The 115,343-nt window shown below is 35.3% G+C and carries 105 protein-coding genes and 1 pseudogene (2 of these 106 running past the window's edge); 56 read left to right on the plus strand and 50 right to left on the minus strand.

The window, feature by feature from the left end:
- Positions 1-82, minus strand: the start of a protein-coding gene (locus A8B35_RS11915) for a pyridoxamine 5'-phosphate oxidase family protein (protein ID WP_075602995.1). 383 nt of this gene lie to the left of the window's left edge; only the first 82 of its 465 coding nucleotides appear in the window; the start codon lies at positions 80-82; its stop codon lies off the left edge, out of view.
- A gap of 346 nt (positions 83-428) precedes the next feature.
- Between A8B35_RS11915 and A8B35_RS11920 the strand changes: the two genes are divergently transcribed.
- From A8B35_RS11920 to A8B35_RS11955, 8 genes are all read left to right on the plus strand, one after another.
- The gene (locus A8B35_RS11920) at positions 429-1,007 is read left to right on the plus strand and encodes a DJ-1/PfpI family protein (RefSeq protein WP_075602996.1); all 579 of its coding nucleotides are present in this window, start codon (positions 429-431) and stop codon (positions 1,005-1,007) included.
- A 39-nt stretch (positions 1,008-1,046) separates the two neighbouring features.
- Positions 1,047-1,949 (plus strand): 1,4-dihydroxy-2-naphthoate polyprenyltransferase, encoded by a 903-nt coding sequence (locus A8B35_RS11925; protein ID WP_075602997.1) that lies wholly within the window; start codon positions 1,047-1,049, stop codon positions 1,947-1,949.
- Positions 1,950-1,976: 27 nt separating this feature from the next.
- Positions 1,977-2,513 (plus strand): GNAT family N-acetyltransferase, encoded by a 537-nt coding sequence (locus tag A8B35_RS11930; protein WP_075602998.1) that lies wholly within the window; start codon positions 1,977-1,979, stop codon positions 2,511-2,513.
- Between the two features lie 20 nt (positions 2,514-2,533).
- On the plus strand, positions 2,534-3,577 hold the full coding sequence (locus tag A8B35_RS11935) for an enolase C-terminal domain-like protein (protein WP_075602999.1): 1,044 nt from the start codon (positions 2,534-2,536) through the stop codon (positions 3,575-3,577).
- Positions 3,562-4,677, plus strand: a complete 1,116-nt coding sequence (locus tag A8B35_RS11940; RefSeq protein WP_075603000.1) for an AMP-binding protein — start codon at positions 3,562-3,564, stop codon at positions 4,675-4,677. The genes A8B35_RS11935 and A8B35_RS11940 overlap by 16 nt, the downstream gene beginning before the upstream one ends.
- Positions 4,678-4,742: 65 nt before the next feature.
- Positions 4,743-5,939, plus strand: coding sequence for a C1 family peptidase (locus tag A8B35_RS11945; RefSeq protein ID WP_075603001.1), 1,197 nt, complete (start codon positions 4,743-4,745; stop codon positions 5,937-5,939).
- Positions 5,940-6,079: 140 nt separating this feature from the next.
- Positions 6,080-6,469: an SRPBCC domain-containing protein gene (locus A8B35_RS11950; RefSeq protein WP_139314876.1), complete on the plus strand. Its 390-nt coding sequence runs from the start codon at positions 6,080-6,082 to the stop codon at positions 6,467-6,469.
- Positions 6,470-6,505: 36 nt separating this feature from the next.
- Complete coding sequence (locus tag A8B35_RS11955) at positions 6,506-7,114, plus strand: IMPACT family protein (protein WP_075603002.1); 609 nt, start codon at positions 6,506-6,508, stop codon at positions 7,112-7,114.
- Between the two features lie 2 nt (positions 7,115-7,116).
- Here the strand turns inward: A8B35_RS11955 and A8B35_RS11960 are convergent, their stop codons facing one another.
- Positions 7,117-9,132: a methyl-accepting chemotaxis protein gene (locus tag A8B35_RS11960; RefSeq protein ID WP_083634432.1), complete on the minus strand. Its 2,016-nt coding sequence runs from the start codon at positions 9,130-9,132 to the stop codon at positions 7,117-7,119.
- Positions 9,133-9,508: 376 nt separating this feature from the next.
- Here A8B35_RS11960 and A8B35_RS11965 point away from each other — a divergent pair, with 376 nt between their 5' ends.
- The 5 genes from A8B35_RS11965 to A8B35_RS23890 all read left to right on the plus strand — a co-directional run bounded on the left by A8B35_RS11965 (position 9,509) and on the right by A8B35_RS23890 (position 13,254).
- Positions 9,509-10,015, plus strand: a complete 507-nt coding sequence (locus A8B35_RS11965; protein WP_075603004.1) for a ferritin — start codon at positions 9,509-9,511, stop codon at positions 10,013-10,015.
- A gap of 124 nt (positions 10,016-10,139) precedes the next feature.
- The gene (locus A8B35_RS11970; protein ID WP_075603005.1) at positions 10,140-10,622 is read left to right on the plus strand and encodes a PaaI family thioesterase; all 483 of its coding nucleotides are present in this window, start codon (positions 10,140-10,142) and stop codon (positions 10,620-10,622) included.
- 5 nt (positions 10,623-10,627) lie between these two features.
- Entirely contained in the window at positions 10,628-11,917 is a 1,290-nt protein-coding gene (locus A8B35_RS11975) for a voltage-gated chloride channel family protein (protein ID WP_075603150.1), read from the plus strand.
- A 24-nt stretch (positions 11,918-11,941) separates the two neighbouring features.
- Entirely contained in the window at positions 11,942-13,036 is a 1,095-nt protein-coding gene (locus tag A8B35_RS11980; protein WP_075603006.1) for a lactonase family protein, read from the plus strand.
- Positions 13,037-13,068: 32 nt separating this feature from the next.
- A complete protein-coding gene (locus A8B35_RS23890) occupies positions 13,069-13,254 on the plus strand; it encodes an Imm17 family immunity protein (RefSeq protein ID WP_394365406.1) in 186 nt (61 codons plus the stop codon).
- Between the two features lie 82 nt (positions 13,255-13,336).
- On the opposite strand, the gene A8B35_RS11990 is transcribed toward A8B35_RS23890, so the two are convergent.
- A complete protein-coding gene (locus A8B35_RS11990) occupies positions 13,337-14,023 on the minus strand; it encodes a YkgJ family cysteine cluster protein (RefSeq protein WP_075603008.1) in 687 nt (228 codons plus the stop codon).
- A 134-nt stretch (positions 14,024-14,157) separates the two neighbouring features.
- Here A8B35_RS11990 and A8B35_RS11995 point away from each other — a divergent pair, with 134 nt between their 5' ends.
- On the plus strand, positions 14,158-15,651 hold the full coding sequence (locus A8B35_RS11995) for a sensor histidine kinase (RefSeq protein WP_171973198.1): 1,494 nt from the start codon (positions 14,158-14,160) through the stop codon (positions 15,649-15,651).
- 1 nt (position 15,652) lies between these two features.
- On the opposite strand, the gene A8B35_RS12000 is transcribed toward A8B35_RS11995, so the two are convergent.
- The 24 genes from A8B35_RS12000 to A8B35_RS12115 all read right to left on the minus strand — a co-directional run bounded on the left by A8B35_RS12000 (position 15,653) and on the right by A8B35_RS12115 (position 36,154).
- Positions 15,653-15,952, minus strand: a complete 300-nt coding sequence (locus A8B35_RS12000; RefSeq protein ID WP_075603010.1) for a hypothetical protein — start codon at positions 15,950-15,952, stop codon at positions 15,653-15,655.
- A gap of 1,041 nt (positions 15,953-16,993) precedes the next feature.
- Positions 16,994-17,557 (minus strand): hypothetical protein, encoded by a 564-nt coding sequence (locus A8B35_RS12005; RefSeq protein ID WP_075603011.1) that lies wholly within the window; start codon positions 17,555-17,557, stop codon positions 16,994-16,996.
- Between the two features lie 618 nt (positions 17,558-18,175).
- Positions 18,176-18,871 (minus strand): hypothetical protein, encoded by a 696-nt coding sequence (locus tag A8B35_RS12015; RefSeq protein WP_075603013.1) that lies wholly within the window; start codon positions 18,869-18,871, stop codon positions 18,176-18,178.
- Positions 18,872-18,967: 96 nt separating this feature from the next.
- Positions 18,968-19,129, minus strand: coding sequence for a hypothetical protein (locus A8B35_RS23320; RefSeq protein WP_171973199.1), 162 nt, complete (start codon positions 19,127-19,129; stop codon positions 18,968-18,970).
- A gap of 275 nt (positions 19,130-19,404) precedes the next feature.
- Positions 19,405-19,578, minus strand: a complete 174-nt coding sequence (locus A8B35_RS23325) for a hypothetical protein (RefSeq protein WP_171973200.1) — start codon at positions 19,576-19,578, stop codon at positions 19,405-19,407.
- A 388-nt stretch (positions 19,579-19,966) separates the two neighbouring features.
- A complete protein-coding gene (locus A8B35_RS12030; protein WP_075603016.1) occupies positions 19,967-20,302 on the minus strand; it encodes a hypothetical protein in 336 nt (111 codons plus the stop codon).
- Between the two features lie 72 nt (positions 20,303-20,374).
- Positions 20,375-20,800: a hypothetical protein gene (locus A8B35_RS12035; protein ID WP_075603017.1), complete on the minus strand. Its 426-nt coding sequence runs from the start codon at positions 20,798-20,800 to the stop codon at positions 20,375-20,377.
- Complete coding sequence (locus A8B35_RS12040; protein WP_139314877.1) at positions 20,788-21,093, minus strand: hypothetical protein; 306 nt, start codon at positions 21,091-21,093, stop codon at positions 20,788-20,790. The genes A8B35_RS12035 and A8B35_RS12040 overlap by 13 nt, the downstream gene beginning before the upstream one ends.
- A gap of 122 nt (positions 21,094-21,215) precedes the next feature.
- Positions 21,216-21,389: a hypothetical protein gene (locus A8B35_RS23330; protein ID WP_171973201.1), complete on the minus strand. Its 174-nt coding sequence runs from the start codon at positions 21,387-21,389 to the stop codon at positions 21,216-21,218.
- A 152-nt stretch (positions 21,390-21,541) separates the two neighbouring features.
- Positions 21,542-21,991 carry a hypothetical protein gene (locus A8B35_RS12045; RefSeq protein WP_075603019.1) on the minus strand — a complete coding sequence of 150 codons (450 nt, stop codon included), beginning with the start codon at positions 21,989-21,991 and terminating at the stop codon, positions 21,542-21,544.
- A 10-nt stretch (positions 21,992-22,001) separates the two neighbouring features.
- The gene (locus A8B35_RS12050) at positions 22,002-22,853 is read right to left on the minus strand and encodes a hypothetical protein (RefSeq protein WP_075603020.1); all 852 of its coding nucleotides are present in this window, start codon (positions 22,851-22,853) and stop codon (positions 22,002-22,004) included.
- Between the two features lie 87 nt (positions 22,854-22,940).
- Complete coding sequence (gene tssD / locus A8B35_RS12055) at positions 22,941-23,345, minus strand: type VI secretion system tube protein TssD (protein WP_075603021.1); 405 nt, start codon at positions 23,343-23,345, stop codon at positions 22,941-22,943.
- A 12-nt stretch (positions 23,346-23,357) separates the two neighbouring features.
- Positions 23,358-23,783, minus strand: a complete 426-nt coding sequence (tssD, locus tag A8B35_RS12060) for a type VI secretion system tube protein TssD (protein WP_075603022.1) — start codon at positions 23,781-23,783, stop codon at positions 23,358-23,360.
- Between the two features lie 11 nt (positions 23,784-23,794).
- On the minus strand, positions 23,795-26,341 hold the full coding sequence (locus tag A8B35_RS12065; RefSeq protein ID WP_075603023.1) for an ATP-dependent Clp protease ATP-binding subunit: 2,547 nt from the start codon (positions 26,339-26,341) through the stop codon (positions 23,795-23,797).
- Positions 26,342-26,377: 36 nt separating this feature from the next.
- Positions 26,378-27,760: a DUF5458 family protein gene (locus A8B35_RS12070; protein WP_075603024.1), complete on the minus strand. Its 1,383-nt coding sequence runs from the start codon at positions 27,758-27,760 to the stop codon at positions 26,378-26,380.
- Between the two features lie 31 nt (positions 27,761-27,791).
- Entirely contained in the window at positions 27,792-28,238 is a 447-nt protein-coding gene (locus tag A8B35_RS12075) for a hypothetical protein (RefSeq protein ID WP_075603025.1), read from the minus strand.
- A gap of 78 nt (positions 28,239-28,316) precedes the next feature.
- Positions 28,317-28,706: a type VI secretion system tube protein TssD gene (gene tssD / locus A8B35_RS12080; protein WP_075603026.1), complete on the minus strand. Its 390-nt coding sequence runs from the start codon at positions 28,704-28,706 to the stop codon at positions 28,317-28,319.
- Positions 28,707-28,783: 77 nt separating this feature from the next.
- On the minus strand, positions 28,784-31,168 hold the full coding sequence (tssR, locus tag A8B35_RS12085; protein ID WP_139314878.1) for a type VI secretion system protein TssR domain-containing protein: 2,385 nt from the start codon (positions 31,166-31,168) through the stop codon (positions 28,784-28,786).
- Between the two features lie 42 nt (positions 31,169-31,210).
- Positions 31,211-32,110: a PKD domain-containing protein gene (locus A8B35_RS12090; protein ID WP_083634433.1), complete on the minus strand. Its 900-nt coding sequence runs from the start codon at positions 32,108-32,110 to the stop codon at positions 31,211-31,213.
- Between the two features lies 1 nt (position 32,111).
- A complete protein-coding gene (locus tag A8B35_RS12095) occupies positions 32,112-32,633 on the minus strand; it encodes a type VI secretion system transmembrane protein TssO (protein ID WP_075603028.1) in 522 nt (173 codons plus the stop codon).
- Between the two features lie 55 nt (positions 32,634-32,688).
- Positions 32,689-33,189: a hypothetical protein gene (locus A8B35_RS12100; RefSeq protein ID WP_075603029.1), complete on the minus strand. Its 501-nt coding sequence runs from the start codon at positions 33,187-33,189 to the stop codon at positions 32,689-32,691.
- A gap of 6 nt (positions 33,190-33,195) precedes the next feature.
- Complete coding sequence (locus tag A8B35_RS12105) at positions 33,196-34,140, minus strand: type VI secretion system baseplate subunit TssG (RefSeq protein ID WP_075603030.1); 945 nt, start codon at positions 34,138-34,140, stop codon at positions 33,196-33,198.
- Positions 34,141-34,150: 10 nt separating this feature from the next.
- Positions 34,151-35,308, minus strand: coding sequence for a type VI secretion system baseplate subunit TssK (tssK, locus tag A8B35_RS12110; protein ID WP_075603031.1), 1,158 nt, complete (start codon positions 35,306-35,308; stop codon positions 34,151-34,153).
- Between the two features lie 9 nt (positions 35,309-35,317).
- A complete protein-coding gene (locus A8B35_RS12115; RefSeq protein ID WP_075603032.1) occupies positions 35,318-36,154 on the minus strand; it encodes a TssN family type VI secretion system protein in 837 nt (278 codons plus the stop codon).
- 449 nt (positions 36,155-36,603) lie between these two features.
- On the opposite strand from A8B35_RS12115, the gene tssD (A8B35_RS12120) reads away from it, so the two are divergent.
- The 15 genes and pseudogenes from tssD (A8B35_RS12120) to A8B35_RS12190 all read left to right on the plus strand — a co-directional run bounded on the left by tssD (A8B35_RS12120) (position 36,604) and on the right by A8B35_RS12190 (position 52,585).
- Complete coding sequence (tssD, locus tag A8B35_RS12120) at positions 36,604-37,023, plus strand: type VI secretion system tube protein TssD (RefSeq protein WP_075603033.1); 420 nt, start codon at positions 36,604-36,606, stop codon at positions 37,021-37,023.
- Positions 37,023-37,475, plus strand: a complete 453-nt coding sequence (tssD, locus tag A8B35_RS12125; RefSeq protein ID WP_075603034.1) for a type VI secretion system tube protein TssD — start codon at positions 37,023-37,025, stop codon at positions 37,473-37,475. Before tssD (A8B35_RS12120) ends, tssD (A8B35_RS12125) begins: the two co-directional genes overlap by 1 nt.
- An 85-nt stretch (positions 37,476-37,560) precedes the next feature.
- Entirely contained in the window at positions 37,561-38,037 is a 477-nt protein-coding gene (locus tag A8B35_RS12130) for a hypothetical protein (protein ID WP_075603035.1), read from the plus strand.
- Between the two features lie 5 nt (positions 38,038-38,042).
- Positions 38,043-38,486, plus strand: coding sequence for a GPW/gp25 family protein (locus A8B35_RS12135; protein WP_075603036.1), 444 nt, complete (start codon positions 38,043-38,045; stop codon positions 38,484-38,486).
- Positions 38,487-38,597: 111 nt separating this feature from the next.
- Positions 38,598-40,439 carry a type VI secretion system baseplate subunit TssF gene (locus tag A8B35_RS12140; RefSeq protein WP_075603037.1) on the plus strand — a complete coding sequence of 614 codons (1,842 nt, stop codon included), beginning with the start codon at positions 38,598-38,600 and terminating at the stop codon, positions 40,437-40,439.
- A 17-nt stretch (positions 40,440-40,456) separates the two neighbouring features.
- A complete protein-coding gene (locus A8B35_RS12145; RefSeq protein ID WP_075603038.1) occupies positions 40,457-42,307 on the plus strand; it encodes a type VI secretion system Vgr family protein in 1,851 nt (616 codons plus the stop codon).
- Positions 42,308-42,340: 33 nt separating this feature from the next.
- A complete protein-coding gene (locus A8B35_RS12150) occupies positions 42,341-42,730 on the plus strand; it encodes an HU family DNA-binding protein (RefSeq protein WP_075603039.1) in 390 nt (129 codons plus the stop codon).
- A gap of 130 nt (positions 42,731-42,860) precedes the next feature.
- The gene (locus tag A8B35_RS12155) at positions 42,861-43,880 is read left to right on the plus strand and encodes a PAAR domain-containing protein (RefSeq protein ID WP_075603040.1); all 1,020 of its coding nucleotides are present in this window, start codon (positions 42,861-42,863) and stop codon (positions 43,878-43,880) included.
- 2 nt (positions 43,881-43,882) lie between these two features.
- Positions 43,883-46,765: a hypothetical protein gene (locus A8B35_RS12160; RefSeq protein WP_075603041.1), complete on the plus strand. Its 2,883-nt coding sequence runs from the start codon at positions 43,883-43,885 to the stop codon at positions 46,763-46,765.
- Positions 46,756-47,736 carry a hypothetical protein gene (locus A8B35_RS12165; RefSeq protein ID WP_075603042.1) on the plus strand — a complete coding sequence of 327 codons (981 nt, stop codon included), beginning with the start codon at positions 46,756-46,758 and terminating at the stop codon, positions 47,734-47,736. Before A8B35_RS12160 ends, A8B35_RS12165 begins: the two co-directional genes overlap by 10 nt.
- An 84-nt stretch (positions 47,737-47,820) precedes the next feature.
- Entirely contained in the window at positions 47,821-48,642 is an 822-nt protein-coding gene (locus tag A8B35_RS12170) for a hypothetical protein (protein ID WP_139314879.1), read from the plus strand.
- A gap of 590 nt (positions 48,643-49,232) precedes the next feature.
- Positions 49,233-49,502 (plus strand): hypothetical protein, encoded by a 270-nt coding sequence (locus A8B35_RS12175; RefSeq protein WP_075603044.1) that lies wholly within the window; start codon positions 49,233-49,235, stop codon positions 49,500-49,502.
- Between the two features lie 37 nt (positions 49,503-49,539).
- Positions 49,540-49,782 (plus strand): annotated as a pseudogene (locus A8B35_RS12180) (DNA-binding domain-containing protein); the annotation flags it as partial.
- A 456-nt stretch (positions 49,783-50,238) separates the two neighbouring features.
- On the plus strand, positions 50,239-51,123 hold the full coding sequence (locus tag A8B35_RS12185; RefSeq protein ID WP_075603046.1) for a hypothetical protein: 885 nt from the start codon (positions 50,239-50,241) through the stop codon (positions 51,121-51,123).
- A 217-nt stretch (positions 51,124-51,340) separates the two neighbouring features.
- Positions 51,341-52,585, plus strand: a complete 1,245-nt coding sequence (locus tag A8B35_RS12190) for a DEAD/DEAH box helicase (RefSeq protein WP_075603047.1) — start codon at positions 51,341-51,343, stop codon at positions 52,583-52,585.
- Between the two features lie 14 nt (positions 52,586-52,599).
- Here the strand turns inward: A8B35_RS12190 and A8B35_RS12195 are convergent, their stop codons facing one another.
- Positions 52,600-53,052 (minus strand): hypothetical protein, encoded by a 453-nt coding sequence (locus A8B35_RS12195; RefSeq protein WP_075603048.1) that lies wholly within the window; start codon positions 53,050-53,052, stop codon positions 52,600-52,602.
- 184 nt (positions 53,053-53,236) lie between these two features.
- Between A8B35_RS12195 and A8B35_RS12200 the strand changes: the two genes are divergently transcribed.
- The 4 genes from A8B35_RS12200 to A8B35_RS12215 all read left to right on the plus strand — a co-directional run bounded on the left by A8B35_RS12200 (position 53,237) and on the right by A8B35_RS12215 (position 58,768).
- Positions 53,237-54,718: a xylulokinase gene (locus A8B35_RS12200; protein ID WP_075603049.1), complete on the plus strand. Its 1,482-nt coding sequence runs from the start codon at positions 53,237-53,239 to the stop codon at positions 54,716-54,718.
- A gap of 33 nt (positions 54,719-54,751) precedes the next feature.
- Positions 54,752-56,077, plus strand: coding sequence for a xylose isomerase (gene xylA, locus A8B35_RS12205; RefSeq protein ID WP_075603050.1), 1,326 nt, complete (start codon positions 54,752-54,754; stop codon positions 56,075-56,077).
- Between the two features lie 89 nt (positions 56,078-56,166).
- Positions 56,167-57,582 (plus strand): D-xylose transporter XylE, encoded by a 1,416-nt coding sequence (xylE, locus tag A8B35_RS12210; protein WP_075603051.1) that lies wholly within the window; start codon positions 56,167-56,169, stop codon positions 57,580-57,582.
- Positions 57,583-57,790: 208 nt separating this feature from the next.
- The gene (locus A8B35_RS12215) at positions 57,791-58,768 is read left to right on the plus strand and encodes an ROK family protein (RefSeq protein ID WP_075603052.1); all 978 of its coding nucleotides are present in this window, start codon (positions 57,791-57,793) and stop codon (positions 58,766-58,768) included.
- A 47-nt stretch (positions 58,769-58,815) separates the two neighbouring features.
- Here the strand turns inward: A8B35_RS12215 and uvrB are convergent, their stop codons facing one another.
- From uvrB to A8B35_RS12235, 4 genes are all read right to left on the minus strand, one after another.
- A complete protein-coding gene (gene uvrB / locus A8B35_RS12220) occupies positions 58,816-60,816 on the minus strand; it encodes an excinuclease ABC subunit UvrB (protein ID WP_075603053.1) in 2,001 nt (666 codons plus the stop codon).
- A gap of 99 nt (positions 60,817-60,915) precedes the next feature.
- Positions 60,916-61,800, minus strand: coding sequence for a hypothetical protein (locus tag A8B35_RS12225; RefSeq protein WP_075603054.1), 885 nt, complete (start codon positions 61,798-61,800; stop codon positions 60,916-60,918).
- Between the two features lie 273 nt (positions 61,801-62,073).
- Complete coding sequence (locus A8B35_RS12230) at positions 62,074-63,954, minus strand: AMP-dependent synthetase/ligase (protein ID WP_075603055.1); 1,881 nt, start codon at positions 63,952-63,954, stop codon at positions 62,074-62,076.
- A gap of 167 nt (positions 63,955-64,121) precedes the next feature.
- Positions 64,122-65,381 carry an aminotransferase class I/II-fold pyridoxal phosphate-dependent enzyme gene (locus A8B35_RS12235; RefSeq protein WP_075603056.1) on the minus strand — a complete coding sequence of 420 codons (1,260 nt, stop codon included), beginning with the start codon at positions 65,379-65,381 and terminating at the stop codon, positions 64,122-64,124.
- Between the two features lie 354 nt (positions 65,382-65,735).
- Between A8B35_RS12235 and A8B35_RS12240 the strand changes: the two genes are divergently transcribed.
- From A8B35_RS12240 to cysN, 7 genes are all read left to right on the plus strand, one after another.
- Positions 65,736-66,545 (plus strand): outer membrane protein assembly factor BamD, encoded by an 810-nt coding sequence (locus A8B35_RS12240; RefSeq protein ID WP_075603057.1) that lies wholly within the window; start codon positions 65,736-65,738, stop codon positions 66,543-66,545.
- 17 nt (positions 66,546-66,562) lie between these two features.
- Complete coding sequence (locus A8B35_RS12245) at positions 66,563-66,892, plus strand: DNA-directed RNA polymerase subunit omega (RefSeq protein ID WP_075603058.1); 330 nt, start codon at positions 66,563-66,565, stop codon at positions 66,890-66,892.
- A 154-nt stretch (positions 66,893-67,046) separates the two neighbouring features.
- A complete protein-coding gene (gene coaBC, locus A8B35_RS12250; RefSeq protein ID WP_245820788.1) occupies positions 67,047-68,258 on the plus strand; it encodes a bifunctional phosphopantothenoylcysteine decarboxylase/phosphopantothenate--cysteine ligase CoaBC in 1,212 nt (403 codons plus the stop codon).
- 21 nt (positions 68,259-68,279) lie between these two features.
- Positions 68,280-69,176 carry a type IX secretion system protein PorD gene (gene porD, locus A8B35_RS12255; RefSeq protein ID WP_075603059.1) on the plus strand — a complete coding sequence of 299 codons (897 nt, stop codon included), beginning with the start codon at positions 68,280-68,282 and terminating at the stop codon, positions 69,174-69,176.
- Positions 69,177-69,209: 33 nt separating this feature from the next.
- Entirely contained in the window at positions 69,210-70,868 is a 1,659-nt protein-coding gene (recN, locus tag A8B35_RS12260; protein WP_075603060.1) for a DNA repair protein RecN, read from the plus strand.
- Positions 70,869-71,037: 169 nt separating this feature from the next.
- Complete coding sequence (cysD, locus tag A8B35_RS12265) at positions 71,038-71,943, plus strand: sulfate adenylyltransferase subunit CysD (protein ID WP_075603061.1); 906 nt, start codon at positions 71,038-71,040, stop codon at positions 71,941-71,943.
- A gap of 22 nt (positions 71,944-71,965) precedes the next feature.
- The gene (gene cysN / locus A8B35_RS12270) at positions 71,966-73,237 is read left to right on the plus strand and encodes a sulfate adenylyltransferase subunit CysN (protein ID WP_245820789.1); all 1,272 of its coding nucleotides are present in this window, start codon (positions 71,966-71,968) and stop codon (positions 73,235-73,237) included.
- Between the two features lie 77 nt (positions 73,238-73,314).
- Here cysN and rbr read toward each other — a convergent pair whose 3' ends face one another.
- A complete protein-coding gene (gene rbr / locus A8B35_RS12275; protein ID WP_075603062.1) occupies positions 73,315-73,890 on the minus strand; it encodes a rubrerythrin in 576 nt (191 codons plus the stop codon).
- 156 nt (positions 73,891-74,046) lie between these two features.
- On the minus strand, positions 74,047-75,891 hold the full coding sequence (locus A8B35_RS12280; protein WP_075603063.1) for a vWA domain-containing protein: 1,845 nt from the start codon (positions 75,889-75,891) through the stop codon (positions 74,047-74,049).
- A 146-nt stretch (positions 75,892-76,037) separates the two neighbouring features.
- Here A8B35_RS12280 and A8B35_RS12285 point away from each other — a divergent pair, with 146 nt between their 5' ends.
- The gene (locus A8B35_RS12285) at positions 76,038-76,610 is read left to right on the plus strand and encodes an RNA polymerase sigma factor (protein ID WP_075603064.1); all 573 of its coding nucleotides are present in this window, start codon (positions 76,038-76,040) and stop codon (positions 76,608-76,610) included.
- Positions 76,603-77,778: a carboxypeptidase-like regulatory domain-containing protein gene (locus A8B35_RS12290; RefSeq protein ID WP_075603065.1), complete on the plus strand. Its 1,176-nt coding sequence runs from the start codon at positions 76,603-76,605 to the stop codon at positions 77,776-77,778. The genes A8B35_RS12285 and A8B35_RS12290 overlap by 8 nt, the downstream gene beginning before the upstream one ends.
- Before the next feature lie 37 nt (positions 77,779-77,815).
- Here A8B35_RS12290 and A8B35_RS12295 read toward each other — a convergent pair whose 3' ends face one another.
- The 5 genes from A8B35_RS12295 to A8B35_RS12320 form a co-directional block, all read right to left on the minus strand.
- Positions 77,816-78,166, minus strand: coding sequence for a hypothetical protein (locus tag A8B35_RS12295; protein WP_139314882.1), 351 nt, complete (start codon positions 78,164-78,166; stop codon positions 77,816-77,818).
- Positions 78,167-78,422: 256 nt separating this feature from the next.
- Positions 78,423-79,172 carry a DUF6261 family protein gene (locus A8B35_RS12300; RefSeq protein ID WP_075603067.1) on the minus strand — a complete coding sequence of 250 codons (750 nt, stop codon included), beginning with the start codon at positions 79,170-79,172 and terminating at the stop codon, positions 78,423-78,425.
- An 814-nt stretch (positions 79,173-79,986) separates the two neighbouring features.
- A complete protein-coding gene (locus A8B35_RS12310) occupies positions 79,987-80,892 on the minus strand; it encodes a family 16 glycosylhydrolase (protein WP_075603069.1) in 906 nt (301 codons plus the stop codon).
- A 108-nt stretch (positions 80,893-81,000) separates the two neighbouring features.
- Positions 81,001-82,821: a hypothetical protein gene (locus A8B35_RS12315; RefSeq protein ID WP_075603070.1), complete on the minus strand. Its 1,821-nt coding sequence runs from the start codon at positions 82,819-82,821 to the stop codon at positions 81,001-81,003.
- Positions 82,822-82,954: 133 nt separating this feature from the next.
- Positions 82,955-85,411 (minus strand): sugar-binding domain-containing protein, encoded by a 2,457-nt coding sequence (locus A8B35_RS12320; protein WP_083634434.1) that lies wholly within the window; start codon positions 85,409-85,411, stop codon positions 82,955-82,957.
- 196 nt (positions 85,412-85,607) lie between these two features.
- On the opposite strand from A8B35_RS12320, the gene A8B35_RS12325 reads away from it, so the two are divergent.
- Positions 85,608-86,783, plus strand: coding sequence for a helix-turn-helix domain-containing protein (locus A8B35_RS12325; RefSeq protein WP_075603071.1), 1,176 nt, complete (start codon positions 85,608-85,610; stop codon positions 86,781-86,783).
- Between the two features lie 35 nt (positions 86,784-86,818).
- The gene (locus tag A8B35_RS12330) at positions 86,819-87,313 is read left to right on the plus strand and encodes a GNAT family N-acetyltransferase (RefSeq protein ID WP_075603072.1); all 495 of its coding nucleotides are present in this window, start codon (positions 86,819-86,821) and stop codon (positions 87,311-87,313) included.
- A 75-nt stretch (positions 87,314-87,388) separates the two neighbouring features.
- Here the strand turns inward: A8B35_RS12330 and A8B35_RS12335 are convergent, their stop codons facing one another.
- The 3 genes from A8B35_RS12335 to A8B35_RS12345 all read right to left on the minus strand — a co-directional run bounded on the left by A8B35_RS12335 (position 87,389) and on the right by A8B35_RS12345 (position 93,142).
- Positions 87,389-91,294, minus strand: coding sequence for a VPS10 domain-containing protein (locus A8B35_RS12335; RefSeq protein WP_171973202.1), 3,906 nt, complete (start codon positions 91,292-91,294; stop codon positions 87,389-87,391).
- Between the two features lie 99 nt (positions 91,295-91,393).
- The gene (locus tag A8B35_RS12340) at positions 91,394-92,104 is read right to left on the minus strand and encodes a DUF6873 family GME fold protein (RefSeq protein ID WP_075603074.1); all 711 of its coding nucleotides are present in this window, start codon (positions 92,102-92,104) and stop codon (positions 91,394-91,396) included.
- Between the two features lie 30 nt (positions 92,105-92,134).
- Complete coding sequence (locus tag A8B35_RS12345; RefSeq protein ID WP_075603075.1) at positions 92,135-93,142, minus strand: elongator complex protein 3; 1,008 nt, start codon at positions 93,140-93,142, stop codon at positions 92,135-92,137.
- Between the two features lie 160 nt (positions 93,143-93,302).
- Here A8B35_RS12345 and A8B35_RS12350 point away from each other — a divergent pair, with 160 nt between their 5' ends.
- Positions 93,303-94,337 (plus strand): bestrophin family protein, encoded by a 1,035-nt coding sequence (locus A8B35_RS12350; protein ID WP_075603076.1) that lies wholly within the window; start codon positions 93,303-93,305, stop codon positions 94,335-94,337.
- 135 nt (positions 94,338-94,472) lie between these two features.
- Here the strand turns inward: A8B35_RS12350 and A8B35_RS12355 are convergent, their stop codons facing one another.
- A complete protein-coding gene (locus A8B35_RS12355) occupies positions 94,473-95,165 on the minus strand; it encodes an RluA family pseudouridine synthase (RefSeq protein WP_075603077.1) in 693 nt (230 codons plus the stop codon).
- A 69-nt stretch (positions 95,166-95,234) separates the two neighbouring features.
- Positions 95,235-96,053 carry a 3-methyl-2-oxobutanoate hydroxymethyltransferase gene (panB, locus tag A8B35_RS12360; protein ID WP_075603078.1) on the minus strand — a complete coding sequence of 273 codons (819 nt, stop codon included), beginning with the start codon at positions 96,051-96,053 and terminating at the stop codon, positions 95,235-95,237.
- Positions 96,054-96,206: 153 nt separating this feature from the next.
- Here panB and A8B35_RS12365 point away from each other — a divergent pair, with 153 nt between their 5' ends.
- Positions 96,207-96,773 (plus strand): porin family protein, encoded by a 567-nt coding sequence (locus A8B35_RS12365; protein ID WP_075603079.1) that lies wholly within the window; start codon positions 96,207-96,209, stop codon positions 96,771-96,773.
- Here the strand turns inward: A8B35_RS12365 and A8B35_RS23335 are convergent.
- From A8B35_RS23335 to A8B35_RS12375, 3 genes are all read right to left on the minus strand, one after another.
- Positions 96,770-96,946 (minus strand): hypothetical protein, encoded by a 177-nt coding sequence (locus A8B35_RS23335; protein WP_171973203.1) that lies wholly within the window; start codon positions 96,944-96,946, stop codon positions 96,770-96,772. The two genes, A8B35_RS12365 and A8B35_RS23335, sit on opposite strands and share 4 nt — an antisense overlap.
- Before the next feature lie 144 nt (positions 96,947-97,090).
- Entirely contained in the window at positions 97,091-98,644 is a 1,554-nt protein-coding gene (locus A8B35_RS23340) for an Ig-like domain-containing protein (protein WP_075603080.1), read from the minus strand.
- Between the two features lie 434 nt (positions 98,645-99,078).
- Positions 99,079-100,050 (minus strand): helix-turn-helix transcriptional regulator, encoded by a 972-nt coding sequence (locus A8B35_RS12375; protein ID WP_075603081.1) that lies wholly within the window; start codon positions 100,048-100,050, stop codon positions 99,079-99,081.
- 264 nt (positions 100,051-100,314) lie between these two features.
- Here A8B35_RS12375 and A8B35_RS12380 point away from each other — a divergent pair, with 264 nt between their 5' ends.
- The 3 genes from A8B35_RS12380 to A8B35_RS12390 all read left to right on the plus strand — a co-directional run bounded on the left by A8B35_RS12380 (position 100,315) and on the right by A8B35_RS12390 (position 103,080).
- A complete protein-coding gene (locus A8B35_RS12380) occupies positions 100,315-101,502 on the plus strand; it encodes a BamA/TamA family outer membrane protein (RefSeq protein WP_075603082.1) in 1,188 nt (395 codons plus the stop codon).
- Between the two features lie 63 nt (positions 101,503-101,565).
- Entirely contained in the window at positions 101,566-102,234 is a 669-nt protein-coding gene (locus A8B35_RS12385; protein ID WP_083634435.1) for a porin family protein, read from the plus strand.
- A gap of 45 nt (positions 102,235-102,279) precedes the next feature.
- Positions 102,280-103,080, plus strand: a complete 801-nt coding sequence (locus tag A8B35_RS12390; RefSeq protein WP_075603084.1) for a hypothetical protein — start codon at positions 102,280-102,282, stop codon at positions 103,078-103,080.
- A 128-nt stretch (positions 103,081-103,208) separates the two neighbouring features.
- On the opposite strand, the gene A8B35_RS12395 is transcribed toward A8B35_RS12390, so the two are convergent.
- A complete protein-coding gene (locus tag A8B35_RS12395) occupies positions 103,209-104,207 on the minus strand; it encodes a helix-turn-helix domain-containing protein (RefSeq protein ID WP_075603085.1) in 999 nt (332 codons plus the stop codon).
- Between the two features lie 334 nt (positions 104,208-104,541).
- On the opposite strand from A8B35_RS12395, the gene A8B35_RS12400 reads away from it, so the two are divergent.
- The 7 genes from A8B35_RS12400 (at position 104,542) to A8B35_RS12435 (ending at position 113,235) form a co-directional block, all read left to right on the plus strand.
- The gene (locus A8B35_RS12400; protein WP_075603086.1) at positions 104,542-105,651 is read left to right on the plus strand and encodes a linear amide C-N hydrolase; all 1,110 of its coding nucleotides are present in this window, start codon (positions 104,542-104,544) and stop codon (positions 105,649-105,651) included.
- A 265-nt stretch (positions 105,652-105,916) separates the two neighbouring features.
- Positions 105,917-107,026: a linear amide C-N hydrolase gene (locus A8B35_RS12405; RefSeq protein ID WP_139314883.1), complete on the plus strand. Its 1,110-nt coding sequence runs from the start codon at positions 105,917-105,919 to the stop codon at positions 107,024-107,026.
- 219 nt (positions 107,027-107,245) lie between these two features.
- Positions 107,246-108,064: a hypothetical protein gene (locus A8B35_RS12410; RefSeq protein ID WP_075603088.1), complete on the plus strand. Its 819-nt coding sequence runs from the start codon at positions 107,246-107,248 to the stop codon at positions 108,062-108,064.
- A 390-nt stretch (positions 108,065-108,454) separates the two neighbouring features.
- On the plus strand, positions 108,455-109,255 hold the full coding sequence (locus A8B35_RS12420) for a hypothetical protein (protein WP_083634437.1): 801 nt from the start codon (positions 108,455-108,457) through the stop codon (positions 109,253-109,255).
- Between the two features lie 285 nt (positions 109,256-109,540).
- Positions 109,541-110,308: a hypothetical protein gene (locus A8B35_RS12425; protein ID WP_075603090.1), complete on the plus strand. Its 768-nt coding sequence runs from the start codon at positions 109,541-109,543 to the stop codon at positions 110,306-110,308.
- A gap of 483 nt (positions 110,309-110,791) precedes the next feature.
- The gene (locus A8B35_RS12430; protein ID WP_075603091.1) at positions 110,792-111,772 is read left to right on the plus strand and encodes a hypothetical protein; all 981 of its coding nucleotides are present in this window, start codon (positions 110,792-110,794) and stop codon (positions 111,770-111,772) included.
- Between the two features lie 428 nt (positions 111,773-112,200).
- Positions 112,201-113,235, plus strand: a complete 1,035-nt coding sequence (locus tag A8B35_RS12435; RefSeq protein ID WP_075603092.1) for a T9SS type A sorting domain-containing protein — start codon at positions 112,201-112,203, stop codon at positions 113,233-113,235.
- Between the two features lie 549 nt (positions 113,236-113,784).
- Here the strand turns inward: A8B35_RS12435 and A8B35_RS12445 are convergent.
- On the minus strand, positions 113,785-114,483 hold the full coding sequence (locus A8B35_RS12445) for a 4'-phosphopantetheinyl transferase family protein (protein ID WP_075603094.1): 699 nt from the start codon (positions 114,481-114,483) through the stop codon (positions 113,785-113,787).
- Between the two features lie 68 nt (positions 114,484-114,551).
- Positions 114,552-115,343, minus strand: the 3' end of a protein-coding gene (locus A8B35_RS12450; RefSeq protein WP_075603095.1) for a type I polyketide synthase. Its footprint extends 6,435 nt past the window's final position; 792 of the gene's 7,227 nt are visible here — the last part of the coding sequence; its start codon lies off the right edge, out of view — the gene reads right to left on this strand; it ends in the stop codon at positions 114,552-114,554.

Below are 115,343 nucleotides of genomic sequence, written 5' to 3' on the forward strand. Positions count from 1 at the left end.
AAGCCACTCTGCATATAAGTGCATTTTTAATTATAGAATCAATGATGGACCGATCCTTTATTTCTCTTTCTTTTTTTCTCATGCCATTGAATTTGCCGCAAATATAATACTATATCTATAAAATGACATTTTGAAAATAAGGAGCTTTGTGGTGCTAATGCAATTGATACATTTAAAACCTAACATAGACGGAAAGGCCTTAAACCTCAATCGGAGTAAACTCATACCAAATTCATATTAAACTCATACTAAACTCATATTAAATTCGATTTTTATTGAATTTAGTATGAATTGGATATGACTTAAAAATCAGTTTAAGCCCAAGTTGATCCGAGTAAGCCTTAAACTAGGTATTATTTAAAGAGCCTTAATATTTAAAAGGAGATAAAAAAAGAGATACATTTGGGTAATAAAATAACACTAAGACGATGAAAAACGTATTATTGCTACTAGCCGGAGGATTTGAAGTATTTGAAGCTAGTGTATTTATTGATGTTATGGGATGGAACCTTGTGGATGGAGATGGTACCACCAAGTTGGTTTCTTGTGGTTTTAATAGGGAAGTTAAAAGTTCTTTTAGCCATAAATTTGTTGTAGATCATTTGATTGATGAAATAAACGTAGACGATTTTGATGCCTTGGCTATTCCGGGTGGCTTTGAGGAGTTTGGCTTTTACAACGAGGCCTATGATGAAAAGTTCTTAAACCTGATTCGTGAATTCAACAAGCAGGATAAAATTATTGCTACAATATGCACCGGCGGCATGGCCATTGGTAAAAGTGGTATTTTAAAGGGTAAAAGAGGAACAACCTATACATCGCGACACTCACAACTAAAAGCATTAGGCGTAAATGTAGTGAATGAAGCAATTGTAGTTGAGGGTAAGGTGATTACTTCATGGAATCCCTCAACGGCTGTTGATGTAGCCTCAATACTTTTGGAGATGCTCACCTCTAAAGAAAATGCAAATTACATTAGGGAAATAATGGGGTTTGAAACTAATTAAATAATAATATTTATTTTGCGGGCTCAAACACAAAGCACAATGTCAAAAATAAAATCTTACATCACTTCATTTCGATTGCGAACCTTACCCTTGGCCTTATCATCCATATTAATGGCCAATTTTATTGCCGCTTATAACAACGTATACCAATGGAAAGTGGGATTATGGGCTGTGATAACAACCATATTATTGCAAATTTTATCCAATGTGGCCAATGATTATGGCGATGCCGTTTCTGGCGCCGATAACGAAGAGCGTGTTGGTCCGGATCGTATGGTTGCCAAAGGAAATATCTCTTTTAACGAGATGAAGGTTACTGTAATTGTATTTTCAGTATTGTCTTTTGTTTCGGGAGTTTACCTTATTTCTTTGGGTAATTTTGAGGCCATGAGCATTAAGGCGTGGGGCTTATTTGCCTTAGGTTTAGGTGCAATTGCTGCGGCTATTAAGTATACCGTAGGCAAAAATCCATATGGGTATCGCGGCATGGGCGATGTTTTTGTATTTATATTTTTCGGTTTAGCCGGCGTTTTAGGTACTTACTTTTTACATACCGGAGGAATTAATATTTGGCTGTTATTGCCAGCTTCAGCAGTAGGCTTTTTAAGTGCCGGAGTTTTAAATTTAAATAATTTAAGAGATATAGTTTCTGATGGCAATTCTGGTAAAAATACTCTGATTGTAAAAAATGGTAGTAATTGGGGTAAGAAGTATCATGCCTTTTTATTAATTGCCTCATTGGTTTGCATGATTATTTATGGCTTTGCTCAATTTGAGAGTTTATGGCAATGGCTATTCTTATTACCATACGTATTGGTTTTTAAAAGCCTTGGCCTTGTAGTAAAAAACCAAGAACCTGCGCTGCTCGACCCGCACCTTAAAAAGTTAGCCATTGCTACATTTTTAATGGTAATTATGTCGGGAGTAGGATTGTTGTTTTAGCTTACGTTGCGATAAAAATTAGAAGAGATGAACTTTAATACCGATCGATTAAAACTCACTGAGATTATTTGGGATGATCTTGAAGATATTCATGCTTTGCAGTCAGTATTTGAGGTTGATGAGTTTAATACTGTTGGTATTCCCAAAGATATTGAAGAAACTAGGAATAATATTAAACCTTTTGTTGAGGCCAAAGGATCAAACAAGCAGTCTAAATATACTTGGAGTATTAGAATTGCCAATACAGACGAATTTATTGGCTTGGCAGGAATTAGCTTATCCAATGATAAATTCAGAATAGGGCAGATATTTTATAAACTTCATCCAAAGTTTTGGGGTAAAGGATATGCAACAGAGGTTTCAAAGAAAATAATAGACCTTGGCTTTACACACTTTAATCTTCACCGAATTGAAGCCGGGTTTGCCACTGAAAATATCAGATCTAAGCGTGTTTTAGAAAAGTGCGGTATGATAAAAGAGGGTGTGTATCGTAAGATATTACCAATTAGGGGAAATTGGGTTGATAGCTGTATTTATGCTATTACCGAGGAAGATATTAAGTAGTATAATTTCAGATTACCACTATGTTACAAGCAAATATAAAAAAGCATACATTTCATTTTAATACACCAGGTGGCACTTCGCGTGGTGTTTTACATACTAAAGATAGTTGGTATTTGAGTATATGGAATAATGATAATTCTGCCATCGTTGGAGTCGGCGAGTGTTCAATACTGCCAAAACTAAGTATTGATGACAAACCAAACATTGAAGATAAACTCAACGAAGTGGCTGCTCAAATTAATGATTATGCCAGTAATTACCATCAAAGTTTATTGGAGTGGCCTGCTATACGTTTTGCTCTTGAAATGGCTTTGCTCGATTTGAAAAACGGTGGGAAAAGATTAATATACGCATCGCCGTTCGCCTTGCAACAAAAGCCAATTGCCATAAATGGTTTAATATGGATGGGCGATATTGGATATATGAAATCGCAATTAAGCGAGAAGCTCAAGCAAGGTTTTTCATGTATTAAGATAAAAGTTGGTGCAATTAACTTTGATGATGAGGTTAATCTTATAAAAGAAATTCGTAAATCATTTTCGCCCAATCAAATTGAAATAAGAGTAGATGCCAATGGCGCTTTCTCTCCCGAAGATGCAATACGTAAACTTCAAATATTGAGTGAGCTTGATTTACATTCTATTGAGCAACCCATAAAAGCAGGGCAGTGGACTAATATGGCGAAACTCTGTGCCAATACTCCCTTGCCAATTGCTTTAGATGAGGAGTTAATTGGAGTAAATACTGTTGAAGAAAAAAGACAAGTATTAGAAACCATAAAACCACAATATATTATTTTAAAGCCGTCGTTAGTAGGAGGTTTTAGAGCTTCTGAAGAATGGGTGACTTTAGCCGAAGAATTCAGTGTTAATTGGTGGGCTACTTCAGCTTTAGAGGGCAATATTGGTTTAAATGCCATTGCACAATGGACCGCGAGTAAGAATACCAATATGCCACAAGGCCTCGGAACAGGACAAGTTTTTTCTAATAATATTGATTCGCCATTGCAGGTGGAGGATGGTGCTTTAATCTATAATCAATCACTAAAATGGGGCAATTTATAAATACATATCATACCCTAACTTTGGAAGGAATCACACGAAGTGGTGAGATTTTAAGAGATTATTGTAGTGCTCAATTAAGTGATAAGGGTATCGCGGATTGGGAAATAGCGATATATCAATTTTGTTTAGATTGGCTCTCATCTGATGATACTATTGTTGCCCAAACATCAGGCTCAACCGGAACGCCCAAAGAAATTCAAATACAAAAGAAACATATGGTGGCTTCGGCAGAAAAAACCATCGCATACTTTAATTTGGAGCCAGGAGATACAGCCTCGTTGCCCTTATCAGCAAATTATATAGCCGGTAAAATGATGTTGGTGCGAGCCTTTGTGGGGCGCTTAAATATTATTGGTATGGCACCTTGCTCTAACCCGATTGCCGAATTAAAGCAGCATGTGAATTTTGCTCCTTTGGTACCTATGCAAGTTATCAATGCTTTACAAACAGTCAAGGGAGAGTGGCCTGTTGATACCATTATTATTGGTGGAGGTGCTATTTCTGATATCTATAAAGAACAATTACGGCTTAAACAAACAGCATTTTATGAAACCTATGGAATGACGGAAACGGTTTCGCACATCGCATTAAAAAATATCAGCGAAAGCAGTTTTTTAGCCCTAAAGGGGGTTTCGTTTTCAAGCGATGAACGAGAGTGTTTGTGTATTGATGCACCTGATGTAGTTTCTGAGAAGATTGTTACCAATGATATAGTCCAATTGAATTCACAAACTTCTTTTTCATTTATAGGTAGGTACGACAATGTTATAAATACGGGCGGTATTAAACTGGTGCCCGAAAAGCTAGAAGCTAAAATTGTGGCTCATTTAAAAACACCGTTTGTAATATCTAGTCTGCCAAATGATTTATTGGGGGAGGAGTTGGTATTGGTTTATACGGATCCTACTTTAACAAAAGCTAAACTATCTGATATTTTCAGAAATACTAAACTAACTAAATACGAGATGCCTCGAAAGGCAATACTCCTTTCTCAACTTCCTCTTACAGAAACTGAAAAGGTTAAAAGAGCCTGCTTAAAAGGCTTAATCGCTAAGGCGGATGCCCAATGTATCATGAAAAAAATCATATTTAAACCTTGATATTTTATTTTTCTTTGGGAATTCATTTTTCTTAAAATGAAGATATATTCTCTAAAAAATACAATATGAAGAAGTTATTGCTTTCGGCAGCTCTTCTTTCAGCATTTACATTTTCATCTGTAAAAGCACAGGAAGAAGAAAAAGAAGGTTACAAGTTTGAAACCGTTTATGATATTGAAACAACTTGCGTAAAGAACCAATATAAGTCAGGAACCTGTTGGAGTTTTTCAGGTTTGTCTTTTTTAGAATCTGAAATGATTAAAGCCGGAAAAGAAGCGGCTGATTTATCAGAAATGTTTGTTGTTCGCAATTGTTATTCAGATAAAGCTACTAAATATGTTCGTTTACATGGTTCACTAAACTTTGGTGCAGGTGGTTCATTCGAAGATGTAATTTATACTTTACGCAATTATGGCTTAGTTCCTGAGGAGGCTTACGCTGGTTTAGAATATGGCGAAGAAAAGCACGTACATGGTGAATTAGATCAATTGCTTTTGGCTTATGTTGATGGAGTAATTAAAAATAAAAACAAAAAATTATCTCCGGCTTGGCATAAAGGTTTTAATGGGATATTAGATGCATACCTAGGCGAGTACCCTGAAACATTTGAATACGAAGGAAAAGAATATACTCCTGAATCATTTACAAGTGAGCGCACAGGCTTAAATGCCGATGATTATATCATGATATCTTCATTTTCGCATCATCCATATAACGAAAAATTTATTTTCGAAGTACCTGATAACTGGGTTTGGGGCGAAGTTTACAATGTTGAGTTGGATGACATGACTAGCATTATGCACAATGCACTTGAAAATGGTTATACTTTTGGATGGGCTTCAGATGTCAGCGAAAAAGGATTTTCGTTTAAAAATGGTGTTGCCATAGTTCCTGAAAATGACTTAGAGTCTATGGACGGATCAGAACGTTCTCGTTGGGAAAGCATGAGTAAAGCAGATCGCGAAAAAGCGATGTATAGTTTTGATGCTCCTGTTAAAGAAAAAGTAATTACTCCTGAATTGCGTCAAGAACAATTTGATAATTATTTATCTACTGATGATCATGGAATGCACGTAACAGGTATGTCGAAAGATCAGAATGGTACTATTTATTATAAGGTGAAAAATTCATGGGATACGAATAATGTTTACGATGGATACTTATATGCATCAGAAGCATTTGTTCAACTTAAAACCATGAACATCTTAATTAATAAAAAAGCTTTACCAAAGGATATTAAAAAGAAATTAGGCATAAAATAAAGGCCTTAAAGGTAACGATATCACTTTTTTACCCAATCAATTGATGTCGATATTGACTCCGACCTTATTATTAAGGTCGGAGTTTTTGTTTTTATAGCTGCCATAAATACTATATTTGCTGTAACTAAAATATTACCATTATGAGTTTGAGAGATTTTAAAACACGCTTAAAAATAAAGACTGAAGCCGAGGATGTTTATGCAGCATTAACCAATCCTTTTACCATTGAATTATGGTCGGGTTACAAAGCGCAAATGAGTACTGAGGTAAATTCTGAATTCTCCTTATGGGATGGTGATATTGTTGGCATGAACCTGGATTTTGAGACCAATAAAATGGTTCAGCAGCAATGGTATTTTGGTGATCAAGAAGAGCCTTCAATTGTAACCATAAAAATATTTGACGATAAGAAAGGGGTACAAATTGAGTTAAACCATACCAATATCCCAGCAGACGAGTATGATGATATTTGCGAAGGATGGACAGAATATTACCTAGGGGCTATTAAAGAGTTTTTTGAACAAGACTAACTTAGCACAACAGGTTTCAATTTATAACTACCCATAATGTCAGATTCCTATAATACCATAGAACACCCTTCCGAAGGCTTATATAAAGAAAAGGGAAGTAAGTTTATTGCCTATGCCTACCCGGTTTATACAGAAGAGCAGATAAAGGAACGTGTTGCTGAGTTAAAAGATAAATATTATGATGCGCGCCATCATTGTTTTGCTTGGCAATTGGGTGTGGATGGCAAGCGCTTCAGGGCCAATGATGATGGCGAACCTTCGGGTAGTGCAGGTAAGCCTATTCATGGACAAATTAAATCGCACGAGTTAACTAATATATTAGTGGTGGTGGTTCGATATTTTGGAGGCACTAAATTGGGTGTTCCTGGTTTGATACGTGCCTATAAAGAAGCTACAATTGATGCCATTAACAACGGAACTATCATTGAAAAAACCGTAAACGATGTATATCAAATTAATTTTGATTACTTGGTGATGAATGATATCATGCGCATCGTGAAAGAAGAAAAACTAAACCTTACCAAGCAAGATTTTAATCTTACTTGTACTGTAGTGTTTAGTCTTCGTCAGTCTGAAGTAGCTCACGTAATTGGGCGCATTGAGAAAGTTGAAAGTGTGCGTTGTGAGTTTCTGCGTGTGGAATAATTTTAACTTACCACTTCTTTCTCGGGGCTTTTAATTTTAATGCCTTTTACCGATTCGCTGATTTTTCCTAGTTTAACACGACTTTCGCCCATCGGTTTTTGCTTGCTTTTCTTCTTCTTTTTTTTCTTCTTCTTTTTTATGATTTGATTTCCCTGAACGGTAAAGAAGTTAAGCATTTCTTGCATTTCAATCGACTCCTTAAATAGGATGTCCGATTCTGCCGAAATCTCTTCCGCCATAGCAGCAATACGTTGCGTGTGATTGTTAAATTCACTTACTGCGCTGGTTATTTGAATAGTTTCACTTTCTTGTTCCATTGCCGAATCTGCAATGTCTTGGATGGAAGTAACAGATTGCTGTGAGTCAGAATAAATTCGTTTTATACTCGACTCTACAATATTTGAGTGTTCCTTTCCTTTGCTCGATATAGAAGTGATCTCGCTAGATACTTGCTGTGCCTTAGCAGCTAAATCTCTAATGCCATTGGCAACAACACCAAATCCTTTACCTACATTTCCTGCTTTAGCAGCTTCTATGGATGCGTTAAGAGCCAATATGTTGGTTTGCATAGCAATACCTTTTATATCACTCGATTTACCCATAAGTTGATCCATTACCTCTATTGCAGCCTGTGTTTCTTTTAATTCAAGCTTTAGTTTTTCGGCAGATTCAGTCCCTCTCTTTGCCATATTCTGGGCATTTCCTGAGCTTAACGATATTAGTGATGACATTTCTTCCATGGCCGCCGATAGTTCTTCTGATGAAGAGGCCTGTGAATTAGAGTGCTTGGTTAGGTTAGCCGCTTTGTTACTAAAGCGTTGACTCATCTTATTAATAGTATTCGATAGCCCGCTAAGTTTAATAACCATTTGCTTAATCTTCTCATTACTATTATGAATGTATTTTGCTAGTTCTCCAATTTCATCTTTTTGGTTAAACTCAAATGAACTGTTTAGTTTTCCCTTAGCCTGAAGTTGTGCATATTCCATCAGCTGATAAATAGGGCGGGTAAAAGAGTTAGTTAGTATCCGCGACAATAGCAAGCCAATAATGATAACGATGGCCACTCCCCATATTAATATTCTTTGGGATGAACGAGCAAATAGATTGTTTTTCTCAGATGCCTTGTGTACCGATTCAAATAAGTTCTCATTTAGTTTTTGAGTTAATGCTATCCCTGTAGCCATAACTTCATTTGAACTTAATCGGTGATTATCTTCCCACTTTTTATATAATATTGATAAGGCCTCTTTGTAATTATTACTTGAGGCTTGCATGGTATTTAAAGTTTCAATATCATATAACTTAGTGGTTATAGGTCTAATGTATTCGATGTTCTGATGTATTGTTTCAAAATAATCATCTGTATTTTTTATTAATTCAGGTTTGTGGTTTAATTCAGCTTTCCACAACAGATTATTTAGCTCATCAATATTGTCCATTACACCATTCATTAACCTAATTTTATCAACACGCCTCTTAATAATATGTTTATCAGAACCTTTATCAATATCCTTTTTGAGTTTTTTATATTGCAGTTCAAGGTAAATGGCGCATTGTTGTCGAAGCTTATTGTAGGCAGTATCCATTATGGAATGGGCATCTGATACATCTTTAAAAGAATTCTTAGTTTGCATTACAATTTCTGAAAAAGACTCTAACTCAGACTGTAATTCAGTAATTTTTGTTTTAAACGATTTGTCGTTTTGGAGTAGAGTGGCTAATTCTCCTAATTCTTTTTTTGAGTTATTTAAATAAAAAATTCCATCAGATAAATAATCATTGTCTTTGCTGTATCCATAACTTCTAAGGTTAAAGATGGCACTTTGCCAATTTCGCTCCATTTCACTAGCTTTTTTTATAGATGGAACTTGTGTGCTTGATAGCGAGGTAGCTGATTTAATAATCCTACGCTGTTCCAGTATAGCTATTGAACCAAATAAAATAAAAACACCAAGAAAAGTAGCGAAACTGTAATTTAGCTTGTGAGCAATTTTTAAATTGTTCCAATTCATCATATAATATAGTTAACAAAGACAAGTGTGTATAGGCCATATCGCCAGCGCTCAAAAGTAAACTAGGCGCACGCTTGATTTATTATGTTAGTGTTAAGTGATTGTTATTTTATTAACTAAAGTATATGCTTTGTGTAACTATAGTAAAGTTATCCTGTACTGAAGTATGGTTAATTGTACGAAGAGTAAAAAAAAGTAAGTATAACTGCATTTGTGTAAAGTTGGTTTGTTCTGGGTCTTTATTTTCATAATACCAACAGTATTTCAATGTCATGTTGGTATAAGCCTATAAATTAATTAGGGTGCTTATTATGAATTATGGATTTTAATTGATTAAATTTGGCTTTGAAACCTAGAAATAATTAAAAACTAAAATATCATGTTAAAAAAGGCTGTAGAAGAAATTCTAGTAAGACAAATTGAGCGCGAAGCTTATTCATCTAATTTATATTTATCAATGGCATCATGGGCTGAAACAAACGGTTTTGGTGGTGTTTCTGAATGGATGTATGCTCAGGCAGAAGAAGAAAAAGTTCATATGCTTAAGTTTATGAAATATGTAAATGAGCGTGGTGGAGTAGCGGTTATTCCTGCAGTGGCTCAGCCTCCTGCTGATTTTAAAGGTGTTCAAGATATTTTTGAACTAACACTTGAGCACGAAGAGTTTGTATCGGAAAGCATTAATGAGATTGTTGGTGTTTGTTTAGATGAGAAAGATTTTACTACACATAACTGGATTCAATGGTTCGTAACAGAGCAGATTGAAGAAGAGGCTACGGTAAGAAGTATTATCGATAAATTAAAATTATTAGACGGACATAACTTATATATGTTTGATAGTGATGTGTCAAAAATGAGAGGTGTTATACCAGCAAGTCAGCAATAAAAACTGCTAGTATTACCAGTAGATATAATTGAGTCTGTTGCATTATGCAACGGACTTTTTTATTTAAAGACTTTATTTGTTTACTTTTGATAATACTATTATATAATAACTGATAAGTATATAAATGATAAAACTGAGTAACCCTTTTTTACTTAAAAAGGATAATTATGACTGTTTTGGATGTTCTCCAAAAAATGCTCATGGATTACGTATGGAGTTTTGGGATGATGGTGATTCTATAATCTCGTTTTGGAAACCAAGCAAACACTTAGAAGGATATTTAAATGTGGTTCATGGGGGAATTCAAGCCACTATGCACGATGAAATAGCAAGTTGGGTAGTTTATACAAAATGTAAAGTTTCAGGTGTTACCTCAAATCTAGAGGTGAAGTATAAGCAACCTTTACTTATTGATGACAGAGAAATAGTGATAAAAGGTGAAATATTAGATTACAATAGAAGGTTCGCCACCATTAAAACAAGTATTTCAAATGCTGATGAGGTAGTTTGTTCCACCGCAATTGTAAAGTACTTTTTATTTAGCGAGGCTGATTCTGTTGAGAAATATCAATACCCAGGGTTTGAAGCTTTTTATTCTAATGATTAATGGAAATGAAGAGTAGTAAAAAAATAAGAGGTATTATGCCCTCAGGACTAGTTCCATCTTTCCTTTTTTTATTAAAATGGTTAACAATATCCGGTATTATTGGCTTGTTAGCGGGTTCGGCATCAGCCATTTTTTTAATAGCATTAAATTGGGCTACGCAAACTCGCGAAAGTAATTTATGGATTATTGCCTTGTTGCCACTTGGCGGTTTATTAATCGGTTTTGTTTATCATTATTTTGGGAAGAGCGTTGTTAAAGGAAATAATCAAATCCTAGAAGAATTCCATAGTCCTAAAGATATCATTCCTTTAAAAATGGCACCTCTTGTTTTATTGAGTACTGTTGTAACTCATTTGTTTGGTGGTTCAGCAGGTCGAGAGGGTACAGCTATTCAAATGGGAGGCGCTATTGCAGATCAGTTTACTAAACTCTTTAAACTAAAAAAGGAGGATAGAAAGATAATACTCGTTATGGGAGTAAGTGCTGGTTTTGCTTCCATTTTTGGAACACCTTTGGCAGGAGCTGTATTTGCGCTTGAAGTCTTTATAATTGGAAGAATGCGGTATGAATACATACTGCCTAGTTTTTTAGTGGCAATTTTTGCTAATGAGGCAGCTCATTTATGGCCAATAACACACACGCATTACCATGTGCCTGTTGTACCGGAGTTATGGGCTCCCGAATTATTATGGGCAGTTTTAGCAGGTATTTGCTTTGGTTTAGCAGGTATGCTTTTTTCTAATGCAACTCATTTTTGGGGAGCAGTTTTTAAGAAAACGATTAAATTTCCGCCATTACGACCTTTTGTGGGCGGTATTGTAATTGCAATAGCTGTTTGGGCGTTAGGAACTACCCGATGGATTGGTTTAGGGGTTCCTGTGATAGAAGAGTCGTTCGGTGTGCAATTAGGCTTTAACGATTTTGCCCTTAAGATTCTATTTACATCTTTTACCTTAGGAGCTGGTTTTAAAGGTGGCGAAGTTACACCCTTGTTTTTTACTGGCGCCACTCTAGGGAGTGCTTTAGCTTTATTTATTCCTCTTCCAATTGCATTATTAGCGGGGATGGGTTTTGTTGCTGTATTTGCAGGAGCTACAAATACGCCTATCGCATGTACATTAATGGGTATAGAATTATTCGGAGCTGAAGCTGGTGTGTTCATTGGAATTGCCTGTGTAACTGCCTATTTATTTTCAGGACATTCAGGTATTTATGGTGAGCAAATAATAGGTAGTCCGAAACACCTCACATTTGGTTCTCATAAGGGGAAGAAACTAGGCGAAATAAAAGATTAAATAACTTTCAAATAAAATTATTATATGAAAAATATAGCTTTATCATTATTACTGGTTTGTCTATTTGGATGCAGTTCGGCCGAAGATCATACGGTTAGTCTGTTCGTAGGTACAGCAGGTAAAAGTGCCACTAGTGGAATATCGGTATGTAAGTTTGATACCTTAAGTGGTGCACTTTCTGAAGCACGTGTAGTGGCTCATATTCCAAATTGTAATTATTTGCACATATCTAATGATGGTAATTATTTATTTTCAGTAGCTCAAGATTCTGATAATAGATTTATGATTCATTCCTACCAAATTTTGGAGAATGATAGTCTGCAATTTATATCATCGGTTAATTCCTTAGGTAATGATCCTTGTTTTGTGGAGTATATAGATGAAAAGAATTTATTGATATCAGCGAATTATTCATCGGGCAGTATAGCATACTTTAAGGTAAGTGATCAAGGTGTTATAAATAAAGGAAAGAGTATTTCTCATACAGGAAGTGGCCCCAATAAGGGAAGACAGAAGAGTCCGCATGCCCATAGTATTAGATATGATTATAATAATGGCTTTTTTTATGCCGCAGATTTAGGTGCAGATAAAGTAATGGTTTATGCATTGGAAGGCGATGACTTGGTGATTAGAGATTCAATTATGTGTAATCCCGGCGATGGCCCCAGACATCTAGATTTTCACCCGGATAATTCGATGATGGCTGTAGTGAATGAACTTTCAATGTCAGTAACAACTTATGCACTAAATGAAGAAGGAATTTTCAAAGAAGAACTACAAACATTAACATTGGTTCCTGCTAGTTTTGAAGAACCTGCAAAGGCAGCAGATATTCATTTCTCGCAAGATGGGAAATATCTATATGCCTCAAATAGAGGTTTTGATGCAATTGGTATTTTTAAGGTTAATGCAGATTCTAAATTGGATTTCTTAGAGTTTCAAACAGAAGGGGTTAGTTGGCCTCGTAACTTTAATGTAACTCTTAAAAATTGGTTGTTATTAGCCAATAGAGACGACAATCAGCTTAGAGTATTTGCACTTGAAAATAATGGATTGTTAAAAGCAAGCGGAAGTGTTGCGGATTCTGATTTACCTATTTGTATTAAAGTTAAAAAGTAATGGAAAGTAATAGTTTTCTTGATATACTATTTATGTTATTTGGGCTCCTGATGTTTGGAGCGGCTCTCTTTAATTGGGAGTATTTTTTTAAACAAAGAAAGGCGCAAATGTTAGTGAAATTTGCGGGGATAGTAGGGGCTCGACTAATTTATGCGCTCTTGGGTTTGTTTTTTACTCTATTTGGAGCAAACTCTTACTTTGGTTTGGAATGGTTTTAGAGTCAGGACCGCAAAAAAAATGAATATGAGATACTATTTTTTTGCGGTCCTGTTATTTCAATTTTGTGAAAGTAAAATTGTATTATTTTTCCAACCAATCGTTTCTTAGTTTCTCATCAGAGAATATTTTTACCATAAATTCTTCAATGGTATATTCTTCAACTGTTTTTTCTTTTGCTTTAATAAAACCAACAAAGCCTTCGTTCATATATCTTCCGGCTCTTAGAATAAAATCGAATAACTTCGGAAAATCTGATTTATCCTTCGGATTATCATATTTCATTTTACATGAGCTTTCATCTGAAGATAGATAAACCCTGCACGACATCGGTCTTACTGGATATATTGAACATGCCCCTTCAATTAAAAATGGACAAGCGTGCGAGATGTCTTGCTTTTTCTCTTCTTCTAATCCTTTTGTTTTTTTTAATCGCTGCTTTGCATTTGTTAATAATCTAGCTCTTTGGCTTTCATCAAATGCTTGATGCATATATTCATGTATCAATAAAGCTTCATTAGTAGTAAGGTATACCGGCTGATAACAACACCATTTACAACCTTTTTTACATGCAATCGGAGTTTTTTGTTCAATGGCTCTTTGTGCAAATGATTGAGTGAGCTGACTTACAGCTTGATAATTGGCTTGCATCCCCATAAAAAGAGGGGTTAGTGTTTTAAAATCGGTGATGTTGTTAATAGCCAAATTATATCCATCCTTATAAAAGGTAAGGTTTATTTCTTTGTCTTTAGCTGATAATTCTTTGCTCATACTTTACAAATTCAGTAATTGAAAATTCAATTTACATAGTTCGCAAAAGTACATTTTTACTTTATCATACCCAATCATTTAAATACAATTCACTTTATGGCATGCTATTGTTATTGTTTAAAATAGTTTTATTTTTGAATATTAATTCAAGCCCTAAAAGTTTACCTAGTCATAATGAACATAACTCTATGAGATACCATTCTTTTCTGAATAAAGAAGATGCCGTTTGGGGCGAACAACAGGTTGTTCGTTTTAGATGGATATTAATAATTGCAATACTTGTTCTTATAGGGTATATATTTTATGAAGGAAATACAGAAAGGGCTATATATTCGCTACTATTATCAATGTGTTACATCGGCTATAATTCAGCCATTAGTTATTTAATTAAAAAGCATAGCCAAACTACTTGGGTTGGTTATGTTTCCTCATTTATTGATGTAACTATTTTGAGTGCTCATATTTTTAATTACTCTTATTTCTTTACGCCTATAGCTGTTTCAACCGCAGCAAGTCTATTTTTATATGGGGTGTTAATTATGTTGTCTGTTTTAAGGTATGATGGAAAGCTTGTTATATTTACCACTATTTATGTAGTAATCTGCTATAATGTTGTTTACTTCCTTCGTTATCCTCATATCGATCCTCAACTTATTGATCAAATTGCTTCGGGTGGCCCTGAGGGAGTAATGTATAGAAGTGTATATTTTATTTTGATGGGTTACTTTATTTTTAGTATTCCAAAGATGATAAATCGTCTCGTGGAGCGTCAAAATAAGGTAAATAATGAGAGGCGGGATATCGAAATACAATTGGCTCTTGAAACTCAAAGAAGAGAATTGGCAACTAATAAGCTAAAAGTTGAGCAGCAATTTAATAATCAGTTAAATAAACAAAAGTTAATTATTGAGCAACAGAATAGTTCTTTAGAAAAAGCGATTGCAACCAGGGATAAATTGTTTTCAATTATAGGTCATGATTTAAGGTCTCCTTTTTGCTTGCAAGCTTCTTTATCAGAGTATTTAATATATGATTTTCATAGTTTAGATCAAGAAGTATTGCTAGATAGTATTTATGCAATTAACAAAACTTCGAATGACGGTTTGGGCTTATTGTCTAATTTAATTGATTGGAGCAAAAGTCAAAGTAATTTATTAGAATCTAAACCAACTCAGGTTAATGTGAAAAAAGCAGTAGATCATGTTGTGTATCTGCAATCAGAAACTGCAAGGTCAAAAAATATAGAGGTTAAAAATATGGTTGGACCAGAGTTTTGTGTAAAAACAGATGAACAAATGTTTGTAACAGTAATTCGTAACCTCTTATCAAATGCAATAAAATTTACACTTAACGATGGTCAAGTATCTTTTAATTGCTTTTATGAAGATGAAAACTGTATTGTTCAGGTTACGGACAATGGTATAGGAATGTCTTCTGCGCAGATTGATAAAGTATTTAATGATTCAAACTACAGCTCAACATTAGGAACAAATCTAGAGCAGGGTACTGGTATTGGTTTGGGATTGTGTAAAGATATGATTGAAAGTAATAAGGGAACTATATCTGCAATAAGCGAGATAGGGCAGGGGACTACGATTCAGCTGAAACTACCAAAGCTAAAATGCTAAATTAGTATTGAAAAGCACACCAGTTTTGACTTTCCTTCGTAGGCTTTTTTTCATGTATTAAGCTATCTAAGAATTTACCAAACATCAATTGATCCCTCTCAGCCAAAGCTGTGTTGTATTCCTTTATGGCATTTGATAATTGAGAAAAAATAATCTTTGTATCAATGTCTTTAAAGTCATTGATTGATAGGTGACTAATTGTAGAATAGTTGTAATACTTTTCTGTTAGCTTATTTAATTGAGATAGTAAAGTATCTCTTTTATTGATGATAAGTTGTAATTTTCTAGCCCATTTTTCCATAACAATATTTTTTTAATTCCTATTCAATTTACAATAAGAAATTCCTTAAGTAAAGGGTATTGACAATTTTTTTTACAAAAAAACACTTGCAACTCTTAATTTAATGAAAATATCAGCTAATTAGCAGTCATTATATTCTTCAATTTTTTTGACGTTCACCATAACTTAACTTGTAGCTTTATCTGGAGTATCAAGAATTTTCATTTTTACATACTGGTATCTGTTTTGCCTGGGAGGCACAAGTATTGTAACTTTGTAAATGCCGATATATGCAGGCTTATTAGCTACACCTAAAGTATAAGCTACAAAGCCAACATAGAATAAACCCATCGTTTTACGTTGAGCAAATTTTTTTGTGTAATTTGGTTTTTAATAGGATTACTCAAATATTGAAATATTATTCAGCCTCCGATTTATATTCCTTAGTTAGGTGCTAAATTACTGCGCGGGGTCTTATATAGTTTTATGTATAGCCCACATTCTCCTCGGAGACCATATATAGTTCTATTTATCGCCCTAATTTTTACCGGACGCCAATATATAGTATTGTTTATTCACTAAATTATTGCTAGCAGTCATATATAAAACTGTTTATTGACCAAATCCTTTCCGGATGGGCATATATAGTTTTATGTAGTGCTCCACTTCTTGTCGCTTGCAAAATATAGTTTTGTGTAAACCTCAATAGAAAATTAGCCTTAACATATAATTGTGTTACTTGTTTGTTAAATGCATATGGTGGCTAAAATCGATAGTGTTGATGCGGTTTCCATTATTGAGATCGTTCCATAAGCATTAGTAGCTAATTTGAGATTTATATAAATCGTATTGTGGTATATCGATACGTGTATTATCATTCTCAAAATAATAGGGCTGTCTGAAATCCCGAGCAGGTGCTGATACAAATGGCATATCCGAAAATGCGGCACTACCTAAAAAGTAAATGCCTGAAACCGCCCAACCAATTATAGCAGACTGAAAATTTATGTATTATCCGATGTAGGCAGAGCCATACGCCGAACTTTTTACATTGTTTAAGCGCTACGCTGAGCGTGGGGCTTTCTTATTCTTATCATCTTTTTTTCTTATAATTCTAAATATTAAAATCAAGGACATAATTACTAGCAAAAGTACAAGATAGTTCCTTGTCAATTCAAAAGCTTTGCCTTGACTTGTAGAACTTAAATCTACCCATTCTAAATTATCAATACCTATATATTCATCTTGATTAACAATTTCAACTGCTAGACTTTTTGTTACTACTGCTTTATCGTCAATAAACTTGGCATAATATTGCCTATTATCAGCACTTTCTATCAATACTGCAAGCTCTTCTATATCATATCCATAACCTAATATTGTATTTACTTCAACAGTATCATATCCTTTATACTTAAATCCTTGCCCTATTATCTCAAAACCACTATTATCAATAAAACAAAAGCCTCCCTCAAATTCAGGAATAGACTTTGGCCTTACTTGCAAGGTGTTTAAATCACAGAAATTAAAACTACTCTTACCATAATAAAACAGCTTTCCGTCTAAATAGAATAATGCTATAACTATAGCTAAAATACTTATGAACAAATATCTATTAATTTTCATAGACTAATGGCAAATCAACCGTTTTGTGTTGTGCGTAGTAATTTTCCCCTGTAAGTTTATTTGTTAACTCAATAGATACGATTTGCTTAGCGCCATCACTATTAATTTTAATATTATATTATTCAGCTATGCAGAGTTTGGGGTTGTGATAACTCTTTGGTCATCAGCTTGACAATTGCATCTATTTAATAAATTCTACTATGCAATACTTACTCAGTTCCTTAAAAAATACATCTCGCAAATCTGACCGAATAAAAAGGAATGAAAACTTCTTAACTTGGCCACATTTATCTTTTATTATAATATAGTTATCATCTCTCTCAGCTATTTTCCTATGAAGTTGAATTCTTTCAACCTCTGCTAGGTTATACTTAACTATTTTTCTTAGAAGAATGTATTTAATAATTATATTATTATGTTCGTAATAAATAATTTTACTTTTAATTAAAAATATGCACCCACTTAATAAAAGCAAAACTAAACTAAATAGAAGTGTAGATAACATAATGCCCCCCATTATCACTGGCAATAAACATAATATAGTAACAGCGATTAACTGAAAAGTAAAAATCTTTCTTGAAAAATTTAGAACCATCCTATTCATCATATATAAAATCATTATAGATAGTAATTCCATCTGAAACTGTTGCAGGAAGCGAATACACCAGTTGGTATCCCTTTATAAAGATCACTTGCTATGAAAGTTGCATCCCTTAATGCCTTAAAACATGGATTATTATACCCTGGAATACTAGAATCTAATCCAGATAAATTGATTGTAGTATTAGCTAAATTAAGAAATCCTATAGCTCTAATTGTCCCTTGAGCCTCAAGAGATGCTCCAAGTGTAGTCAATCCACCAATAACTGCTATAGGCACTTGAACATCTGGTGATGACCATTCCCAATTTGTATATCCAGTATTCCCTCCATCTCTATTACCCCATAACGGATCATCTTGATATGCTGGAGCAATTTGTACCCCAAACATAATCCATGGTTTATATGGACCAAAAGAAAAAAGTTTTTTATTAGAGAACCAAGAAAGAATATCACTTCCTCCTTGGGCATTTCCACCTCCACCATTTCCAAAATAATCAGGCGAAACAGCTGTGTTATCACGTTTTGCCGCATAATTAGTTTCGGGGTGAAATGATTTTGAAGCCTCTATAAAGGCTTTATTATCTTTTAGTTTAGGGCGTTCACCATAACTTAACTGAACAGCTTCATCCGAAGTATCAATAAATTGCATTTTTACATATTGGTATCTATCTTGCCCGTGAGGTACAAACCGTGGAGCTTCGCACGTACCCATATGGGCTGGCTTAATTGCTACATCTAATGTATAAGCATAGCCCGCACCTTTTACAAAGCCAACATAGAATAAAAAAGTATTTCTTATTTCAGTTTTTTAATTATTCCAATTATTAAAGTTCACCTTATATTGCTCTTGTTTCTCTTTAAGTTCAATTCGTGTATTTCTGAAACTAGTTACTAATGTAATTGAAATGGTTATGGAAATTACAAAATAGAAGAATAACCAAAAATAATGCGATTTTTTTTTTGTTGACATATATTTGATGTATTCATCATGCCTTTTATCTCTTGGAATAATAAAATATATTATATTAAAAATGAATATAACTATTCCAATAACAATTTCACCAGGAAACGAAGATTGGTAGTGGTCAAATATATAATAGTATATAGTATACCATATACTTATCATAGATGTAAATCCAATCGCACTATATAAACCAAATGCGAATATCCCAATTTGATCATCTTTACTGAATTTTTCATAGATACTTAAGAGTAGAAAAAATCCTTTTTTATATAAGTTCATCATTAATAATTATATGGATTATATACTCTTGTATTATCAATACGGGCTAATTGATTATAATCGGACATGGGATCTAATATAAAATCAGGTGTTGGATGATGTTCTACACGAGTGTTATCATTCTCAAAATAATAGGGCTGTCTGAAATTCCGAGCAGGTGATGATATAAATGGCATATCCGAAAATGCGGCTTTGTTGTTTTATTTACAGGGCAGAGACCTTATGCACAGCGACGTAGCCAGAGGCATACGCCGAACGGCTTACATTGTTTAATTCCTACGATGAGCGAGGAGAGGATAATATTCACAAAAATTACTTACCTCCCAGCTCCCATATAAGTAACACCATTAAAAAAACAACCACTACTCCTATCAAAATATCTCTAAATTCACCCGTACTAGAATTTATAGGGTCATTATTAGAAGAATCACCACCCCTCCATACTGTTAAAAATGACATCTTTCCTTTTTTTCTTACGTAAAACAGGAGATTCAAAAAAATCCATCGCGTCAAAACTCCAAAAAACCTAAATAATATAGAACCGTAAAACATACCTTCATTTATTTAATCAAATCCGTAAAACATCAAAGTACCTGGCGCTATTACATTCCACGCACCATTAAATGAATTCGATTGTCGCACAACATAATTATATGAACGAATTTGCGCTCCTCCATTTTTTACAGAATTAAGCCCTGTACCTTTGAATGCTTTATTAAATGCACCCGCATTTAGAACATTCTTAGAAATACCTAATGTCTTAGTTGCACTTGAGAAAGGTATTATATTTGATATTGTATTAATCCCTGAATTTAACGCTTCGCTCCCCACAACCAATGCTCCGTCAAGATGCACAGCTGAATTACGCCCAATAGTTAAACTTTGTAATGTTACAACCATATCATCAACAACACCATAAGCTGCTTTACCTACAATGGTCTGACCTACTGAAGATTCAGCAAATATCTCAAATCAATTAGGCTCATACTGTCGTATCTCACCCTGTTCTGATGGAGTCCAACCCCCTCCCGAACTGGCAACCTCATTTCCACCTCCACCATTACCAAAATAATCAGGCGAAACAGCTGTGTTATCACGTTTTGTCGCATAATTAGTTTCGGGTTGAAATGATTCTGAAGCTTCTTTAAAGGCTTTGTTATCTTTTAGTTTAGGGCGTTGACCATAACTTAACTGAACAGCTTCATCCGAATTATCAATAAATTGCATTTTTACATATTGGTATCTATCTTGCCCGGGAGGTACAAACTGTGGAGCTTCGCACGTACCCATATGGACTGGCTTAATGGCTACATCTAATGTATAAGCATAGCCCGCACCTTTTACAAAGCCAACATAGAATAAAAAAGTATTTCTTATTTCAGTTTTTAATGATTCCAATTATTAAAGTTCACCTTATATTGCTCTTTAAGTTCCATTTTTGTATTTCTTACACCAGTTGCCAATGTCGAGACTGTGGATATAGTGATAACAAAATATAACAACAACCAAAAATAATGCGATCGCTTTTTACTTGACAGATATTTAAAGTATTCATCATTTCTTTTATCTCCTGGAATAATAAAGTATAATAAATTAAAAATAAACGTAACTATTCCAATAACAATCTCACCAGGAAAACCTGGCTGGTAATAACCAAATATATAATAATAACAAGTGTACCATATACTCATAATATTAAGTATTGCTAATACTGTGTATAACCCAAATGCAAATATCCCAATTTGATCATCTTTACTGAATTTTTCATATATACTTAAGAGTAGAAAAAAACCTTTTTTATATAAGTTCATCATTAATAATTATATGGATTATATACTCTTGTATTATCAATACGTGCTGATTGATTATAATCGGACATGGGATCTAATATAAAATCAGGTGTTGGATGATGTTCTACACGAGTGTTATCATTCTCAAAATAATAGGGCTGTCTGAAATCCCAAGCAGGTGATGGTACAAATGGCATATCCGAAAATGCGGCACTTCCTAAAAAGTAAATGCCAGAAACTGCCCAATCAATTATAACAGGCTGAAAATTTATATATTATCCGATGTAGGCAGTGCCATACGCCGAACGATTTACATTGTTTAGATGGTTTGCTGAGCGGGGGCTACCATTCAAATATCTTCTATGTCGCCCCAGTATATAAAATTAAACCCTTCATTATTGAATTTTTTCTGCTCATCAGCAGTCATTAACATTATGACATAGTTCTCATGGGTAATAGTAGATAATATTTCTAAGTTATCCCTAATAAAGGATAGGTCTTCTAAATAATAGTTTTTCCAATCAGCATAGTTCTTTGATTTAACAAAAGCGATAACTTTTTCAGATAGTTTATATTTTATACAATAACCGCTAGGGTAAATCTTTTCTTTTCTTTTCTGTATTTCAATAAAAGAGTCTGATAAATCCGAAATTTCTTTCACATTTGAATAATCTTTTTTTAAGATATTAAACTCAATACTATCGCAATTTGAAACAGCAATATTGACTAATTTTTGCCATCTATCGTTATGTTCTTGACAGAATGTACTATCTCCGTAATAACATAATTTTGTATTCATAGCTATTTTTTTATGGTATAAATATTAATCCATATGAACGCCAATAGATTGGATTTGTAATAATATGAATCTTGTTAAAATTAATATGCCAAGGAGACATCGAGAAAGATACCATCCCCTTAGGCGGACTCATTGAATGAGCATGTGCTTGAACTCTTAACTCCCACCTAGATGAATAAACGCCATTAGTAATTCCTTTAAAGGTTGATAGTTCACCAGCTGTGATAGCCCATGATACAGTATTGCCAAATGCCATTACTCTTTCATCACTTATGGTTGGTGTTCCATTCAGGTGAGTAACTTCACTTCGTGGTCCAGAAACTAAAGACTGCCCCAATACCCAAACTCCATCAATAAGATCATACCCCATTTTTGAGAAGAAGTTAGTATTCTCACTCCAACGATCCATCAAACTTGGTTCATACTGCCTAATTTCGCCCTGTACAGAAGGAGTCCACCCCCCTTGTGATTTGGCAACCTCATTTCCACCCCCTCCATTTCCAAAATAATCAGGCGAAACAGCTGTGTTATCACGTTTTGTCGCATAATTAGTTTCGGGTTGAAATGATTCTGAAGCTTCAATAAAGGCTTTGTTACCTTTTAGTTTAGGGCGTTCACCATAACTTAACTGAACAGCTTCATCCGAATTATCAATAAACTGCATTTTTACATATTGGTATCTATCTTGCCCGGGAGGTACAAACCGTGGAGCTTCGGACGTACCCATATGGGCTGGTTTAATGGCTACATCTAAAGTATAAGCATAGCCCGCACCTTTTACAAAGCCAACATAGAATAAACCCACTGCTTTACGTTGAGCAAATTCCTCAGAGCTTATATAGATTTTTTTATAGTTATTCATTGCTTATGTTTTTAATTATCACCCACTTATAACAATAATAAAAGTATAATTACCTATTTGCAATTATGAGATATGAATCCCTATAAACTAATCAACCCAATGGTTATCAAAGCTAATACCGTTTAAGGTAATTTCTTCTGGTGCTATTGTAAAAACACTACTTAAACCACCACCTGTAGAATCAACGCTTCTGTTGAATCCTACGCAATAAGCATTCGCAAAACTTATTTTTAACGGTGCACTACCTGATTCTATTTTAAAAATAACTTCGCCCTCTTTCATCATCGATTTCATGGCCCAATCGTATATATTACTTGGCACTACTTGTGTTATCGATGCATTGATTTGACCACCACGTACTTTATTCTGCGGTTCCCCTTTAGGATCTATACTTTGTCCGAAACTAATATTAAACTGGCTCAATTCAAACTCCTGCCCATCAATAATTAGCCAGGCCGTTGTGTTACTATCTACTTGTTCTAAATTTATCATAACAAAATGGGTTTAAAGGTTTTTCCAGTTATTTTCAATATTTGTTTCGCCAACAATAATTTTACGAGCACTTAATCGCATTGAAGTGGTAGTATAACTTTTACCTCCTTGCACATAATCAATACTCATATCTACACAAGCTGCATCTTCAAACATTATTTTTTCTAATGGCTCGTCGTTAGCGTTACAAACCACTATGGCTCCGCTTTGTAGGTTGCTCGATTTTAACATCCACTCAAGCATGTTATCCTTTGGTATATTAGGAAATACTATTGATATAGAACCTCCTGTAACTTCGGTTTGGGCTTTTCCGTTAGAGTCAACCCCTTGTCCGAAACCAAACTCACACTTTGCAAGCTCATAACTATCGCGGTAAAGGCCATTGATACTCGAATCGTCTAATGCGCCAATACGTAAAAAACATTTGTGTCCAAACATAGTATAATAAATTAAGGATTAGTTATTAATATATCTTTATTCTCTGCTTCGCTCTCGGTACCTGCTGCTTCAATGGCAGGTGGCAATTCATTAATATGCCAACTTAATTCGTTGTTGGCATCAAGTGCCACATATAAGGTGTCGTTTTTAGTAATTTTATTACTAATTAAAAACTTAGAAATAGGTCGGCGTAGGTAATTACGTATAATACCATTTACTTGCCTAGCTCCGTATTTTGGCGTAAAACCTTTATGCGCTAACATGCGTTTGGCTGCTTCACTTACTTCAATGTTAATGCCTTTACTCTCAAGCACGTTAACAATGCTTTTAAATTGTATATCGAATATTTTAAGTAAAATATCTTCGCTAATAGGGGAGAAGGGAACAATTTCTGATAAACGAGCCAAATACTCCGGACGGAAATACTCGCCCATAACATCCATTATTTGTGTGGTACTAGGGTTTTTACCAGCTTCTTTTTGCTCAATTAACCATTGGCTACCCACATTTGATGTAAACAGAATAATAGCATTTGAAAAATCGCCTTCTTTACCTAAGCGATCGTGCAGTTTACCCTCATCCATTATTTGTAAAAAGATATCGTAAACCGAGGCATGTGCCTTTTCTATCTCATCAAAAAGAACTACGGCATAAGGTTGTTGGCGTATTTTATTTACCAACATACCACCTTCTTCGTAACCAACATACCCCGGAGGAGCTCCGTAAAGTAAGGCTGCAGAATGTTCCTCTTTAAACTCCGACATATCAAAACGAATCATCGCTTTTTCGTCGTTAAATAATATTTCGGCCAAGGCCTTAGCTAATTCAGTTTTACCCGTACCTGTTGGGCCTAGTAAAAAGAATGAACCAATGGGCTGGCCTGGTTTATTCATACCACTGCGCGATTCTAAAATAGCATCAACCAATGATTTTAAAGCGTCATCTTGTCCCACAACTCTGCGGCGCAATAACTCTTCCATATTCAATAGGCGTTCTTTTTCGCCCGACTGAATTTTTCCGATAGGAATACCCGTTTTGTTAGAAATAATTGCAGCTACCTCGTGCGCAGCAACTTCTTCAATTTTATCCTTAACAAAGTTACCTATCACTTCAACCGACTCGGTTAAATAATTATACCAATCAGTAAAGGATTCTATTTCATTGGTATCTTTCTCTTGTGTAAGTACGCCCAATAATACTGGGCTTAATTTATTTTGCATAGATAGGTGCACCATTTTAAGTGCTTCGGCCCTTTGTTCTTCAGGCGTAGCATGGTCTCCTTCTATTTCAGCAATTTGTTTGGTTAAATCAAGTACGTCAGATTTGGCTGTTTCGTTTACCATTTTAACAGCCGACATGGTTCTATCGAGCAGGTCGATAGCAGAATCGGGGAGTCTACGATCTTTCACATAGCGCTTAGCCATATGTACACAGCTACTAATGGCCTCGTTGGTAACGGCAAGCTTATGATAGTTGGTGTAATGTTTTAATACCGAGTTTACCATTTTAATGGCATCGGTAGAATTAGGTTCGTCAATTTGTAAAACTTCAAACCTACGACTAAAGGCGTGGTCGGGTTCAATTAATTTACGGTATTCATCAACAGTGGTTACCCCAATAACGGTAAGGTTACCTTTAGATAGTTCGGGTTTTAATATTCCGGCTGCACCAGAGTTGCCTTGTTTTGGGTCGAGCAAGGTTTGAATTTCATCGATAAATAAAATAGCTCTATCTACCTGATTAATTTCTTTTATTAAACCCTTAAGTCTATCTTCTATTTCGCCTTTGTAGGTAGCGCCTGCAATAAGTGCTCCTGTATCGAGCTCGTATATTATTGAAGCCTCAAGGTAAGATGGCACATTGTTATGTGCAATATTGTAAGCTAAACCATCTACTAAAGCGGTTTTACCAACTCCCGAATCACCGGTTATTAGTACATTTGGCTTACGATGACGGCCTAATATTTCCATCATCATGCGCGTTTCTTTATCGCGACTTACGGTAGCATGTATTTTTAAATCTAAAGCAAGGGCCGTTTTATCGATGCAATATTTAGCAATAGAAACCATTGGTTTAGGACCGCCCGAGGATTCCTCGTTCATAACATTAGCAATGGCTTCGTTTGTTTGCGTGCCTTGCATAAACAAATCGAACACTTCGTTTTCGCGTATTGGAAACGATTTTAATTGATCTGCATCAAACCCTACTCCTGGCTTAGATATTGCTGTTAAAACACAAATAGGATTTATCTCTAACAAACCCCATTTTAACCTCACATTATCCGACTCTTCAAAAATATCGGCTATTTCTGGTGTAGGCACAATTTCGGCACTGGATGCATTTTTAGGCACCTCGTCAATGCGCACTTCGGCCCATTCTTCTAAATAGCTAATGTCTTTTTCAAGACTCTCAATAAAACCCTGTAAGCCAATTTCGGGATGCAGTATTGCTTTTAAGAGATGGGCAGGAGTATAACAGCTATTGCCATACTCCCGGGCAATCCCTTGCGCAATGCGCACCGATGTTTTGACCGACTCATTTAAATTTAAAAAATCCATCTACTCGGTATTTATAATCGTTACGATTAATGTTCGTTATCCTTGTTCTACATCTGAGCTCCACTCAGTACCATCATCACCTTTAATACCATCAAGTTTAATTACAAAACTTTTAGCTGGGAAATAAGGTGTTAAATGAAGGTCTAAAAAGATTCTATCTTTTTGTTTAGGATCGCGCTCAAAACGAAGAATTTTAAATTTCTCGATTAAACGATCAGGACCCTGAACACCATCTAAAAACTTAACAATTTGTGAACGTAAATCGCGTTCTGCTTTTGAGTTCCAGTTTTCGAATGAACGACGGTTTAAGAAATCGAAAAGCACTTTTGTAATATAATCGAATACTCTAACTACCGAGTATGTTTGTAAACCTAAGTTATCGCCATTAAATAAAGTTTTAGCAGAGAATGCCATTACTTTACCATACTCGTTTACCATTGGGATAAGTCCCATTTTTTCGAGCTGCGAAATTTCACTTTTCTTTAATTGGAAAGCAACACCATCAACCTCGTTAATACTACCATATTTTTTACCGGCAGTAACTTGCGACATTAAAGTACGGTATACTTTACCTGCTAAAGCTGCTGAAGGAGAAACATGAAGATCTTCCTCTTCGCCTAACTCGGCATATTTACCACGACCAACTAACCAGTTACACGACATAGTAGTGTTGGCTTTAAAAGTATCGCCACTAGCTAAATTTGATGAAAAGAACATTTCAACAACATCATCTGGTTTTTCAAGATCGGCAAAATCAGTAAATAACATTACTTTGTTATCGTAAGCTATTTTCGACCATTTTTCAACAACCTTATTAGATCCAAGGTATCCAGGTAACGAAAGAATAGAGTAATTCATTCTAAGATCTAACTTATCGTAGTTTTGCTTTAACTCAGCAGCTACAAAATCAATAAATCTTGAATTATCTAAATCGGTTACTTGCTCTGGTGTAGCATTAACAATAGTAATATTTGTTAATTTATCCGATTCGGTGTTTTTATAAAAAAGCATTACACCACGGTACGAACGCTCTAACTCTTTTACTGTATTTACCGCTATCAATTGACTCTCGGCCAATTTTTTAGAAACAGAGGCTGCTTTGGCCTTACTTTTATCTAACATTTCGGTAATGCTATCCGAAGATGTAAGTAAATCAACCCATAGGTCGATAGTGTTTTTTAAAGCTTTGCGTTCTCCTACTTTTTGTTCATCAGTAAGAAATATCTTTTTACGCGCTTTACGCTCCGGATTAAGGTTTTGAATTCCTTCTACTGAAGACTCTAAGAAGTTAAATCCTCCAAATTTAGCTAATTTACCAATTGAGTCTGCTAATACTTTAGCGCTTGATTCTTGATTTGAGACAGCTGACTGTTGCTCTGTTTGCATTACCTCTTCGGCTACTGCTGTATTTTCTGACATGATTTTTAAATTTAAGTACGGTTAAAAGAAATTAGTCTTCTAGTTCGTTACGAAGTTGTAAAAGCGCCTGAACAAAAGCTTCTTTTGTTTCTGGATCTTCAAGAGCTCTTTGTAATACTTTATTTGATCGTAATTGCTTTGTAAGTAATTCGTAAAAATTATTTTCCTGACTAAGACCATTCATAAATGCACTTTTATCAGTCATATTTTTTACGCTGAAATCGCCAACATTAGAAAATTTCATATTTTCTTTAACTGGTTGACCTGCTTCGTTTTCGAATTCGATGTCGATATTTGGCATAAAATGCGCAAAAACATCTTCTATTGTACTTAATTTTTCAACAGCTTCAGGGTTATCAGGATCTTCAGCAGTAAGTTTTTCAATAAGTAATGTTCTGTTTTCAGGGATTTGAGCTATTGCTTCTCCACCTTCAATTTTTACTTCATTCCCACCAATTTCATAATCTAGGATTGCCATAATAATATGTTTTTATAATTATTTTAAATGAAATCGGGATACCAACCCGTTATTTACAATTGGTATCCCTTTTTTAAACTAGTTTGGCCAGTTTTGCTCATATTGAGCACCACCGATTTTAAGAACTTGTGCAGAAACTACAAAAGTTGTTGACATCGGACGAGCACCAACTACATCGATTGACTCCTCAAAAGAAACTATATAACCATTCTCCCAAGTAAGCTCTTTCATTTTAGCTTCTTCATCACCTTTTTTAAAGATAACGCTACCAGCACTTGGTTTGAATTGGTTAACCATTTGCTCAAGGATTGAAGTGTCTTCTGTAGACTCTACACGAACACGAACTTTACCACCATAGATATTTGAAGCAGGTCTTCCTTTTGCATCAACATCTCTTTCTAATTTGTAATCACAATCTAGCACGTCAAACTCTTTACCTGCTAAATTTAGGGTTGCTCTAAAAGCCATAATCTAAAATTTTAGTTAAAAAAAAATATTGTGTGTTTGGTTACAGTACACACTTTAACTGCTTTATTTTTATCTATTTATTGAAACCACTCAGAATCTACCCAGTAGTATGTTTCACCACTTGATGTGATACTGATTGATTCATTTATCTCAATATCTAAGGTTGCCTTCTGTTCTTTATAGAACTCGAGTAATGCCTCAAAGTCTTTATCACTAAGTAATCGCTTTCGCGAAAAGAATTTTCTTCTTGTTATTGATTTTACAGATACCGATTGTAACTGATTAGAATAACTAGGAGCGTGAAAAATTAATTCGTGTAATTCAGCAAGAGATAATCTATTTGGTTTTTTACTAGCTTTTGTTTTGCAAAAAGGACAATTGTATAAGCCCTCTAATAAGTTCATTTTAAAAGCTTTTCTTACTTTCCGGGTAGACCTGTATTTAGTTTTAATCACTTCTGCAGTATCATTCAAGGCGGTAACAAAGTCATCCTTATACTCGCCAGGACAATCGCAATAAGCTTTGCCTTTGCTTTTAGTTCTATTAGCTTTGCCTAAAAATTTAGTATCTACATTAAGGTCTGCGATGCCGTCATATATACTTCTGAGGTTATCTACCTCTATCTCCGATAACAGTAATTTGTACTTATAAACCGAATCTGCACAAAGTGTATCGCTGTAAGATTTATACCAATACGGATATGTATTTTGAAAACTCTCTTTAAAATTTCTTTCTATTTTATATTTCTCACTAAGTGAAAAATTATTTATAAATCGTTTTTCATATTTATCTTTTGAATTACCTACAGTAATAAAAGCCTTATCTATACTTTCAATTAATCCAATATTATCAGCTTTTACTTCGGTTAAAATACTATCCATAAAGGATGTAATCTGATCAAGAAGAATAGTCTGTCCTTTCTCGGGAAAGCATATACCCCCTTGAGTCATACTTCTTTTAGGAAAATCGAGATGATAGGTGTTTTTACTTGATGAAACAAAATCATTCGTTTTTGTAATTTGATCAGAATAAACTATTAATTCTCTTTTATTCTTTGAAAGTAATTCAGACGAATGATTGATTAAATCAGTAAACTGTGTTACAAAATTATTGTACTCGTTTTCTTTACCAGAGTATATTTGGTAGGCAATAAATCTACAATTATACTTACTCGCTTTGGCCGCAATAGCAGAATCATTCCATGTATTTGGTCTTCCTGTTTCTCCGAATGTTACTATTAAATTGGTTGCAGGCTTTTCCTGGGCAATTAAATTCAAGCAGGTTTCCAAGCCTTCCCAAGATCTCTCTGATGGAACTGGGTTTAAATTATTCTTCTTTGTTAGATTAACAAAATTTGCAATTACCTCGTTAAAATTCGACGAAAAGGGAACCTCAGTCGTGCAAAGTTTATCAGACTCATAATTGGTAACTACCGAAGCAAATTGATATGAAAAGGTTTTGTCAGCAAACAAGGGATTCATATTCTGAAATGAATTTATGAGCGCTGGTAACTGCTCAATAGTTCGTTTATTGGGTTCAATTAGAAATACAACGTTAATGCGTTTCAACTCAGTTTCTATAATTGCTTTCTCATTGTAGCTGATGATGTTTCCGTTTACATTGAAGATGCAATTATCACTTCTATCAATAATTGGAAATAAAGATCCAGTTTTAAAAACAGCACTATCCTTTCTGCTTATAATAGGCTTGTATATAATGCTACTTGTATGGATATCTGTTTTGCTAGCTTTAGCATTGTCATCTAAAAAAAGTTGTTGTCCAACACCTTGAATTAAATCAGAGCTAACCCATCCTAATACGTTTTCCTGAATATTATCAGGTAGAATATAAGGCGTTCTTGAAATAAGAACCTTACTTTTATCTGTTGCCCGTTTTAGTATGTAAATAATATCATTAGGCTTAGTAAAGTTTGATACATTATATAAACCGGGGCTCATATATGATTTTACTGAATCATTTTTAAAAAATAGCTCAGCATTTTTTACCACATGAGGATTTGAAATACTTAATATAGATTTGTTCTTTAAGCCAGTTCTTAAATCGGTAATACTTTGATTATCGAGTAATAACTTTGATTTGTGAATCCACCCATAATACTCAACCTGCTTTCTATTAGTTAATCTGCCATTATCTATTACTCCGGGGTCATACTTTATTACACTTAGGTATTCACGCTTTTTTCCTATCACAAGTAATGGTTCCAGATATTCTAAATCCTTAAGTTTTAACTTGCCACCTGCGCTAACCGTGGTGTAGTTTTTATCTCTATCGGAATATACAACCCATTCCTTTTTATTAAGAATAGATTTTGGAGCTTTAAGCCCATCCACACAATAGTTATATGTATATGATACTGGTACCTTTTTAATACGTGTGAACATATTAATTGGCCCACAAGCAGTAATTAGGCATCCTAATATACATACTATATAAATCTTCATATTCTTCATATAAGGGTTAGGGTTAGGGTTAGGGTTAAAAAATTACCTCTTAGCTAAATCGTATTGAATAATTGTTAATTGACTAATACACGAAGTATTCACTTCATCTAAATCAACAATTACATTTTCTATAATTGTTTTATTCGACTTTCCTATAATTTTTAAGCCTTGACAATAGGAATAAAAGTCGTTGAATTTATTATTATTCGTAACCACAATGGTATTGGCATTGCCACATAAATATCGTTTTAAAACTTTATTATAGTGTGTGTTAAATGACCTGCCATTAACTATAGCTTGCAAGTTTGTTTTTATATCCTCACCAATTACCGAAAGGGCATCAGTAGAGTCATTCTCTTGATATTGTGCTACAATTTCAATTTGATGTCTGATTGGGTATTTAGTAGTCTCTGTGCTAAGTAATACACTATATAGGCCTGGTTGCTTAAAGGCATATAGCGTCTTTTTTTCACGAGCATCAACTCTGCCAGATTCACCAAATTCCCATCGCCATTTTTCTGCATTACCATCACCCTTAAAAACAATTAATTCATTTTGTAAAGCAACAATAGGTGCGATGATGTTTATTAAAGGGCTTTCGTTTTTGCCATCTTCCTTACTTTTTACTTCGATTTTGAAATATTTTTCAGCCTTCTGATTGACTGTAAGTCTAATTTGATATTTACCTTCTTCGGTGAAACTATATTTACCCTTTTGCATGTGATAGGTATCTCCATTACCGAATTCCCATAACCACTCCTCAGCACCTCTCGTGCTATCAGAAAAAGATATTGTTTCATAAGGAGCTACAACAACATTAGAAACTTTTGCTAAAATTAATTGATCTTTTGAGCAAGATCTCACTAAATAAGAAAAGACAAAAATCGAAATTATTGTAATCACCAATACGATTACCATTCTAATATTCAGAAACCTATGCATTTTACCTATTTTTAAATTTAGACCTAATACTTTCTGTCTTTTTGTCAATACCTATTTCACATTCTTCCAAATTTGATTTAAATGTGCTTATATTCTGTTTCTTACTCCACAGTTCTTTTTTATCAATTAACCAATTGTCATATAGGTTTGCTATTTGAGCGAATAGTTTGAGTCTTTTATCCCAACTATTTTGAGTGTATACATTCCTTAAGTCATTGATTAGAAATTTAATATCACTTTCCTCGTAACTTGCCTGAAGGCTTGGGTCAAACCTTTCAATTCGGGCATATATTGAGTCACAAGAAAGACCATTTCTTAGCTGGGTATCTTGATAACTCTTAATTCTTTTCATCTTTTTAATAGTGATCACTTTTTTATTAAAAACATCTAGATCTTTATTCTGATTCACTAAAAAATATGTGCACGAACCCATAACTATTACAAATAGTACAAACACATAGATAAGTGCGATTATACGTTCATAACGATTTATATATTTTGAAACAGTAACTTTTGATTTCATCTGGATTAGCTTGTTCGAATATTTATATTAGAGATTACTATAGTTAATAGGATGCTTACTCGTTTAGTATACCTCCAATGGATAGTTTTCTGGCCAATTGTTTATTGTCTTCAATACAACGTATTAAATCACTTTTCACTAAATCTTCTTCAATAATTAGCTGCCTAATAGAATCATCAACATTTAAAAAAACATTAATCTGATTTCCAATTTTCCTAAATAAATAGGAATCTTCTTTAGGTAGTTTATCTAGTGAATTTAAATAGTTCATTTTCTTATTACTAATCATATTAAGTAGTAATACATCATTTATTTTCTCGCTAGTATTTAGCATCTGCATATAGTTATACAATGTATCCATGCGGCCTACTAATTCAATTTGATAAGCGTTAATCTTATCATACTCCCTAGTTTTACTACCGATTAACTCTAACTCTGCAGTAGCAGTGTTTATAAAACAAAAGATAGATAATACACCAAGAAATGCAGTGCTAATTACACTTATGGCAAAGAATAAGTAGGCTTTTCGTATTTGAGAAATGTTTTGAGCTTTCATAATAATTTATTTCAAAATAGTATTGATACCAAGAAAAGATACTGCTACTCCCTCTGCTTTGCCTAATTTGAAAACTGCAGTTGTTTTATTAAGATTAAACTTGGTTGTAACCTTGCAGTTTGCTGGGAATAATATTTCTTCTAAACATTTTAGCATTTTTCCATCTTCACCTTCGTGGGTAAAGCTTTCGTAATCAGAAACTGACATAGGACCGATTTCAATAGTAATGTCTGAATTTCTATCTTCCAAATCACCTCTGGTGAAAAAATTCTCTCCTAACTTAATACGTCCTAAAGGTGATTCAACTTTTGATTTTATATGGTGTACGTTATAGTTTGTATTTACTTTAACTGGCATCTCAAATATCAATGCCATCGCCTCTGCAATCTTCTGATGTGAAGTTCTGATTGATGGTACCAGCGGTACAACTTCAAGAAATATAGCAGCTCTTCGTTTATTAACATTCTTTATTACAGGCCAGTAACTTGTGAAAATGTTAATAAATTCGTTTGCATTATTTTTCTTGTCAAAACTCGATTCTTTAAACTGAGTAAGGACTTTACTACGATCAATTTCCTCTTCGAAAGGTTGGAAAAATCGTCTTGAATAAAATTCTTCTTCTCGTTGTTTTCTAATTGACTCTAATACTTCTTCTTGACTTTTGTCTTTAAGACTACCTTCTGTGCTGTGAAATAACCCTTCGGGCATAGTATCGTAAATACTACTTCGATTTGTGGATATTTCTATATGTTTATAGAGATTAGAATCGTCACCAAACATAATATTATCAATATCCTTGGATACATTACGTTTCGATGCACCATTGCGCTTAATTAAAACACTCTCGATGCTTGTACCTTTACTTAATAGTCTGGCTGCAACTGTTTCTGCCTTATAATCTGTATCAACAGCATTAGCAGTAATATGGTTAGGTTGGTCTAGTGTAATCATTATCAATTTATTAATCTAGGATACTCCATTTGCTTTTTTGTGTAGAATCTGATTGCGATATACTTTCAGATACAATTATATTCTCTTTGTGTTGTCCAATATGATCTAGCTGACTAAGTTTAACTAACAAATCTGACAGAATTGTCATAAAACTATCGATCTGGAACATTGTTGATCTAATTTTATCATGCTCATATAGAATCTCTAATGTATTGGCTAGGGTTTCTTCAAAAGATCCTGGAGTAATATCACTCCACTCATAAAAATATTTTAGCAACTCTTCTTTCTCTTTATTTTGAATAAAGCTTAAGCTACCATAGGTAACATGCGCTAAAGTTGAAAAATATTGTATAATATCAATTGGAGGCAGATATCTTCCTTTATTTCTAAACTCGAAATATATAACCGAGATGTATCTTAATAAATCTTCACATACAGCTCTTATATTTTCGGCTAATTCAGTTTGGCTTTGTCTGTTTATTACCTTGGATATGATTGTTTTAGATGATTTCTCTATGCTACTTAATTTTTGTCCAAGATGGTTGTAGTACTCCATCAAATCTGGGTGACTAGCCATACTTGTGCATGGAGGAATGTAATTACCATCAACCTCGTATCTATCCGAACTTTTTCTTATACGACCAATTGTAAGATGATGCGATCCGAACTCTGAAGTATTTAATTCTCCAGAAGGCATTACTTGCAAATCATATTTTGCACCTGCATTAGGGTGTCGAGGAGGTGTTTCTTCTACATCTAAATCACCTGAAGGACACCTATCAAACGGGTTTACTATAAGAATAATATCCCATTGCTTTGTTTCTCGATGCCTAGCACTTAAGGATTGTGAATCAGGAGAATAATCTTTAATAAGGTAACTCTCATCATCTGGATTAAAATTCACTCTGATGCCAGAAGAAGTGATAGCATTACAATGTAAGAGCTTAATTTCTATATGCCCTGTTACATGCTCACTAATTCTAATACCATTCGCATTATCCTTATCGCCAACCGTTGGCAACAATCCGTAATTGCTATTGGTTAATCGTAAACTGGCATAATCACGAGATGTATCTATAAAGAAATTCTCTGATTGTATAAAATGCTCTGCTGAGACATTCATACTCTCCTGCCAATTAACAAGCTGTTTTTTAGGTGCTCTAATCATCTTAAAATTCTATTGTTCAATGTTCTCAAATACTCGTTTGGCCACTATAGTGTATCTTTCATGAACTTTGTTCATTTCGAATGATTTATTATAGTCAATGTAGTTTCTTGGTAAAAACACGGAAGGCTTGGTGTAAAAAATCCATCCTGAATCGCTAGTTTTATTATTAACATCAATTGCAGCCAATGGCGATTTTATATTATAATCTGATAATAGTCGCTTAAACCACACCCCAAACTCCATTTCACTTGGAGCTTTAGCATTTATTACAATTGGCTCTTCATCAGACTCTTGTTTAAATATTTCTACCTTTACAAGTTTTAACTGATCGTAGTTGATGGTGTCATTATTTGATTGATCAGGACTTTTATCAAAACACCACACATTATAAATCTCTACTGGAATATTTAAAAATAATTCAACTGATTTACAATACAATAAAGGGATAGCAAATACTATAAGTACAGTAGATGCCCATAAACCGTATGCTAATTCATTACTATAGTTAAAAATGTAAACAAATAGTACTGCCCCTATTGCCATTGTGAATACATAAATACTTAACTCAATAAAAAAGCTTGGGGGTTCTTTTAGTACCCACGATATTATTTTTTGATTGTAGTATCCTAATACCAAATATAGGCAAGCTATTCCAAAGTATCCGAAAGGCATAAAGTCATAATCTAATAGACCTACAAACCCAGGAATAGCCAATAATAGTATTGATATTGTTAAGTAAGCAAAGAGTCTTTTATTACTGGCCATATTATTTTTCTTAGTAATTAAGAAACCTAAGCCAATAAGAATTATCCCTAGTAACGGGTATATGATATATGTAAGAATCATCAAAGTTTAGTTATAATTTGGTGGTACAAACATACTTCATTTTTTATAAAAACAAATATTCACTTTAAAAAAAATGTTAAAACTATATTATCAAAGTATAAATTTCATGTTAAATACATATTTGAATACTGTAATTAAATGGCTGTAGTACAGTGTTTTTGGAGGCATACGTGTGGATTTCGCTACTATTGTAAATGTTACATTTTTAACATTCTTTAAATTAATAGTGTTAAATAGTTAAGCAGTGTTAATTTTTTGTTTTAATCAATTATTTTTTCTGTATGTAGTTCTAAAGGAAAATCTCGCAAAGCCTGATTGTATATGGCTTTGCTTAAATTATTAACTTGTGGATAACCCTATAATGTAATTTAGCTGGATATAATAGTGCTTCATAAATTTGCATCTATTTAAAATAATAGATTATATTTACAGCCCAAATTCCTACTATTATGACCAATTTAACAACCTACCTTAAGTTGCATAAACTTGAGAAAAACAATGAGAACGGTGGTTTTAGAGATGTTTATGAGCTTAGCTACTGTAGCTACGAGTTGTTTAAACATACCAACCAAAAAGGAGAAGCAAGCAGTGTATTAAATGCTGGTAACATAAAAATTGCACTACCCATACTTCCGCAAGACCCTTTAATGAAATGGCTTTTCAATTCTAATGAAATTGAGAATGGAGAGATATCATCCTACAACCTGAATAGTGAAGTAATAGAGAAAATTTCGTTTAATCAGGCACGTATTGTTGGTTTTAGATTTCATTATGAATCGATGGGATTACAAAATGCGACATGTGTTTTAACTATTAATGCACAGCAAATTACATTGGGCGATAATGAATATAAAAACTACTGGAACTGATGGGATTTTTTGATAGACTACTATCTGGTAAAGTGTTTTCGGATGCACGACCAGCGAGCTTAGTGGCAGAATTAGAAATAAGCAATCATAAGTATATTTTAAATGATTTAGATTGGGAGTTTACGCAAGAGGTAGATGATAAGAATAGGCCATGCAGCGCATTATACGGTGGAAAAATAAGCTTATCGATTAGTGAACCTGTAGATCAAACTATTTTTAACTGGATTATAAATAGTGGAACCAAACATTCGGGTCAGATTAAGTTTTATCATCACAATAATAATTTTGAAGAGGGTGCTCAACTAGAGATTAAATTTATTGATGCTATTTGTGTAAACTTTCATAAACAAGTTATAGAACAAGGTAAAGAAACCATTACCACTTTGGTACTTTCATCGAGAGTATTAAAAATTGGGAGTGAGGAATTTCAGCAAAAATGGTCGGGTTATTAGCGATTGTAACTTAAGCGAAAGCTCTTGTTTTATATTTACTTATGCCCTTGTGGGATTATAATAACACTGTTTAAATGATGCATAAATGAAAGGCAATTTATTAACAGATTGGTTTACGGCCATGAAACTTGATTTATGGGATAGGGGATATGTTGATTCTGTAGGTTACGTTAAGAAGAGTAATTCAATTTTAGTTCAGAAACCTAAGGTGTCTGAGCTAAATGATTTGAGTTGGAACGAATATGGTATTGCTGTATCGAGCCATGTTTTTTTAACACAAACCAAACATTTAAGCAAATTTAGCCATACTAAACAACAAGAGTATGCCTTAACATTTGCGATACGTGATGTATTCTCGGGAGAATGGAGCAGTTGCGAGTATTTATTAAGATGTTACAATAACGAACCATGGATACAAAATGTGTATGGTATGGCTCATAAAGAGGCAGAGAAGAAAAATACTTATCAAATGACGAAAAGTAAGCCTTACGAATTACGAAATAGAGCTAGTTTTTCGGTACGCGGAAGAGAGTTACCACAACCTAGAAGATTTAAAAGTTAACGAGCATGGAAAAAAGCAATTACAAACTCCCTTTACAACTTTCAGCCTTTCAGAATGACGAAGATGGTCAGTTAGAGCGTTGTACCATACTTGAATCTATAGATCAGAACCTAGATTTATTATTAACTACCTGTCCAGGCGAACATGTTTTTAACAAAAAGTTTGGCTCAAGAATATGGGAGATGGATTTCGAAAGAGTATTTTCTCAATCAAAGTGGGAAGAGAAATTTAGTGGTTTTGTACTAGAATCGGTCAGAGAAAACGAAAAACGCCTATCAGATGTTACTGTACAAGTTAAAATTAGAGAAGTAGTAAAAGAGGATTTGTCGAGCAACTCGGTTGCCATTAGAAAACGAGTGGATATACACATATTTGGCTTGCTTACTGAGGTAAATCAAAAATGTGGGTTTACCTATGCTATGTATTTAGGTCCTCTATCTAAAAATTAGCATTTTTTCGTTTCAGATAGTAAGTAAATTAAGAGAAGATTATTTACCAAACCAATTGGTATTAAATACAATACTAAACAATAGCACAGTAATAGCCAACATAAACCAAAAATGGAATTACAAACAACATTTACTAAGGAAAGCATTAAAAACAGAATGTTTAAACGTGCGGCAGCATTGTGGGACATTCGAAATATCGATCATCTTGACCCCATTGTAAAGCTTATGATTGAAGCGCTATCGAGCGAAATTTTTCAATTGAGCCGAGAAGTAAACGATGTTGAAAATAGGGTGCTCGAAAAGGTAGCCCGAGCACTTACACCCAGTTCTTCTTTATCGGTGCAACCTGCACATGCCATAATGCATGCCAATGCCGTACACAATAGCTGCGATATTCTACAAAACTACGAGTTTCATTATAAGAACGCGCACTTTATGAAACGGCACAAACTAAAGCGCCTTTCATTTACTCCAATATATTCTACCCGCGTATTTAATGGCGATGTTGCCTATTTGGCAGGTAGCGAAGGAATATCAAGTGTTGATATTAAACTGGGCAAGGAACTTGAGTTTGCCGCTACTAAAAAAGATCCGATCACCAATAAATCGTTGTGGATTGGATTAGATTTAGCACCAGAGGTAATTAGTTTAGAAAATATTTCGTTCTATTTCGACTTTCCGTATATGGACGAATGCGAAGAATACTTTAGGCTATTACCCCATGTGAAATGGGAAATAGAAGGTTTTCCGCTTCAAACTGAAACGGGTATGTATATATTGAACGATGAAGACGAAAATTTAGCTTCAAAGTTTATAAAAGCCTACAATACAAATAATCAGATTAGTAGCGATATTTTAACCAACTACAATCATCGATTCATTCATATAACCGAGCGAACCAGGTTAAAACCTAATTTTAGAACTTTGTTTCCTGACGAAATTAAACACCTGTTTACCGAGGAAACGCTAGCAGAGTTAACAAAACCATTGGTTTGGGTAAAACTTACCTTTCCATCAGCATTTACCAGCGAGGCATTACAGGGTTTAAACGTGCAAATAAATGCCTTTCCTATTGCCAATAAGTTTATTAATACTAGTGAGCGAAAAGTTGATGAAATATCAGGCGTAATTCCTTTAATTAAAGAGAGTAATGAATATTTCCTGGATATTGATAATGTAAGTGATGTGAATGGTAACCAATACCATGAGCAAAAGTATAGCATGGAACATGCCGATACTGAGAACCATATATATACGCTTCGAAGAGGTGGAATTGAACGTTTCAATACTGCAAATGCACGCGAATTTCTCGATCATTTAGTGGATTTACTACGTGATGAAAGTATGGCTTTTTCAAATGTAGAGAAGGATACCCTTGGTGAAAATGCCAATGATTTATTACGACAACTAAATCAGCTTGAGAGCAAAATTAGTCTGCGAGGAAGTACGGCAGAATCCACTTCGTATATTGTGCTTAACGATAAGTTGTATGAGTCCACAGCATTTTTTATTAAATACTGGTTATCTAATGGTATAATAGGTAATGGCATTAAAGCGTCGGAGGTATTAGGTTTTACTGATATTACCGATGTTAACCGTACATCAACTGTAATGTTAACCACCTCGCGCGGTGGGAAAGAGGCACCCGATGCTAAAACCTTAATGGAAATGTACAAATTTGCCCTTACCTCGCATGGTGCCATATATTCTAAGCAAGATGTTAAATCGTTTTGCGCTATTTACTGTGGTAATAATATATCTAACATCGAAGTTAAATCGGGTTATGGTATTGGTCGCGAACCTAAACAAGGTATTATTAGAACCATTGATGTGCACCTAACACCATCAGCAGAAACATCGCCACAAAAGCTAAACAATATGAAGGAGGGACTTTTGGCTGCCCTTTACGAAAAATCGCCACAAGAGTTTAATTATCAATTAATCGTTAAATAATTCTAACACCTAATATTATGTCTTTACCGCAATTAAATGTAGTTGAAACCGAAGTTAAAGTAGCCGAAGAGCTTGTTGATTTTGTAGGCTTAAACCTTGAGCAAAGCATGAATGGGCATCATGTTTTTGAAATTAAGGTAAACTATAAGCCTAACAAGCCCAATGTTTGGTCAACCACTCCTGAAACGCTTTTTGAGCAACTAGGCCAAACAGTAACTATTAAATTTACCCACACCGAGAGTGGCGAAACATCAGAATTTAATGGATTAATAACCAACGTTAAGGTTGGGGGTAGCAATGGCGACCAAGGTTTTGTTATACTACAAGGTGGTAGCCCAACTTTACTATTAGATATGGATCCTTCAATGGCTTCGTTTATGGATTACACGTTAAGTAATATTATTAGCGAAACTCTAGAAAATACGGGTGTAGGCATTGAGATAGTTGATAATGCAACATTTACCACTATTATGCCCTACGTATCGCGCTACAAAGAAAGTAGTTATGCCTTTATGGCTCGTTTGGCAACTGCTTGCGGCGATTGGTTTTATTACGATGGAAAAAAACTAATATTAGGTAACCCGGGTATTGAAAATGATACAAAGGTTTCCTTTGATATGGAGCTAAGCGATATTGTAATATCAGCTAAAGTAAATAGCCTAAATACTGAAATATACGATTACGATAGTGCCGAGAGTGATTACAAAGAAGATGCTCCGGTTGAAAATATTGATGGTATTAACAGTTATATGCGTGTGGCATTGGATAAAAGTTCTCCTTTTTTCCCGAACCCTGCCAAATTACCAACCAACAGGTTTATGGTTGACGAAAACGATATTGTGGCACAAATGCGTGCTTTATATAGTCGTAAATACTCACAAATGTCAACCATATCGGCTAAAAGTAATACCTGTGCCATTCGTATTGGCGAGTTAGTTACCACTCGTTTACCCGAAAGTTTACAACAGGATGTTGGTCCGGATTTAGGTCGTTACAGAGTAACAAAAATTACACATGTTATTGATGATAATGGTTTATATAGCAACCTTTTTGAGGGAGTAGCTGGTATGACTGAGGCTATTTTGAATGATACAATAGCCCAACCTACTGCTTACCCCGAGGTGGCAACCATAGTTGAAAACGAAGATCCGAATACATTGGGGCGTGTAAAAGTGCGTTTTTTATGGATGAGCGACGACCAAACAAGTAATTGGATACGCGTACAAACGCCTAACCTTGGGGCTGCCGAGAATAACGAAAGCATGCATGGCTTTCATTTTATACCTGCTATCGACGACCAAGTTATGGTTGCCTTTGAACATGGCGACCCATCAAAACCCTATGTAACGGGTAGCTTGTTCCATCGCGATAACGCTGCGGGTGCTTTACCCGATAATGTAAAAAGCAAAATTGTGAGCGCAAGCGGACATACCATTGAATTAGATGATACCGAGGGCGAAGAAAAAATAAATATTTACGATACCGATGGTAGTATTATCACCTTTAATACTGCCGAACAGTCTTTATACATTAGTGCTACTGAAAATATTGAGATATCGGCAAAGAACATTAACATTAGTGCCGAAGAAAACATTGTTATTGGCGCACAAGGTAATGTTGATATTGCTGCCGAGGGCGATTTAAACAACCAAGCTCAGGGTAATGTGACCATACAATCGAGTGGCGATACCACCGTAAATAGTAGTGGTGCTGTTACCGTAGCGGCTACAACCGATGCGGCACTTAACGGACAAAATGTTGCTGTTGAGGGGCAAATGAATGCCGATCTTACTGGTGGTGTACAAACAACAGTATCGGGTACCATGACAGCACTACAAGGTGCATCGGGTAAGGTAGAGGTAATGTAAAACGTTTTTTTTTAATCTTAAAACCATATTACAATGTCAGTAAAGTACAAAGTTATTGAAAAAGGTCAACCTGGAGTTGTAGGCGGAGGAATCAAAAAATTTTACGCCAACACCACTTCAAGCGGAGAGTTAACTCTTGATAAATTAACTAAGCGTATAGAAAAAAATAGCACCGTTGGCGGAGCTGATATTAGAGCTGTACTATATGCCATGGTTGAAATGATGCAAGAATCGTTAGAAGATGGACAAATTGTTCGCTTAGGCGATTTAGGAAGCTTACGTGTAAATGTAAAAAGCAAAGGCGAAGAGAACGAAAGTGATGTTACGGCCTCTTCAATTACTGGTGCAAAAGCTGTTTTTACACCAAGCACAAAGCTAAAAGATATGCTTAAAACATTAAAGTACGAAAAGGTAAGCTTATAGGTAGAAAAAACGTAACGTGGTTTTAACAAAAACCACGTTACGTTTTTATAAAAACCACGTGTGGTTTTTAAAAAAGGACACGTGGTTTTTTGAGCACTATATAATGTATTAGCAATAAACTATTTAAATTATGCCAGGAAAACCAATTGCCACGCTCACCAGTATGCACGTATGCCCAATGGTAACAGGCTACATACCACACGTAGGCGGCCCCATTGTAGGCCCCGGAGCACCAAACGTATTAATAAACGGAAAACCCGCTGCCCTTATGGGCGATATGTGTGTATGCACCGGCCCACCCGATACCATTGCTCAAGGCGAACCAACTGTATTGATTAATGGCACACCCGTGGCTACTTTGGGTAGCATGACAGCCCATGGTGGTTCAGTAGTTATGGGCGAACCAACCGTTATGGTAGGCTCGGCAACACCTGGGGCAAAGGCAACCATGCCACTAAAAAAAATTCCGTTTCCTGAAATTAGATTTTACGATAAAGCAGGAGCTGCTGCTCGCGGTAAATCATCCGATTTAAAAGAAGCCGAAGCCAATCAGGAGCAAATACGCCAGGATGCGGTCGAACAGAAGCCAATGATTGTTTCAAATTTAAGGTGGCAAAAGGAAGAAAATATAATCGAAAATTCCTTAGTGAATGATGAGGTAACTTTGTGTGCTGATGCTTCAGGTATAGATGAAGAAAGATATATTGCTTTTAAAATATATGAAAAGGATGAGGATAATGGAGATAATTTAATAGGGTCTCAAAGTGGAAAAGTACAAGATGGAAAAATAGAGATATCATGGGCTGTTAAGTGTTTCGAAGATGGAGAAGATAGTCAGAGCGTTGAAGAGATGCAGCAGAAAGCATATACTTTGCCAGAAATTGTATTTAAATATGACAATAGTGATGGAGAAACGGTTGAAAGTGGTATCCTTACCGTAGAGGATAGTTTAGTAATAAAAGCCGTTGATAAAGAAACTGGAGAGGTGTTATCGAATTATGATTATATGATTCTTTTACCTAATGGAGAGATGTTGGAAGGGCAATTGGATGAAGAAGGGTATGTTAAACTAGATAAAATAAGACCTTCTGAAAACTATCCGATTGTAATATCTAAAGAGAGTAATATTGTAACTATAGCAAGAGAATAACCATGGAATTTAATACTTATAAATACACTATAAAAGAAGAGGAAGACTATGTTAGCCTTGCAAAGGAAGTGTTATTGCATAATGATGCTTACGAATATGTAGAGGAAGATGAGTCCTATCTTTTGAAAGAGATTGAAATTGGCTTAAAAACAAGCTTAAAAAATAAAACATTAAAGGTAGGTGAAACAATCATACTAATTGATAGTGTCGAGTATTATTTAAAAGTTACCCAAACAATAACTGTTGGTAATTGGAATGGGTATAATCTTACAGTTACAGATTCGAGAGAAAAGGAGGAAGAACCAAATGTAAACTACATTAATAAATTGAGTAGACATTTATTTTTTGAAATAAGAGAATATAAAGATTATAAAAACTATTACTGGAAAGAGTTTGAACCTGGTTATGAGTTGCAACACGGTGAAATAGGGAAAAGAGGGTTTGTTGATGGAGATAAAACGCAATATACAAAAGTGGAGAATGGCTATGTATACCTTTTTGATAAAGATGATAAATTAGTTTTTACATTTGTTATTAAGTCAGGTAAGTATCAAGAAGTAAAAGTAACTCAAAGAGATTGCTCTCATGAAAACACAGTGAGCCCAGAGCGTCCTTGTGGTATGATATATAGGCACTATGATGAAAATGGAAACGAAAAAGAACAGTATAAGTTTGTTTTCTCAGAAGAGATGCTCTCGAAAGCTCGAATTTTTGGCGATTCTGGCAGTAAAATAGGTAAGTTAATCCCATCGGATTATTGCAGATATGCCCCTTATTCTAATATATCAATAAGTAGTTTAAATAATGATACACGAGCCGGCGCTATAATATTATCTGACCTTCGTAATAGTAACAAAAGCGTAACGATAAGTAACTATAATTTGTCATCTGTACCTTTTACAGGATACAATATAGGTGTAGCATTTTATTATGCAAATCCATTAAAAGAACTTGAACGCAGGACAAAAATATTTCAAAAGAGGTTTGAGGAAAAGGAACGCTGGGAAAATACAGAAAGTAGGGTTCAGCAGCTTTTTATATATACTACTATAAAAACCATGATTCAAAAGGATAGTAGTTTAAAACGCTTCGCTTCTATGGAGCGAATGGATATTTGGAATAATGCCTATCGAGACGAATCAATTTTGTACAGTCATAAAGTATATTACGGAGCGGAAAATTTAGTTGATTGGTTGAAATCGAAAGAGTTTAATCAATGCATGTTAAATTATTTATCATCTGACAATAAAAAGAGTCAGAATTATGCTTTAGAGACATATGCTGATGCACTTAAGTATTTGTTTCAAACCAGGCAAGGAAATGATTATGCTGAGGCAGAGTTGAAGAATCCAGAGAGTATTTTAAACCATCTGTATAATATTGATGGCACAAAAGGAGTAAGTACAAGTAATGGAGAAGTGCCTTTAGCTGGTATTATACTCAAAGAAAACTGGTTAAATCAGGATGTTATTTCCGAAGGCCAAGCCTCAGTGCGTAAAAGTGAACAGGCAATTCTTGGTGTAATTAGTTCTACCTCTCCGGTCCTTATGAAATTTTTAAAGGCTAAAGGCTTTTTTAAAACAATGGGACGTATTGTAGATTATATGCATAATACCAAAGGTGTACTAAGTACTACAATAATAAAACCATTAGAAAACATTGCGAGTACGGTCGAAGTAATGGATACAGTTTCTTTAAATAAGGCATTTAGTTCGAAAATGAATGGTGTTAAACTGGGGCAGTTTATTGCGTTTATGGAGGCGGTTAATATTGTTGTTACCGTAAAAGCTTTGGTGTCTGATGAGGAAAATAAAGCCAAAAATATGGCATGCCTTATTGGTGCTGTTATGGATTTTTCGTCTGAGGTACTTTCTAATGGAGCCTCGCGCAACTTAATGTTTAAGGTTATTCATAAAAATAGCTGGGCAAGTAGTGCTGTAATTTCAGGCAAGGTAGTACCCGGACTTCAGGTAATTTCTGGCGCTATTGATTGCTTTGTGGGTATGGACTCGGCTTTTGATGCCATGAAGCACGGTGAAACAGGTGTAGCTACAGGTTTTGCTCTTTATGGTGCTGGTGGTGCCATTACCGCTTTTGGTGCTGGATTAATTATATCAGGCGGAGCAACAGCAACAGTTTCTTTAGGTTCTTTATCTATACCTGCTGCTGCATTAGTGGTAGGTGGTGTGGTGGTTGAAGCTGTAGGTTTAGGTATAGTTTGGTTTTGGGATAATAAAGCAATTAAAGATTGGATTGAAGAGAGTATCTTTGGGGATGAAACTAGCTTAGTGAAAGATTATGATTTATTTAAAAAACTAAAATCTAATAATGAAATAGTAAGCTTGTTAAATAATGATAATCCAAACGAAATAACTGAAGATTATAAAATCAAAATCACTTCCAAACAAATTGATGCGATTAATAAAATTATGTGTGAGTTTTTTGTAGAAGCTAAATTTAGTGATACTACCTTAGGTACAAAAGTTATTATTGAAATTGAGCCGGGTATAATTACTGATTATGCTATTGTTAAATTTAAAAACATAAAGGCTTATGGTTTTGCGCGTGGTGCTGAGAGTCATGCTATTTATAGTAATCCATATAGTACAATCACATCTGGTAATTCGAAAGAAGATCAGGCCCAAAAGCAATTTTATAAAGGTGAATTAGATTATCCAGATACGCTTGTTCATCTTGAAAAAATACATGAAAATCCGCTATACGTTGAAAAAGATGCTAATGATGTAATTAAAAAAATTAAACATGAATTTATCTTTGACAAAGATGTTGATAAAATAACCGGAGAGGTGGAGTTGGATTTTAATAACTCAACACTTCAAAAACTATCTAAACCAATTAAAGAAATAGCAGCCTCATGGGAATAGAACTTACAAAAAGCAATAAAGTACCTGACTATTCAGGTTTTATGAGAAAGGTACTGTTGATGGCTCCCTTTCTTCAATTACTATTGTGGCTTAATTCATTAGAGGCTTTTATATTCTGGGGATTAAACGATAGTGCTTACGATTTTTTTATTTTGTTAGCATTCAGTTTTGGAGTATACTTTTTGGTAAGAATATTTTTTTTAATTGCTAAAAAATGGCAAAAGTGGATGATGTACTTTTTTTTTGCTTTAATTGGCTTGCAAACAGGTGTTGGATTGATATATAAATATTATCAACCAAATCAAGAAGAATATTCTAATGAAGAACTTTTTAAAATTAAAAAATTCTTAGTTAATGAAGAAGAATTACCTGCCAATATGGAAATTCTTGATTGGAATGATTCTATAGCAATTATTGGTAAGAAGGTGAAGCAAGGTGCATGGGGCTATGGATATAATTTTAATGAATTAATTGTTGATAAAGATTTGTTGATAAAGGGAGGAAAAACATATTATTATAATAAGTACTCCCCTCCTAGGGATTTTAATCAATATAAATTACTTGTTGAACCTGATTTAGCTGAGGAAGGAAGTTTGACTTATTATTGGTGCTGGCAGTATCCAATGCATTTAATATATATATATATAAAAGATGTAAATTGCAAGGGGTTTGAAAATAGAGATATTGAACCATGCTATAAGTGTTTTAGTAAAGTGTTTGTACGAGGTTTAGATCGTTTTAAACCAATACTACGAGAAATCATTGAAGGTAGATTAGATGATCGTTATCGTAACTTTTATAAGTTCTTTCAAAAGTTGGCTAATCCTACCTATGTACGTAGCAATTTAGCAAATGATCCTTATTTTTTAATTTATCAAGGTAAATACCAAGAAGCACGAGAGGGCTTAAAAGATTTGCCTCCTGCGCGTAGAGAATTTTGTGAAAAGAAATTGGAGGCATTAGGGTATTAGGAAGTCAGAAGTTATAAAGAAAGATAGGGCTTCAGTCTTCTAACTTTATATATTTAAAAGGTTACGATATAACAAATAATGGGAATGGATATTTCAGATAATAAGAGCACCGGTTTTACACGTAAGGTAATTTTATTTGCTCCATTTATACAGTTTTTATTAAGCATAATATTGATAGAGCAAACCAGTATTGTGTACTTCAAAAACTGGCAAGTAATTTTAGCAATAACAATCTCTTTAATAGCATTTGTTTTATTAACCAGGCTATTTTTAAAAGTAGCAAGTAGATTCGCAAAAATTGGTTTGTTAGTCTATATCCCATGTGTATTAATATACCACTTTAATGACAGCACTATTGTAAAAGAAACAATTGCAAAATTATTTGAGGATAAGGGACGTTTCGAACTGTTTATAAAAGAAGGGTGTTGTCCATTAAATCATGAGTTTATAATTGAACAAGAAAAGATGATTTCCTCCACATATGGAGTAGACAGTCTTTTTATTTATGGCATTGAGGCTCTTTCAGTGAAGGTATTGACTTTTAAAATGCACACAGAAATGTGTGAAATTCGAGGTGTAAATCCTAATGATGTTTTACACTACCTAGATTCTACCATTACATCAATACCCAATAAGGATATAATAAGTATTATAAACACGGCTCATTATAAAGGTATTTCTATTCGTCCCTTAGTTTCAGAAATAAAACAGAATTTTGAAAAATATAAACCACATCTTTTTAAGTCTTCAAAAAGAAGTAATGACATTGATGAGTATACTGTTATGTTTGAAATTTATTGCACCCATAAGGAGAAAACTAAATTAATGGAGGAATTACTGTTCCACTATGATTCATTAAAAAAGGAAAATAAGATTTATGATTTTACGGTCAGAATAGAGCGCTAGCTTGTAATATACAGTGTATTGTATTTCCTACGATTCTCTTACAAAGCACTATACAAAAAATCGTAATGTGATTAATGGTTGTTTTAGTGTTATATAGTAGTTGGGTTATGAGTATTGGTAATGTATCAAAAGTGTTGTTTTTTCTTTTAGAGTCGTTTAATATGTTGAAAATCAAAGTTGGTTTATGGTAATTGAATGTCAATAAAACCTAAGCGATACCATAAAACAATTACTGTTATGCTCTAAAAACGCCTAATATGGAATTATCTAGCCCCTCATGTATCAAAAGTGTTGGTGGAATGAAAATATGCAATTATTGTAGTGGTACTTTGATAAAACATGGTTACTCAACTAATCGCAAATCCCGCTCCCCTTTTTTCCAAGTACTTTTGATACACCAGAAGCAACTCCAGAGCAATAAGCAGAAAGAAAAAGAATAGGTAGATGGTAAACAAATGATAATGTACTAGACTTTAAAAAAATATAAATAAAAAGGAATGGGCTGCTATAGTAAATGAAAGCCCAAGCCATACAAATAGCCATAGTGTAACAATTGATATAAAAAACCTAGATGTAAAAGAACTAAAAACATGAAACAACTAATCCTTGCCTTAATAATACATATTGCAGTTGGAATATCATTTATTTATAACCCCGATTATTTGGTTTTAGCCTATGTTGTGGGTGTTGTAGCATTATTCAATATACTCGGGATACTAACCATTGCAATAGGGAATACAGTTATTGGAGCACGCATATTTTTTATATCGTCGCTTATACTTGTACCCATAGGTTTAATTGGCGCACTTGGCGCTCGCAAAATATTAGAAGAAGAACGAAAGAAAGCATTTTATGATTAGGAACCCGAAGTATTAACCTAATAGAAAACTAAAAGACGGTTACAGCGTAACAACACCTCTATTTAGAGCCTCGCCTTCTGTTACTGGCGTGTTTATAGGCAAAGCAGCACATTTTAATAAAGATGTAAACAAGCTTAAGGTTAACCTAAGACCCAATAGTGCATTTTTAGCGGAGTTTCAAAATGCAGATGTAGAGGTGCTGGGTGTAGCTGATGTAGATGGTTCGTTTTTAAAACAAGCACGCACCATTGTACTTGACCATATACTAACTGTAGTATAATATACCCGATAGCCTACCATCGGGCACTCCGATATCTACTCATCGGACATCTCGATAGCTATTCATCGGGCACTCCGATGGTAGGCCATCGTACCTCTTGATAAAGTAACATGGGTATGTACGATATCCTATAATTTTATATTTATAAAAAAAATTAGATTACCCATATGCCAGGAAAACCAATTGCCACGCTTACCAGTATGCACCTTTGCCCCGTGGCAAAGCCTTTGATCCATACCGCCAAGCCGATTACGAGCAGGGGGTTTCAGAGCCCTTGCACCCTAGCCATAACAGATGAGTATACAGTGAATTAACCATAACTTTGTTCCAAGGAAGAAAGTTGAATATTGAAACCATTGGGTGCTAGCAAGAGTATGAATGGTAACTACTTATTATAATTATTGAATACAAATACTATTTATGAATTATATAAATAGGCTTAACTAAACTTCTGCTATGGCAGATACTAAATTTAATTTTATGAAACAATGGTGTTATGACAACCCCGAAATCTACAATTTTGATGAGATAGATTATATGTATTATGATCTTTTCCAGAGTGCTAATAAGGAACCTAGCACTGTAGGCAATAGTATTATGTTGCTACAGGTACAAAATACTGCAGCTAAGCCCACACCTTATCTTTTAGCTGGAAATAATATGCAAGAAAAGAAAATTTGCATACAGCAAGCTGAGAAACTAGAACTAAGCAATAAATATGAAGTTGAAATAACTCTAAAAAATCGTGGTATCATACCCGATTCTCTACAATTAAACGCATTATGGCAAGACGAGGAAGATTGGTGCGAAATTGTTGATAGTACTCAATACTATAGAAATACTGGAGGTAATAAAATTCGTTTTACATTCAAACACTTGTCTTCAAGCTTCAATGGCTTCTTTATTTTAATGGATCCTGGTTATAAAATGACCGAATTTATTCCTGAGTTTGAGCCTGATTATTCCATTAAAGAAATGGATGATGAGGCATTGCAGAAGAAAATAGATGAAGTTAAAGAATATTTTACCTCAAAGGAGGAAGAGGAAGCTAGTGTACAAAATACAGAAGAGGGTGCATTGATTATAAGCAACAATAACATTAATAAAAGTATACCAAAGGAGAACGTAGATGAGAACAAAAGTGAAGGGCTTAATTCTCTGAGCATAGGAATTTATGCCTTTTTAATACTGTTCGCTTTGTTTCAATGGTTTGGCCCTGGTTTAATCAAATCGTGCAAACGCGAAAGAGAGGTGGATCTAATCACATTAGGAAGTTCGTGCAGTGAGGCAAATAAGCCAATAGAGAATTATAATAATCACATCGATAAATTAAAACCTTAAAACTCATTTATCAATCTTAGGTTTGTTTCTGGTACAATATAAAAATGGGAATATAGGCACTCCTATTGAAGGATAATGCGCTAGTTCATTCCCGTCAGGTTCAAACGTATACCAATATCATCCTATTGCTTTTTTAGGCTATTCATATGCATTAAATTTAAAAGGTTTTGTATACCTAAAACTTACCCTATCTTTGTAGCTTAATACAAGAGTAATTATGAAGTTTGAAGATTATCATATAGCAGAAGAAATAAAAATTAGTTTATCTAAAATGGGTTTTAAAAGACCCACAGATATCCAATATAAATCGATTCCTCCAGTATTGAAGGGTGAAGATGTTTTGGCTATTGCACAAACTGGAACCGGGAAAACCGCTGCTTTTGCCATTCCTGTAATTCATAATATACAAGTTCGTAAAATTAAAGGTCGTGCTGAGGGTATTAAGTGTTTAATAATGGTGCCCACTCGTGAGCTTGCGGTTCAAATTAATAAAGTATTTGAAGAGCTAGGTAAGCATACAAATGTGAAGTCTTACGCTGTGTTTGGCGGAGTGGAAGAGGAACCTCAGATCGCAAAGTTAGAGAAAGGAATTGATGTTTTAATAGCCACACCAGGTCGTATGTTCGATTTGGCCAGTAGAGGTTTTATTAACCTCGATCGTGTTGAGACTCTAATATTAGATGAGGCAGATAGAATGCTTGATATGGGCTTTATCAACGATATTAGAGGTTTGGTTACTAAACTTCCTAACAAAAGACAAACACTTTTCTATTCGGCAACTATAAACGAGGTAATAAAAAAGATAGCCTATTCTTTAGTGAAAAATGCCATACGTATTCAAATTTCACCTAAAGATCCCGTTGCAAAAAATATTGACCATTCAGTTATCCATATTAATATGGATGATAAAAGGTTTTTCTTAGAGCGTTTAATTAAGGAAAACGAAGAAAGCAAAGTACTTGTATTTGTGCGAACAAAGGTAAGGGCAGAGCGTGTTGTAAAAGCCATGGAAAGAGTAGGTGTTGTAGCAGATTCAATACATGGCGATAAGGAGCAAAGCCAACGTAAAAAGGTGCTTGATTTATTTAGTAAAGGTGAAGTTAAAGTGTTAATTGCAACTGACGTTAGTGCCAGGGGAATTGATATTCCTGGTGTTGAGTATGTTGTGAATTATGATTTGCCTGATTTATCAGAAAACTACGTACACCGAGTAGGTAGAACCGGTAGGGGTAAAGCTAAGGGTAGAGCTGTAAGTTTTTGCAGTGAGCAGGAAAAGGAGATTTTAGCAGAGATAGAAAGCTTCTTGGGTAAAGATATTAAGCGTATTGCCATTGATAACGAAGAATATGATCACACCATTGATTTTTCAGCCGAAGCTCATGCCGATTGGAAATCGTTAATGATTGAACATGACGAAAATGAAAAGCAGCAAAAACTGAAAAAGAAAAAGAAGAAATATTAATAGTTAAGGCCGAGTTAATCGGCCTTTTTTATTTCTATTATATAAGTTTTCCAAGATTCTTCTTTTTGAATAGCTAAATTATCTTCCATCTTTATAAAGTTAATTGGGTCTAAAATAACGGTAATCTTACTGCCTTCATATTTTGCTTTTGGTAGGTGAGTTTTTATTACCATACTTTCTAAAACATCATCAGGAGTATTACCTTGTCTTACTACTTGAGTATTGCTATTTTCAATTACTTGGTCGTTTTCTTTTAATTCGTACCCAACGTTAATTACATCTTCCTCCGACTTTAATAGAACTTTAACTGCGAAATACAGCGTGTCATTCTCATAATACGGTTTTGTTCCAAATAGTACTACTCCAGTTCTTATAATGGGTTCGTCTATAATGCCTTCTTGTTTACTACAAGATATTGATATATAAATAGTAAGTAAGGCTGTAAAAAGTATTCTAATAGTTTTCATAATAGTGGTTTATTGTTCTATTTAATTTATTAAAGCAAGGTGTACTTGGTATTAAACCACCATCAATTCTGCGTTAAATCGCAATCAAAAATCTAATTGCAAAAATTGAATGTTAAAAAATTTGGAGATATGAAAATTTACTATAAATTTGCAAGCAGAACAGTACAGAACAGATTGATAAAATATGCAACTATTAGGATTTGATATTGGAAGTTCATCGGTCAAGGTATCGGTGTTAGATGTAGCAAGTGGTAACACGGTTTCATCAGCTCAATACCCTGAGCAGGAAATGGAAATTAAGGCTGTGAAACCTGGCTGGGCAGAGCAAGAGCCTGAGTTGTGGTTTAACAACTTAAAAGAAGCATGCAAAAAGGCTGTTTCGCATCCTGATGTTAAAAAAGAAACCATTAAAGCAATTGGTATCTCGTATCAAATGCATGGTTTGGTTTTAGTTGATAAAAATAAAGCTGTTATCAGGCCATCAATTATTTGGTGCGATAGTAGAGCTGCTGAAATTGGAAATAAAGCTTTTAAAGATTTAGGACCAAGTTGGTGTTTGCAAAATCTGTTAAATTCACCAGGTAATTTTACGGCTTCAAAATTAAAGTGGGTTAAAGATAATGAACCTGAGTTATACGCTCAGATTGATAAAATTATGTTACCTGGAGATTATATCGCACTTCGCTTAACAGGTGATGCGGTTACAACAGCTTCTGGTTTATCAGAAGGTGTGTTTTGGGAATTTCCTAAAAATGCAATTTCAGATAAGTTGATGGACTATTATGGTTTTGATGAATCATTCATTCCTAAAACAATGACATCCTTCTCAGACCAAGGAACACTGTTGGATAATATGGCTGAAGAGTTTGGTTTACCTAAAGGTGTAAAAGTTAGTTATAGAGCTGGTGATCAGCCAAACAATGCTTTTTCACTTAATGTACTAAATCCTGGTGAAGTTGCTGCAACTGGCGGTACCTCAGGTGTTGTGTATGGGGTAACAGATCAAAATGTATACGATGATGATTCGCGAGTAAACGCATTTGCGCATGTTAATCATCAAATGCCATCAAATAGTTTAGGTGTTTTACTTTGCATTAATGGAACGGGCATTTTAAATTCTTGGATGAATAAAAATGTCGGTAAAGGTGAAATTAGTTATCCCGAGATGAATGATTTGGCAGCTAAAGTTCCTGTTGGTGCCGAAGGTCTTACTATTCTTCCCTTTGGTAATGGTGCTGAGCGTATTCTTAAAAATGTAGATTACGGTGCACAAGTAAATCATCTTAATTTTAATATTCATACTCCGGCTCATATGTACAGAGCGGCTCAAGAGGGTATTGCATTTTCGTTCAAGTACGGAATGGATATTATGAATGAAATGGGTATTAAAACCGATTTAATTCGTGCAGGTAAGGCTAACATGTTCTTAAGTCCTATTTTTCAGTCAACCCTAGCAAATGTTTCAGGTGCTACTATTGAGCTTTATAATACCGATGGTGCTGCTGGTGCTGCCAGAGGCGCGGGTGTTGGAATTGGAATATACAAATCTTTTGAGGAAGCCTTTAGTGGATTAAAGAAATTAGAAGAAATTAAGCCCGATGAATCAGTAGTGGAAGCTACTAAAGAAGCTTACGAAAAGTGGAAACAAGCATTAAATAAATTATAACAAAATAATATACTATCTAAAATCAATAAAGTCATGGACGTATTAATTGGAAATAAAGAGTATTTCAAAGGAATTGATAAAATTAAATTCGAAGGACCAGAATCAAAGAATCCTTTAGCATTTAAGTGGTATGATGAGAATCGCATAGTTGCTGGTAAAACAATGAAAGAGCACCTACGTTTTGCGATTGCTTATTGGCATACATTCTGTGGTGATGGTGGCGATCCTTTTGGACCAGGAACTCAAGTCTTCGAATGGGATAAAGCTTCAAATCCAATGGATGCTGCAAAGCAAAAAATGGATGCAGCTTTTGAGTTTATCACAAAAATGGGTGTACCTCATTATTGTTTCCACGATACTGACCTTGTTGGTGGCGGATCTGTTTTAGAGATTGAAAAAAGATTATCTCAAATTGTTGATGTAGCTAAAGAAAAACAAGCAGCTTCAGGTGTTAAATTACTTTGGGGTACTGCCAATGTATTTTCTGATCCTCGTTATATGAACGGTGCAGCAACTAATCCTGATTTTAATGTTGTAGCTAATGCAGGTGTTCAAATTAAGAATGCTATCGATGCAACTATCGAGTTAGGTGGTACTGGATATGTATTCTGGGGAGGACGTGAAGGTTACATGAGTCTTCATAATACAAACATGAAACAAGAGTTAGATAACCTTGGACAAATGTTAGGTATGGCACGCGATTATGCTCGTAAGCAAGGTTTTAAAGGTACTTTCTTTATTGAGCCTAAGCCAATGGAGCCAACTAAACATCAGTACGATCAAGATGCTCATACGGTTATCGGATTCTTAAGAAACTATGGTTTAGATAAAGACTTTAAATTAAATATTGAAGTAAATCACGCTACTTTAGCTCAACACACAATGGAGCACGAATTAAGAGTAGCTGCTGATAACAATATGTTAGGGTCAATTGATGCTAATAAAGGAGATTATCAAAACGGATGGGATACAGATGAATTCCCAACAAACATTACTGAGTCTACAGCTGCAATGCTTGAGGTATTACAAGGTGGTGGTTTAGTTGATGGAGGTATCAACTTTGATGCTAAAGTTCGTCGTAACTCTACAGATCAAGAAGATGCATTTATCGCACACATTGGTGGTATGGATGTATTTGCAAGAGCGTTAGTGATTGCTGATAAAATACTTTCTGAGTCTGATTACTTAAAAATGAGAACAGCACGTTACTCTTCATTCGATGCTGGTAACGGAGCAGCTTTTGCTGATGGTAAATTAACTTTAGAAGATTTATACAAAATAGGTAAAGAAGTTGGTGAGCCGAAAATGTTAAGCGGCAAGCAAGAACTTTACGAGCAAATGTTAAACTGGTATATGTAGATTTTATACTAAATGAAGCCGAAACGATTTGATCACCGTTTCGGCTTATTTTTTATCTACACCAAATCACTTTTTATTACAATCTACATATGGAAAAAGGAAAAAATTCAATGTACATCATCTTGATAACCATCGTGGCAACACTAGGAGGGTTACTTTTTGGGTACGATACAGCTGTTATTTCAGGAACAACTTCTTCTTTGGGAGATTTCTTTGTTGAACCGCTTGGTTTAGAAGAAACGGCAGCAAACTCCCTTAAGGGATTTATTATTTCGAGTGCTTTAATTGGATGTATTATTGGGGGTATATTAGGAGGATTACTAAGTTCTAAATACGGTCGAAAAAATACACTAATTGTAGCAGCCATTTTATTTTTTATTTCAGCCTTAGGATCTGCATTTCCCGAAATTGGAATACGTTCATTTGGCGAAGCTGACCATACCTTTGTATGGCATTTTATAGTTTACAGAATTATTGGTGGAGTAGGAGTGGGTTTAGCCTCTATGATCTCTCCAATGTATATTTCAGAAATTGCTCCGGCTGACAAACGAGGAACTTTAGTTTCATTCAACCAGTTTGCTATTATTTTCGGTATGCTTGTGGTTTACTTTGTTAACTATGGTATTGCAAGCTCTGGTGATGATAATTGGTTAAATGAAATTGGTTGGAGGTATATGTTTGCCTCAGAGATGATTCCTGCAACCTTATTTTTAGTTTGTTTATTTTTTGTTCCAGAAACGCCTCGCTTTATGGCACTGCGTGGACAAGATGAAAGCGCACTTAAGGTATTAGGTAAAATTAACGGAACAGAAAAGGCTAAAGCTATTTTAGCTGATATTAAAAATACGGTTGAAAGTCACTCAGGAAATATATTATCATACGGAATAGGCATCATCGTAATCGGAATATTATTATCTGCATTTCAACAATTTGTTGGTATTAATGTGGTACTGTATTACGCACCAGAGATTTTCAAGAAAATGGGATCTGGTACCGATGCAGCATTAATGCAAACCATCATTGTAGGTATTATCAATCTTACTTTTACAGTAGTTGCTATACTTACTGTTGATAGATTCGGGCGTAAGCCTTTGATGATTATTGGTGCTGTAGGTATGGCACTTTCAATGGGTATTTTAGGAACCTTATTTTATTCGCAGAATGTAGGAATGCCTGCACTAATTTGCATGTTGGCATATACAGCTTCATTTGCTGTAAGTTGGGGTCCTGTCTGTTGGGTGTTATTGGCTGAAATTTTCCCTAATAAAATTAGAAGTAAAGCCTTAGCGCTTGCGGTAGCATGTCAGTGGGTGTCTAACTGGTTAGTTTCATGGACATTCCCAATGATGAATGATAGTACCTGGTTAACTGATAAGTTCAATAATGGTTTCGCATTCTGGATTTATGGAGTAATGGGAGTGTTAGCTGCCGTATTTGTTTGGAAATGGGTGCCAGAAACCAAAGGTAAAACATTAGAAGAGATGGAAGATCTCTGGACAAAATAGTTAGAACAATAGTTCTATAAAAAGAAAAGTTGCTTTTTACCCCTAAAAGGTAATTCAATGTGAATGCACATTGGGTTACCTTTTTTTTATGTTTAAATCTGATTAAGGAATTCTTACAATATCACCATATTTTTTTTACATTTGAAAATGGTTCTATATAATTTAAGTATATAGGCCAATACCAAAAAACTATTTTAAAAGTAAAAGCATGAAAAAAGTATCAGTTGGAGTTGATATTGGCGGAACAAATACTGCCATCGGTATAGTTGATGAAAGCGGAAAAGTTTTAGCTAAGGATTCAATCCCTACTCCGGATAAAGGAAGCGCAAAAGAATATGTTGCCAAGCTTGCTAAGGCGATTCACATACAAATTAACCATGTTAAGGGGGTTAATGATCAGATTGAGATTTTAGGTATTGGAGTTGGAGCACCCAATGCAAATTACTACCGAGGAACCATAGAACATGCACCAAATCTTGTTTTTAAGGGTATAATACCATTTGTAGATCTACTAAAAGAGGAGTTTCCTGAATTAGAAAATATCGTATTGACTAATGATGCTAATGCAGCTACTATTGGTGAAATGGTATACGGTGGTGCAAAGGGAATGAAAAACTTTGTGATGTATACCTTAGGTACAGGTGTCGGAAGTGGATTAGTTGTAAACGGTGAGTTGGTTTATGGTGCAGATGGTTTTGCAGGTGAGTGTGGTCATGCTGCATTAATTCCTAATGGACGAGTTTGCGGATGTGGAGCAAAGGGTCATTTAGAGGCCTATACTTCAGCTCCGGGTATGAAACGAACTGCTTTTGAGTTATTAGCACATTATAATGCAACAGATAGTTTATTGGCTGATAAAAGTTTTAAAGAGTTAAATTCAAAGATGATTTATGATGCAGCTAAAGCTGGAGATAAAGTTGCCTCTGAAGTATTTGAACAAACAGGGGCTTATTTAGGGCAAGCTATTGCAGATACAGTTCACCATACAAGTCCTGAAGCTGTATTCTTATTTGGAGGTCCAACAGCAGCAGGAGATTTAATTTTTAATCCAATTATAGAAAACCTTGAAAAGCATTTACTTCCGATATTTAAAGGAAAAGTAAAAGTGCTTAAATCGAGTTTAGATAGTGGTGATGCTGCTATTGTTGGAGCAAGTGCATTGGTTTACGGAGAATTAAATAAATAAAATTTACTATTTAGATATCTTAAGAAAAGGGCTTTATGCCCTTTTTTTTATTTGGTTTTTAATAACTCCTGTAGCTTAAGCATTTCGTCTCTAAATTGTGCTGCACTTATAAAATCAAGTTCTTTTGAAGCCTTTTGCATTGAGGTCTTAGATTTCTTAATGGCTTTTTCTAATGCTTCTTTCGACATGTATTCAACAACAGGATCGGCAGCTATATCTATACCTTCAGGTTCAACATATGCTTTGGCATTGGTTCCTTTACCCAATACATTAGTTTCTTTTTTTCTGATTTGTGTAGGTGTAATGCCATGTTTCTCGTTATATTTCAATTGTTTTTCACGGCGATGGTTGGTTGCATCAATGGTCTTTTGCATCGATTTAGTAATCACATCAGCGTACATAATGGCTAAACCATTAACATTACGGGCTGCTCGTCCAATAGTTTGGGTTAAACTCCGCTCAGATCTTAAGAATCCTTCTTTATCAGCATCAAGTATAGCCACTAAAGACACCTCAGGTAAATCTAACCCCTCTCTAAGTAGGTTAACCCCAACAAGAACATCAAATATTCCTTTTCTGAGGTTTTCCATAATTTCAACCCTATCTAAAGTATCCACATCAGAATGTATATAAGCACATTTTATATCTAGTTTATCGAGGTAAGAAGATAGTTCTTCAGCCATTCTTTTTGTTAGGGTGGTAACTAATATGCGTTCGTTTAATTCTATACGTTTTCTGATTTCTTCTAATAAATTATCGATTTGATTAATGCTTGGTCGTACATCAATTACAGGATCCAGGAGTCCTGTTGGTCTAATTACCTGTTCAACAATTACACCTTCACTTTTTTCTATTTCGTAATCGGCAGGTGTGGCACTTACATAAATAGCAGAATTAACAATTTCTTCAAACTCTTCAAATTTTAGAGGTCGGTTATCCATTGCAGCAGGAAGTCTAAAACCATGTTCAACTAAGGTTTCTTTGCGGGACTTATCGCCACCGTACATGGCTCTAATTTGCGGTATAGTTACATGGCTTTCATCTACTACAAGAAGGAAGTCATCAGGGAAATAATCCATTAAACAGAAAGGGCGAGTGCCAGGTTCTCGTCCATCAAAAAAGCGTGAGTAATTTTCAATTCCAGGACAATAGCCTAATTCTCGAATCATTTCTAAATCATAGTTGACACGTTCATCAAGTCTCTTGGCTTCAAGTTGTTTACCAATGTCCTTCATATGAGTAATGTGCTCCATTAATTCATCTTGTATGGCACGAATGGCTAATTGGGTTCTTTCTTTTGTTGTAACAAATAGGTTAGCAGGATATATACTAATGTTTTCTCGTTGAGAGATGGTAGTTCCATTAAGAGGATCAAATATAGAGATATCTTCTATTTCATCGCCCCAAAAGCTTATGCGATAAGCATCATCTGCATAAGCTGGATAAATCTCAACAGTATCTCCCTTTACTCTAAAGTTCCCTCTATTAAATTCTACTTCATTGCGTGAGTATAAACTATCTACTAATAATCTCAATAGTTTGTTTCTACCAATGTCTTCAGCTACTTTTATTTCAATAACATTAGCATGGAAGTCCTCTGGGTTACCTATACCGTAAAGGCACGAAACAGATGATACAACAATAACATCTCTTCTTCCAGATAATAGGGTAGATGATGCACTTAACCTAAGCTTTTCAATTTCTTCGTTTATGGATAAATCTTTTTCAATATAGGTGTCAGTTACCGGGAGGTAAGCTTCAGGCTGATAGTAATCATAATAGGAAACAAAATATTCTACTGCATTATCAGGGAAGAAGTGTTTGAATTCTCCATATAGTTGAGCAGCTAATGTTTTGTTATGGCATAAAATAAGGGTCGGTTTTTCTACTGTTTCAATTACGTTTGCAGTTGTAAAAGTTTTACCAGATCCAGTTACACCTAGGAGTGTTTGGTGTTTAGCATCTTTTTCGATTCCCTCAACTAGCTGTTTTATTGCTTCAGGTTGATCGCCAGTGGGCTTGAAATCTGATATTATTTTAAAATCCATAAGAGACTATTTTTCTAGAAAGCAAAGTTACATAACTTTCTGAATTGGTCTACTGTATAAATAAAAAGAGCTCCTAATTGGAGCTCTTTGTTTATGTTGTTATCTCTTATATCGTTTTGATTTACGTTTTGATGGACGTTTGTACTTTTTTGAACTTGATTTGTACAAGCTTTTTGTTCTTAAGTAGGCTTTCCTATTATATTTAGGTGAGTTTCGCCATTGGCTGTCATCAAATAAGTAGGTTACACCTACTGTTCCAATGTAGAAAAAATCATTACCTGCAGTAGTATGTACGATTCCTTCTCCGTCTGTCCAATCAGCATGAGCATCTAACTCATCGGTAAATGCATATGTACCATTCCACTCCGCATTAATGCTAATTCTTGAATTGACAAAAACAGCGCAGCCAAAACCTCCTGTTATTGTTGGGGCAAACCCCCAAGAGCCATTTCTTTCAAAGTTATCATCATATCCGTCTCCATTAGTATCAATGGGGTCATATCCAATGCCTCTCCATGCTATGTAATTATTGCTATGGGCAGCATTACCGAAAAACTCACGTGCTTTCCATTGAATAAGACCAACTTGACCAATTATATATGGATTAAATCTACGTTGTTTGAATAAACCGTATGCCAAATCCAGTGGTCTGAATGTCGCTCCAATATTGTATTGTGCAAATTCATTAACAAAATAGGCATAAACGTCACCAGAACTCATTAGTTGGGATCCTTGCATAGACCCCAATGAAAGATCAAAACGTGCATTTAAATACGTATTTAATTCTTTTTCTGCGTTTACTCCAAATGTATATCTTGTTCTTTCTGTGGATACAAGATCGCCATAGAACATGTTGAACCCTACTTTTGGCTGAATCTTAAATCCTTCAAGAAACTGATGTTTCTTATTATACTGTGCATTTAAAGAAGTGCTTAGTAGTATAATAAGACACGTTATAATAGTTTTTCCTAAGTGTTGCTGCATTTAACTAATAAGTTTAATAGATATGGTTATTACGAAAGAATTCGTAAAAGGTTATGAAAAAAACGTAAAGCTAATTGGTTTTTATGTTAAGCCTGTAATTCTATTAACATTATTCTATTTTTATTATTCAACCACATTGGTGTTTTAACTGATTTATCAAAAATAATTACCGACAAAAATATAATTATTATATTATTGAGATCTGAATAATGTGTTTTTTTTACATCTTTTTGTTAAAGGTGTTGTTTCTTGTGTTAAATGGGTATAATACTGCTATGTATTTAATAATTTCATTAAGTTTTCCACGTTAAGCTTGTTGTTTATGTCTCGTCCAATAGCAGTGTAGCAAGTTTTAAGTTCACTATCGAATAACTCTATAACTTTGTCGCGAACTAATTTCATAGTGCTATTGATTAATTTATTCTCTTCGCTAAAAATTTGATGTGCAATGGCAAAATTTGAAGGAAGCCAACGCTGCGGAAACATGCCCTCGAATTTTCCTCCCTTTTTAAAGTAGGATAATTCATTGTTTATATTTTGGATGGCTTCTTGAGGACTTAAATTCTTTGCTTTAACTAGGTCTACATTAGGTACTATTATTGCAGTTGTGAACGCATTCTGATTATTATAGAGCATTATCTGATGTATGAAACTGCAATTGTCAATTATGGTTTCTTCAATTCCTTCGGGGCTATATTTTTCGCCATCAGCACTAATTAATAGACTTTTATATCGTCCTCTTACATATAAAAAATCTGTATCATCTAGGTAACCAAGATCACCAGTGTATAACCAATTGTCTTTTATTGTTTCATTTGTAGCTTGTTGATTTTTCCAATACCCTTGCATTACGTTTTCACCCTTAACGACGATTTCTCCTAAAGATAAATTAGGCAATTTATTACCATTTTCATCACATATTTTTACCTCAAGATTATGAAGTATTTTACCAGATGATCCTAGTCTGTGAAAATTTGGGGTATTAGCAGATATAATAGGAGAAGCCTCGCTTAAGCCATACCCTTGATACATGGGTATTCCGATTGCATAAAAGAATTGCTGCAAATCATAATCAAGCAAAGCGCCGCCACCAATAAAGAATTGTAAGTTTCCGCCAAATCCTATTTTTACTTTCTTAAATAATATCTGGTTAAATATTGCTAATAAGGGTTTTGCAATTATTGATAGACCTTTTCCTTTATCTTCTCCATTCCCATTGTGCCAGTAAGATAATTTCAGTGCAAATTTAAATAAACTATTAATAGTGTTCCCTTTGGCGGCAATACCTTTTTCAATATTGCTTTTAAAGTTTTTGGCAAGCGCAGGAACGCTCATTAAGATGTGTGGTTGTATCTCTTTTATATTATTACTGAAATTTTTGAGTGTTTCGATCGGTGTTTTTCCTATTTGTACAGAGGCAATACTGGCTCCTTTCATCATAAACGAATACAAAGATGCAGTGTGTGCAAAAGCATGATCCCAAGGAAGTACAACTAATGTTCGGAAGTGTTCTGGTATGTCGATATAGCTAAATGCTTGTTCTACATTTGCTGTGTAATTTCTATGAGAAAGCATTATGCCTTTGGGCTGAGCAGTTGTTCCAGAGGTATAGGTTATTGTAGCTATATCATCAGGTTTAACTTCATTAGATAGATGCTCATATGCCAAAGGGGATTTATTTAACTCAATTTCGCCCTTATTGATAATGTCATTAATATCAATTTCACCTTCCTCAAGTTGCAAGGTAGGGTTAAAGACGATGATATATTCTAGTAAAGGTAATTTACTTTTTAACGTTCGGATTTTAGTAAGCTGATTTTCTGATACCAACATGTATTTACTCTCAGAATGGTCTATTCTAAATAGTAAATCATTGTCTGCTTCTAGTTTTGTTGATAAGGGAACGGTGATTGCCCTATTGCTAAGAACAGCAAGTTCGCTTAATAACCACAGATTGCGTCCTTCAGATTGCAGGGCTACTTTATCTTCCTTTTTAAGTCCTATTTTCTGTAAGCCTAATGCTATTTTCTTCACTAATTCCAGACCTTCGGTATAAGATGTGGATTGATATATTTGGTCTGATTTTTCCCAAAGAAAATCGTTATTGGGATATTGCTTTACTTTTTCTTTGAAAAAAGAGATGAGTGATGACATAAGATTAAAATATAAAGTTACAAATACAGCTACATAACACAACGTGGATGTTAATTAGTTTACTTTATCGGGGGAGGGTATTACAAATATAGGATAATTTATACCAAAAAAAAGAGGCTATCTCATTTGAGATAGCCTCTTCAGCTTTATTTTATATCTACTATAAATTAAATTGTAGATGCAATTTTATCGCTACCTGTATTGTAAGCACCAGCTTCAAGTTTTTCTTTCATTTCAGCAAATGCTTTCAATGTATACTCAACATCTTCTAATGTATGAACTGCTGTAGGTATAATTCTAAGCATTAACTGATCTTTAGGAATAACTGGGTACACTACGATAGAACAGAAAAGGTTATAATTCTCTCTTAAGTCCATTGTTAATTGTGTAGCCTCAGGTACAGATCCGTTAAAGAATACTGGAGTAACAGGAGATTCTGTTTTACCAATATCAAAACCTTGCTCTTTAAAACCGTTTTGTAAAGCTTTTACAATAGTCCAAAGGTTATCTTTTAATTCTGGTTGCGATTTTAGTAATTCAAGGCGTTTTAAAGCACCAACTACTAATGGCATCGGTAACGATTTTGCAAAAACTTGCGAACGCATGTTATAACGTAAGTAGCTAATAACTTCTTCGTCTGCAGCAACAAAAGCACCAATACTCGCCATTGATTTGGCAAAAGTGTTGAATAAAATATCTACTTTGTCAACTACACCAAAATGCTCTGCAGTACCAGAACCAGTTGCTCCCATTGTTCCAAAACCATGTGCATCATCAACTAAAAGTCTAAAATTAAACTTTTCTTTAAGTGCAACAATTTTATCTAGAGCTCCTAAATCACCGGCCATTCCGAAAACACCTTCAGTGATAACTAATACACCACCGCCATTTTCAGCAGCACGCTTAGTTGCCATTGTAAGCATTTTTTCACATCTCTCAATATCATTGTGAGGGAATACAAAGCTTTTACCACCTTTGGCTTTATGTAAGAAAACACCATCCATGATACAAGCGTGAGACTCAGAATCATAAACAATAACGTCTTTTCTAGAAGCCATAGTATCAATAATAGATACCATACCTTGGTAACCGAAGTTTAGTAAATAAGCATCTTGTTTTCCAACAAACTCAGCTAGATTAGCCTCAAGCTCTTCATGTTTACTGGTGTGACCAGACATCATGCGAGCACCCATTGGGTAACCTAATCCATACTCAGCTGCTGCATCAGCATCTGCTTTTCTTACTTCAGGGTGGTTTGCCAACCCTAAATAGTTATTTAAACTCCAATTTAGCACTTCCTTGCCGCGAAACTTCATTCGAGGACTTATTTCTCCCTCTAACTTAGGGAACATAAAATAACCATATCCATCTTTGCCATATTTTCCTAATGGCCCCATGGTTTCCTTTATCTTGTCAAAAATATCCACTTGTATATCTTTTAAGAATTAACGGATGCAAAGGTAATATTTTTTGAATACCATAAAATGATATTGTACTTAATATTATAATGTATTGATTAATAGGGTGTGTTAGTGAGGGTTGCTCTATTTTGTATGGCTGTAAACGGCTATTTTGCAAAATGTACAACTTACCAATAATTGAATACTCTTCTTAAAAATGAAGTAATCAAGTAAGTCATTTTTATCGTTTATAAATATATGTCATTATATTGTCTGTTGATTTGATAATTATATTTATCTTTGCATCTTGAAATAATTGAATATTTGATCAAGTAGGGTGTTTGTTCAACATCTTTAGCATATTGAAACTTTATAATATACATGAAGAAGTTTATAGTTTTATTAGTGTTGCCATTGTTTTTTAGTTGTAGTCAGTATCAAAAACTACTAAAAAGTACTGATTACGAATTGAAGTATACCAAATCAATGGAATACTACGAATCTGAAGATTTTATGCGAGCGGCTACTCTTATGTCGGAACTTCAAGGAGTGTTTAGAGGAACCGATAAGGCTGAAATATTGAATTATACTTATGCAAATTGTTTAATTGGTCTGAAAGATTATATGTTGGCAGGTCATTATTTCAGACAATTTGTTAAAACTTTTCCTACGAGTGAATATGCAGAGGAATGTCAATACATGAGCGGATATTGTTATTATATGCTTTCTCCAAAACCACGTTTGGATCAAACTGATACAAGAAACGCAATTAATGAATTTCAATTATTTGTAAATATTTACCCAAATAGTACGCGTGTTCCTGAGGCAAATAAATTAATGGATGAGTTAAGAGATAAGTTAGTTTATAAGTCATATTTGAGTGCTAAGTTATATTTTGACTTAGGGAATTATATGGGGAATAATTATTTATCTTCAGTAATTGCTGCTCAAAATAGTTTAAAAGAATTTCCTGATACGAAATACAGAGAGGAGTTATCTTTCTTGATTTTAGAAGCTAAATATATACAAGCGGTTAAAAGTGTTGATAAAAAGAAAGAGGAAAGAATGCGTGATGCGGTTGATGAATACTATTCATTCGTAAACGAATTTCCAGAAAGTGATTATATGAAGAAGGCCGTTAAGATGTTCGACGATGCCTCAAAGCAAATAAAATACGAAGAGCAAAATTAGATAATATTAATATAGGTATGGATTATAAAAAATCAAATGCTCCAGACAGCACAATTACTTGGGATACTCAAGATTTAGCTAGCGGAACAAACAATATTTATGAATCTGTTTTAGTAATTGCTAAAAGAGCTAATCAGATTAGTGTTGAGATGAAAGAGGAGTTGAATAAAAAACTTCAAGAGTTCGCTTCATATACTGATAACTTAGAGGAAGTTTTTGAAAATCGTGAGCAAATTGAAATCTCTCGTTTTTACGAGCGTTTGCCAAAGTCGTCTTCAATTTCTACTCAAGAATATATTGATGGCAATATTTACCACAGAGTAAATGATGCTAAGAAAGAAGAGTAGATCTTAGTTGATTAAAAATATTTATAATGTGTTGGTAAAACATATTAAATTGAATTAAAGATAAAGGAAATGATACTATTTCCTTTATCTTTTTTTATTTTTGGGCTAGTGCAGAAAGTATTTCTGAATAAGACATATTTGATAGGATAGTATAATGATTCTGAAGGATAAAAAGATAATTTTAGGTTTAACCGGGAGTATTGCGGCTTATAAAGCAGCCTACTTATTAAGGTATTTAGTTAAAGAAGGTGCAGATGTGCAAGTAATTATGACGCCAGCTGCAAGAGAGTTTATAACACCAGTTACTATGTCAGCTCTATCTGGTAAGCCAGTTTTAGGTGCATTCTTCGAAAATAAAGATGGTACATGGCACAGTCATGTTGACCTAGGCTTGTGGGCCGACTTATTTTTAATTGCTCCGGCATCTGCAAATACGATGGGGAAGATGGCAAACGGAATTTGTGATAATCTATTATTGACAACCTATCTATCGGCTAAGTGTCCAGTGATGATAGCTCCGGCAATGGACTTGGATATGTTTCAGCACCCAGCCAATTTAAAGAATATTGATACGCTTATTGAATACGGTGCTCACATTATTGAACCAGGTGTTGGTGCTCTTGCTAGTGGATTACATGGTAAAGGGCGTATGGAAGAGCCTGAGCAAATAGTTGAGAAAGTAAAAGCTTACTTTGCCAACGAATTAAAAGTAGGGAAGGGTGAATTGGTAGGAAAAAAGATTCTAGTTAACGCTGGTCCTACCTACGAAAGAATAGATCCTGTTCGCTTTATTGGAAACTTTTCAAGCGGAAAAATGGGCTATGCTATTGCTGAAGAATTATCGGCGCGCGGTGCTGAAGTTACTTTAGTCTCAGGTCCTGTGAATATAGATACAGAACAACCTCGAATTAATATTATAAATGTAACTACAGCTGAGGAGATGTATGAGGTGTGTATTAAAGCCTATTCTAGCTGTGATGGTGCAATATTATCTGCTGCAGTTGCTGATTATACTCCTGTTAACTACACTGACAAAAAGATGAAGAGTGATGGTGGAGAATTAAAAGTTACTTTGTCTCCAACTCGCGATATAGCCAAGGAATTAGGAAAGATTAAAGAAGATAACCAGTTTTTAGTAGGATTTGCATTAGAAACAGATAATGCACTTGAACATGCTAACAAAAAGCTGGTTAAAAAGAATTTAGACTTCATTGTTTTGAATTCTTTAGAGAATGAAGGAGCAGGATTTGGTGTTGATACAAATAAGATTACAATTGTTACAAAGGATAATAAAATTGAAGATTATCCGTTAAAGAGCAAGAGAGAAGTTGCTTCAGATATTGTTGATAGAGTGAAGCACTTATAACTAGCTACCTATTATTTGTCCATGAAATATATTTTAATTCTATTTTTTGTTTTTTCTTCTGTGTTTGTGAAAGCACAAGAGTTGCAATGTTCAGTATCGGTAATGTCACCTAGTGTTCAAGGGACTAATAAACAAGTTTTCGAGACTTTGCAGGCTGCGATTATAGAATTTATGAATGGACAGAAATGGACCGATAATGTATTTAGTGGCGAAGAAAGGATACAGTGTAGCATCCTCATTAATATAAAGCAGATTATTTCTGTAGATGAATTTTCGGGTACATTTCAAGTTCAGCTTCGACGACCAGTTTATAATTCATCTTATAGCACAATGTTGCTGAATTATATTGATCAAGACTTTGCATTTAAATATACCGAGTATGAGCCTTTAATTTACAACCCAAATACTTTCGAAAGTAACTTAGTGGCCACTCTTGCATACTATGCCTATATCATTATTGGATTTGATTATGATTCCTTCTCTAAAGAAGGAGGAAGTAAGTATATTTCAATGGCTGAGCAAATCGTTAGTATTGCTCAAAATGCACCACAAAAGGGATGGAAGTCGTTTGAAAGTAGAAGGAATAGGTATTGGTTAGTGGAGAACTATCTGAATGAATTTCATCGCCCTTTGCGTGAATGTATGTATGACTATCACAGAAATGGGCTTGATAAGATGAGTTCAGAAGCCGAAGAGGGTAGAGCAGAAATTCTTAAAGCAATTGAAAAACTCCGAAAAGTGCAGCGTGAGAAGCCCGGTTCTTTTGCAATGCAGGTGTTTTTCGATGCTAAATCAGATGAGCTTATCAATATATTTAAAGAGTCCTTTTCAATGGAGAAAGGGCGTGCGCTAGAAGTTTTAAGCGAATGTGATCCGGCTAACGTTGATAAATATAAAAAGGCTTTTACCGGAAATTAACCTACACATTTTAGAATACTATACTTAGAAGATATGTTAAAATCGCTATTGATCTCTAATTATGCATTAATTGATAAAATTGAGATTGATTTTCAAAAAGGATTCTCAGTAATTACAGGAGAAACGGGAGCAGGAAAATCCATTATGCTTGGTGCACTTTCGTTGGTTTTAGGACAAAGAAGCGATTTGTCGGTTCTTAAAAATAAAGAGAAGAAGAGTGTGATTGAAGCTGTTTTTGATATAAAAGATCATGAGTTTCGATCTTTATTTGAAGTGGCTGATGTTGATTATGAGGAGGAAACAACTATTCGTCGCGAAATTCTAACTTCGGGTAAATCACGTGCCTTTGTAAATGACACACCGGTAAACCTCAATTTTCTAAAGTCAATTTCAGTTCAATTAATCGATATACATTCCCAGCACCAAAATTTATTGCTTGGAGATACAAAGTTTCAATTAAATATTATTGATGCGGTAGCTCAAAATTCCTCTATTCAGAAGAAGTATCAAGAAGCCTTTAAAGGATATAAAAAATTACAAAAGGAGAAGCAAGCATTAGAATTAGAGAATTCTAAATTAAAGGATGATACGGATTATATACAATTTCAATACGATCAGATTCATCAACTCAACTTACAAAGTAACGAGCAAAGTGAATTAGAAAAGAGTAGGGATGAGCTGTCTCATGCAGAAGAGATTAAAGGTGCCTTATTTGAGACAAGTCAATTATTAAATGGTGATACATCAGCCTTAGAGCAATTAAAAAGTGCCATTAGATCTATCGAGCGTGTGTCGTCATATCTTTCTGAAGGGAGTCAGTGGTTGGAAAGATTAAATTCTTCATACATTGATTTAGAGGATTTAATTTCAGAGATTGAAACCAAAGAAGAGGGCGTGGAGTATGACCCTCAGAAATTGGAAGAAACGAATGCTCGTTTAACTGAAATTTATAATTTACAACAAAAGCATAAAGTTAGTTCGGTTAGTGATTTATTAGAGATTCAGAACGCATTTGAAGAGCAGTTAGGTAAAGTAGCTTCCTTTGATGTTGAACTCGAAAAGAAAGAAAAAGAAATTAAAGAAGCTGCACTCAAATTAGGCGGCCTTGCAGAAAAGCTTACAAAGTCGCGTAAGAAAGTATTCTCATCTATTGAAAAAACCTTGAGTTCTCAATTGAAAGAACTGGGTATGCCAAATGCTCGTTTGGTTATCAATTATGCAGTGCTAGAGGAATTTAGTGATTCGGGCTTGGATGACATTTGTTTCTTGTTTTCTGCAAACAAGCAAGGAGAGTTGGCTGAAATTCCTAAAGTAGCTTCAGGTGGAGAAATGTCGAGGGTAATGCTTTGTATTAAGTCTCTTCTTTCAATATCAAGAGGATTACCTACGATTATCTTTGATGAAATAGATACTGGAGTTTCTGGTGAAGTTGCGGATAAGATGGGAGTGATTATGCAAGAGATTTCCAAGAATATTCAGGTGCTTAGTATCACCCATTTACCTCAAATTGCTGTAAAAGGGCAACAGCATTATAAAGTTTATAAATCGGATACTAAAGATGCAACTCATACAAGTATTGTAGTATTATCTTACGAAGATAGAGTAAAAGAAGTAGCAAAAATGCTAAGTGGAAGTTCGCTTAGTGAAGCCGCACTCTCTAATGCTGAAGAGTTGTTGAGCCAATCCTTATAATATTATTTCCTAATCTATTTATCAACTTATAATTAATCCTACAAAAATTAGGGATATTTTAAAAAGGACGAAACGCAATGTGCTTTCAAGTATCATTAAAATCATTAACTTTGTCAGCGTTTTTAATCCTATAGATTAAATATTTTATCGGAAGAAATTAATTCTTATTATGGACAAATACCAAATTAATCACCTTAGAGAACTAGAAGCGGAGTCAATATTTGTGCTACGTGAAGTAGCTGCTCAGTTCGAAAGACCGGTGATGCTCTTTTCAGGAGGAAAAGATTCAATAGTAATGTTTCATTTAGCACGTAAAGCATTCTATCCTGCTAAAGTACCTTTCAATTTATTACATATCGATACAGGTCATAACTTCCAAGAAACTATTGACTTTAGAGATAACTTAATGGAAAAAACGGGAGCTAAGTGTATTGTTCGTTACGTACAAGATTCTATCGACCAGGGTAAAGCTGTTGAGGAAAAAGGTATTAATGCATCAAGAAATAAGTTACAAACGGTTACTTTATTAGATGCTTTAGAAGAGTTAAAATGTGATGCCGCAATGGGTGGTGGTCGACGTGACGAAGAAAAAGCACGTGCTAAAGAGCGTTTCTTTTCACACCGTGATGAATTCGGACAGTGGGATCCTAAGAACCAGCGTCCTGAATTGTGGAACATTTTTAACGGTCGCAAAAATATGGGCGAACACTTTAGAGTTTTTCCTATAAGTAACTGGACTGAAATGGATGTTTGGCAATATATTTATATGGAGAATATTGATCTACCAAATCTTTACTTTACGCATAAGCGCGAAGTATTTAATAGAGATGGTGTTTGGATGTTTAAAGCCCCATTTATGGATCTTAAGCCTGGTGAGGAGTTAGTCGAAAAAGATGTTCGTTGTAGAACAATTGGAGATATCACATGTACAGGTTTAACGCTTTCTAAAGCAAACGATCTTGAAGACATTATTCAAGAGGTTGCTGCCACAAGAACAACTGAACGTGGAGGGCGTGCTGATGATAAGAGATCAGAATCAGCGATGGAAGACCGTAAAAAAGAAGGTTACTTTTAAACTACCCAAGAGAAAATATATTATGAGCGAGAAAAATTCAGGATATTTAGATATGGAGCTTTTACGCTTCACCACTGCAGGTAGTGTTGATGATGGAAAAAGTACTCTTATCGGAAGATTATTATATGATAGTAAGGCCATTTTTGAAGATCAAATGGAGGCTATCGAGCAAGCTAGTGAGCGTATTGGTAATGCAGATGTAAACCTAGCTCTTTTAACCGATGGTTTAAGAGCCGAGCGTGAGCAAGGTATTACAATCGACGTTGCTTACCGTTATTTTGCAACTCCTAAACGTAAGTTTATTATTGCAGATACACCAGGACATATTCAGTATACACGTAATATGGTTACAGGTGCTAGTACAGCCAATGTTGCTATCATTCTAGTTGACGCCCGTCATGGAGTATTAGAGCAAACAATGCGTCACTCATATATCGCATCTTTATTACAAATTCCTCACGTAATTTTCTGTATCAACAAAATGGATTTAGTTGATTATGCAGAGGAGAGATTTGAAGAAATTAAGTCGGATATTGATGCATTTTCATCAAAGTTAGATGTGAAAGATGTTCGTTATGTGCCTATTAGTGCATTGAACGGAGATAATGTTGTAGACCGTTCTGATAAAACAGCATGGTACCAAGGACCAACTTTATTACATTTACTTGAGAATATTCACATTAGTAGTGATATAAACCATAGCAACTTCCGCTTCCCAGTGCAGTATGTTGTGCGCCCTCAAACTGTTGAATTCCCTGATTATAGAGGATATGGTGGTAGAGTGGCAAGTGGAGCTGTAAAAGTTGGTGATGACATTACTGTATTACCTTCAGGATTTACTACTAAAGTAAAAACCATCGATTTCTTTGAGGAGACTTTAGATAAAGCGTTTGCACCTCAATCGGTAACCATTACTTTAGAGGATGAAATTGATATCAGCAGGGGGGATATGTTAGTAAAATCTGACGATGTACCTCAATCTTCACAGGATGTTGATTTAATGGTTTGTTGGTTTAACGAGCGACCATTAATTCCAAGAGGAAAGTATGTGATTAAGCATACCTCTTCGGATGCACGTTGTATGGTTACTTCGGTTCATTATAAAATGAACATTAATACTTTGGAGCAGAATACTGAGGATTTACAAGTTGGAATGAATGATATTGCGAAAGTAAGCTTAAGAGTTACTAAGCCTTTACATTTTGACTCGTACAACTCAAACAGATTTACAGGAAGTGTTATTTTAGTTGATGAAGCTACTAACGAAACTGTTGCTGCAGGTATGATTTTGTAAAAAAATATACAAATGATATAAAATGAAAGAGGGAGTCTGTTACAGACTCCCTCTTTGTTTTATAGGGTATTAAAATCCTAATAGTTTTCTTCGCTAACTTCGAAGTAAGCTTGAGAATGTAAACAAGCAGGACATTTTTGAGGCGCTTTAGCTCCCTCGTGAATGAAACCACAGTTACGACATTTCCAGATTACTTTTCCGTCTTTTTCAAATACTTTACCTTCTTCAAGGTTGCTATATAATTTACGGTATCTAGCTTCGTGATGTGCCTCTACTTTAGCAATCATTTTAAAAGCAACTGCTATTTCTTTAAAACCTTCTTCTTCTGCAATTTTTGCAAACTCAGGGTATAACTCAGTCCACTCTTCGTTTTCACCTTCTGCAGAAGCTTTAAGGTTAGCCATTGTATCACCAATAATTCCAGCAGGGTAAGTAGCTGTAATTTCAACCATACCACCTTCTAAAAACTTGAAGAAACGTTTAGCGTGCTCTCTTTCTTGCTCAGCTGTTTCCATGAAAATAGCAGCAATTTGCTCTAAACCTTCTTTTTTTGCTTGTTTTGCAAAATACGTATAACGGTTACGTGCTTGAGATTCTCCTGCAAAAGCTTTTAATAAGTTTTGTTCTGTTTTAGTTCCTTTTAAACTTGCCATAATAGTTTGTTTATTTTGTAATTAGGATATTGGGTTATATCCATTTATTTATATCCTTGAAATTGGATTTTTATTATAAGAGCAAATGTACAGAATTGACCCCTAATATAACATGGCACTCAATAATTTAGATACTTTCTTAATTGGTCGTTAGTACTAGTTATTGTGACTTGTAGCTTCAGAAAGCAGGCTCGCTGTTTTCATAAGTTGAATCATTTCAGCACGGTAGCCTTCTTCATCATTTCCTTTTGCTGAAATAGCCATTTCAATAGCTGATTGCCAAGTGGTGTTTGGTATTTTATCCTCCTTGCGTACCAACATTCCGAATTGTGCAACAGCGGCTGAATACCTAAAGTTATTACTAGTTTGGTTTATTTCACTTGGCATGGCATTAACTACTTCTTCAATTAATCGGCTCTTGTTACCATTGGGTTCTTTATACCTCAACTTTAGTGTAAGCAGCTCATTGGTATATGCCTTATCAGAACGTTTTGAATTTTGATATTTTAGTCGGCGTTTTATTGTGGTGTTTTTATTCGGAACTATTTCGTAGAGTGCTGTAACAGTATGTCCGGCGCCCATTTCACCGGCATCTTTTTGGTCATCTTCAAAATCTTCATTGTTTAACCTGCGGTTCATATAACCAATAAGGCGATACTCTTCCACGTAAGTGGGATTAAACTCTAACTGAAACTTTACATCCTTGGCAATGGTGAATAGGGTGCCTCCAAATTCGTTCACTAAAACCTTTTTGGCTTCTTTAATATTGTCGATGTAAGAATAGTTACCGTTTCCTTTATCGGCTATGGTTTCCATTAGATCATCTTTATAATTACCCATCCCGTATCCTAGAACAGATATGAAAATACCTTTGTCGCGTTTGCTTTCAATTAAACGTTCAAGTTGGTTGTTGTTACTTTGGCCCACATTAAAATCGCCATCAGTAGCCAATATAATTCTATTGTTTCCGCCATCAATATAGTTTTCTTCGGCAACTTTATAGGCTAAATCTAAACCTGCACCACCAGCAGTTGAACCACCCGCACTGAGTTTATCAAGTGCCTGTATAATGGTTTGTTTTTCGTTGGCCGATGTGGAAGGCAATACCAAGCCCGAGTTACCTGCGTACACAACAATTGCTACCTTATCTTGAGGGCGAAGTTGGTTTAATAATAGTTTAAATGATGTTTGTAACAGGGGCAGTTTATTTGCGGCAGACATGGATCCGGATACATCGATAAGAAATACGATATTGGACGCTGGTAAATCCTCCATATTTATTTCAGAGCCTTTTAATCCGATATGTAGCAGGTAGTTTTCGTTGTTCCAAGGACAGGCTGCATATTCGCTATTAATACTAAAAGGAACTCCTTTTTTTGCTTTCGAATAATTGTAATTAAAATAGTTAATCATCTCCTCAATTCTAACAGCATCGCTTGGCGGTAAAGTTCCATTATTTATGTAGCGGCGTAAATTGGTATAAGATGCAGCATCTACATCTATCGAAAATGTGGATAGTGGATCAAGCGCTACTTGTTTAAATCCACTTTGATTAGTGGTGGCATACGATTCTGTATTTTGCACCTCATTCATATAATGTATTGGAGGGGCTGCACAATATGAAGGAGCGGCCTTTTGGTAGCTAATGGCTCCGGTTACGCATCTTTTTACACGTGTGCTATAACCAACAGCAACCACTTCATCCAGTTTTACTACATCAGGAATTAGGGTAATATTTAAAGTGGTTTGCTGTGCTTTAATTTTATGTTCTTGTGTTTGGTAACCAATAATTGCAAATACCAAAGTCTGGTTTGTATTTACATTGATGCTATAAGCACCCGTAAAGTCGCTAATTACCCCAATGTTGGTGCCTTTAATATAAATACTAGTGCCAGGAATTGGATTAGATGCATCGCTAACAATACCAGTTACTTTGGCAGCAAAGGCGTTTAAGCTAAATAGGCAAATAATAACGAGTAATAAAAATTTAGAGCTTTTCATATCAATATTGTTTTAATTAATACTTTTACAATTGTTAATTTGACTATAGCATGCAAGGCAAGTGAAGATTCCATAAAATTATTTTCATTTTTTTTGATTTTATTTAGTTTGAGTGGTCAACATCATTGTTAAACAGTACTTTATTGATGGAAGCATCTTCGGAAAAATCCTTAATACAGAAATATAAAAAGAGTAATTCGGTTGATTTAGTCAGCGAATTATACAAACCTTATATGCCCTTGGTTTACGGTGTGTGTTTAAAATACCTCAGTAATAAGGAGGATGCACAAGATGCTGTGATGAATATTTTTGAGAAGCTTTTAGTTGAACTCAAGAAGCAAGACATACCGAATGATTTTAAGGTGTGGCTTTATGTGGTGAGTAAAAACTTCTGTTTAATGAAGTTGCGCAGTGATAAGAGTAAGAACAAGGCATTTGAAAAAATGTCGAGTACTATTATGGAAAATGGCTTTACACAGCATCCTATAGATGAAGAGGAAAATCCTGATTTATCAGAAGCACTTTTAAATTGTATTAAAAAATTAAAGGAAGAACAGAAAAAGGCCATTGAGTTATTCTATTTTAAAAAGGCCTGTTATAAGGATATAGCAGAGCAATTAGAGGTAGATGAAAAGAAGGTGAAGAGCAATATTCAGAATGGAAAAAGGAATCTGAAAATTTGCATTGAAGACTCTAAAGGGGAGGGTGATTATGAATAATAAGCGATACAACATACACCATATATTAACTTATCTAAAAAATAAGTTGACTAAAGAGGAGCGTTATTCTTTAGAAAAGGATATGAATGCCGATCCGTTTTTGAGTGATGCCATGGATGGTTTTGCCAAGTTATCTGCTGATGAATTATCGGATGATTTGGCACAGCTTGAGGAGCAACTAAATAATCGTGTAGAGAAAAGGAAGCCACGTAGTTTAATTGTTTATTGGGGTGTTGCGGCCTCGGTGGTACTATTAATTAGTGTGGGTGCTTTGTATTTTATTACTAGCAATACTGAGGTGAAAAAATTTCAAGTAGCACAAGAGGTAAGGGTAAAACCTGCGCCCGAAACAGTAAATTCGAAGGCTATTGTTGCGAAGAAAGAAGCAGATAAAAAGGATGTTTTGTTAGAAACAGCACAGGTGGCAGAGGAAGTTATACCTGCCCCGGCAGCACCATCTATCGCGCAAGCAAAAACTACAAATGAAACCCTTGTAACGCCCAAAGGAATTGTAGCGGAAGAAAAAATGATGCTACTTAAGGGTGAAGAACCCATTGCAGCCCCTGTTCAATCGCATGTTTTGATGGATGAGCAGGCTTCGTTAATGGCAAATAACTATCAGTTAAAAGGTGTAGTAGAGGACAGTGACGGGCCAATACCTGGTGTTTCGGTGTATATAAAAGGAACAGATACTGGAACCATTACCGATATGGATGGAGCCTACCAAATTGATGCTAAAGAGGGCGATGTTTTGGTATATGCATTTATCGGTTATGAGCAAAGGGAAGAAGAGGTAACACAAAATGTATTGGCTAAAGCCGATGTTCAGCTTAAGGAGGCGAATGTGTCTTTGGATGAGGTGGTAGCCGTTGGTTATGGGGTTCGTACCAAGAAAGAAGTTACAGGTGCTATAGCTCAGATTAAAACGAAGGAAGAAGAGAATATTTCAGTAACTAGTTTGCAAACTTATATTGATAATAATAAAAAGATAGATGCCAATAATACCATTGTTGTGGAGGCGGAATTTAGTATCAATAAGCGCGGCAAAGTAAAGGATATTAAAATATTGACTACAAACTCGGATGCCGTTAAAAAGGAAGCCAAAAGATTATTAACGAATGCTCCTGTTGAGTTGTTAAGTGGGGGTAAGGTGAGCTTTAATTTATAAATTGAGGTTCCTTCATATTACAGATCTATTTGGGATTCTAATAACAAGCAGGAAGTTTTCTATGGAACCTAACTGTTGCGGTACTATCTAAATACATTAATTGAATATTGTAATGGATTTTTGGCGGTTCTATACAAATAAGTTTACCACTATTTATTCGTAAGCCAATATTTTTCACATCCTTATATTTAATAGTTTGTAAATATCCAGCATCACCGGTTCTTTCATCAGTAGTTAAGAACATTGTTTTAAAATGCTTTTGATTTATTGATACAGTCAATGTGTCTTTATTGAAAGACTCATAGAAGGCAATTATTAAGGAGTCGTTATACATCTCCGTTCCGTCTATTTCTGGTAGGTTTACGTAGTCAATATTTACATTATACAAGCAGGTTGTATTTACTTTATTTTTGTGTTGGCACCTTGTGAAAATGAATAATACGAAAATGAATAATAAATGTCTCATATTTTTATTGAGGCTTTAATTCTTGTTGTTTTCTAGTTATTTTGAATAAAGCATAGTTTATGCCTACTGCAATTTCTAAATCAAATATAATTCAATTAACATACATGTCACAAAAAAAGGATCCTTCACCCTGTGGCTCTGCATCCTTTTCTTTTTCCTCCATGTAAATGGAATGTTTTTATTGGGCTTCTATCTCAGCTTCGCTATTGCGAGTGGCTCTTGATTTTACATATGCATCCTGAGCAGTAATATAAGTATTGGCTGCTTTCAGGCATTGGTAACAAGCTGCATCGTCGTTGAGGTTGGCAAGCCCTTTAAGTATATCGAGCCACATGCAAAACTGTTTTTGTATAGTGCTACGTATTTCTCTCACCTTAGGCGTTTGCTTTTTACTTTTGTTTCCGCGTGCGCTATCAAAATCCTTATAGGCTTTTACCGAAGTATTTAATTTAGCCAAGTCCTTACTCAAGTCAAGAGTCTCAAAATGGATGGCGTTATCCGCCTTATTCCATACCAATAATACTCGATCCAATTCTTCGGTTTCAATATCCAATGCTAAGGAATCGAGGTTTATATCAAAACTATTGAATACTGAAAGCAAAGCCTCAGCAGCCTTGTTTTTGGTTTCATCGCGAATCAGTTTATTGGCCTGAAGCATATTGCGTATGTAAATAAAATCGGTATCGCGCTCCGCATCTACACTACTTCGGTGAACTTGTTTTTTTTCGTTGCTTAATATCTGATCTAAAATAGCGATGTTCTCACTCAGCTTACTTAAACCCAAATAAGCTATATGTTCGCTAGTTAGGTTTGATGTGGCAACAGTTCCGGTAACAGTTTTTACTAGGTTTAGAAAGCGATCGTTTGTTAAGTTGGCATAGGATACTGATTTGCGATTTATGTAGGCACTTGCTGTATTTAGTTTCATAATTTATGTTTTAAATGATGCCCTGCTTTTTTTATGCAAGGCGGTAAAAAGTTAAAATGGAGCTTGCATAAAATATTAATGCCTGTTTTTTATCAGAATATGCATCACTTTTTTTTATGCAAGCCATATGCGAAGAAAAATAAGCCTTGTATTTTTTATGCAAGTAATATCTGATGAAAATAGAGCTTGCATAAAAAAATAATTGCTCCATCGTAGTTCTGGAGCGCTTGCTTTTTTTATGCAGGCCACATTTCAGAAAAAAACGATGTTGAATAAAAAAAGCATCTTATTTTAATCGACTTAAATTAGAGTAGAATAAAGTGGGTGGAGACTTGTTTGCAACAAAAAAGCACTGCAGTGCCCTGTTACGTGGTTTGCTTGCAGTAAACTGGATTCTATAAAAAATAGAAAACAAGGGCAAGTATCGTTTTACTGATAAGTGAGCGTTATTGAGCACTTTATGGGTTCGGATTTGTTGGGTTAAAATTCTATATCTAAGATAAATGAAGCCTTTATGTTATCATAATTGTTGGTCCTCGGAATTGATAAGTGTTAGATAATGAAGTGTTAATGGTTAATTTATTGGGGTGAATGTATTATTCAGCCCATAAGGAGCTGATGAATTTATTCGCGAGAAGTGGTGAAATAAAAAAACGCCTTTGGAACATTTTCCAAAGGCGTTTCGGCATCTATAAACAATTTGCTATAATAATAGCAACAAACTAATACGTTTATTGTAGTACAACGAAAAGGCTATGCTTTTCGTATATGAAGATAAAAAAATGCGCGCTCAAAATACATTATAAGTCCGTATTTACTTCTTTTGCCAAGCTCTAAAATAATCCACTTTATAAACTTCGTTAAGTCTGTTATCGTCGGGTAGGGCCCCAAACCACTTGTTACTTTCGCAGTTAAAGTTGATTTCTAAAGGCTGGTGCCAATGTGTATTTTCGGCAGTGCGAAACAGTACCCCATCAATGTAAAAACGGATGTAATCTTCGTCCCACTCTAAACCCCAAGTATGGTAATCTTCTTGCAATTTAAATGGGATATAATATTTGCTGTTACGCGAAAAATGCTCTTTTACATCACCCTTATCCTTTGGTGCTCTAAACACATGAATGTTTGAATTCAGGTCGTTTTCATTGTCGTGATTACCCGGACAGTTCTCACAAATATCTATTTCAGTCCACCAATCTTTACTTACGTTGGTCATCCAAAAACCCGTTACCCAAGGGGCATCCATTGGCTTTAAGCGCGCCTCAACATATCCGTACAGTAATTTCTTTTTACTTTTTATAAAACCCGTTGAATGCGTAAAGCCTTCTGGTAGTTGTTCATCGCCATGTTGGTTTACCTTAATAATTAAGTTACCATCGTTTAAAGAAACATTTGAACCATGGAAATAAGTTGGCTGGCGCCCTTTCCAACCCGGATTGTTTGGGTGCCATTTTTTCGTATCTAAGGTGTTGGCATTAAACTCATCGCTATACTCAGGTAGCATTTTCCATTTGCCATTATTTTTTTGATCAGATAAAGGATATTTGTTGTTTTTTCGGCTAGGCGCATTGCTAAAATCAACGCTATCCTTATAAAACTTTTTAGGTTTGGTAAGGCCTTGTGCCGTTGTTTTCTTTTTTGTAGGCGTATTTTCTTGAGCGTTTATGGCGCCAATTGTCAGTAGTAATACCAGAGTAGTTAAAAGTTGTTTGATAGTCATTTTGTATGTTGTTTAAATTATTTATTCCAGTTATCGGTTCTGAATGATGAAGCGGGCAATCCGTATGTATTGTATAATGTTTATCATTTATACCTTATACTTTTTACCTTATTCTAGTACATTCAGTTTAACAGAGCTAATAAAGCCTGTACCATCGTCAAATGTGATGCTTAATTTATTCTCATTTTTTAGCAATTCACTTGGTATCTCAATGTCAATTACTCCAAAAAATCCATTTTTAGTTCTGTCTTTCTGATCGTAACCTTTCCAATTGGTTGGGAAGCTGATTTCAGCATCATTAAATAGAATTTTGGCATTTAGAGCCTGTTCCAATGGGCGAGAAATTCCCAGTTTTAAAGTAGCACTTTGTGCTTTATCAGTAGCCGCTATACTAAAGTTGATACCTTGATTGGCTTCAATCTCTTTAAGATACTCGCTGGCATAATAGATCTTATTTTGAAGGGTCTTTTTTTGCTTCACCTTTTTACTGAAAGTGTACTCTAGTATGATGGCTTCATCGGCACCAATGCTAAGCGATTGTAAATTATTATCAGCTTCAGTAATGGTTAAGGCTGGTGCATCATCCTTCAAAAAAAGTCTGCGAACCTTTAGGTTTTCTACTTTAGGCAGATTGATAGTGTTTAGATCTAGGGTTTCTTTGCCTTCAAGGTTACTAAAGGCGATGTAGGCCTTGTTGCCATCAACAAAGGCATGACTTAAGATATCCGGATTTGAAGTTTTCACCGAGCTGTAATTTCCTTCTACACCTTTCCAAAACTCATAAATTTTCATTAGATGAGTCCACTCATATTCATCATTTACTTTACGTAAACTTACCCATGGGTATGGATTCCCTTCGGGGTTTTTATACCACTTGGCCTTACCTGTAATAAAAGAAACTACCTTTTCTATTTCATCAGGTCTATCCATAAATTGCATAATTTGATGGTTAATGGAACGGATGTTTTTCCAATCGCGTAAGGCACTGTATGGCGTTCCGAACCAATCAGGGCGCGTTATTCCATGTTCTGATAAAACAATTGGCTTGGGCTTTCCCCATTTAATGGCGCCATAAGCATTTATAATATCCATGATGGCCTCGGCATTACTGCCTGAACGGAACGAATCGCCACCAGTTACGTTTTTGCCATCGTAAATATGAAAAGAAAGAAAGTCTAGGTCATCACCCGCCACATCCATAAACATTTTCATGCGCTCTTGCCAATGGCGGAATTCCCATAGCTCAAACGAGGGCCATGCCGAAGCAAATCCGCCCACTTTTACTTCAGGCACTTCAGCTCTGACAGCTTTAGCCACCTGAGCATGCATGCGTGCCATTTCAATTCTAACTTGTTCTTGCGTAATTCCACTTCCTTTTGTTGCCACAGATTTGGCGTGTACATAAGGTTCGTTTAGTGGCTCAAAGTATTTTGGTAGGGGAATATATCCGTTGGCATCTTTACCGTAATAGTTTTTAAAATTGAAAACGGCATACTCAGCCTCGGCAGAATAATCGGCATCTACACCCTTCCACTTAAAACCTTTGGTGCCTGTTTTACCAGGAGGGTGATTGGTAGAAATCATTGTTTCCTCCATGCTGGTATCCCCTTTTCTCCACTTTAGGGTATTTTTTCTATTTTTTTTAAGTTGCGATAAATACTCCTCGCGTGGAAGCGCCATTTTTTCTTCGGCCTCGCCTAAACGTGGCCCTCCAAAACTGCGACCAAAGCCAACACCGAGGTCTTTAATATACTGTAGTTCGTCTTCGCTAAACTCAGCAGAAGAAGCGTGCATGTTAAAGAATTTTTCGCGTTGTAGTTGCGATATATTACCGTATTGCTTTTTGGTATTCACATCTATATCTACCTTAACCTGTGCGGTTCCCAAAAGAGGTATGCAGAGTAATAGTGCTGTTTTTAATACTTTCATATGTATTGCTTTTTAATAAAAAAGGTCTGTTTTATTCTAATATTAGGCATCAATATTAGAGAAAACAGACCTTATAAAGGGTAACAAACTAATCACAAATTAGGGGGCTTTACTTTATAAGTCCCTAATCATATTATTTCGATGTTAATTCAATGCTTTTACCCACCATGCCATCTGATTGAATATTGAGTTTGATGGTTCCGGCTTCTTTTGTTGATTGTAGAATAACCAAACACTTACTGTTAAATGCGCTGTGCTTATTGGCTTTAAATGCTTCGTGACACATATTGTCACCATTGCCGACACCCGCTATGCTTGCTGGGCCTTCCACACTAAAGTTTAGCATGTTGTTTGCTTTTGGGGCAACATTACCATCCTTATCAGTAAGGGTACACTCCACATAAATTAAATCTTGCCCGTTGGCCTTCATCTCATTTTTGCGTGTTTTTACCTCAATGGTATTGGCTTTACCTGCTGTAGCCACAGTTTTACTTGCTACCGCTTGGTTATTATTATAGGCAACCGCCTTTAAAACACCAGGCTTATAAATCACTTCCCACTCTTGGTATTCAACATCTTCAGTTTCGTTTTTTTGCTTGCCTAAGCTTTTTCCATCCTGAAATAATTCAACTTCTTGTCCGTTGGTATAAGCATAAACCGTTACTTTTTTGCCTTCCATTCCATCTAAATTCCAATGTGGATAAATGTGTACCATTGGCTCTTCGGTCCACTGCGATTGGTAAAAGAAATAGCCATCCTTAGGGAAACCGCATAAATCAATAGGTGCAAATGATGAGGAACGTGCAGGCCACCCAAAAGGAATCACCTCGCCTAAATAATCCCATCCAGTCCATATAAACATACCCATCATATGCGGCCTGGTTTTTACAATGCGCCAGGCTTCCATTCCTACTTCTCCTCTGATATCGCGTTTTTCTACCCATTCATAGGCATCATCGTGTTTGTAGTTGAGTTTATCCCACCATTCTTGTTTTTCTTTGCCATATAAATAAGTGCCACGTGGGTAAAACGATTGTGCCGACTCGTGCTCGGTAATAACTGCCATAGTATTTGGCTGCGCTTTGCGCTCCTTCGTTAAACCATCGTCCTTAATGTAGTTGTAGCCATAAATATCACTTGTTGCCACGGCATCGCTATTGGGCCACTTGTTCCAACCATAACCATAAACTCCATTGGTTACAGGTCTATAATCGAGCTGATGCACAATATTTGCCAAACGTTCACCAATAGGCGCACCCTCGGGATTCATCATTTGTACAATTTCGTTACCAATACTCCACATGGCTATTGATATATGGTTTCGGTCTCTAAGTAAACAGTCTGTTAAATCCGTATCGGCCCACTCTTTAAACTCATTGGCATAAAAATCAACCGGAATGCGAATTTTCTTTCCATCCTGCACTGTAGTGGGCGATTTAATTTTCTCCCACTCATCAAATACTTCGTTCATAACAATGAATCCCATACTATCGCAAACCTCTAAAAACTCCTCAGAAAAAGGATTGTGTGCCGTTCTTATTGCATTACAGCCCATTTCGCTCAAAACTTCAAGCTGTCGCTCAATGGTTCTGCGGTGAATGGCTGCACCCAAGGGACCACCTGCATGGTGTAAGCAAACACCCTTTAGTTTTGTGTGCACGCCATTAATAAAGAATCCCTTATCGCTGCTGTATTCAAATTTGCGAATACCTGTTTTGTTTTCTTCAGAATACATTACCTGACTACCACTTAATAATTCTGTTTTTATGGTATACAGATGTGGATTGTTTTGGCTCCAAGCCCTTGGATGCTCTAATTTAACAATCGATTTAAAGGTGTTTTCTTCCTTTGAAGCTAATTGAGCGGCCTCTTCGTATTGTGTAACTTGTTTGCCATTAGCATCTATTACAGTATGGCGTATGGTAAATACGTATTTTTTATCGAAGTCGTTTTTAACGCATGTTTCTATATTCAGGTTGGCTTCGCTTCCGTTATAATCGTTGCTATGGATGTAGTTGCCCCAAACCGGAACATATAATTTATCGCTAACAATTAAATGTACATGACGGTAAATGCCGGTTCCTGTATACCATCTTGATCCAGGTTGCGCAGAATTGTCGAGTTTAACAGCTATAGTGTTTTCTCCACCATAGTTGAGGTGATCTGTTAAGTCGTAATGAAAAGCAATGTAACCCAAAGGCCTTTTGCCCAAGAGGTGGCCATTAATATATACTTCGGAGTTGCGGTAAGCTCCATCAAAGTAAATTACAAATCGTTTGCCTTGGTCTTTGGCAGATACCTCAAACGATTTACGATACATACACTTTCCGGCAGGCAACCAGGCGCCACGCGAAAACGAGGCATTTTCTTTACTAAAAGGTCCTTCGATACTCCAATCGTGAGGTAAATTTACATTATCCCATTGCGAATCATCAAAGATGGTTTGTTGGGCATTTTTAATATCTCCTTTTACAAATTTCCAATCGAAATCAAAAAGGTGTTTTCCGTTTTTTGTCTGCTGTTCGCTGGTGCAAGAGAATAGTGTAATGCAACAGATAAATACAGTTAGTGATTTAATTATTGAGTTCATTAAATATTATTTTGTGTTAATTATTGAATTATTTTGTTGCCTGCAAAGTATGAAAATACCATTCGATTGGTTATTTAATGTGATGCTCAACTGTGGATTAACCGTTATTTAACCTTTTTAACAATGCTGATTTTAACCCCTTTATAAAGATTTAAATTAACCCCATATTTTAAATCAGTTTTATATTTTTGTAAGCATGAAAAAGATCGATACCACCCACGATGTAGATGAGGCACTCCAAAAAATTTGCAGTCATCCAATTTTTGAAAAATCGCCCCGAAATATTCGGCTCTTAAAATTTCTAGTAAATCAAGCTAAGGAAGGAAATGATGTAAAAGAGCATATTATAGGTTTAGAATTATTTGAGCAAAACTACGATCCTGAAAAGAACGATGGAAAGGTTAGGGTATACATGTATAACCTTAGGAAGAAACTATCGGAGTATTACGATGCGGTTGGTACTAGTGATGCTATTATTTTTAATGTAGAGAAAGGGCAATATAACTTAAGTTATGGCGCTAAAAGTACAGGGGATGCAGAAGCTTCAAACACCGTATTGAAGTTGTCGCTTACCAAGCAACATTTAAGCGTGTTAGGTATTATAGCTTCTGTACTGGTTTTAGTGGCGTTTTTATATCCTACAAAAAATACTTTTGTTTGGGATAACTACTTTAAACCCAAAGCTAAAACCATTTGTGTTGTGGCGGATCATATGATGTTGCAGCAAAAACAGGTGAATGGCAATTGGCAACCTACTTTTATATCGGGCATAAACTCAGAAAGTGATTTACTTAAATATTTAGGAAAGAATAAGAAGGAACAAATTAGAGCCACCGATTATACTATGATGACTAAGATGGCACCTTTTGTGATACATACCCTTTGCAATTGGTTTGCGGATAATGATAGTCGTTTTGAGGTGTGTTTAGAGTCTGACTTTAAGCTTGAGGAAATTAGAAACCACAATATTATTTATGTGGGACAGAATAAAACCATGAAAACTTCCAAAGCATTATTCCTGCGTAATAGTAAGCAATTTGAGATATTTAGAGATGGATATACGAGCTCCAAGCCCAATGAGGTTGATACATATGCTACCACCTTTGATGATGAGGCGAGGGTAGAGTATGCCATGGTATCTTACGCACCACTGGAGAATGGCAATACTGCTATTTTTTTAACATCGAATAATGATATTGGAACTTTGGCAACGGTTCGAAATTTCACTAATATGGATTGGTTAAAAGAATTTTATGAAAAAATGCCCGATGGAAATCCATATTTTAATGCTTTATTTGAAGTAAGCGGATTACGCAGAACCGATACAAGTTGCTCACTGGTTGAGTTAGAAATATTAAATGGTACACTTTAAATAACTTCTATAATAAACAATAGCCTAGGAAGAAAATGAATATTCAATTAAATGAACTTAACGAATCTGATTTAGAGATAGTAAAAGAAATTTACGACTATTATATAATTAACTCTACTGCCACATTTCATACTGAGCATATTTCTATAAACGAATTGAAAGAGTTTATGTATGTGGGTGATGCTAAATACAAATCGTACTTAGTTGAATTTGAAGGAGAGGTTTGCGGATATTGTTATTTAGCACCGTATAAGAAGCGCCAAGCATATGCAAAAACAGCAGAAGTTACCTTATACTTAAAGCCAAATTTTGGCGGTAAGGGTATTGGGAAACAAGTATTACTGATGATTGAAAAAATCGCCTTGCAGAATGGAATCAATAATTTATTGGGAATAATTACGGGTGAAAACCTAAATAGCATTAAACTATTTGAGCGTTGTGGCTATAATAAGTGTGGGCATTTTGTAAAGGTAGGAGAGAAGTTTAATCGCTTACTCGACGTGCTGGCTTATCAGAAGATATTGGGGTAGTATTGAAATCTATTTGCGCATAAAAAAAGCGGTCTCCTCATTAGAAGAACCGCTTTTTGTCCTTATACCCGTTATTTACCTTTTAATAAATTGATGGTGACTAGTGCCTTGTTTTGATTGAATCTTTAGTAAATAATATCCTGTATCAAGATCGGAGATGTTTATTTGGGATTGCTCACTGCGCAACATTTCTTTTCCAGAAGCAGACAGTACCGTATAATTGGCATCCATATTAATGCCCTTTACCGTAATAAACTTTTCAGCAGGATTTGGGAAAAGCGTCACATTTTGGTGTGCAGTATCACTGAGACTTGTACCTGTTGCTTTTATAGTAATATTAACATCAATATTATCAGAGCCTTCGTTATTACTTACGCCTAAATTTATTTTTATTACAGAATCGTTAGCAACATATGGAGCCGTAAAACTTAGTTTGTGTTTATAGGCAACGCCATCTTCTATTTCTTCGGGGGCAGACCAAATGTAATCAAGCTCTTTACCGATAGAACCATGAGCATAAAGAGTGACCTCTTCTCCCGCATTCACAGTAACATCGCTACAAATAGCTTTAATTTCTTCAGTTTTTATAATACCTTTTGACCAGCCGCTTCCCCATGAGGCACACCATAAAAGACTTTCGTTATAAGGGTCGGGCATAACTTCTACAATTTTATTGGGCTGACCTAAGTTATTGTTTACCTTTTCCCAACTATTACCTGCATCAAAAGAAAGGTAAACACCAGGGTTCATAAAGTCTTCAGCGAGGCTAGCCGACTGCCCCCCACAACTAATTACTAATAAATCGGGGTTAATTGGGGAAGTTTCTGCTTGCCAAACAGATGGAGCTATAAAAATGCGAGTCCATGTACTTCCGTTATCTATACTTTTCCATACACCACCTTCGCTAATATCAGTGCTTCGTTCTCCTGTACAAATATACATATGGCCAGTAGACTTATTCATATGGAAATAATTAACCGACTTAACCGCATCTGGCGTATTTATCTTGGTCCAGTTAATACCTTTATCAGTCGATTTATATAAACCACCATTTTTATTAAGCGATGCATATAAAGTTTCTGGATTATCGTGGTCCAGTACTATTCTTCGTACACTGCTATTGCTAGGCATACCTGCAGTGCTTAATGTCCAGTTATAGCCTCCATCCGTTGAGCTATAAACACCGTATCCGCCTTTAGTTAAAACGTCCTCATCAACGCTTGAGCCAACTTCAGAGAGCGTTTTTTTTATGGAACAGAAATACATATTATCAGGATTTACGGGATCAATTACTAATGAATATTGAATAGCTAAACCTTCCCAACTGTCGTTGCTGGCTTCAAAAATTGTGGCAATATTTTCCCAAGTAGCACCACCATCAGTAGTTCGTCTTAATTTACCTCTGTGCGATTGTCTCCAACTCAATATATATATCGTGTTTGGGTCGTTAGGATGTACTGCAACAGTTGATATAGAATGCGCTCCACCATCGTGAACTTGCCCTTCAATTTGTGTTACAGCTACAGCTTCCTTATCAAGCCAATCACCATTATCAACCGTTTTCCATAAGCCATGCTCTCCTGAGCAAAGTAACTTTCTATCTGGGATTCCTGTTTCATGTAAAATAAATCTACCAGGAAGGTTACTATCTCCACGACCGATCCAAGCTTTGCTACCTTCCTCAGTTTCATAATCATCAACCTGTTCCCAACTTTCGCCATGATCGTTAGAACGCAATGTTTGCTGATCAATGCCAATAAATACCTCTCCATCAGCATTTATAGCAAGCATCCGGTTACCCGATGTAGCAGAGCTATGATCCATTTCGCGCTGAAGGTGGGCATATTTTATATTTGCACCAGTAGGATTATTTCTACTTTCCCAATAGGATTTGTTGGTATCGTTAATCCAATAGCTGCCATCCCTAGCACAGGTAATCCAATTTAAGCCGCCATCGGTAGTTTTCCAAAGTTCTCCTGGTCCAAAACTCTTATCGTGCTTTTTATTATGACAGATATAAATTTCGTTTTTATCAAGAGGATTCACAACAATTCGGTTGTATGTAGGAAATGCAATGCTTGGATAATCAGTATATTTTGCCTCCGAATCAGAGCTTGAGATGCCAAACCAATTACCTACTGTTTTATGAAAGAAATTGAGTTCAGTACTACTAGTAATTTGTGTCATATCAATGGCTATATTACCTGATATATTCTGCCAAGTATTTCCATTATCTGTACTCTTGTATACTCCTCCTTTACATTCTACGGTGTTTCCTTTGTCTTCAAAAAAGGTTTGTTCAATACAGTATAGTATAAATTCGCTGTTGCCATCATAATACATACATAAGTCGCGGGGTCGGTTATTGGGTAAGCCCGAAGCGCTCGAAATCCAGGTTGTGCCACCATCTGTACTGCGGTACATACCTTGCCCTGTTGCTATAATCATTATATCGGGGTCAATCGGACTAATAATAATTCGCCCCACATCTAAATCATCCGAAATATCAGTTGCTATTTTAGTCCAGCCAGCACCGGCATCTGTGGTTTTAAGGATATAGCCATAACTGGCAGAGCTGGATTGCGTTCCTTGTGGTTTTTCAGCTGAACGATGATTGTTTTTAATATCCCAAAAGCCACCAGCACCAATAAACCATGTTTGATCATCTTCAGGATGAATGGCTATCTTAGTGTGCATATTATAAGTGTTGTCAATGGTTTTTGGTAGTGTAGAAACCTGAGTCCAATTTCGTCCTCGATCCTGCGTGGTATAAACCCAACCACGTCGCTCCAAAGCTACCCCATAATCAGGATTTTGAAGAGAGAACTTAATATCTAGAGTACGTTCTAAATCAATACCTAAGCCATCTTGGTCTTTGATGGTGTACCACGATTCTCCATTATCCCAAGTGCCATAGGTTACATGCATATCAGGTCCCATAAACATGGTGTTAACATCGGTTGGATGACACCAAAACTCTTCATTATAGCCCGACATACCAGGGCCAAATTGTGTCCACTCAACTTTATCGCTCGATGCGATTCTTTGGGTTCTAATGGTTTCAAAAAAGTCCACCTCTGGTTCTTTGTAAATCGGATTCAGAACAGCGTAATTTTCACTTTCGCTGATGTGCCATGTTTCTATAAAATCGAAAGTAGTGTAGCTGCCCTCGTCTGAAAGCTGCGAAGCATTTAATTCAGTCGCATTTGCATCAATAGCTGCAGTACTTGTGGCAAAGAATGCATTACTCGGGGCAATACCATTTTTGTTATTGTCGTCAGCATCATTTTGTATAGTAACAATGGCATTACCACTCGAAACACTGCCATAAAATGCCACTCTATTAATGGAGTGCTCACCTCTATTAACTCCAACAATACCGCCAATACCCCAGTTCCCAATTATGTTGGATGAACTGTAACAATCTTCAACCGTTTTATTGCCGCCAGAAAAAAGTGCACCTACTATGCCTCCAGTCCAGCCTCCTGAGCCTACATCTAATGTACCACCTTCTGAATAGCATTGGGTAATAGATCCGCCATCAAGAACACCTGCAATGGCACCGGTGCGACTAAATCCATCTCCTTGAAACGAGATATTAATGATACCCACGTTGCTTACATTACCGTTAAGTGCACCGAATAAGCCCACACCTAGCGTTTTTTCGTTATCTAAATCTATACCAGGGGTATTAATATTTAAGTTAGAGATGGTATGTTTTTTACCATTTACATCTCCAATAAACACTTGTTCTGTGCTGCCAATTGGTGTAAATGTAACCCCATCCATGTTAATATCATCTTCAAGTACAAAAGAGTAATTCATACTCCATTCAGAAGGAGTGTTAGATAGGTAACTTAAATGTGAAGGGGTTCTTAGGATGAATGGATCATTGGCTGACCCGTTACCTCCACCATAGCTTTGCGCATAAGTAAGTAGTGTACTTATAATAAGTACAATTGATGTAGTTATTCTTTTCATTAACATAGATTTATTTTTTCGGAGTAAAAGTAGCTAAAACAGGAATGAAAATAGGACGAATAAGATATCTGGATTAAGGGGGATAATGAATAACTGATATTAGAAAAACAGGATTCCACCGCCATCATATAACTTTTCGTTTGAGAGTATTTCTAATTTAAAACTGTGTAAAGTTAGAAAGTCATGGAACTGCTCTCCATCTTGATGAAGAAGCGGATTACCCAAGGTAAAAACGGTATTGTTAAATATGCCACAGCACCCGCCAAAAAAGCCGTTTCTGTGGTCAATAATACGAATGTCAGAGGGATCAAAATACAGAACTTCCCAATTGTGTGTGCGTAGTTTTTTTAGCACTCCATGGTCGGAACTTACAGCTAAGCCATGGCGCAAAACCAAAGTGGTACATCGGGAATAGGCTTGTGGTAGGTTTATAAAAGTAGCATTAGTATTTATATTAAGAATTGTTGCATCGGTAAAGCCTTTTTTATGCAGAATGGCTGCTTCTGTGACAATGCAATTATAAGGTGTGCTACCAATTAAATCAGTACCTACTGTAGATTCTCCAAATTGATAGGGGATATGTTTTTTATTAAAAAGCTCAACTATTTTTGATGGGATATTGGGGGCAATTATATTGCTATTTTTGCTTTGATGAATAAAAACATCTGGATGGCAGGAAACCGCATTGTAGGTAATACCTTTGCTTTTAAATCCTTCAATATTTTCAGCAAAAGGCATGAGTTTGTTGCGTACAGTGCTAATGATACGATTATCAACTAGAACAAGTTTTGCTTTTTTTATGGTTTCCATATTGATGAGATGAAAAATTAGCTCAATGATTTAGTATTCTACCTTATATTCATATCCTGATAAAGAAGTATCTTGTTGGAAACGAATTGAAAAACCATTTTCATGTAGTTCGTTACGATTACTGCCTTTAAATCCAATGGCATAGTTAAATTGCGAAGGAGTTATACTAAAAGAGAAAGATTTAGTTGTACTTTTTTCACATTCCTTCAAAAGTAAGTCTCGCCATATTGCCGTTTGCACCATTTCTTTGAACGATGCGTGCATTGGACCAGCTACTAGGTTTTTTCCTTCAACTAAATCTTCTGAAGGGTGCAAGCCTACCCGCAATACCTTAACACCAGACATTTCAAAAAGAGGTAAAATATCTTTGCACCAATTAACGGCTTCACTTAAGGATAATGGTTTGTATGAGCCCTCATTAAATAAGGTTTCTAAGGCGGTATCTTTTACTATAATTGTTGGATAAATACGTGTTGTATCAGCACCCAAGCTAATAATATCATTTGCAGTTTGTATGCTACGTTCGTTGGTATCTGTAGGTAAACCAATCATCATTTGTAAGCCCAATTCCATACCATAGCTCTTGATGAGTTTAGCGGCGTTTTTTATGGCATCAAAATTATGACCTCGTCCCGACTTTTGTAAAACTTCCTGATTTGTTGATTGTGCTCCTAATTCAATGGCTATTACTCCATATTTGGCCAGTAAATCCATGCGTTCAACATCAATATAGTCAGGTCGGGTAGAGAGGCGAATGCCCTGAATAGAACCATCTTTAATAAACGGTTGGGCCGCTTTTAAGTAGGCTTCTTGCAAATCAATGGGAATACCTGTGAAGCTACCTCCAAAAAAAGCCAACTCAATAGTTCGGCCATCATTCATACTGCTTAAATACATTTTTATGGTATCAGCAATATCTTCGGGTGCAGGTACATCAATTTGGCCAGATATTTTGCGTTGGTTGCAGAATACACATTGATGAGGACAAGCCAATTCAGGAATGAAAATAGGAATATTTGAATGCTTCTTTTTAGCCATTTATTTTATTAAATAATGCACAAAGCTACATGGATAATTTTTCCCGCACAAATAGAAGCATAAAATGTTGCAAAGGAAGATTGATGAAGATTGTTTTACGATAAACAATATCAATTATCACAAGTTTATATAATGGTGTTTGGTTATTAATAAATAAGATATGATTGTAAAACGTGGGATAAGTTTAAAACAGGCCATGGAATGGTCGGGGCATCATGTGATTTGGTTATTACTGTGGTCTTCTTCAGTAGCTTTTTTATATGTATATAACCTAATTGAGTTGAAGTTACCTTGGCTACCTATTTCCATAATTGGTACAGCTGTTGCATTTTATGTAGGTTTTAAAAATAATAGTGCCTACGATAGAATGTGGGAAGCTCGCAAAATATGGGGAGGTATTGTAAATAGTAGTCGTTCGTGGGGAATGTATGTGGATGGTTTTATTACTAATCAATTCACAAATAAGCCATTATCCGATGCCGAAATAAAAAGTGTAAAAAGCAGATTGATATATCGGCATATTGCATGGCTTTATGCACTAAGAAGTCAATTGCTAGTTAGTACGGAATGGGAACATATTAATCAAAATATATTATATCGCCTATCAACGCAGTTAATGCAGAAAAATTATGGGCTTGGTTTGGTGCAGGATGAACTTACAGGTGATGAATTACAACGGCTTTTGCCAAAAGATGAACACGACCATTTATTAAATGCATCTAATACAGCAACTCAAATTATTAATGAGCAATCTAGGGATTTAAGAACCTTGAGGAACGATGGGTTAGTTGACGATTTTAGGCATATGGAATTATCTAAAACACTCTCTGCTTTTTACGATCATCAGGGTAAAGCGGAAAGAATTAAAAAGTTTCCTTTGCCGAGACAATACGCTAACCTTAGCCGCATTTTTATTGGGATATTTATCTTCTTAGTTCCGTTTTCGATGATACCATCATTAATAAATTTAGGAACTTGGGGAGCTGCAATTTCTGTTATGATGACTGCCTTAATCGGATGGGTTTATATGATGATGGAAATAGTTGGGGATTACTCAGAAAATCCTTTTCAGGGGATGCCCAATGATATACCCATGTTATCGCTTTGTAGAACTATAGAGATTGATTTATTGGAGATGCTAGGTGAAACTGATTTACCAGCACCAATAAAAACTAAGAGTGGTGTTTTAATGTAGGGTGCCTAAAGTTTGATTATTGAGCTTTGCTTGTAAGGTCTCTATTAAATAAAGCTTCAGACTTATATGATATTTAAACAAGAAAAGCGATAAACAAATTTTGTTTACCGCTTTTATTTATTCTGCTAATGCAGATTATTTTTTACCTAGCATATTGGCAAATTCAATCCAAAGGTTGTCTTCCTTAGGCGTTTTTGCGGTTATCACTATAGGTTCTTTTTTAACAGGGTGCATAAATTCAACCTTACGTGCATGTAGGTTAATTCCACCACCTTTAAGTGAGCGAGCAGCACCATACTTTAAGTCTCCACGAATAGGACAGCCTATTTTAGCAAGCTGACAACGTATTTGGTGATGACGTCCTGTTTCTAAATCAATTTCTAATAAGTGGTAATTAGCAGAACTTGATGCCAAACGATAATTTAAAATCGCTTCTTTCGACTTCTTTTTTTGTTTGTCGTAGGCGCTAGATCTATTTTTCTCTTCGTTTTTAATCATGTAATGCACCAATCTGCCCGAATCTGATTCGGGTAGCTGTTTCACCACTGCCCAATATGTTTTCTTTATCTCTTTATCCAAAAACATTTTGCTCAAACGCGAGGCTGCTTTACTAGTTTTTGCAAACAGAACAATACCACTCACAGGGCGATCGATTCGGTGTACAATACCCAAATAAACGTCGCCTGGTTTTTTGTATTTCTTTTTAATATATGCTTTAACCTTATCACTTAAGGCTTCATCGCCTGTTTTATCTCCCTGAACTATTTCTGAGTTTCTTTTATTGACGGCAATAATATGGTTGTCTTCGTATAATACTTCTATATCCATTTTTTGAAATTTAATTAATCGCAAACAATGTTGGGTTACAACAATTATTTACCAAATCAATAGCTATGTTTAATATTGCTCGCGTTCGCTAGGGAAATCAACAGCTTTAACGTCTTCTATGTAATTACCAACAGCACCTGAAATTTCGGCAAACAGGTTATGGTATCTACGTAAAAAACGTGGTGAAAATTCGTGAGTTACACCTAACATATCGTGCAATACAAGTACTTGTCCATCTACGCCGCTACCTGCACCAATACCAATAATAGGAATGGTTAATTGTTCTGCTACTTTAGCAGCCAATTCAGCAGGTATTTTTTCTAAAACAATAGCATAGCAACCAGCTTCTTGCAATAAATGTGCATCTTCAATTAACTTTTGCGCTTCCTCTTCTTGCTTGGCTCTAACAGTGTAAGTACCAAATTTATGAATAGATTGAGGAGTTAAACCTAAGTGGCCCATCACAGGTATTCCAGCAGAAATAATTCGTTCTACCGATTCCACAACCTCTCTACCACCTTCAAGTTTAACCGAGTCGGCAGCAGTTTCTTTCATAATACGTATGGCAGAAGTTAGTGCTTCTTTCGAATTACCTTGGTAGGTACCAAAGGGCATATCAACAACAACTAAAGCTCGCTCAACGGCGCGCACTACAGATGCACCATGATAAATCATATGATCTAAAGTAATTGGGAGGGTAGTTTCGTAACCCGCCATTACATTGGATGCTGAATCACCAACAAGTATTACATCAATACCTGCTGAATCAACTATTTTAGCCAATGAAAAATCATAGGCTGTTAACATTGCAATCTTTTCTTTATTATGTTTCATCTCACTTAATACGTGAGTAGTCACCTTTTTTTGGCGACTCATAGCTACTGACATAATCTGTACTTTAAATATTTGAAGCCGCAAAGTTATAAAAATGTATCTATACTAAATCATATCCATTGTAAATGTGCTTTAGTAAAAGTTTTTTTAACTAATTGGGCGACTTTTATTGCTTTCCTATATCTTTGCGCACTCAAAGCTTGGTACATGATTAAAAGATTATTATTTACAATATTTATTTCAGTAGTTGCGATTGTTGGAGCCACTGCCCAACCTCTGCAAGGTGGCGAACATCTGGTTAAATTAGGTTTAGGTGTGGCATCTTTGCCTAAGCATCAGTATACTTCAAAAACGCCATCGTTTACAATGTCGTATGAAAAAAATGTAAGTGAATTGATTGGGGTAGGGCATATTAGCGCAGGTGGTTTAATATCTGTTGCCAGTTCTTATTTAGACTATTGGTCTGATGACAATAAATATACTCAGGGTAATAATTTTACAACTTTTGCTGCAAAGGGTGTGTACCATTTTGATTTGGTAGAAATGACCGATGATGTTAAATGGAATAAGTTTGATGTTTATGCAGGTGCCATACTGGGTTTTACCCTTAAGAGAGGTAAAAACGACCAGAATGAGGATAAGGTAAAGAAAGCCTATTTTGCTAGTGATATTTTTGTAGGAGCACGTTATAACTTCTATGAAAAACTAGGCATTTTTATGGAGTTCGGATACGGAGTTGCCTATTTTAAAACAGGCTTAAGCATTCAGTTTTAGAATTTAAATTTTTTAACCAACTCGTTTAAATTTTGGGCTAATAGGTTTAATTCAGTACTGTTTTTTTGCATAAAATCAGCAGAATTAGCATTGTCTTGAGCTATGCCCGATAAATTATTACTTGCATCACTTGCCTGGTCAATAGCCGTTTTAAGCTTATTACCTACTTGCAATACTTCATGTGCTAGTTTAGCGGATAATTCGATATCGGGTATTAATTTATAAGCTCAAGAAATGTTGATATGGTTATATTAAAAGAAAAACCCTGAGCAAAATGCCCAGGGCTTTAGATATAGGGTTATTTTCTGAAATCAATATTACTCATCCTCTAATTTCCAAGTTCGTACCCAATCAACTTTCATAGTGTTGATGGCATCGTTCTGTAAATCTTCCTTTAAAGCTAATCCGCCTAGCCAATTAAAATCGCCAGTCCATAAATCAAATATAATTTCTAGTTCTCTGGTAAACTCACGTGCTTCGTAAATGGTTCCGTCGTTATGCTCACCCACAACAACGCTACCAGCAGGTTCTCCGTTAAGATAAAACTGTATGTTTTTAGAATCTTTCCACCATACCCCAAAAGTGTGATAATCCTCATTCCATTTAACTCCTTTTTTAGGATTAACATCCGATAAACCACTCTGGTTAAAGTCGCCTTTGTTTCTAATTTCTTTTGGGCTTAAATTAGAGTCAGCATGAAAATACTGTGAGTTCATTTGCATAGGGAAGTCGGGCTGACAGTCACACGAAGGTTTGGAGTTATTTTCAATAATATCAATTTCGTCTCTGTTATCAATATCTCCGTTGTTTAACCAATAGGTATTATAGGCCGAAATATGTGCCGCTTTAATGCTGGCCTCGGTATACATTGGGTAGCTAATTTTTGTTCTAGAATGTATACGTGCTGTCTGAAACCATCGTTCCTCAGGATTACTCTCGTTAAGCGTAGCTTTAATCCAAAGGTTACCATCAGCTACACCAGAGTTTATTGTACCGTTCGACATAAATACCGGAGGATCATAGTTCCAAACAGAACGAAACCACTTGTTGTTATCCCAACCACTTTCAAATTCGTCGGACATGTTATCTTGTTTCACCCATACTTTACCTTCGGGCGTGGTGTTGTTTATTGATACAAATGAAGGAAAATTAGGATCTATATTTTCAAAATCCTCCTCAGTTAATTCTTTCGTTATCGTAATTGTAACTGTAGCCTCATCAAATTTGCCCTCGCTATCGGTAAGTTTGTATGTAAATCTATCTTCTCCTTGATAATCTTGATTTGGAATATATTCAAATATACCATCTTCTATATGGTTGAGAGTTCCGTTATTGGATTCTTCTAGTACAGAATAATCATCACCTGAACTGCCATTACCGCCAATATCATCATTCTCGCTAACATCTATTTGATTTGATGCACCAGCAGTACTGTTCATTTTAACAGTCATTTCGTTGTCTTGTGCTATAGGTATAAACTCATCAACAATTCTAACTACTACTTGGGCATAAGCTTCTTTACCGTAACTATCTGTTAGTCGGTATTTGAATACATCTTCACCAACGTAATCGGTATTAGGAATATACTCAAAAATACCATCGTTAAGATGCGTAGCCGTGCCGTTTTCTGCTTTGGTTAGTAAGCTATAATCATCACCTGAACTTCCGTTACCACCAATGTCATCGTTGGTACTAACATCTACTTGGTTTGCACTTCCTTGGGTACTGTTTTTTAAAACCATTAAGGAGTTATCGTTCGCCTCAGGTTCAAAATTATTAACCTCATTAGTATCGCCGCATGAAGCAAGCATTGCCGTTGCAGCAATAATGCATAACAGTAAATTAATGTTGCTTATAAATCTCTTTCTCATCCTATCCTAATTAAAATCATTATTAAAAAATGTGCGTAATTCTGATGGAATAAAATTAGCAAAGCAAGTTGCAGTGTTGGTAAAGCTTAGCTAGACATAAACTAGTCAAGATAAACTTTTTTTTAAGTTGTGGTTCGTGTTTGAAACGGCTTGTTATCAAATACCGCTTGTTGCTATAAAGACCTTTTTAGGAGATGTATTATAAGGGTGGGGAATTGTATTTTATTGGTGGGTAAAGTAATCTGATTAAGAAATGATTGAAATAGACGAGGAGAGAGGCATAAAGAAAAAGAGGCGATATTTTTCCCAAACTCTTCATTTAAGAAAATGAATCTAAGGTGGCTTATTCACATGATTATCTAGGTAACTCTTAATTTTAAAACACGATCTACGTCGGACTGTAGCATGCCAACAGTATCTAAGAATTGAAAAAATTAGCTTCTGATTTCACTAGGTGTATATCCAAATTGTTGTTTAAAAGTTCGGCTCAAGTGTGAAGTGCTATGAAAACCCAGCTCGTCACTTATCTCAAAAATAGATTTACTAGAATATTTAATTAAGCGGTTAACCTCTTCAAGTCTGTGTTGGTTGTAAAATTTTTTTATGGGCATTCCGAACACAGCTTTAAATGAACGTTGAAGCTTAGAATAGCTCATACCATACTTTTCACTCAATTCCTCAACGTTAGGTAACTTTGAAAAATCTTGCAATAATTCTTCCTTTACTTCGTGCATCTGCGAAAAGTCAATCGGATGAATTTTCTTTGCTACTATAGCACTGTCATCACCTTCAATTAATACAAAAAGGCGAGCTATTATTTCGTAGGCACGTGCATACATAATTGGCTTAACCAAATCTTTATTGTGCATGTGCATAACAGCGCTGCGCACTAGCGATTCTATTTCGGGTGGCAAGCGGTAATAGAAAAACCAATCTTTCTCGTTATTTAAAATATTCATAAGCTTTGAGCCTTGTTTCTCTATGGGAGTCCAGCTATTTATAAACTGCAAAGGCACGCGAATAGACATCCACTGAATGGTTTTATTCTTTGGAAACTTAAGCTGAAAGGGTTTATTAGCGTCGTAAATAAAAATACCCTCTGAGTTTCCCATTTGAGTACTCTCTCCACCAAGCCCACCATGAAACCCGATACGAACCGCAACAATTCGTTCATTTTCCTTGGGCCTATTAATTATCTTAATGGGTTTATTCAAATTATAATCGCCAATGGATACAATACAGTTGTTAGGATACTTGAATAAATTCACATTAATCTTACCCAAATTGTTATTTAAGGTAAAGTGTGTTCCATCCCATTCTCCACCATAAAGCTCAATAAGTTTTTCGAAAAAATCAAAAGGTTGCTGTTCTATGGTATCAAATTCTAAAGCTCCATCTTCACTCATACACGTAGCTTTTTAGTTAACTAATATAGCTTACAATGTAATGCTTTGTGCACTTATACCAAAAATATCGTTAATCGATTGAATATATTTTTTAGTTCTACCATAATTGGTGTTTTTGGTAACTCCAAACTTTAAATACCGTTTTGTGCAATAGCTTGCCCGTTTTGTGCAAATATTAGGCTTTTTATAACAGTCCTTTGGCATAGTAATAGGTAAGGAAGTATTCACATTACTTATTTACAGCGAGTGACAAAAGGAACAATTATGAAAATAATAATTATAACAATAACATTCCTGCTCATTGGTTTGAGCACCTTTTCTCAAAATGTTAAAAGCGATAATACTGAAGAAAACAAAGTAGAGTTAGATGAAAACGGGCGACGCGTATTTGACGATGAGAAAGAACGTAAGGGTGTAAAGTACAACTTTGTTCCTATGCCATCATATGATCCATCTGCAAAATGGGGTATTTCTTTAATTAACATGTTTAATTACTATCCTAGTGAGGGTGATTTGGTTTCACCACCTTCATCATCTGCGCTATTTATGCAAATGACTACCAATAAAAGCTATATGCTTGGTTTAAATAACAAACTCTTTTTAGCCGAAGATAAGTGGCGAATTAGTGCAGGCGGATTTTATGGCAGTATAAATCAAAATATGCTATTGTCTAGTAATCCTGCAGATCCTACAATTGCCCCTTCAATCACTGATGTAACTGCTAATGTTGCTATAGCTAATGTTATGTTTGAACATCAGATATTATCTAACTGGTATTTAGGTGTTGGATATATGTATAATGGCCGAAAAGTATTTGGCCAAAACGAGGAGGCTGATGCCTTACTTAAAGCCAATGGTTTTTCTGAAGATTTTGTGCATACACATGGGATACGTTATAACACATCGTATGATACACGTGATAATATCAATTATCCATACACCGGTATATTGGCTAGCATAAGCATGGATCAGATGATGGGCGATGAAAGTCAAAATATTTTAATGGCCGATTATCGTCAGTATTTCACTTTGCGTGATAATGTAAGCAATGTACTGGCTGTTCATGCTTCAGGTAGATTTGTATCCGAAGATGCATCGCGCAACTTCTGGTCCTCATACGGAAGAGCCGGGAGAACAGTACAACGAGGTTACGAGCAAGGACAATATATGGATATGAACCTGGTAAACTTCGAAATTGAATTCAGAAAAGAAACCCCTTGGCTAAATCACAGATTAGGCTTTGTAGCAGCCATCGGAACAGGTAAAGTTTTTGGTAACGATAACCATGAGAGTGGTGCTTCAATAAGTTTCACCAATGCAGAGTGGTTGCACATGGCAAACGTAGGAATCAGATACCGCTTACTTCCATACGAACGACTCAATTTGAAGTTTGACTATGCTAGAGGAAAATCCGGAGGCGTATTTTATTTCGGAATTACAGAAGCCTTCTAAGCCATAACACACCAATATCTATGCATCATTAATTGAAACACTCAAATTACACAATGATTTAATATGAGTAGAATAGGGTACATAATAGTTCTTTTTCTTCTAATAATATTCGGAATGCCGCTAACAGCGCAACTAAGCAACCAAGGCCGATTATATTACTTTGCACAAACACCTATAGATGGGCTAGGCAAGGTATCTGTTGGTGCTGGTTGGCATACGCAACCAAATGATGCGTGGAATAGAATTGAAATAAGAAGCACGTATTTTCATTCTGTCAATTCATGGTTTCGCGTTGCTCTGGGCCAACGAAGTAATATTGCCATAGAAGAAGGAAGCCTTCTTAATTATGAGTTACGACCGTTCCAGTCAATTTTATTAAACAATCATATAGGTCCGACGGCTGCATTAACGCATCGCCTTATGTTTGAACAGCGCATATTCTTCATACCTGATTTAGAAAACACAATGAACACCCGATTGAGGTACCGCCTAGAATTAAAAAAACACATGCATACAGATAATAAGCTTTACCTAAGGCCAATGAGCGAATTATATTATGGCAGTAACGATGCAACTAAGGAGTTAATGCAATGGAAAACTACACTGGCTACTGGGCACTCCTTAAATCATAACATTACTATTGAGTATCGTTACGAGTATGTGATGCTCAGGCACCTAAATGCACTCAATCATTTTCATGGCTTTAGAGTACAGCTTGTACAGTACTTCTAGCTATATACTTACACAACACATTAACACTAAATAAACAAAACAGATATGAAACATTTTTTATTTCTATTAATGATGGGTTCTGCATGTCTTATCCCAGCAAAGCCAAATGGACAAACGGATAAGGATGCCTTAGCTGCTAAATTACAAAACCCTTTAGCCAACATAAAAGCCTTGCCCATACAACACAACATTGGTACAGGAATACCGGGCGTTGATGGAACAAGTTATACCATGTCTCTACAACCATTGTATACCATGCAATTTAAAAACTTTAATATGGTACATAGAGGTGTTGTTGGCTTAAGTTATTTACCTGGCGATGGTAATAACATCTCATCTACTTTTGGCAATACCGATCTTAATTATTCGTTTTATGTTACTCCTAAAAAAGCTGGAAAAGTAGCATGGGGTATAGGTCCTTCTATTGATCTTCCAGTAGCTTCTGATGCTCGCCTAGGTACCGAAAAATGGAACTTAGGCGGATCGTTTGTAATGGTTTATACCAACAAAAAATGGATAGTTGATATTGTACTACGTCAAACTGCCTCTATTGCAGGTAACAGTGACCGTAATGATGTTAATGCCTTTGTTGGACAAACCTTAATTGCATATGGTTTAGGAAAAGGATGGGTTGTGAATACATACCCTACCATTACGGCTAACTGGAATGCCGATAAAGGTCAGCAATGGACAGTCCCAGTAGGTGGTGGAATTAATAAGTTGGTATTTTTGGGTGGTAAGCTACCCCTCAATTTAGGAGCTCAGTATTACCACAACGCAGTTAGGCCTGATTATTCCGCAAAAGGAGAGTTTAGGCTGGTTACAACATTTGTATTTTCTAAGTAATTATACCAGAAAATTGGCATTTAAATTTTAATGCCTAATCCAGATTTAAAAAGAGAATTTCTTATTGTAGAAAGTGGAGCTTATTAATGATAAATTAATGGCTTCACTTTTTTTATTAAACTGCACTTTTACTTTATATCAGAAGTATTTTGGGGTATTACGTTTTTAGGACTAATACCTTTTATCTTTTTAAACATGGTAGAAAAGTTAGGAATGCTAGAATAACCCAAATCGTAGCCTACCTCCAATACAGAATATTTCCCTGATTTTAGTCTTCGATAAGCTTCATCCATTTTTGCGTGGGTATAGTATTGATATATCGATGTATTAAATAAGGTTTTAAAATCTCTTTTAAGTTTAGATATACTAACACCAAACTTCAGAGCAATCTCATCAACTACAATGGTGTCTTCAATTTTAGTTAATATATGGTTCTTCACATCCAATAACCTTTTGTAGTCTTCCTCATGCAAGCCATTGAGCTGATCTTTTTGCATTAGCTCCTTTAGAGAAAACATAATCTGAGTAAAAAGTTCTAAGCTCTTTGCCATAATCATGGGAATGCGTTCAAACTTCATGGTATCATAAAGCAAAATATCATCAATAATAGGTTCCATGCTAATTGGTAATCCGGTATGGTAGGCAATAGGATCATCCTGAATAAGTATCTTTATTAACTCATCTGCATGGTGCGGCAATAGCTCTTTAAAAACTTCCTTTTTAACTTTTAGTGTGATTGAGTTATAGTAAGAGGCCACCGGGAAATAGGTTACTGTAGGGAACAAGCCATTGTAAATAAAAACTCCATTTAGATTTCCTGCCTCGAGTGATTGCAGCTGATTGTTGTAATTCTGGTTTGCACTACCTCTGTATACTATATAAATATGTATAAGATTAGGGTCGTTATCTGGTTCACGCTCCATAATAAGGGCTTCGTTAAACTTTGCCTTAGCAACCAGTACTTCAAGCCCTGCAAGAATCTGCTGAGAGAACATCTCTATCTGAATCTTATCACCCTTTGACTTATATGTAGTATCGGAGTGCTCTCCTCCTAAAGCATCATACAATCCTTTAAAGTAGTTTTTAGAATTGCCTTCTTTTAACTTAAATGTTCTTACATCTTGCACCCCTATTACTGTTTTAGTGAATGAAGTTGTTTAAGGTTGTAGGGGAATTGCGAGAGTGACAAATTGATTATTAGTGGCAAAGCTCAATTTATTATTGCATAGCCGTAGCTATGGAATAAAAATTAGCTGAAGCCAATGAAATCAAGGTGTTACTCGCAGATTTTCAATACAACTTTAAACAACTTCAATAACAAATATACCTAAATATTGAGTCTCTATTGATATAAGATGAGCTTAATTGATATACGCTTGAACTTTGATGATATGTTTCACACTAGTTGAGACAATACTTTTACATCATCAAATTAAGGTTGAATTTTTAAAAGAAAATAAGATGAAGAATATTTTTAAAATTATGGCGCTGATTGCAGTAATGGCAATTTCGAGCACTCAGCAATCGCAAGCTTGTACAGGTATTAAATTAAAAGGAGAAGATGGAAGTTATGTATACGGAAGAACTCTAGAGTGGGGTGCTTTTGATTTACATTCTCAACTTGTGGTTGTTCCACAGGGAGTAACTTTTACGGCTTTAACACCAGATGGTAAAAATGGTAAGAAGTTTAAATCGAAATACGGATTTGTGGCCATGAGTTTATTTAACGATGACTTTTTAGGAGACGGAATAAATGAAGCTGGATTAGCAGGTGGTGGTTTCTTTCACCCAGGCTATGCAAAATACACTGATTATAAAAAATCAAATGCAGCAAATACCATTTCTCCACAGGAAGTTATGTCTTATATCTTGTCGAGTTTTAAGAATGTTGATGAGGTTAAAAAAGGAATGCAGGAAGTTGATGTTGTAGGTGTAATTGATGAAGAAATGGGCATGGAGTTACCTGGTCATTGGATTCTTTCGGATGCAACTGGAGCTACTGTAGTTATTGAGTTTACCAATGGTGAAATGAAGTTATACGACTCTGAGGTTGGTGTAATTACTAATGCTCCAAACTACGATTGGCATTTAACAAACTTAAGTAACTATATTAACCTAACACCATATCCACATAAGCCTGTTCAAATAGGGAATCAAACCATAAGACCTCATGGCGCAGGTACCGGTTTTCTTGGTTTACCAGGAGATAATACACCAGCATCTCGTTTTGTAAGAGCTGCGGCTTATGCAAACACATCTCGTAATACAAAAGATGCTGAAGAAACGGTTTATGAGTTATTCAGAATATTAGATAATTTTAATCTTCCTTTAGGTCCTGATGGTGGAGAAGGAGCTAGTGCAGATCACTTTGACGATTCACTTCGTTCTACAACTTTGTGGACTACTGCGGCTAACATTAACGATCTTCAGTATAGCTACCATACTCAGCATAACAGAAGGGTAAGAATGATTGACTTGAAGGAAATAGATTTTTCTAAAATTGGTAAAAAGATAATATTCCTTCAGCTCGATAATAAGAAAGAGCAAGATATTGAAAAAGTAAGCTTATAAAGCAAGCATACTGTTTCTCGAAAAGATCTGCTTAAATAGTCCTCTGCAGATCTTTTCAATGAAGTTGTTTAAAGTTGTCTGGAAATTTCGAGAGTGACATATTGGTTTGTCAGCACGACTTTAAACAGTTTCAATACTTCTACCGTCCTATCCAAAATAATTCACTTGAGCTAAACGGATACTCCCTTGAACTAAATTGATACGTTTTAGAATTGCCAAGCCAATACTTTTACACCATAGATTTTTAGTAAAATAAAATATAAGAATGATGAAGAATTTATTTAAATCAATCGCTTTAGTTGCTGTTTTGGCAATTTCAAGTTTTAATCAAACTCAGGCTTGTACTGGTTTAAGGTTAGTAGCAGAAGACGGTGGCGTTATTTTCGGACGTACACTAGAGTGGAGTGCTTTTGACATAAATACACGCGTAGGAGTTGTGCCAAGAGGATATAAATTTACAGGTTTAACACCTGATGGGAAAAAGGGTATGGAATATACTGCAAAGTATGGTTTTGTTGGACTTGATTTTCTAGATCATGATTTATATATAGATGGAATGAATGAAGCAGGACTTACAACTGCCTTCTTTTATCACTTAGGGCATGCAGTATATAATACATACGAACCTGCAAATGCAAGTAATACCATTTCAGCCCAAGAGCTTAACAATTATATGTTGAGCAAATTTGCTACAATTAGTGAAGTAAAAGAGGGATTAAAAGATTTAACTGTGGTTGGTGTAATTGAGGAAAAGTTAGGTTTTGAACTTCCTCTTCACTGGATGATTACTGATAAGTCAGGAGAGTCTATTGTTCTTGAATATAGAGAAGGTGAGCTTAAGATTTTTGAAAACCCACTAGGAATCGTTACTAATGCACCTGAGTACGATTGGCATATGACTAATCTAAGAAACTACATTGGTTTGTCTGAAAATGCACACGCTGCAAAAGTAATCAATGGAGTAACTTTTAAGCCAACAGGAGCAGGTTCAGGTATGTTAGGGTTACCAGGTGACAATACACCAGCATCACGTTTTGTAAGATTAGCTGCTTGGGGGCAAACTGTTCGTCCAACAGAGACTGCAAACGAGACTTCATATGAGTTATTCCGTATTCTTGATAACTTCAATCTACCTTTAGGTCCTGATGGCGGTGAAGGTGCAAGTGGAGAGAATGAAGATGGTCAAATGCGTTCTTCAACGCTTTGGACTTCAGGATGGAACTCAGCAGATATGACATTGACATTTCATACACAACACAACCGTCGTCTTCGTATGATTGATCTTAACAAAATCAACTTTGGAAAAGGGAAAGAGATCAAGCATATAACAGTTGACGAAACAAAAGAAGAAGACATTAAAGAGCTTAAATTATAAGATAAGTTAGTCCCCTCCGAAATTCCTACGGAGGGGAAAATTAAACTTTGTGCAACGCATTATCTCGTACACAACCTCCCGTAAGTATTTCACAGTAATTAATAGCATCAAAGCATACACAACTTTGATGCTTAAGTGGCCTTACTGTGCCTAAAAATCATTGCTCCACAATCACAAGCCCCAAGAGTTCAAATATTGGTATTTAAAATATAAGTTAAGATGCAAAGATTATTTCTTTCAATTATAATTGCTTGCCTTAGTGCACTGAGTTGGGCACAAAATACGCAGGGAGAAAGTTCCACCGTTAAAACTGAAAATAGTACAGCTATTGATTGGGATATGTCTCTTAATTTCAAAACAAAGAATGTTTTTAGAGGGATACTTCCATCACCAGCGCCTGTTTTTGCTGTGGAAGGTAGAGCAAGCTGGAACAATTGGTTATTGGGTGTTTATGGAGGTTCAGGTATTGATGGATACTATCAGGAAACTGATTTTATTGTTGGTTACGAAAAACCACGCTATAGTATCAGAATGGAGTACTACTACAATTATACCCAAGGTATTTCTGATATTCCCACACCAAGTGGATTATTCGATTTTAACAGACAAACTACGCGCGGACTGTTAGATTTTATAATGGAGGTTAATTTGGATAAGGAAGGAAAGTGGAAGTTGCTTTCATCTACCATTTTATTTGGGCGCGATACCGATTTAGAAACCATTATTGTGGATGGAGAAAGTACCACGCGCCGTACCGATCAACGTTACACACAATATTTTCAATTAGACCGCACGTGGAGTTGGGATAACAATAAAATACAAGCGCACATTGGGGGTTCTTTTAGCTGGAATAACCCAAGTGGCGGAATGCTTTATGGTGCTAAACCGGGTATTCATAATGTAGGACTTACTTATGGTAAAAAGCTAAAAATTAACGATCACATCAAACTGCCTGTTAAAATTACAACATATGTTAATCCGATAGCAGAAACTGCACATGTAGTTTTCGCTGTCAATTTGATACAGTTCGGGAAATAGTAAAATCATATAAAAGTGGGTACTTCATCAACAAAGACATTAAATACGAAAGCATTTAATGAAGTTGGTGCGAGTGGCCTCTTTTTAAGATGCTTTTGTTTTACAGAAAGCTTTAGTAAGACCGAGAAGTTGAGAGCTGTGCTCGAAAATCGCTCGGCCGCACTTAAGCTTGAGGTAAATAAGAAAGTAGCTTAAAAAGCAGCCTTGATGTTTTTTCCTTAGTTTTTTTAGTTCACAATAAGTCAAATTTAATTGGTGTTCATGATTTCCGCTTCGCTCCAATTCATCAAGAACATCGGAATAATTAAGAATTGAGTATTCTTAATTATTTCAGGAAAAAGTCAGGTTTGGGCGAAGCGCCAAAAATATAAATCAACAAAAATTACAACAATGAATAAGTTTAGAATAATAGCAGTAGCGGTAGTCGCTTTTTTCAGCATCAACCTACTTCACGCACAAAGCGAGCAAGACGAAATTGCACAGAAATTACAGAATCCTTTGGCTAAAATTATAGCCTTGCCCGTACAATACAATTTTGGTAACGGAGTTCCAGGTTACGAAGGTTCTACTTTTACAGCATCTTTTCAGCCTATTGTGGCTCAAGATTACGGAAACTTCAGTATTGTTCACCGTGGGGTATTTGGGGCATCGTACCTACCACAAACAACAAGTGGAAGTAGTGAAACATACGGTATGACCGATTTAAATTACTCCTTCTTTTTAGCACCCAAAAAGAAACTAGGTAAAGTAGCTTGGGGTGTTGGTCCGTCTATTGATATGCCAACCGCAACAGATGCAATGCTAGGAAGCGGAAAATGGAGTGCCGGTGCAGGTGTGGTAGCTGTATACCAAAATAAAAGATGGACACTTGATATGGTGCTTCGTCAAACTATGTCGTTTGCAGGAGATAACGATAGAGCTGATGTAAACCGTTTTGTTGGACAAACCTTAGTAGCCTACGGATTGGGTAAAGGATGGGTAGTTACCACTTTCCCTACCATTACTGCCAATTGGAATGCAGCTAAAGGGCAACAATGGACAGTTCCTGTTGGTGGTGGAATCAGCAAATTGGTTTTCTTAGGCAAGCTACCTACTCAATTTGGGGTACAATATTACGAGAATGTGGTTCGCCCTGATTATGTGGGTAAAAGCGAACTTCGATTTACAACTACATTCGTATTCTCTAAATAAAACAGCACACAATATATCTCATAACTAATTATAGGGCGAAGGTAAATCAGCAGATATTTACGCCACAATAATATACCAGCTTACCCAGTAATAATGTTTTAAGAACAGCATTACTTTATAGCAATAGAGCCCTCGTTACTTTAATCGTAACGGGGGTTTCTTTTGTCCAAAACCTGCACCATATAAAAACAAATTCTCAGCTATTACACCCTCGTTCGGCAGCAATTGACAAAACTTGCAAATGGGCTTACCTTATGCGGTATGTATTCACTTAATAGTAATATCATGAAAAAGATGTCGTTTATTTTAATTGCTTTTATGTTGCTTTTGCCACTTATAGAAGCTCAGAACACCACCATACACCATTACCGAAAAGTGGCTCCCGATAACATGAAAGAATTTTTACATAGAGCCGAAACCTATTGGAAGGTATTTGCCGAAAAAGAAATAGAAAAAGGAAATCTTTTGTTTTTTGCGGTACTCGTTAAGGTTGGCGGGAATGAGGATATTCAGCACACGCCCAATGTTTTAATAATAACCTCCGTTAAAGATATTGATAACGAAATTAAATGGATGGAGGTAAAGGAATTGTTCCCCGATGTACCTATGGAAGACATTCAGGTGCATTCCTTAAGCACACGGGTTTCGAGTATTTATTTACGAGATTTGGACAACCATATACAAGGAAGTTCAGTTAATCCGGATACCGACTTTAAGTACGCCAAATTTAATTATTTCAACTCCACAGACACCTGGAAACACATTACATTTGAAGCCGAAGTTTGGAAACCGATGCTTAAAAAAGCCATGGACGATGGAAAAGCAACCATGAAGGGCTGGGGGCATTCCCTTATTCTAGCACCTGAAACGCCAACATTTCAGTACGGTAGTGTTTCGTACGATTTGTTTTCTTCAATTAAAGATGCCTATGGCGATTTGTTTACCGATGATGTTGAAATGCCCGAAGGAATTTGGGATGATTATATAGCCAACAACCCCAACCCCAAAGCAACTTACCTGTTTAAAATAATTACCGTTGTTTCGGCCAATTAACCATTACTAAAATACCAGAGCCGTAACTTAAAATTGCGGCTCTTTTTTTATGCCAAATCAAATCTTGCAATACTTCCTAAGTATTATGATGAGGGGCTTCCCCTGCGGGGCGCGCTTTTCGCTATATCTTTTTATCGCCATTGAGGGCTCAAAAAAGGATGCCGCTGCAATCGCTAAGCCGGGCAAGGCATAAACCATACAGCCGCTAGAGCTATCGAAGTATCCAGCTTATAGCTGTAGAAAGTATCCCCACATATCATCTTTTTCATCTAAAAAAATGCTGTATCCCGCGTACGACGGTTCCAACATGGAACGGATATGCTTAAACCTAGTACTGGCTGCTTTAGCTGTGTATTTTAATACCTTTAGTTTAGTATCAATATAAATAGAACATAAGCGCATGAACATAAGTTTAAAATACCTATTTTCGTTGGCCAATAAATGCACTAAACAATAATGTTACAACCTAAATACATATAAAAAATGAAAAAGTTATTATTACTAACTATTATCTTACTCTTAAGTAAATCAACCTTCTCTCAAATGTGTAAGTTAAAGGAGAAGGAAGTTGCAGACATAAAACAATCTATTTTAGTAGTTTCCTTAGAAGAAGAGAAAGCCAAAACCATTAAGAAATTAGAAAAAAACCCAGATGAATTAAAGTATTATAAATCGCAAATTGCAGGTAGAAATAATTCATTGAAAGATGCTGCTTTAAAGTACTGGAACCTTACCGATAGTGTGGTGGTATTACCGGTAAGTGAAGTGGAAGAATTACAAGCCAGCAACAATAAGATTATTGTATTAAAATATGGTGAGTATTTAGAATACACTAAACTATCTAAAAGTTATGGATCTGATGGAAATACAGCAGGATGGAAGCCTGATGGATCATACAATAAGGCCATTAAATATACAGCCTTATCTAATGTTATTTGTAAGTTAAACCTTTCAGGTTTTGGTTCCGAAATAGATATTTATATGCCCAACATACTGCCATCATATTCAGATGCAATATATGGCGTTAAACAGTTGCAATATGTAATCAACTACCATGATACTCACCCTAAGGCATCTTATTCTGATTTTCGTAATTATATAGCAGAAAATAATGTAGGTTTAAAAGGCAAAACGCTTCTACTTGATAAAAAAGATATAAATAAGAGTATAACAGAATCATCTATAAAAGAACTGTATCCTTATCCTGTAAAAATTGTAGATCAGGATTTTATTGATAATGCAATTATCAAAGAATCTGCTGAATATGCCTATGTTCAAGTAGTAAATATTCCAGGAGGTAAAGGGAATGTAAACTTCCACTTATTAAGTAATCCCGCAAATGGCGAGATTTATTGCATGGATATGCCTAAGGTGGCCTTTCAGGTTAAGGGGACTTCTTTTGTTACTTATAATCAACGAATAAAGGAAAAGAACCTAAAAAACTATATAAAGAATATTAAGTAAGTCACTGGTGTCCCATTTGTAATGGGAAACCAGCGAAACCAAATATCAAATAAACCAAACTACATAAATTATCTAATGAATAAACTATTACTAATTATTACACTGCTACATTTAGGCGTATTTATGTATGTCCCGCTTAGCGTAGCACCAAAGTAACAATTTGCACGTTCGGCATAGCGTCTCGCTATGTCGTATTTGGCAAGGCTTCTAGCCTTTGTTTTGTACAAAACTTATATTTTCAGCATTTTTATTTAGTTGGCCAGAGGCCTGATGAAAACATTGAAGCAAGGTTTGTTCGGTAGCAATCGTATAGAAAAAAACTTGTATTTCAGGATTTACTTTATATTTAACCATCGTTATATCAAAAGTAGAGTACCTATTTAAACTAAAAATCAATATTTTATTAAAAAAATTTAAACCTCAAACTAATGAAACAACTTTACATTTTAAGTATGCTAGTTCTTGCAAGTCTTGTTGCCGAGGCACAGTATACAATAGGGCAAACCACAACCGGAATGACTCAAAATATATATGGGCAGGGGTTTAATCCTTCTGTTCAAGGGTATGGGTCAGGAGATATAATTAGCGACGATAAGGTTTCTATGGTAAACCTTAAATTTATGCTTGATGATACACCTCCTGAAGTGCTCTATATTTATGAGACAATGCCGCAAGATGAAGCGAGTTTGATGAATGGCTCTGATGGTAAAATAATAGCTCAAAGTCATAGTTTTAAACAAGAATCATATTGGTATACTGAATATAAATTCGAAGGTTTAACACTATCAAAGGATAAAGAATATTATGCTTTGTTTCAACAAGTAGTTGTGTGTGAAGTTGGAGGTGGAAGTTACAGTGGTGGATCTATTTATCGGGTAGCTACAGATGGTAATTTTAACACAACAGATTATGCTAATGCTAAGTTTTTGGCTTCGTTTGAAGCAGTAAATAATTCAATGGCAGCCATAACTCATTTTAGTGTAGCCTCACAGCTTGGTGCAACAGAAATTGATAGTGATGCAAAAACAATTCATATGTTGGTTGAAGCGGGTAGCGATTTATCGTCAATATCAGTAAGTAACCTACAGTTTACAGAAGGGGCTATGTGCACACCAACTCAGCAAGAGTATGACTTTTCGAGCGGACCTGTAAGTTTAACACTAGCATCTCCTGATAATACAACAAGTGTATGGAAGGTGTCAGTCTCTCTAAGTGAGTCTACTAATTATAAAAATCAGGTTAATACAGAATTATCGATCTCGCCTAATCCAACAAGTGGAGATGTAATTATTGTAAGCACTAATAATACAGGACTTATTGAGGTATATAATATGACTGGTAGCAAAGTGAAAACAATAGTTTTACAGGGAGTTACCACCAAAGCCAACATTAGTGATTTACCTAAAGGCATATATATGTTTATTGAAGATGGTAAAAAAGCCATTAAAATTGTAAAAAAATAGCACAGGCATATCATTATAAGACGCTCTATAATTTAATTTATAGGGCGTTTCTTGTTTTTATAATAGAGGCCAGATGCTTGATGAAAACTAAGCGCGACGCTTGTTTCCCAATAGTTTGTGCTTGCTAAGCTATGCTTCGGGTATAGGTAGGCATTGCTACATGCTTGGTAAGTGATTGCTTGATGCCTGGTAAGCCTTGCTCCGGGATAGGGTAAGGCTTGCTCGAGGTATAGGTAAGCCTTGCTTTGGGCTTGGTGAGCTATGCTCGGGGTATGGGTAGGCTTGCCCGACCTATACTTATTGGCTTCCGTAAAAAACTGCATCGCCCGTTCGTACAGATTATAATGCCTCTTCACCACAAGCATACTCAAGCTTGTTAAACAAATGTATCTTCATTAACTAGCCATAATATTAGCCGGGTATTTTCCTCCTAACAACAATGCTTCCGAAAGAGCAAAACTCATATGCTGTTTTAAGAGCTATAGCAATAGTATTAAAACTACACTGAAAAGTAAGGTTGCCTTTAATTGGCTATTTTATTTTGAACTATCAGATATAGTTACTTATTACAACATTAGTATTAAGTGGTAAACAGATGCACCAAAATGTGTTATTGTTAATGAAGATTAGAGCTTTGTATTGTGTAAAATTTTTGAACGTGAATATATTATAATCATTGCAAATTGATATTTTGTCGATTTCCATGATTTTTAAAGGACTTGTTAGTCCTGTCTGGAGGCATTTAGAGAGTGCTTCTTTAGCTATCCATAATTGCAAATGCACATTATCTGATAGGTAAGTTTTGCCAATGCTTAACTCGTTATATGTAAATTGGTTTTTAGTAATATCTTGAAAGTTATGGTTGTTATCTTCGATGTCAATTGCCATTGGATGTGCTTTGGGAAAAACCAAGGCGTAAACCATACTCTTTGAATGAGATATTGAGCATTCCCAATTTATTAGATCAGGGTGGCATAATATAGGTTGTCCAAATATGCCTTTGTTGATTAAAACATCAGTCATTGAAATATTAAATACCTTTTGAATAATGTATTTTACTGCCCAACGCCCGTGGATGAAATTAGTTTTACTACTTAGTTTAAGTTCTTGATATAATAAGGTTTCCTTGGTATGTAATACTTCTTTTACATTAAGTTTTTCAGAAGATATGTTGAATTGAAAAGAGAAGGCATTATTGTAGTGTTTACCAGAACGGTATAGAGAAAATTGTTTTATCGTTTTATCCATTATTATTACTGGTTTAAAAACAAAGGGGTCAATCAATTGACCCCTTTGACATTGTTTGACTTTAATTTTTACACAAGTTCTTTAATTAAACTCTTTTCAAGAGTTTCCATTATAAAGTCCTTATTTCTTGATAAAAACCAGTGGTCTCCATTAAGTGTATGCATCTTAAAGTTATTATCGGTATGGCGTGCCCATGGTTTCATTTCTTCAGGTAACACCACCTCATCTTCTTTAGCTGCAAAAGCTGTAATTGGCCACTCAAAGTTTTTCTTGTCTTCGTATTCGTAACCCATAATTAGCTCCATATCCTTACGCATAATAGGTAATATTTGACGTACAAAATTTTCATCGTCGATGTACGACATTAATCCCATTAGTTTTGCTTCTGAATTTGTTTCATCTGCTGTTTCATGAATCGTATCACGATCGTTACGCCATGTTGGGGTTAAATGCGCAGATATTGTTCCAGATACAAAGAAGTGCTCAGGACGCAAGTTATGTTTCTCTCTTAAGCGATGTTGCAACTCATATGCTAAAATACCTCCGAAACTGTGTCCGTAAAAAGCAAATGGTTTATCGAGATAAGGTAGAATTTGACGTTCTAAGGCATCTATTACATCAAAGAATTCTGTAATATTTGCTTCATCTTTTCGATTTTCACGTCCAGGTAACTGTACTGCAAATACATCAATCTCCGGGTTTAATTCGTACATGAAGTGATTGTACATTGAGGCACCTGCACCTACTGGGTGAAAACAGAATATTCGCATATTGGCATTGTCTTCGCGTTTACGGTGTACAAACCATTTATCGCCAAGGATTTCTAAATCTTCTGTTTCTTCAATTCCAGAAATGTCAGT

Origin of the sequence: Saccharicrinis aurantiacus (genome assembly GCF_001660705.2) — a bacterium.
GTDB classification, from domain to species: Bacteria; Bacteroidota; Bacteroidia; order Bacteroidales; family Marinilabiliaceae; genus Saccharicrinis; species Saccharicrinis aurantiacus.

Excerpts from the sequence above, each read along its gene's own strand:
- A8B35_RS11920 (WP_075602996.1), top strand. The coding sequence starts at position 429 with ATGAAAAACGTATTATTGCTACTAGCCGGAGGATTTGAAGTATTTGAA.
- A8B35_RS11925 (WP_075602997.1), top strand. The coding sequence starts at position 1,047 with ATGTCAAAAATAAAATCTTACATCACTTCATTTCGATTGCGAACCTTA.
- A8B35_RS11930 (WP_075602998.1), top strand. The coding sequence starts at position 1,977 with ATGAACTTTAATACCGATCGATTAAAACTCACTGAGATTATTTGGGAT.
- A8B35_RS11935 (WP_075602999.1), top strand. The coding sequence starts at position 2,534 with ATGTTACAAGCAAATATAAAAAAGCATACATTTCATTTTAATACACCA.
- A8B35_RS11940 (WP_075603000.1), top strand. The coding sequence starts at position 3,562 with ATGGGGCAATTTATAAATACATATCATACCCTAACTTTGGAAGGAATC.
- A8B35_RS11945 (WP_075603001.1), top strand. The coding sequence starts at position 4,743 with ATGAAGAAGTTATTGCTTTCGGCAGCTCTTCTTTCAGCATTTACATTT.
- A8B35_RS11950 (WP_139314876.1), top strand. The coding sequence starts at position 6,080 with ATGAGTTTGAGAGATTTTAAAACACGCTTAAAAATAAAGACTGAAGCC.
- A8B35_RS11955 (WP_075603002.1), top strand. The coding sequence starts at position 6,506 with ATGTCAGATTCCTATAATACCATAGAACACCCTTCCGAAGGCTTATAT.
- A8B35_RS11960 (WP_083634432.1), bottom strand. The coding sequence starts at position 9,132 with ATGATGAATTGGAACAATTTAAAAATTGCTCACAAGCTAAATTACAGT.
- A8B35_RS11965 (WP_075603004.1), top strand. The coding sequence starts at position 9,509 with ATGTTAAAAAAGGCTGTAGAAGAAATTCTAGTAAGACAAATTGAGCGC.
- A8B35_RS11970 (WP_075603005.1), top strand. The coding sequence starts at position 10,140 with ATGATAAAACTGAGTAACCCTTTTTTACTTAAAAAGGATAATTATGAC.
- A8B35_RS11975 (WP_075603150.1), top strand. The coding sequence starts at position 10,628 with ATGAAGAGTAGTAAAAAAATAAGAGGTATTATGCCCTCAGGACTAGTT.
- A8B35_RS11980 (WP_075603006.1), top strand. The coding sequence starts at position 11,942 with ATGAAAAATATAGCTTTATCATTATTACTGGTTTGTCTATTTGGATGC.
- A8B35_RS23890 (WP_394365406.1), top strand. The coding sequence starts at position 13,069 with ATGTTATTTGGGCTCCTGATGTTTGGAGCGGCTCTCTTTAATTGGGAG.
- A8B35_RS11990 (WP_075603008.1), bottom strand. The coding sequence starts at position 14,023 with ATGAGCAAAGAATTATCAGCTAAAGACAAAGAAATAAACCTTACCTTT.
- A8B35_RS12000 (WP_075603010.1), bottom strand. The coding sequence starts at position 15,952 with ATGGAAAAATGGGCTAGAAAATTACAACTTATCATCAATAAAAGAGAT.
- A8B35_RS12005 (WP_075603011.1), bottom strand. The coding sequence starts at position 17,557 with ATGAAAATTAATAGATATTTGTTCATAAGTATTTTAGCTATAGTTATA.
- A8B35_RS12015 (WP_075603013.1), bottom strand. The coding sequence starts at position 18,871 with ATGGGTACGTGCGAAGCTCCACGGTTTGTACCTCACGGGCAAGATAGA.
- A8B35_RS23320 (WP_171973199.1), bottom strand. The coding sequence starts at position 19,129 with ATGTCAACAAAAAAAAAATCGCATTATTTTTGGTTATTCTTCTATTTT.
- A8B35_RS23325 (WP_171973200.1), bottom strand. The coding sequence starts at position 19,578 with ATGCCATTTATATCATCACCTGCTCGGAATTTCAGACAGCCCTATTAT.
- A8B35_RS12030 (WP_075603016.1), bottom strand. The coding sequence starts at position 20,302 with ATGGTTGTAACATTACAAAGTTTAACTATTGGGCGTAATTCAGCTGTG.
- A8B35_RS12040 (WP_139314877.1), bottom strand. The coding sequence starts at position 21,093 with ATGAGTATATGGTACACTTGTTATTATTATATATTTGGTTATTACCAG.
- A8B35_RS23330 (WP_171973201.1), bottom strand. The coding sequence starts at position 21,389 with ATGCCATTTGTACCATCACCTGCTTGGGATTTCAGACAGCCCTATTAT.
- A8B35_RS12045 (WP_075603019.1), bottom strand. The coding sequence starts at position 21,991 with ATGAATACAAAATTATGTTATTACGGAGATAGTACATTCTGTCAAGAA.
- A8B35_RS12050 (WP_075603020.1), bottom strand. The coding sequence starts at position 22,853 with ATGAATAACTATAAAAAAATCTATATAAGCTCTGAGGAATTTGCTCAA.
- tssD (WP_075603021.1), bottom strand. The coding sequence starts at position 23,345 with ATGATAAATTTAGAACAAGTAGATAGTAACACAACGGCCTGGCTAATT.
- tssD (WP_075603022.1), bottom strand. The coding sequence starts at position 23,783 with ATGTTTGGACACAAATGTTTTTTACGTATTGGCGCATTAGACGATTCG.
- A8B35_RS12065 (WP_075603023.1), bottom strand. The coding sequence starts at position 26,341 with ATGGATTTTTTAAATTTAAATGAGTCGGTCAAAACATCGGTGCGCATT.
- A8B35_RS12070 (WP_075603024.1), bottom strand. The coding sequence starts at position 27,760 with ATGTCAGAAAATACAGCAGTAGCCGAAGAGGTAATGCAAACAGAGCAA.
- A8B35_RS12075 (WP_075603025.1), bottom strand. The coding sequence starts at position 28,238 with ATGGCAATCCTAGATTATGAAATTGGTGGGAATGAAGTAAAAATTGAA.
- tssD (WP_075603026.1), bottom strand. The coding sequence starts at position 28,706 with ATGGCTTTTAGAGCAACCCTAAATTTAGCAGGTAAAGAGTTTGACGTG.
- tssR (WP_139314878.1), bottom strand. The coding sequence starts at position 31,168 with ATGAAGATTTATATAGTATGTATATTAGGATGCCTAATTACTGCTTGT.
- A8B35_RS12090 (WP_083634433.1), bottom strand. The coding sequence starts at position 32,110 with ATGCATAGGTTTCTGAATATTAGAATGGTAATCGTATTGGTGATTACA.
- A8B35_RS12095 (WP_075603028.1), bottom strand. The coding sequence starts at position 32,633 with ATGAAATCAAAAGTTACTGTTTCAAAATATATAAATCGTTATGAACGT.
- A8B35_RS12100 (WP_075603029.1), bottom strand. The coding sequence starts at position 33,189 with ATGAAAGCTCAAAACATTTCTCAAATACGAAAAGCCTACTTATTCTTT.
- A8B35_RS12105 (WP_075603030.1), bottom strand. The coding sequence starts at position 34,140 with ATGATTACACTAGACCAACCTAACCATATTACTGCTAATGCTGTTGAT.
- tssK (WP_075603031.1), bottom strand. The coding sequence starts at position 35,308 with ATGATTAGAGCACCTAAAAAACAGCTTGTTAATTGGCAGGAGAGTATG.
- A8B35_RS12115 (WP_075603032.1), bottom strand. The coding sequence starts at position 36,154 with ATGATTCTTACATATATCATATACCCGTTACTAGGGATAATTCTTATT.
- tssD (WP_075603033.1), top strand. The coding sequence starts at position 36,604 with ATGACCAATTTAACAACCTACCTTAAGTTGCATAAACTTGAGAAAAAC.
- tssD (WP_075603034.1), top strand. The coding sequence starts at position 37,023 with ATGGGATTTTTTGATAGACTACTATCTGGTAAAGTGTTTTCGGATGCA.
- A8B35_RS12130 (WP_075603035.1), top strand. The coding sequence starts at position 37,561 with ATGAAAGGCAATTTATTAACAGATTGGTTTACGGCCATGAAACTTGAT.
- A8B35_RS12135 (WP_075603036.1), top strand. The coding sequence starts at position 38,043 with ATGGAAAAAAGCAATTACAAACTCCCTTTACAACTTTCAGCCTTTCAG.
- A8B35_RS12140 (WP_075603037.1), top strand. The coding sequence starts at position 38,598 with ATGGAATTACAAACAACATTTACTAAGGAAAGCATTAAAAACAGAATG.
- A8B35_RS12145 (WP_075603038.1), top strand. The coding sequence starts at position 40,457 with ATGTCTTTACCGCAATTAAATGTAGTTGAAACCGAAGTTAAAGTAGCC.
- A8B35_RS12150 (WP_075603039.1), top strand. The coding sequence starts at position 42,341 with ATGTCAGTAAAGTACAAAGTTATTGAAAAAGGTCAACCTGGAGTTGTA.
- A8B35_RS12155 (WP_075603040.1), top strand. The coding sequence starts at position 42,861 with ATGCCAGGAAAACCAATTGCCACGCTCACCAGTATGCACGTATGCCCA.
- A8B35_RS12160 (WP_075603041.1), top strand. The coding sequence starts at position 43,883 with ATGGAATTTAATACTTATAAATACACTATAAAAGAAGAGGAAGACTAT.
- A8B35_RS12165 (WP_075603042.1), top strand. The coding sequence starts at position 46,756 with ATGGGAATAGAACTTACAAAAAGCAATAAAGTACCTGACTATTCAGGT.
- A8B35_RS12170 (WP_139314879.1), top strand. The coding sequence starts at position 47,821 with ATGGATATTTCAGATAATAAGAGCACCGGTTTTACACGTAAGGTAATT.
- A8B35_RS12175 (WP_075603044.1), top strand. The coding sequence starts at position 49,233 with ATGAAACAACTAATCCTTGCCTTAATAATACATATTGCAGTTGGAATA.
- A8B35_RS12185 (WP_075603046.1), top strand. The coding sequence starts at position 50,239 with ATGGCAGATACTAAATTTAATTTTATGAAACAATGGTGTTATGACAAC.
- A8B35_RS12190 (WP_075603047.1), top strand. The coding sequence starts at position 51,341 with ATGAAGTTTGAAGATTATCATATAGCAGAAGAAATAAAAATTAGTTTA.
- A8B35_RS12195 (WP_075603048.1), bottom strand. The coding sequence starts at position 53,052 with ATGAAAACTATTAGAATACTTTTTACAGCCTTACTTACTATTTATATA.
- A8B35_RS12200 (WP_075603049.1), top strand. The coding sequence starts at position 53,237 with ATGCAACTATTAGGATTTGATATTGGAAGTTCATCGGTCAAGGTATCG.
- xylA (WP_075603050.1), top strand. The coding sequence starts at position 54,752 with ATGGACGTATTAATTGGAAATAAAGAGTATTTCAAAGGAATTGATAAA.
- xylE (WP_075603051.1), top strand. The coding sequence starts at position 56,167 with ATGGAAAAAGGAAAAAATTCAATGTACATCATCTTGATAACCATCGTG.
- A8B35_RS12215 (WP_075603052.1), top strand. The coding sequence starts at position 57,791 with ATGAAAAAAGTATCAGTTGGAGTTGATATTGGCGGAACAAATACTGCC.
- uvrB (WP_075603053.1), bottom strand. The coding sequence starts at position 60,816 with ATGGATTTTAAAATAATATCAGATTTCAAGCCCACTGGCGATCAACCT.
- A8B35_RS12225 (WP_075603054.1), bottom strand. The coding sequence starts at position 61,800 with ATGCAGCAACACTTAGGAAAAACTATTATAACGTGTCTTATTATACTA.
- A8B35_RS12230 (WP_075603055.1), bottom strand. The coding sequence starts at position 63,954 with ATGTCATCACTCATCTCTTTTTTCAAAGAAAAAGTAAAGCAATATCCC.
- A8B35_RS12240 (WP_075603057.1), top strand. The coding sequence starts at position 65,736 with ATGAAGAAGTTTATAGTTTTATTAGTGTTGCCATTGTTTTTTAGTTGT.
- A8B35_RS12245 (WP_075603058.1), top strand. The coding sequence starts at position 66,563 with ATGGATTATAAAAAATCAAATGCTCCAGACAGCACAATTACTTGGGAT.
- coaBC (WP_245820788.1), top strand. The coding sequence starts at position 67,047 with ATGATTCTGAAGGATAAAAAGATAATTTTAGGTTTAACCGGGAGTATT.
- porD (WP_075603059.1), top strand. The coding sequence starts at position 68,280 with ATGAAATATATTTTAATTCTATTTTTTGTTTTTTCTTCTGTGTTTGTG.
- recN (WP_075603060.1), top strand. The coding sequence starts at position 69,210 with ATGTTAAAATCGCTATTGATCTCTAATTATGCATTAATTGATAAAATT.
- cysD (WP_075603061.1), top strand. The coding sequence starts at position 71,038 with ATGGACAAATACCAAATTAATCACCTTAGAGAACTAGAAGCGGAGTCA.
- cysN (WP_245820789.1), top strand. The coding sequence starts at position 71,966 with ATGAGCGAGAAAAATTCAGGATATTTAGATATGGAGCTTTTACGCTTC.
- rbr (WP_075603062.1), bottom strand. The coding sequence starts at position 73,890 with ATGGCAAGTTTAAAAGGAACTAAAACAGAACAAAACTTATTAAAAGCT.
- A8B35_RS12280 (WP_075603063.1), bottom strand. The coding sequence starts at position 75,891 with ATGAAAAGCTCTAAATTTTTATTACTCGTTATTATTTGCCTATTTAGC.
- A8B35_RS12285 (WP_075603064.1), top strand. The coding sequence starts at position 76,038 with ATGGAAGCATCTTCGGAAAAATCCTTAATACAGAAATATAAAAAGAGT.
- A8B35_RS12290 (WP_075603065.1), top strand. The coding sequence starts at position 76,603 with ATGAATAATAAGCGATACAACATACACCATATATTAACTTATCTAAAA.
- A8B35_RS12300 (WP_075603067.1), bottom strand. The coding sequence starts at position 79,172 with ATGAAACTAAATACAGCAAGTGCCTACATAAATCGCAAATCAGTATCC.
- A8B35_RS12310 (WP_075603069.1), bottom strand. The coding sequence starts at position 80,892 with ATGACTATCAAACAACTTTTAACTACTCTGGTATTACTACTGACAATT.
- A8B35_RS12315 (WP_075603070.1), bottom strand. The coding sequence starts at position 82,821 with ATGAAAGTATTAAAAACAGCACTATTACTCTGCATACCTCTTTTGGGA.
- A8B35_RS12320 (WP_083634434.1), bottom strand. The coding sequence starts at position 85,411 with ATGAACTCAATAATTAAATCACTAACTGTATTTATCTGTTGCATTACA.
- A8B35_RS12325 (WP_075603071.1), top strand. The coding sequence starts at position 85,608 with ATGAAAAAGATCGATACCACCCACGATGTAGATGAGGCACTCCAAAAA.
- A8B35_RS12330 (WP_075603072.1), top strand. The coding sequence starts at position 86,819 with ATGAATATTCAATTAAATGAACTTAACGAATCTGATTTAGAGATAGTA.
- A8B35_RS12335 (WP_171973202.1), bottom strand. The coding sequence starts at position 91,294 with ATGAAAAGAATAACTACATCAATTGTACTTATTATAAGTACACTACTT.
- A8B35_RS12340 (WP_075603074.1), bottom strand. The coding sequence starts at position 92,104 with ATGGAAACCATAAAAAAAGCAAAACTTGTTCTAGTTGATAATCGTATC.
- A8B35_RS12345 (WP_075603075.1), bottom strand. The coding sequence starts at position 93,142 with ATGGCTAAAAAGAAGCATTCAAATATTCCTATTTTCATTCCTGAATTG.
- A8B35_RS12350 (WP_075603076.1), top strand. The coding sequence starts at position 93,303 with ATGATTGTAAAACGTGGGATAAGTTTAAAACAGGCCATGGAATGGTCG.
- A8B35_RS12355 (WP_075603077.1), bottom strand. The coding sequence starts at position 95,165 with ATGGATATAGAAGTATTATACGAAGACAACCATATTATTGCCGTCAAT.
- panB (WP_075603078.1), bottom strand. The coding sequence starts at position 96,053 with ATGTCAGTAGCTATGAGTCGCCAAAAAAAGGTGACTACTCACGTATTA.
- A8B35_RS12365 (WP_075603079.1), top strand. The coding sequence starts at position 96,207 with ATGATTAAAAGATTATTATTTACAATATTTATTTCAGTAGTTGCGATT.
- A8B35_RS23340 (WP_075603080.1), bottom strand. The coding sequence starts at position 98,644 with ATGAGAAAGAGATTTATAAGCAACATTAATTTACTGTTATGCATTATT.
- A8B35_RS12375 (WP_075603081.1), bottom strand. The coding sequence starts at position 100,050 with ATGAGTGAAGATGGAGCTTTAGAATTTGATACCATAGAACAGCAACCT.
- A8B35_RS12380 (WP_075603082.1), top strand. The coding sequence starts at position 100,315 with ATGAAAATAATAATTATAACAATAACATTCCTGCTCATTGGTTTGAGC.
- A8B35_RS12385 (WP_083634435.1), top strand. The coding sequence starts at position 101,566 with ATGAGTAGAATAGGGTACATAATAGTTCTTTTTCTTCTAATAATATTC.
- A8B35_RS12390 (WP_075603084.1), top strand. The coding sequence starts at position 102,280 with ATGAAACATTTTTTATTTCTATTAATGATGGGTTCTGCATGTCTTATC.
- A8B35_RS12400 (WP_075603086.1), top strand. The coding sequence starts at position 104,542 with ATGAAGAATATTTTTAAAATTATGGCGCTGATTGCAGTAATGGCAATT.
- A8B35_RS12405 (WP_139314883.1), top strand. The coding sequence starts at position 105,917 with ATGATGAAGAATTTATTTAAATCAATCGCTTTAGTTGCTGTTTTGGCA.
- A8B35_RS12410 (WP_075603088.1), top strand. The coding sequence starts at position 107,246 with ATGCAAAGATTATTTCTTTCAATTATAATTGCTTGCCTTAGTGCACTG.
- A8B35_RS12420 (WP_083634437.1), top strand. The coding sequence starts at position 108,455 with ATGAATAAGTTTAGAATAATAGCAGTAGCGGTAGTCGCTTTTTTCAGC.
- A8B35_RS12425 (WP_075603090.1), top strand. The coding sequence starts at position 109,541 with ATGAAAAAGATGTCGTTTATTTTAATTGCTTTTATGTTGCTTTTGCCA.
- A8B35_RS12430 (WP_075603091.1), top strand. The coding sequence starts at position 110,792 with ATGAAAAAGTTATTATTACTAACTATTATCTTACTCTTAAGTAAATCA.
- A8B35_RS12435 (WP_075603092.1), top strand. The coding sequence starts at position 112,201 with ATGAAACAACTTTACATTTTAAGTATGCTAGTTCTTGCAAGTCTTGTT.
- A8B35_RS12445 (WP_075603094.1), bottom strand. The coding sequence starts at position 114,483 with ATGGATAAAACGATAAAACAATTTTCTCTATACCGTTCTGGTAAACAC.